The organism is Enterovirga sp. CN4-39 (assembly GCF_049446235.1).
In the GTDB taxonomy this organism is placed as follows: Bacteria; Pseudomonadota; Alphaproteobacteria; order Rhizobiales; family Beijerinckiaceae; genus Enterovirga.
Genome location: NZ_JBMSEF010000021.1, coordinates 1 through 84,204, shown reverse-complemented (window position 1 = coordinate 84,204; position 84,204 = coordinate 1). Strand labels below are relative to the sequence as shown.

At 67.8% G+C, this 84,204-nt stretch carries 88 protein-coding genes; 45 read left to right on the top strand and 43 right to left on the bottom strand.

What is annotated here, in order from left to right; all coding sequences use genetic code 11:
• Positions 1–170: 170 nt before the first annotated feature.
• Genes ACO2SS_RS24670 through hydA form a run of 7 tightly spaced genes read left to right on the top strand, consistent with a single transcriptional unit; the run spans position 171 to position 6,429 of the window.
• Positions 171–503, top strand: coding sequence for a (2Fe-2S)-binding protein (locus ACO2SS_RS24670; protein ID WP_423280504.1), 333 nt, complete (start codon positions 171–173; stop codon positions 501–503).
• On the top strand, positions 500–1,627 hold the full coding sequence (locus ACO2SS_RS24665; RefSeq protein ID WP_423280503.1) for an NAD(P)/FAD-dependent oxidoreductase: 1,128 nt from the start codon (positions 500–502) through the stop codon (positions 1,625–1,627). The genes ACO2SS_RS24670 and ACO2SS_RS24665 overlap by 4 nt, the downstream gene beginning before the upstream one ends.
• Positions 1,624–2,604 carry a dihydrodipicolinate synthase family protein gene (locus tag ACO2SS_RS24660; RefSeq protein WP_423280502.1) on the top strand — a complete coding sequence of 327 codons (981 nt, stop codon included), beginning with the start codon at positions 1,624–1,626 and terminating at the stop codon, positions 2,602–2,604. Before ACO2SS_RS24665 ends, ACO2SS_RS24660 begins: the two co-directional genes overlap by 4 nt.
• Complete coding sequence (locus ACO2SS_RS24655; protein ID WP_423280501.1) at positions 2,601–3,275, top strand: amino acid ABC transporter permease; 675 nt, start codon at positions 2,601–2,603, stop codon at positions 3,273–3,275. Before ACO2SS_RS24660 ends, ACO2SS_RS24655 begins: the two co-directional genes overlap by 4 nt.
• Positions 3,275–4,009 carry an amino acid ABC transporter permease gene (locus ACO2SS_RS24650; RefSeq protein ID WP_423280500.1) on the top strand — a complete coding sequence of 245 codons (735 nt, stop codon included), beginning with the start codon at positions 3,275–3,277 and terminating at the stop codon, positions 4,007–4,009. The genes ACO2SS_RS24655 and ACO2SS_RS24650 overlap by 1 nt, the downstream gene beginning before the upstream one ends.
• Positions 4,010–4,013: 4 nt before the next feature.
• Positions 4,014–4,934: a DUF6282 family protein gene (locus ACO2SS_RS24645; protein ID WP_423280499.1), complete on the top strand. Its 921-nt coding sequence runs from the start codon at positions 4,014–4,016 to the stop codon at positions 4,932–4,934.
• A gap of 10 nt (positions 4,935–4,944) precedes the next feature.
• Positions 4,945–6,429, top strand: coding sequence for a dihydropyrimidinase (gene hydA / locus ACO2SS_RS24640; protein WP_423280498.1), 1,485 nt, complete (start codon positions 4,945–4,947; stop codon positions 6,427–6,429).
• A gap of 49 nt (positions 6,430–6,478) precedes the next feature.
• Here hydA and ACO2SS_RS24635 read toward each other — a convergent pair whose 3' ends face one another.
• The 4 genes from ACO2SS_RS24635 to ACO2SS_RS24620 form a co-directional block, all read right to left on the bottom strand.
• On the bottom strand, positions 6,479–7,705 hold the full coding sequence (locus ACO2SS_RS24635) for a pyridoxal-phosphate-dependent aminotransferase family protein (protein WP_423280497.1): 1,227 nt from the start codon (positions 7,703–7,705) through the stop codon (positions 6,479–6,481).
• 170 nt (positions 7,706–7,875) lie between these two features.
• Positions 7,876–10,965: an efflux RND transporter permease subunit gene (locus ACO2SS_RS24630; protein ID WP_423280496.1), complete on the bottom strand. Its 3,090-nt coding sequence runs from the start codon at positions 10,963–10,965 to the stop codon at positions 7,876–7,878.
• On the bottom strand, positions 10,962–12,053 hold the full coding sequence (locus tag ACO2SS_RS24625) for an efflux RND transporter periplasmic adaptor subunit (RefSeq protein WP_423280495.1): 1,092 nt from the start codon (positions 12,051–12,053) through the stop codon (positions 10,962–10,964). The genes ACO2SS_RS24630 and ACO2SS_RS24625 overlap by 4 nt, the downstream gene beginning before the upstream one ends.
• Positions 12,050–13,150, bottom strand: a complete 1,101-nt coding sequence (locus ACO2SS_RS24620) for an efflux RND transporter periplasmic adaptor subunit (RefSeq protein ID WP_423280494.1) — start codon at positions 13,148–13,150, stop codon at positions 12,050–12,052. The genes ACO2SS_RS24625 and ACO2SS_RS24620 overlap by 4 nt, the downstream gene beginning before the upstream one ends.
• A gap of 100 nt (positions 13,151–13,250) precedes the next feature.
• Between ACO2SS_RS24620 and ACO2SS_RS24615 the strand changes: the two genes are divergently transcribed.
• Complete coding sequence (locus ACO2SS_RS24615) at positions 13,251–14,213, top strand: TetR/AcrR family transcriptional regulator (protein WP_423280493.1); 963 nt, start codon at positions 13,251–13,253, stop codon at positions 14,211–14,213.
• 131 nt (positions 14,214–14,344) lie between these two features.
• Here ACO2SS_RS24615 and ACO2SS_RS24610 read toward each other — a convergent pair whose 3' ends face one another.
• The 6 genes from ACO2SS_RS24610 to ACO2SS_RS24585 all read right to left on the bottom strand — a co-directional run bounded on the left by ACO2SS_RS24610 (position 14,345) and on the right by ACO2SS_RS24585 (position 17,989).
• The gene (locus tag ACO2SS_RS24610) at positions 14,345–14,833 is read right to left on the bottom strand and encodes a hypothetical protein (protein WP_423280492.1); all 489 of its coding nucleotides are present in this window, start codon (positions 14,831–14,833) and stop codon (positions 14,345–14,347) included.
• A gap of 215 nt (positions 14,834–15,048) precedes the next feature.
• Positions 15,049–15,957: an MBL fold metallo-hydrolase gene (locus ACO2SS_RS24605; protein ID WP_423280491.1), complete on the bottom strand. Its 909-nt coding sequence runs from the start codon at positions 15,955–15,957 to the stop codon at positions 15,049–15,051.
• Between the two features lie 12 nt (positions 15,958–15,969).
• Positions 15,970–16,773, bottom strand: coding sequence for a sulfite exporter TauE/SafE family protein (locus ACO2SS_RS24600; RefSeq protein ID WP_423280490.1), 804 nt, complete (start codon positions 16,771–16,773; stop codon positions 15,970–15,972).
• On the bottom strand, positions 16,773–17,228 hold the full coding sequence (locus ACO2SS_RS24595; protein WP_423280489.1) for a DUF6691 family protein: 456 nt from the start codon (positions 17,226–17,228) through the stop codon (positions 16,773–16,775). The genes ACO2SS_RS24600 and ACO2SS_RS24595 overlap by 1 nt, the downstream gene beginning before the upstream one ends.
• Position 17,229: 1 nt before the next feature.
• Entirely contained in the window at positions 17,230–17,655 is a 426-nt protein-coding gene (locus ACO2SS_RS24590) for a YeeE/YedE family protein (protein ID WP_423280488.1), read from the bottom strand.
• A gap of 4 nt (positions 17,656–17,659) precedes the next feature.
• Positions 17,660–17,989, bottom strand: a complete 330-nt coding sequence (locus ACO2SS_RS24585; protein ID WP_423280487.1) for an ArsR/SmtB family transcription factor — start codon at positions 17,987–17,989, stop codon at positions 17,660–17,662.
• 228 nt (positions 17,990–18,217) lie between these two features.
• Here ACO2SS_RS24585 and ACO2SS_RS24580 point away from each other — a divergent pair, with 228 nt between their 5' ends.
• The 3 genes from ACO2SS_RS24580 (at position 18,218) to ACO2SS_RS24570 (ending at position 22,111) form a co-directional block, all read left to right on the top strand.
• The gene (locus ACO2SS_RS24580) at positions 18,218–19,453 is read left to right on the top strand and encodes a patatin-like phospholipase family protein (RefSeq protein WP_423280486.1); all 1,236 of its coding nucleotides are present in this window, start codon (positions 18,218–18,220) and stop codon (positions 19,451–19,453) included.
• A 197-nt stretch (positions 19,454–19,650) separates the two neighbouring features.
• Complete coding sequence (locus tag ACO2SS_RS24575; RefSeq protein WP_423280508.1) at positions 19,651–20,925, top strand: Hsp70 family protein; 1,275 nt, start codon at positions 19,651–19,653, stop codon at positions 20,923–20,925.
• 268 nt (positions 20,926–21,193) lie between these two features.
• A complete protein-coding gene (locus ACO2SS_RS24570) occupies positions 21,194–22,111 on the top strand; it encodes an alginate O-acetyltransferase AlgX-related protein (RefSeq protein WP_423280485.1) in 918 nt (305 codons plus the stop codon).
• An 8-nt stretch (positions 22,112–22,119) separates the two neighbouring features.
• On the opposite strand, the gene ACO2SS_RS24565 is transcribed toward ACO2SS_RS24570, so the two are convergent.
• The 5 genes from ACO2SS_RS24565 to ACO2SS_RS24545 are packed head-to-tail and all read right to left on the bottom strand — an operon-like array spanning position 22,120 to position 26,552.
• Complete coding sequence (locus tag ACO2SS_RS24565) at positions 22,120–23,049, bottom strand: arginase family protein (RefSeq protein WP_423280484.1); 930 nt, start codon at positions 23,047–23,049, stop codon at positions 22,120–22,122.
• On the bottom strand, positions 23,046–24,308 hold the full coding sequence (locus ACO2SS_RS24560) for a M20/M25/M40 family metallo-hydrolase (protein WP_423280483.1): 1,263 nt from the start codon (positions 24,306–24,308) through the stop codon (positions 23,046–23,048). The genes ACO2SS_RS24565 and ACO2SS_RS24560 overlap by 4 nt, the downstream gene beginning before the upstream one ends.
• Positions 24,295–24,960 carry an amino acid ABC transporter permease gene (locus ACO2SS_RS24555; protein ID WP_423280482.1) on the bottom strand — a complete coding sequence of 222 codons (666 nt, stop codon included), beginning with the start codon at positions 24,958–24,960 and terminating at the stop codon, positions 24,295–24,297. Before ACO2SS_RS24555 ends, ACO2SS_RS24560 begins: the two co-directional genes overlap by 14 nt.
• Before the next feature lie 12 nt (positions 24,961–24,972).
• Positions 24,973–25,782, bottom strand: coding sequence for an ABC transporter substrate-binding protein (locus tag ACO2SS_RS24550; RefSeq protein ID WP_423280481.1), 810 nt, complete (start codon positions 25,780–25,782; stop codon positions 24,973–24,975).
• 26 nt (positions 25,783–25,808) lie between these two features.
• Entirely contained in the window at positions 25,809–26,552 is a 744-nt protein-coding gene (locus ACO2SS_RS24545) for an amino acid ABC transporter ATP-binding protein (RefSeq protein WP_423280507.1), read from the bottom strand.
• Positions 26,553–26,680: 128 nt separating this feature from the next.
• On the opposite strand from ACO2SS_RS24545, the gene ACO2SS_RS24540 reads away from it, so the two are divergent.
• Both ACO2SS_RS24540 and ACO2SS_RS24535 read left to right on the top strand, forming a co-directional pair.
• Positions 26,681–27,577, top strand: a complete 897-nt coding sequence (locus ACO2SS_RS24540; protein ID WP_423280480.1) for a LysR family transcriptional regulator — start codon at positions 26,681–26,683, stop codon at positions 27,575–27,577.
• A complete protein-coding gene (locus ACO2SS_RS24535; RefSeq protein WP_423280479.1) occupies positions 27,574–28,836 on the top strand; it encodes a M28 family peptidase in 1,263 nt (420 codons plus the stop codon). Before ACO2SS_RS24540 ends, ACO2SS_RS24535 begins: the two co-directional genes overlap by 4 nt.
• Positions 28,837–28,861: 25 nt before the next feature.
• Here ACO2SS_RS24535 and ACO2SS_RS24530 read toward each other — a convergent pair whose 3' ends face one another.
• The 7 genes from ACO2SS_RS24530 to ACO2SS_RS24500 all read right to left on the bottom strand — a co-directional run bounded on the left by ACO2SS_RS24530 (position 28,862) and on the right by ACO2SS_RS24500 (position 35,660).
• The gene (locus ACO2SS_RS24530; protein ID WP_423280478.1) at positions 28,862–30,145 is read right to left on the bottom strand and encodes an amidase; all 1,284 of its coding nucleotides are present in this window, start codon (positions 30,143–30,145) and stop codon (positions 28,862–28,864) included.
• A gap of 3 nt (positions 30,146–30,148) precedes the next feature.
• Entirely contained in the window at positions 30,149–30,826 is a 678-nt protein-coding gene (locus ACO2SS_RS24525; protein WP_423280477.1) for a DUF2848 domain-containing protein, read from the bottom strand.
• Positions 30,827–30,829: 3 nt separating this feature from the next.
• Positions 30,830–32,116 carry a TRAP transporter large permease gene (locus tag ACO2SS_RS24520; RefSeq protein WP_423280476.1) on the bottom strand — a complete coding sequence of 429 codons (1,287 nt, stop codon included), beginning with the start codon at positions 32,114–32,116 and terminating at the stop codon, positions 30,830–30,832.
• 3 nt (positions 32,117–32,119) lie between these two features.
• Entirely contained in the window at positions 32,120–32,728 is a 609-nt protein-coding gene (locus ACO2SS_RS24515) for a TRAP transporter small permease subunit (protein WP_423280475.1), read from the bottom strand.
• Positions 32,729–32,795: 67 nt separating this feature from the next.
• Positions 32,796–33,851, bottom strand: coding sequence for a TRAP transporter substrate-binding protein (locus ACO2SS_RS24510; RefSeq protein ID WP_423280474.1), 1,056 nt, complete (start codon positions 33,849–33,851; stop codon positions 32,796–32,798).
• 34 nt (positions 33,852–33,885) lie between these two features.
• Positions 33,886–34,695, bottom strand: coding sequence for a putative hydro-lyase (locus ACO2SS_RS24505; RefSeq protein ID WP_423280473.1), 810 nt, complete (start codon positions 34,693–34,695; stop codon positions 33,886–33,888).
• Between the two features lie 74 nt (positions 34,696–34,769).
• Entirely contained in the window at positions 34,770–35,660 is an 891-nt protein-coding gene (locus ACO2SS_RS24500; RefSeq protein ID WP_423280472.1) for a LysR family transcriptional regulator, read from the bottom strand.
• Between the two features lie 521 nt (positions 35,661–36,181).
• Here ACO2SS_RS24500 and ACO2SS_RS24495 point away from each other — a divergent pair.
• Positions 36,182–38,134 (top strand): DNA translocase FtsK, encoded by a 1,953-nt coding sequence (locus ACO2SS_RS24495; protein WP_423280471.1) that lies wholly within the window; start codon positions 36,182–36,184, stop codon positions 38,132–38,134.
• Positions 38,135–38,192: 58 nt separating this feature from the next.
• Here the strand turns inward: ACO2SS_RS24495 and ACO2SS_RS24490 are convergent, their stop codons facing one another.
• Positions 38,193–39,155, bottom strand: coding sequence for a pirin family protein (locus ACO2SS_RS24490; RefSeq protein WP_423280470.1), 963 nt, complete (start codon positions 39,153–39,155; stop codon positions 38,193–38,195).
• Between the two features lie 33 nt (positions 39,156–39,188).
• Positions 39,189–39,581: a DUF302 domain-containing protein gene (locus tag ACO2SS_RS24485; RefSeq protein WP_423280469.1), complete on the bottom strand. Its 393-nt coding sequence runs from the start codon at positions 39,579–39,581 to the stop codon at positions 39,189–39,191.
• Between the two features lie 414 nt (positions 39,582–39,995).
• On the opposite strand from ACO2SS_RS24485, the gene ACO2SS_RS24480 reads away from it, so the two are divergent.
• A complete protein-coding gene (locus ACO2SS_RS24480) occupies positions 39,996–40,754 on the top strand; it encodes an SDR family NAD(P)-dependent oxidoreductase (protein WP_423280468.1) in 759 nt (252 codons plus the stop codon).
• Between the two features lie 12 nt (positions 40,755–40,766).
• Here the strand turns inward: ACO2SS_RS24480 and ACO2SS_RS24475 are convergent, their stop codons facing one another.
• The gene (locus ACO2SS_RS24475) at positions 40,767–41,549 is read right to left on the bottom strand and encodes an SDR family NAD(P)-dependent oxidoreductase (protein ID WP_423280467.1); all 783 of its coding nucleotides are present in this window, start codon (positions 41,547–41,549) and stop codon (positions 40,767–40,769) included.
• 94 nt (positions 41,550–41,643) lie between these two features.
• Positions 41,644–42,561, bottom strand: a complete 918-nt coding sequence (locus ACO2SS_RS24470; RefSeq protein ID WP_423280466.1) for a LysR family transcriptional regulator — start codon at positions 42,559–42,561, stop codon at positions 41,644–41,646.
• A 172-nt stretch (positions 42,562–42,733) separates the two neighbouring features.
• Here ACO2SS_RS24470 and ACO2SS_RS24465 point away from each other — a divergent pair, with 172 nt between their 5' ends.
• The 8 genes from ACO2SS_RS24465 to ACO2SS_RS24430 all read left to right on the top strand — a co-directional run bounded on the left by ACO2SS_RS24465 (position 42,734) and on the right by ACO2SS_RS24430 (position 50,728).
• A complete protein-coding gene (locus ACO2SS_RS24465; protein WP_423280465.1) occupies positions 42,734–44,359 on the top strand; it encodes a flavin-containing monooxygenase in 1,626 nt (541 codons plus the stop codon).
• A gap of 25 nt (positions 44,360–44,384) precedes the next feature.
• The gene (locus tag ACO2SS_RS24460) at positions 44,385–45,374 is read left to right on the top strand and encodes an alpha/beta hydrolase (protein WP_423280464.1); all 990 of its coding nucleotides are present in this window, start codon (positions 44,385–44,387) and stop codon (positions 45,372–45,374) included.
• A gap of 98 nt (positions 45,375–45,472) precedes the next feature.
• Positions 45,473–46,735: an ABC transporter substrate-binding protein gene (locus tag ACO2SS_RS24455; RefSeq protein WP_423280463.1), complete on the top strand. Its 1,263-nt coding sequence runs from the start codon at positions 45,473–45,475 to the stop codon at positions 46,733–46,735.
• Positions 46,736–46,805: 70 nt separating this feature from the next.
• On the top strand, positions 46,806–47,711 hold the full coding sequence (locus ACO2SS_RS24450) for a branched-chain amino acid ABC transporter permease (protein ID WP_423280462.1): 906 nt from the start codon (positions 46,806–46,808) through the stop codon (positions 47,709–47,711).
• The gene (locus ACO2SS_RS24445; protein WP_423280461.1) at positions 47,708–48,727 is read left to right on the top strand and encodes a branched-chain amino acid ABC transporter permease; all 1,020 of its coding nucleotides are present in this window, start codon (positions 47,708–47,710) and stop codon (positions 48,725–48,727) included. Before ACO2SS_RS24450 ends, ACO2SS_RS24445 begins: the two co-directional genes overlap by 4 nt.
• Positions 48,727–49,491 (top strand): ABC transporter ATP-binding protein, encoded by a 765-nt coding sequence (locus ACO2SS_RS24440; protein WP_423280460.1) that lies wholly within the window; start codon positions 48,727–48,729, stop codon positions 49,489–49,491. Before ACO2SS_RS24445 ends, ACO2SS_RS24440 begins: the two co-directional genes overlap by 1 nt.
• Positions 49,491–50,204: an ABC transporter ATP-binding protein gene (locus tag ACO2SS_RS24435; RefSeq protein ID WP_423280459.1), complete on the top strand. Its 714-nt coding sequence runs from the start codon at positions 49,491–49,493 to the stop codon at positions 50,202–50,204. The genes ACO2SS_RS24440 and ACO2SS_RS24435 overlap by 1 nt, the downstream gene beginning before the upstream one ends.
• 173 nt (positions 50,205–50,377) lie before the next feature.
• Complete coding sequence (locus ACO2SS_RS24430; RefSeq protein WP_423280458.1) at positions 50,378–50,728, top strand: cupin domain-containing protein; 351 nt, start codon at positions 50,378–50,380, stop codon at positions 50,726–50,728.
• 47 nt (positions 50,729–50,775) lie between these two features.
• Here the strand turns inward: ACO2SS_RS24430 and ACO2SS_RS24425 are convergent, their stop codons facing one another.
• The 4 genes from ACO2SS_RS24425 to ACO2SS_RS24410 are packed head-to-tail and all read right to left on the bottom strand — an operon-like array spanning position 50,776 to position 54,859.
• Positions 50,776–52,014, bottom strand: a complete 1,239-nt coding sequence (locus ACO2SS_RS24425; RefSeq protein WP_423280457.1) for a M20 family metallo-hydrolase — start codon at positions 52,012–52,014, stop codon at positions 50,776–50,778.
• A gap of 1 nt (position 52,015) precedes the next feature.
• Positions 52,016–52,897, bottom strand: coding sequence for an alpha/beta fold hydrolase (locus ACO2SS_RS24420; protein WP_423280456.1), 882 nt, complete (start codon positions 52,895–52,897; stop codon positions 52,016–52,018).
• 11 nt (positions 52,898–52,908) lie between these two features.
• Positions 52,909–53,691, bottom strand: coding sequence for an SDR family oxidoreductase (locus ACO2SS_RS24415; RefSeq protein WP_423280455.1), 783 nt, complete (start codon positions 53,689–53,691; stop codon positions 52,909–52,911).
• Between the two features lie 34 nt (positions 53,692–53,725).
• Complete coding sequence (locus tag ACO2SS_RS24410) at positions 53,726–54,859, bottom strand: pyridoxal phosphate-dependent aminotransferase (RefSeq protein WP_423280454.1); 1,134 nt, start codon at positions 54,857–54,859, stop codon at positions 53,726–53,728.
• A 157-nt stretch (positions 54,860–55,016) separates the two neighbouring features.
• Between ACO2SS_RS24410 and ACO2SS_RS24405 the strand changes: the two genes are divergently transcribed.
• The 4 genes from ACO2SS_RS24405 to ACO2SS_RS24390 are packed head-to-tail and all read left to right on the top strand — an operon-like array spanning position 55,017 to position 58,549.
• Positions 55,017–56,102 (top strand): ABC transporter substrate-binding protein, encoded by a 1,086-nt coding sequence (locus tag ACO2SS_RS24405; protein ID WP_423280453.1) that lies wholly within the window; start codon positions 55,017–55,019, stop codon positions 56,100–56,102.
• Positions 56,103–56,107: 5 nt separating this feature from the next.
• Entirely contained in the window at positions 56,108–56,953 is an 846-nt protein-coding gene (locus tag ACO2SS_RS24400; RefSeq protein ID WP_423280452.1) for an ABC transporter ATP-binding protein, read from the top strand.
• A 3-nt stretch (positions 56,954–56,956) separates the two neighbouring features.
• Entirely contained in the window at positions 56,957–57,784 is an 828-nt protein-coding gene (locus ACO2SS_RS24395; RefSeq protein WP_423280451.1) for an ABC transporter permease, read from the top strand.
• Positions 57,785–58,549, top strand: coding sequence for a GntR family transcriptional regulator (locus ACO2SS_RS24390; RefSeq protein WP_423280450.1), 765 nt, complete (start codon positions 57,785–57,787; stop codon positions 58,547–58,549).
• Between the two features lie 15 nt (positions 58,550–58,564).
• On the opposite strand, the gene nikR is transcribed toward ACO2SS_RS24390, so the two are convergent.
• Positions 58,565–59,038, bottom strand: coding sequence for a nickel-responsive transcriptional regulator NikR (gene nikR / locus ACO2SS_RS24385; protein ID WP_423280449.1), 474 nt, complete (start codon positions 59,036–59,038; stop codon positions 58,565–58,567).
• A 141-nt stretch (positions 59,039–59,179) separates the two neighbouring features.
• On the opposite strand from nikR, the gene ACO2SS_RS24380 reads away from it, so the two are divergent.
• The 17 genes from ACO2SS_RS24380 (at position 59,180) to ACO2SS_RS24300 (ending at position 73,103) form a co-directional block, all read left to right on the top strand.
• Complete coding sequence (locus ACO2SS_RS24380; protein WP_423280448.1) at positions 59,180–59,956, top strand: DUF4198 domain-containing protein; 777 nt, start codon at positions 59,180–59,182, stop codon at positions 59,954–59,956.
• A 6-nt stretch (positions 59,957–59,962) separates the two neighbouring features.
• The gene (gene cbiM / locus ACO2SS_RS24375) at positions 59,963–60,577 is read left to right on the top strand and encodes a cobalt transporter CbiM (RefSeq protein ID WP_423280447.1); all 615 of its coding nucleotides are present in this window, start codon (positions 59,963–59,965) and stop codon (positions 60,575–60,577) included.
• Positions 60,574–61,137, top strand: coding sequence for a cobalamin biosynthesis protein CbiL (locus tag ACO2SS_RS24370; protein WP_423280446.1), 564 nt, complete (start codon positions 60,574–60,576; stop codon positions 61,135–61,137). The genes cbiM and ACO2SS_RS24370 overlap by 4 nt, the downstream gene beginning before the upstream one ends.
• Complete coding sequence (gene cbiQ / locus ACO2SS_RS24365) at positions 61,137–61,847, top strand: cobalt ECF transporter T component CbiQ (protein ID WP_423280445.1); 711 nt, start codon at positions 61,137–61,139, stop codon at positions 61,845–61,847. Before ACO2SS_RS24370 ends, cbiQ begins: the two co-directional genes overlap by 1 nt.
• A complete protein-coding gene (locus ACO2SS_RS24360) occupies positions 61,844–62,551 on the top strand; it encodes an energy-coupling factor ABC transporter ATP-binding protein (RefSeq protein ID WP_423280444.1) in 708 nt (235 codons plus the stop codon). Before cbiQ ends, ACO2SS_RS24360 begins: the two co-directional genes overlap by 4 nt.
• Before the next feature lie 357 nt (positions 62,552–62,908).
• Complete coding sequence (locus ACO2SS_RS24355; RefSeq protein WP_423280443.1) at positions 62,909–63,211, top strand: urease subunit gamma; 303 nt, start codon at positions 62,909–62,911, stop codon at positions 63,209–63,211.
• 23 nt (positions 63,212–63,234) lie between these two features.
• Positions 63,235–63,645: an urease subunit beta gene (locus ACO2SS_RS24350; RefSeq protein WP_423280442.1), complete on the top strand. Its 411-nt coding sequence runs from the start codon at positions 63,235–63,237 to the stop codon at positions 63,643–63,645.
• Positions 63,646–63,697: 52 nt separating this feature from the next.
• A complete protein-coding gene (locus tag ACO2SS_RS24345; RefSeq protein WP_423280441.1) occupies positions 63,698–65,416 on the top strand; it encodes an urease subunit alpha in 1,719 nt (572 codons plus the stop codon).
• Between the two features lie 65 nt (positions 65,417–65,481).
• Complete coding sequence (locus tag ACO2SS_RS24340) at positions 65,482–65,865, top strand: fluoride efflux transporter FluC (protein WP_423280506.1); 384 nt, start codon at positions 65,482–65,484, stop codon at positions 65,863–65,865.
• A 9-nt stretch (positions 65,866–65,874) separates the two neighbouring features.
• Positions 65,875–66,258: a fluoride efflux transporter CrcB gene (crcB, locus tag ACO2SS_RS24335; RefSeq protein WP_423280440.1), complete on the top strand. Its 384-nt coding sequence runs from the start codon at positions 65,875–65,877 to the stop codon at positions 66,256–66,258.
• Positions 66,259–66,285: 27 nt separating this feature from the next.
• A complete protein-coding gene (gene ureE / locus ACO2SS_RS24330) occupies positions 66,286–66,999 on the top strand; it encodes an urease accessory protein UreE (protein ID WP_423280439.1) in 714 nt (237 codons plus the stop codon).
• 56 nt (positions 67,000–67,055) lie between these two features.
• Entirely contained in the window at positions 67,056–67,736 is a 681-nt protein-coding gene (locus ACO2SS_RS24325) for an urease accessory protein UreF (protein ID WP_423280505.1), read from the top strand.
• A gap of 26 nt (positions 67,737–67,762) precedes the next feature.
• On the top strand, positions 67,763–68,410 hold the full coding sequence (gene ureG / locus ACO2SS_RS24320; RefSeq protein WP_423280438.1) for an urease accessory protein UreG: 648 nt from the start codon (positions 67,763–67,765) through the stop codon (positions 68,408–68,410).
• Positions 68,411–68,414: 4 nt separating this feature from the next.
• A complete protein-coding gene (locus ACO2SS_RS24315) occupies positions 68,415–69,350 on the top strand; it encodes an urease accessory protein UreD (protein ID WP_423280437.1) in 936 nt (311 codons plus the stop codon).
• Positions 69,351–69,366: 16 nt separating this feature from the next.
• Positions 69,367–70,383, top strand: coding sequence for an urea transporter (gene yut / locus ACO2SS_RS24310; protein ID WP_423280436.1), 1,017 nt, complete (start codon positions 69,367–69,369; stop codon positions 70,381–70,383).
• Between the two features lie 150 nt (positions 70,384–70,533).
• Positions 70,534–71,772, top strand: a complete 1,239-nt coding sequence (locus tag ACO2SS_RS24305; protein ID WP_423280435.1) for an ammonium transporter — start codon at positions 70,534–70,536, stop codon at positions 71,770–71,772.
• Between the two features lie 80 nt (positions 71,773–71,852).
• Positions 71,853–73,103, top strand: a complete 1,251-nt coding sequence (locus tag ACO2SS_RS24300) for an SLC13 family permease (protein ID WP_423280434.1) — start codon at positions 71,853–71,855, stop codon at positions 73,101–73,103.
• Positions 73,104–73,120: 17 nt separating this feature from the next.
• Here the strand turns inward: ACO2SS_RS24300 and ACO2SS_RS24295 are convergent, their stop codons facing one another.
• Positions 73,121–73,453, bottom strand: coding sequence for a DHCW motif cupin fold protein (locus ACO2SS_RS24295; RefSeq protein WP_423280433.1), 333 nt, complete (start codon positions 73,451–73,453; stop codon positions 73,121–73,123).
• Positions 73,454–73,566: 113 nt separating this feature from the next.
• Here ACO2SS_RS24295 and ACO2SS_RS24290 point away from each other — a divergent pair, with 113 nt between their 5' ends.
• The gene (locus tag ACO2SS_RS24290) at positions 73,567–74,343 is read left to right on the top strand and encodes an SDR family oxidoreductase (protein WP_423280432.1); all 777 of its coding nucleotides are present in this window, start codon (positions 73,567–73,569) and stop codon (positions 74,341–74,343) included.
• A 54-nt stretch (positions 74,344–74,397) separates the two neighbouring features.
• On the opposite strand, the gene ACO2SS_RS24285 is transcribed toward ACO2SS_RS24290, so the two are convergent.
• The 11 genes from ACO2SS_RS24285 to ACO2SS_RS24235 all read right to left on the bottom strand — a co-directional run.
• Positions 74,398–75,204 (bottom strand): ABC transporter permease, encoded by an 807-nt coding sequence (locus tag ACO2SS_RS24285; protein WP_423280431.1) that lies wholly within the window; start codon positions 75,202–75,204, stop codon positions 74,398–74,400.
• Entirely contained in the window at positions 75,182–75,934 is a 753-nt protein-coding gene (locus tag ACO2SS_RS24280; RefSeq protein WP_423280430.1) for an ABC transporter permease, read from the bottom strand. Before ACO2SS_RS24280 ends, ACO2SS_RS24285 begins: the two co-directional genes overlap by 23 nt.
• Positions 75,931–76,737: an ABC transporter ATP-binding protein gene (locus ACO2SS_RS24275; protein ID WP_423280429.1), complete on the bottom strand. Its 807-nt coding sequence runs from the start codon at positions 76,735–76,737 to the stop codon at positions 75,931–75,933. The genes ACO2SS_RS24280 and ACO2SS_RS24275 overlap by 4 nt, the downstream gene beginning before the upstream one ends.
• A gap of 5 nt (positions 76,738–76,742) precedes the next feature.
• On the bottom strand, positions 76,743–77,717 hold the full coding sequence (locus ACO2SS_RS24270; RefSeq protein ID WP_423280428.1) for an ABC transporter substrate-binding protein: 975 nt from the start codon (positions 77,715–77,717) through the stop codon (positions 76,743–76,745).
• 93 nt (positions 77,718–77,810) lie between these two features.
• Positions 77,811–78,413 carry a 3-isopropylmalate dehydratase small subunit gene (gene leuD / locus ACO2SS_RS24265; protein WP_423280427.1) on the bottom strand — a complete coding sequence of 201 codons (603 nt, stop codon included), beginning with the start codon at positions 78,411–78,413 and terminating at the stop codon, positions 77,811–77,813.
• Positions 78,413–79,828, bottom strand: a complete 1,416-nt coding sequence (leuC, locus tag ACO2SS_RS24260) for a 3-isopropylmalate dehydratase large subunit (RefSeq protein ID WP_423280426.1) — start codon at positions 79,826–79,828, stop codon at positions 78,413–78,415. Before leuC ends, leuD begins: the two co-directional genes overlap by 1 nt.
• An 11-nt stretch (positions 79,829–79,839) precedes the next feature.
• Positions 79,840–80,724, bottom strand: coding sequence for an isocitrate lyase/PEP mutase family protein (locus ACO2SS_RS24255; protein ID WP_423280425.1), 885 nt, complete (start codon positions 80,722–80,724; stop codon positions 79,840–79,842).
• Positions 80,725–80,748: 24 nt separating this feature from the next.
• A complete protein-coding gene (locus ACO2SS_RS24250) occupies positions 80,749–81,219 on the bottom strand; it encodes a RidA family protein (protein ID WP_423280424.1) in 471 nt (156 codons plus the stop codon).
• A 2-nt stretch (positions 81,220–81,221) separates the two neighbouring features.
• Positions 81,222–81,974: a maleate cis-trans isomerase family protein gene (locus ACO2SS_RS24245; RefSeq protein WP_423280423.1), complete on the bottom strand. Its 753-nt coding sequence runs from the start codon at positions 81,972–81,974 to the stop codon at positions 81,222–81,224.
• 11 nt (positions 81,975–81,985) lie between these two features.
• A complete protein-coding gene (locus tag ACO2SS_RS24240; RefSeq protein ID WP_423280422.1) occupies positions 81,986–83,005 on the bottom strand; it encodes a tripartite tricarboxylate transporter substrate binding protein in 1,020 nt (339 codons plus the stop codon).
• A partial coding sequence (locus ACO2SS_RS24235; protein WP_423280421.1) for a tripartite tricarboxylate transporter permease occupies positions 83,002–84,204 on the bottom strand: 1,203 nt, incomplete at its 5' end. The genes ACO2SS_RS24235 and ACO2SS_RS24240, both read right to left, overlap by 4 nt.

Sequence of the window (84,204 nt, the reverse complement as noted above, 5' to 3'; positions counted from 1 at the left end):
GGGGGAGGTTCGGATGGGGGACGGGGCACAGGGTGTCCGGACGGAAGCCGTCGGCATCCCGTGGTTCCTGGAGCCTGATTACGAGCAGGCCCGGGACATGATGCTGGACAGCGACAGCCTGCCAAGAGGCCGAACGCGACCGCCGGTTCTCCGACGCGGTCTCCCACCTGATGATGCCCCGCCCGGGCCAGGTCGCAGCCATTCCGGCCGACACGGTCGTGTGCCGGTGCGAGGACGTGACTCGGGCCGAGATCGAGGGAGCCGTGCAGGCGGGCGCCCGCACGCTCGACCAGGTGAAGGCGTTCACGCGCTGCGGGATGGGCCCCTGCCAGGGCCGAATGTGCGGCGAGACCGCCGGCGACATCGTCGCCCTTCAGGTCGGCTCCCGTGCCGCTGCCGGCTGGTGGACGGGCCGCCCCCCGCTTCGCCCCATCCCGCTCGCCGATCTCGTCGGAACCTTCGACTACGGCGACATCCCCGTGCCGAAGCCCGCTCCGCTATGACACCCTCATACGATCTCGCCGTCGTCGGCGCGGGCGTGCATGGCGGCACCGTCGCGCTCCTGTGCGCTCGGGCCGGGCTAAAGACGGTCCTTGTCGAGCGCGGCGACCTGTTCCGCGAGGCGTCCGGCGTGAATGCCGGCACCCTCACGATGCAGATGACGCGCGTTGCGCTCATCCCTTACGCTTTGCGGGCTCACGCGATGTGGGCCTCCGCCCGCGATTGGCTCGGCCACGATGTCGGGGTGGTCGTCTGCGACGGCCTTTCGCTCGCCTTCACGGAGGGCGAGGAAGAACTGCTCGCCTACCGGGCCGGCAAGCGCCGGGAGGCGGGAGCGCCGATCGAGCTCATCGGGCCGGCCCGCGCGGCCGAGGTCGAGCCGGGCCTCGGACCGGGCGTCCGGCTTGCGGGTTACTGCCGGGTGGACGGCTTCGCCAATGCGTATCTCACCGGGCTCGCCTATGGCGCAGCCCTGCGGGAGGCAGGGGTCGCGATCCGGGAGAACACCCCCGTCACGGGCGTCGAGCCGTCCGGCGGCGGCTACTGCCTGAGGACGAAAGGCGGTGAAACAATCCGGGCGCGGCGCGTCGTCCTTGCAGGTGGCGTCTGGCTCGAGCCGATGCTGTCCTGGTTCGGTCTGAACGTCCCCATCGAGGTCCTGGTGAACCAGCTCGGCGTCACCGAGCGCCTCGCGCCCGTAATGCGGACGGTCGTCGGAATCGCGAGCGGCCTTCTGTCGCTAAAGCAGTATCCACACGGCACGGTCGTGATCGGCGGCGGATGGCAGGGCCGGGGCGACCGCGAGCGCGGCGGCGTCGAGCTCGTCCCCGAGAGCCTGATCGGCAACATCCGGCTCGCGTGCCACGCCATTCCCGACCTTGCCGCAAGTCGCCTCGCGCGCGCCTGGGCGGGACTGGAGGCCGAGACGGCCGACGCCTTGCCGATCGCCGGGCCGATCCCGGGCCACGAGGACGCCTACGCCATCGGCAGCGTCCATTCTGGCTACACGAGCGGCCCCTACATCGCCGCGCTTCTCGCCGACCGCATTCTCGGCCGCGAACCCGCACTGCCTCTGTTCCCTCTCGACCGCCTGCTTCCACAGCCGGCCGCAACGGTCCCCGCATGACAGAATTCTCGAAAACCTCCCCGGCGGCGCGTCTCTCGGGAATCCACGCGGCGACGATCTGCCCGTTCGATGGCCGGTTCGAGATCGAGGAGACGGCACTCGCGCGGCACGTCGCGGAGGTCTGCGCGGTTCCGGGCATCGACGGCCTCCTGATCAACGGCCATGCCGGCGAGAACTTCGTGCTGGATCCCGCCGAGAAGGCCCGTGTGGTGTCCGTGATCCGCGCCGCCCTCGGGCCGGACGTGTTCCTCACCTGCGGCATCAATGCGGAATCCAGCCTCCAGGCGGCGCGCGATGCCGAAGCGGCGGAAGCGGCGGGCGCGGACGCAGTTCTCCTGTTCCCGCCGAATGCATGGGGGCTCGGGCAGACCCCTGAAGCCGTGCGCCTGCATCACGAGGCGGTCATCTCCGCCTGCGGCCTGCCCATCGTTCTCTACCAGGCTCCGGTCGGGGCGGGTGGAATGCCCTACCCGGTGCCGACCCTGCTGGACCTCGTGCGGTCGGACCGCGTGATCGGCATCAAGGAAGGGAGCTGGGAAGCCGCGGCCTACGAGCAGAATCGGCGCGCCGTGAAGGCCGTACGCCCGGACATCGCGGTGCTCGGGTCGGGCGACGAGCATCTCCTCGCCTGCTATCTCCTGGGAACGGAAGGCAGCCAGGTCAGCCTCGCCGCAATCGTCCCGGAAGCGGTCGTCGCGCTCTGGCAGGCGGCGCAGGCAGAAGACTGGACGGCTGCGCGCGCCTGGCACGACGCGATCTACCCCCTCGCCGTCGCGATCTACCGGGAGCGTCCCGGCTCCTACGCGACCGCCCGCCTCAAGGCATGCCTGAAGATCCTCGGGCGGCTCGGCGATGACCGCGCGCGGCCCCCGGTCCCGCCGCTTTCGCCGGAGGAGTACCGGCGCCTCGAGGCGGCGCTCGCCCATGCGGACCGGGCTTCGCAAAGCCTGCCCCTCGCCAGGGAGCAGGCTGCGTGAGCTACACCTTCCAGTTCGGACAGGTCACGCCCTATCTCGGCACCCTGGCTGCCGGGGCGTGGCTCTCGCTCCAGATCGCCGCGATCGCGTTCGTGGCCGGCTTCATCATCGGCCTCGTTTGCGCGTCGCTCCTGCAATATGGCGGCCCGGTCGTGCGCCGTATCGTGCGGGCCTATGTCGTGTTCTTCCTGAACACGCCGCTGCTGGTGCAGGTCTTCTTCATCTACTTCGCGATGCCGGATTTCGGGATCGTGCTCGATTCCTTCACCGCCGTGACGATCGGCATGGCGCTGAACGCCGGCGCCTACATGACAGAGATCCAGCGTGCCGGATTCGCCTCGATCCGGCGGGCGGAGGTGGATGCCGCGGAGGCCATGGGCTTCTCCCGGATCCAGATCATCCGGTACGTCGTGCTGCCGCACATCGTGAAGGTTCTCTACCCGGCGCTGTCGAACCAATACATCATCCTGACGATGACGACCTCGATCGCAGCGATTTTCGGCGTCGAGGAACTCACCGGGCGCGCCTACAACATCAACGCGCAGACCTTCCGGTCTCTCGAGATCTTCTCGATTGTCGCGCTCTACTACGTGGTCCTGACGATCGTCGCGAGCGCGGCGCTGTATGCGCTCGGGCGCTACGCCTTCCGCATCAAGGGGAGGATCGCCTGATGCTGCAGACCCTCATGGACGAGGCGCCGCGGTTCTTCGGCTATTACAACCTAGTCTTCCTGGCCCGCGCCTTTCTCTACACGGCGGTGCTGTCGCTCGTCGGGTGCGGGGTCGGATTCGCGGCCGGGTTCGTTCTGGCGATCCTGCGCCACCCGCGCCTTATGCCCCTGGCGCCTGTGCGCTGGGTCGCGACGCTCTATGTCGAGATCTTCCGCCGGATCCCGTTCCTCGTGCTGCTGATGTGCGTCTTCTTCGCGCTGCAGATTCTCGTCCCCAGCATCTCGATGTTCACCATCGCGGCCACCACGGTGGCGCTATCGGCCGCCGCGTACTCGGCCGAGAACGTCCGGGCGGGCCTCGAGGGCATCCACCGCAACCAGTGGGATGCCGCCGAGACGATGAACATGGGCGGCCTCAAGGCGCTGCGTCTCGTCATTCTGCCCCAGGCCTGGTCGATCATCATCCCACCCTCGATGACCTACTCGGTCGGCCTCGTGAAAAGCACTTCGATCGCCTCGCAGATCGGGGTGGTCGAGCTGACCTACGCGGCCAAGGTGCTGAACACGAAAGGCTTCTCGGCCGCGATCAGCTTCGGCACGATCCTGATCCTCTATTTCGTGCTCTGCTACGGCCTGAACGCCTTCGCGTCCTACCTCGAGCGCCATCTCGGCAAGCGCCGGCGCCCTGGCGAGGCGAGCCGGCCCGCGCTTCTTCCCGCATCTCAGACGGTCTGACCTCATGCCCGCCTACGGCACCCATTACCTGCAAGGCGCGGTGGACGTGCACGTGCACGCCTGCCCGCACCTGAACGGCCGCAGCGCCAACGTCTTCGAGGCGGTCCGGGCGGCGGCGGCCGCCGGGATGCGCGGCATCGGCCTGATGGACAATTTCCAGAACAGCGCAGGTTATGCGGCTCTCGCCATGCAGGAGCTCGGCCATCTCGGCGTGGACGTGTTCGGCGGGCTCATCATGCAGCCCGCCGCAGGCGGGGTGACGCTGGAGGCGGCCCGCACCGCCATCGGATACGGCTACGGGCCGGGCACGGGCGCCCGCTTCCTATCGCTTCCGACGCATCACACGAAGGCGGTCGCGCTGCAGGAGGGGCGGACCGGCCTCTACCTCGAGACTGCGTTCGGGGTCCCTGAAACCGGCCCGGTCCCCGACCCCGTCCCGGCGATCCTCGACCTCTGCGCCGAGCACGACATCGTCTTCGATTGCGGTCACGTCTCCGGCCCCGAGGCAGTCCGGCTCGCCGAGGAGGCGAAGGCGCGTGGCGTCAAACGGCTCCGCACCCATGGGAACGGATACGACGAAGACGTGGTGCGGGCCGTGACCGCACTCGGCGGTTATGCGGAGTTCGGCATGTTCGAGCTGACGCACGCCTCGCAGGTCGGCCTCACCCATGTCGATCACGAGAAGCACCGGGCGCAGGCCCGAAGCATGGACGAGATCGCGCCCCGCATCCGGGCGGCCGCAAGCCGAGCCATCGTGTCGAGCGACGCCGGCATCGCCCTGCTCGCGCCCCCGGTCGAGAGCTTCCGACAGTTCCTAGTTCTGCTCGAAGCAGCGGGGTTCGGGCCGGACGAGATTCGGCGCGTGTCCGCCGACAATCCCGCAACGCTGTTCCGCGTCGGCTCGGGGCCGGCGCCTGCTCACTGAGAGCGAGTTCATGGACCACGAGTACGACCTGGTTGTCCGCGGGGGGCTGCTCGCGGGCCCGATGGAGGTGTTCGAAGCCGAAATCGGCGTGAAGGACGGTGTCATCGCGGCGATCGGACGAGGGCTGCGCCGTGGGCGGGAGGAGGTCGACGCCAAGGGCCTCATCGTGATGCCGGGCGGGATCGACCCGCATTGCCACATCGAGGAGCTGGCGCAGGACGGCTCCGTGCACGAGGAAAGCTTCGCCTCGGGCACCGCCGCGGCGCTTGCCGGGGGCACGACCTCGATCATCTGCTTCCTGCCGCAATGGAAGGGGCACTCCATCGCTGCCTCCGCCCCGGGCTACGAGGCGCGGGCGAGCGCGGCCCTGGCGGATTACAGCTTTCACCAGATCATCACCGACCCGACGCCAACGGTGTTGCGGGAGGAGATCCCGGCCCTCGTCGCGCGCGGCATCCGCTCGCTGAAGGTATTCCTGACATACGATCCGCTGAAGCTGACGGACGGCGAGTTCCTGGACGTGCTCACGGCCGCGCGCCGGAACGGGGCGCTCGTGACCGTTCATTGCGAAAACTACGACGCCATCGGCTGGCGCATGCGCGCGCTTCTCGCGGCCGGGCTGACCGACCCGCTCCAGCACGCATGGGCGCGCCCGCCCGTCGTGGAGCGGGAGGCGACGCACCGCGCCATCGCGCTCGCGGAGCTCGTCGACCAGCCCCTCCAGATCTTCCACGTCTCGTGCGAGGAGGCCGCCGCCGAAATCGCCCGCGCGAGAGCGCGCGGCGTGAAGGTCTGGGGCGAGACCTGCCCGCAATATCTCACGCTCTCGACGGAGGATCTGTCACGTCCCGGTTTTGAGGGCGCGAAGTTCGTCTGCTCGCCTGCCCTTCGGGCGAAGGACGAGAACGAGCGCGTCTGGCGGCAGATCCAGGCCGGCACCCTGGACATCGTGTCGTCCGACCATTGTGGCTATTCCTATGCAAGCGCGAAACGCGCGCCCGGCGGCGGCTATGGCCAGGGCGAGGCCTCGCAGCGCCCGGACGGGACGCCAGCCTTCAACGCCATTCCGAACGGGGTGCCGGGGATCGAGACCCGCATGGCGGTCCTGTTCTCGGAGGGTGTCTCGAAAGGGCGGATCGACCTGCCGACCTTCGTCAGGCTGTCGTCCTTCAACGCGGCCCAGCTCTTCGGCCTCGGAGGCCGGAAAGGCACGCTGTCCCCCGGCGCGGATGCGGATCTCGTTCTCTGGAACCCGGATGCGGAGGGGGTGATCGCGAACGACGCCCTCCATCACGCGATCGACTACACGCCTTGGGAAGGATTGCCCGTCAAAGGCTCGCCCGTCGTGACCATTCGACGTGGCGAGATCGCCGTGCGGGAAGGCGAAGTGCTGGCCAGGCCCGGCTCAGGGCGCTTTCTCGCCCGAGGACCCTACGCGCTCGCGATGCCCCGCGGGCTCCCGCCGGACGGGTTCGACGCCGCGGCCTACGCCTGATCGGACCGGATATCTCCGGGCCCGCCTGGGCCCGGAGCGGCGCCGTTCCCTACTCTTCCCAGGCTTTGAGCGCGGCATCCACCCCAGCGCCCGCCGGGGTCGGGTGGCCGGAGGCCCGCAGCACCGCCTCGAGGGCGCCGAGCGTGATCAGCACCTTGTGCTTCATGGCGTTGTAGCCCATCGCGCCGATGCGCCACATCTTGCCGGCCAGCGGCCCGAAGGCGGTCCCGATCTCGATCTGGAAATCCTCGCGCATGCGCCGCCTGACGAGCTCCCCGTCGACACCGTCCGGGATGCGGATGCCGGTGACGTTCGTCATCCGGTAGCGGTCGTCGCCGAACACGGTGAGGCCCATGGCCCGCGCGCCGGCCGTGACGGCGCGGCCCGCGGCCGCATGTCGGGCGAAGCGCGCTTCGAGCCCCTCGCCAAGCACGACGCGCGCGCATTCGCGCGCTCCGTAGAGCATGGTCGTCGCCTCGGTATGGTGGTTGAGCCGCTTCTCGGACCAGTAATCCATGATCATCGCCAGATCGAAATAGTTCGATCCGATGCGGGGCCCATCGCTGTCGTCGAGATCCTCGATGCGGATGCCGCGCTCGACATGCCGCCGCGAGAAGATTCGTTCGGCTGCAGCGTCGGAAACCGTGATGGGGGACGAGCCGGAAGGCCCGCCGAGGCACTTCTGCAGGCCGCCCGTTACGACGTCGACGCCCCAGCGATCGGCCGCGATCTCCATCCCGCCGATGGTCGCGGTCGCGTCCACATAGGAGAGCGCGCCGTATTCGCGGCACAGGGCGCCGAGGCCGTCGAGCGGCTGCGCCATCGTGGTAGAGGTGTCGCCATGCACGGTCGCGACGAGCTTCGGCTCGAAACGCCCCATGGCCGCGCGGATCGCATCGAGCGGAACGACCTCGCCCCAGGGAACGTCCACCGTCTCGATGACGGCACCGACCCGCTCCAGGATCTCCCGCAGCAGCAGCCCGAAGCGCCCGAAATTGACCACCAGAACGCGATCGCCCGGCGCCACGAGACTGACGAGAGCGGCCTCGATCCCCGCTCGCGCGGTGCCGTCGATCAGGAAGGTCCAGGGGTTCTGCGTCCCGAAGATCGGCCGGTAGAGCTGCATCACCTCGTTCATGTAGGCCGTCATCTCGGGGTCGAACTGCCCGAGAAGGTCGGCCGACATGGCTCGCAGCACCCGCGGATGGGCATTGACCGGGCCCGGCCCCATCAGAAGCCGCTGCGGAGGGTCGATCTCGCCGAACCAGTTGCTCACAAACCCTCCTCCGGAACCTTCGCCTGCACTACGGTGCCATAGTCGCGCGCCCGCGAGTTCGGGACGCTGGGGATTTCCCCAGGCGCTTGGCGGCTCTGCCGGGCAGCAATCGGAAGCTGATAGCCGCCGCGGTCAGCAAGGGCTAGCGGCAGCCCATGCTCGAACCTCCGTCAGCCGACAGGCTGCGGCTCGTGCTGCTCCACGTTCGATGCCGCTTCTGCAGGCCCGGGAGCCTTGATCCTGAACCAGGCGAGATACAGGGCCGGCAGGAAGAGCAGGGTGAGCACCGTTCCGGCGATGATGCCGCCCATCATGGCGAAGGCCATCGGGCCCCAGAACACCTCGCCCGCGATGGGGATCAAGGCGAGGCTCGCGGCAGCCGCCGTCAGCATGATGGGCCGCATGCGATGCTCCGTCGCCTCGATCACGGCGTGCCAGGGATGGCGTCCCTCTTTTCGGAGGTGATCGATATGCACCACGAGGATGACGGAGTTCCGGATCAGGATGCCGATCAGCGCGAGCACGCCCAGGATCGCCACGAAGCCAAGCGGCGCTCCAGACGGAAGCAGTGCCGCCACGACCCCGATCAGGCCGAGTGGCGCGACCGCGGCCACCAGAACCAGCCGGCTGAAGCTCTGCAGCTGGATCATCAGGATCGTCGCCATCACGAACAGCATGACGGGAACGATTGCCGCGATCGGGCCCTGCCCCTTCGCGCTTTCTTCCACGGCGCCGGCAATCTCGACGCGATACCCCGCCGGCAACTGGCCGATGAACCGGTCCACCTCGGGCTGGAGGTCGCTGACGATGGTGGCGGGCTGGACCGGCCCGAGAACCGCTGCCCTGATGTTGATCGTCGGAACCCGGTTGCGGCGCCACACGACCGGCTGTTCGAGGTCGTAGCGGAAGGTTGCGACCGCCGCGAGCGGCACCGACTGGCCGTCGCGGCCCGGGATCTGCAGGTTCTGGAACGTGGCGATCGAGCCGCGCTCGGCGGCCTGGGCGCGGCCGACGACGTCGACGAGATAGATCGAGTCCCTCACCTGCGTGACGGCGGCGCCACCGACGATCGAGTTGAGCGTGCTCGCGATGTCCTGGGAGGTCACGCCGAGTTGGCGCGCCTTATCCTGGAGCACATCCACCTTCACGACGCGCGCCGGCTCGTTCCAGTCGTACACGACCGTCCCAATGCGCGGGTCTTTCCCCACGATGGCGGCGAGTTCCTGCGACAGCCTCCGGACGCCCGCGATGTCGGGGCCGCTCAGGCGATAGGCGACAGGGCGCCCCACCGGCGGGCCGAGATCCATGTTGTGGACATAGACGTCCGTCCCCACGAAGTCGCGCCGGCCGAGCGTCTCGAGCCTCCCCCGGACGCGCTCGCGCGCCTCCAGGCTCTTCGTCACGATGACCATCTGGCCGAAAAACGGGTTTGCAGGCTGGACATCGAACGCGAGAACGAAGCGGACCGCGCCCTGCCCGACATAGGACGACCAGTGCGCGATGTCCTCGTCGCCCACCAGCGCCTCCTCGAAGCGGTCCATCTGCGCCTTCGTTTCGGCAATCGAGGCGTTCTGCGGCAGCGTCCAGTCGACGATGAGCTCGGGACGGTCGGACGAGGGGAAGAATTGCTGCTGCACGTAACCCATCCCGACCACGGACAGGCCGAACGCGAGCGCGGTCAGGCCGATCGTGGCCCAGCGCCAGCGGACAGCGAGCAGCAGCAACCAGCGGAACAGGCGCCCGAAGCGGCCCGGCCCGTGCCCGGCATGCTTGAGCTTGCTGGGCAGGATCGTCACCCCGAGAAGCGGCGTAAACAGCACCGCCACGATCCATGAGGTCAGCAGCGACACCGCGATCACGACAAACAGCGTGAAGGTGAATTCGCCGGCCGCGGAACCGTTGAGCCCGACCGGAATGAAGGACGCGACAGTGACCAGCGTGCCGGTCAGCATCGGAAAGGCCGTGGAGGTGTAGACGGCGGTCGCGGCCTTCGCGAGCGTGTCGCCGGCCTCGAGCCGCGCCACCATGATCTCCACGGCGATCATCGCGTCGTCGACCAGGAGGCCGAGCGCGATGATCAGCGCCCCGAGCGAGATGCGCTGGAGCGAGATCCCCCAGAGCTGCATGACGAGGAACGTGATCGCCAGGACGAGAGGGATCGAGAGCGCCACGACGAGCCCCGCCCGCAGCCCGAGCGAGATGAAGCTCACCGCCAGCACGATCACCACGGCCTCGAAAAGCGCGCGCGTGAAGCCACCGACCGCTTCCTCGACGATCTGCGGCTGGTCAGACACGAGATGCACGCCGACCCCGATGGGGAGCTCGGCCTCGATGCGGCGCATCTCGTGCTTCAGCGCCTCGCCGAATTCCAGCAGGTTCGCGGCCGGCTTCATCCCGATCGCGAGGCCGATCGCGGGCTTGCCGTTGTAGCGGAACAGCGATGAGGGCGGATCCGCGTAGCCGCGCGTGATCGTCGCCACGTCGGAGAGGCGGAAGAACCGGTCGTTCACGCGCAGGTTGATCGCCCTGAGGCTCTCCTCGGACTGGAACGAGCCCGAGACGCGCAGGCTGATCCGCTCCGGCCCGGCCTGGACGACGCCGGAGGGCGCAATGGCGTTCTGGGCCTGCAGCGTCGCCACGATGGCCTGTTGGTCGAGCCCAAGGGCAGCGACCTGACGGGTCGAGAATTCGAGGTAGATCACCTCGTTCTGCGCACCGACGAGGTTCACCTTCCCGACATTCGGGACCGTCAGGATCTTGGAGCGGACGCTCTCGACATAGTCCCGGAGCTCGCGCTGGGTCAGCCCGTCGGCCGTAAAGGCGTAGACGTTCCCGAACACGTCGCCGAAATCATCGTTGAAGGAAGGGCCGAGCACGCCGGAGGGCATCTCCCCACGGATGTCGGAGATGATGTTGCGCACGCGGACCCATGTGGGGGCCACGTCGCGCGCCCTCGTGGTCTCCTTCAGGTTCAGGAAGACCGTCGTATGTCCCGGGGAGGTGATCGACCGCGTGAAGTCGAGAGCGTCCAGCTCCTCGAGCTTCCGCTCGATCCGCTCCGTGACCTGGCTGATCGTGTCCTCGACGGAGGCGCCCGGCCATTGCGCCGAGATCAGCATGGTCTTGATGGTGAAGTTCGGATCTTCCTCGCGGCCGAGCCCGCGATAGGCCATCGCCCCCGCGATCATGAAGACGATCATGAAGTACCAGACGAGCGATCGATGCTGGAGCGCCCAGTCCGACAGGTTGAAGGGCTTCATCGGGTGCTCTCGTCCGGGATCTTCACGGATTGGCCAGGCTGGAGGCTGCGCACGCCGGCCGTCACGACACGGGCGCCAGGCGAGAGGCCCGCGGCGACGCTTACGGTGCTCGCACCGGCATCGACGATCGTGATCTCCTGCATTGAGACGGTGCCGGTCGCCGGGTCCACCACCCAGACGAAGCTGCGGCCGTCCTTGTCGAGCACGGCACCGCGGGGCAGCCGGATGCCGCTCTCGGCAGACGTCGCCAGCGTCGCGGTGACGGTTGTGCCCAGTCGGAAGATCTCCGGCGGATTCGACAGCGTCACGCGCAAGCGGCGCGTACGGGTGGCCGGATCGGCCTGCGGCGCGATCTCCCGCAGGACACCCGGGACCTGGATGGTCGGGTCGAGCTGGAGGGCGATCCTGAAATTCGCGCCCGGCTCGAGGTCGCGAGCGACATCCTCGGGCACGTCGAAGGCCGCCTCCCGGATCTCCGGTCGAGCTACCGTCACCACGGCCTGTCCCGGCGAGACGACCTGGCCGACATGGGCCCCGATGGCGGTGACGACGCCTTCGGTGTCGGAGCGCAGCTCCGCATAGCCGAGCTGCTCGCGCGCCTTGACGAGGTTCGCCTCGGCCCGCCTCAGGGCCGCCCCTGCCGACGCCCTCGCCTGCTCGGCGGCCTCGAACTGGGCCTGGGTCGCCGTATTCTGGCCCAAGAGGGTGCGCTGGCGCTCTTCGACACCCGTCGCGTTCTCCAGCTGCGCGCGGGCGCTGAACAGCTCGGCCTCGGCCGATTTCACCGCGAGGTTCAGCGCGACCGGATCGATCGCGGCGAGGCGGCGGCCGGCCGCGACCCCATCTCCGACCTCCACGTCTCGCGAAATCAGGCGCCCGAGGACCCGGAAGCCGAGGCTCACCTGATAGCGTGGCTCGACGGTGCCGGTGAAACCCACCGCCCTAGAAGGCGCGGGCGCGACGACGACGGACAGGACCGGCCTCACCGGAACTTCGGGAGCCGCCTCTTCGCGACAGGATGCCAACGCCACCGCGAACGACGCGACAAGGAGGGCTCGCAGGCAGCTTGAACCGGACATCGCGCTCATCGTGCCGTCTCCCCGACGGGCTCGACGACCTGTCCCGGCCGCAGAAGCTGCTGGCCGCGCGTGACGACCGTCTGGCCCGGATCGATGCCGTCCTTCACCAGGAAGGAGCCGGGCCCGTAGGCGGTGACCGTGACGGGCTTGAGCGATACCTCCCGCGTAGACGCGTCGAGCAGCCAGACCGCAGCGCCGCCCTGCCCGCTCGTCAGGGCGCTCCAGGGCAGGATGATGCCCGGCTTCGGCTTGAGGCGCCCCTTCCCGACGATGGGGGCGCCGAGCGTCATGGCGGCAGGGGGATCGATGATCTCGAACTTCACCCGCACCGTGCCGGTCGCCGGATCGACGGTGGGCGAGATCTCGCGGAGTTTCGCCTGCGCGGTCACCCGCGGGTCGGAGACAAGCGCGACCTCGATCGTGTCGCCGGCCGGCTCGGCCGCGAGCAGCGATTCATAGACGTTGAACACGGCCTCACGCGGCCCGTCCTGTGCCAGCGTGAAGACGGGCTGTGCTGCCTGGACCACCTGCCCGGCTTCCGCATGGCGGGCGGTTATGAGGCCGGCCACCCCCGGCCGCAGGACGGTCTGGGCGAGTTGGTCTTCCGCGGTTCCGAGCTGCGCGCGAGCGACGTCCAGGGCACCTTGCGCCGAGCGAAAAGCCTCCTCGGCCGCGTCGTACTCCCGTCGCGTAGTGTAGCCCTGCCGAATGAGCGATTTTTGACGGTCGAAGGTCGATTCTGCCTGGCGCAGCTGGGCCTCGGCGGCCTGGACGCCCGCGCGTGCAGCGTCCAGCTCGGCCCTCTGCTCCTGCGGGTCCAGGGCGGCGAGCGCCTGATCGGCCCTCACCCGTTCCCCGACCTCCACTCTCCGCTCGACGATGCGCCCGCTCACCCTGAACGAAAGCTCGCTAGCCACCCGCGCCGCGACCTCTCCGGTGAGGACGATTTCGGGAGCGTATTCGGCAACACGAGCCACCTCGACGCCGACGCGCAGAGGCTGCTTGGCAACGCTGCTCTCCTCCTGGCAGCCCGACACGAGGGCGGCGGAGCCGAGCAGGGCGGCCGCTACGGCCGGGCGCCGAACACAGCCGGTCGGCCATGCCATATTCATACCTTTCCGCAGCTTGCGGGAGGCGGCTACATAAATTGACTGACGAGAAAGTCAATGAAATGATCGTGGCGGCTCACGAGAGGCGAGACGGACAATGGGCATCCGCGCGCAGCGAAAAGCGGAGCGGCCGGGCGAGATCCTCGAAGCGGCCTACGAGGAGTTCGTCCTGAAAGGCTACGCAGCCACTCGGCTGGAGGACGTTGCCGCACGCGCAGGCGTGACCAAGGGCACGATCTACTTCTACTTCGAGAGCAAGGAGCGGGTCTTCGAGGCGACCATCGACGAGCTTTCGAAGGGCCCGATCGCGGCATTCTGCGAAGTCGAGCTGGCCTGGACCGACGACCTGCGCGCCGACGTGCGCACCTATCTCGACCGGCTCTACGACTTCATGGCGCAGAATCCGCGTGCCCGGGAGATCCTGCGCCTGCTCATCGCGGAGGCGAGTCGCTTCCCCGAACTCGTGGATCGGCATTTCGACCAGTTCAGCAGCCACCTCATCGAGCCGCTTCGAACCCGCTTCGCCCATGCGATCGCGAGGGGCGAAATGCCGGAGGCGTCCATCCCCGAGCTACCCGAGGTCGTGCTCGGGCCAGTCCTGTCGCTGAATGTCCTGATGCTGCTCTTCGCGAACCGCAGGTCGCTGGATCCGGCCCGCTACATGGCGACCCATCGCTCGCTGCTGCTGGATGGGCTGCTTAGCCGAAACGGACACGGGCCGGCTCAGTCAGGCTTGGGGGCCTGGACCGAGTGGCGGCGACTTCCGGATTCGCACCGCGGCGAGATGCTGACCGCGCCCATGGGAGCCGGCCTCTACGAGCTTCGCCTGACAACAGGGGAGCTTGTCCTCATCACGGCGAGCCGCAACGTCGCCTCGGAGATGATCCACCTGCTCCCAGACGGGACCGGTCCGGGCCTGGGCGCGAAGACTTCGGAGCGCAGCTTCCTTCGCAAGCATCTCGGGGAACTGGAGTATCGCGTGATGGGCTGCGCGACCTTCGAGGATGCATGTGCGAGGGCGGCGGATGCGGACGCCAGCCGGTACAGGTTTCCAGCCTGACGGCAGCCTTGCCGTGACAAGTCGGCTGCCGCCTCCACGCCCTGAAAGCTCCACGACGTCCGCAACGTGGCTGTCGGCGGAACCTCAGGCGCCTGCCGGCCAGGGCTGCCGGGCCGGCAGTTCAGCCTTGATCAATCGCAGACCTGAACCCGGCGGATGACGACCCCGCCGCGAGGACCTACCACGCGCTGCCGGATCCATCGGCAATCGCCGCCATAGGCCCCGCCGTAATAGGGATCGTCGTACCCATAGCCGCCGTACCCGTAATACGGATAGGCTGCGGCGGCCCCGAGCACCGCGCCGGCTGCTACTGCGCCCGCGCCGTAATAGGGATAGCGGCCACCGTACCAGCGGCCGCCATAAGCCCCCCATCGCCCGCCATAACCCCAGCGGCCTCCGTAGCCGTAACCAGGCCGGCCGGCGATCGCGCCGCCCCGAAACCCGCGGCCAGCGAAGCCGGCTCCCCGGTATCCACCTCCGGCAAAACCGCCCCCGCGGAAGCCACCGCCGCCCCGGAAGCCGCCGCCACCGAAGCCGCCCCCGCGCCGCGCCTCAGCGTAGTCGGCCGCAAAAACCGCGAGCGAAAGAAAGGCGCCCAGCGCCAGAATGAGCTTGGGCATGGCGGTCCTCCCTCGAATATGGGGAAAGCCAAGCTCGAAGTCGGAACGGGTGCCGCCGATCCGGCGTCGGACGGAGGCCGTGGCGAATGGCTCGCCTGACGGAAACCGCCGCGATTGGCTACCCAGCCTGAGGCAACCATCGATCCGGCCCGGGCGGATCGCTTGATCGCCGGGGACATACGAGCCCCGGCGGCGATGCAGACCCGCGTGCCCTCTCAATCGTCCCAGGGCGCTTCGAGCGCGTCGAGCGGGATCTTGAGGTAGCGCCTGCCATTCGCTTCCGGCTCCGGGAGACGGCCACCCCGGATGTTAACCTGGAGCGAGTGCAGGATGAGCTTCGGCATCGGCAATGTCCGGTCCCGCGCCTGCCGGAGCGCGACGAATTCCTCCTCGGAACGGGCCTTAACGAGGTGCTCGTTCTCCGCTCGCTGCTGCGCGACCGTGCTCTCCCACAGCGCATCCCGCCCACCGGGCCGGTAATCGTGCCCGGTGAAGAGCCGCGTCTCATCCGGCAGGGACATGATGCGCTGGATGCTGCGCCAGAGCGCCTTCGCACTGCCGCCCGGGAAGTCGGCACGCGCCGTGCCGCTGTCCGGCATGAAGATCGTGTCGTGGATGAAGGCGGCATCGCCGATCCGGTATGCGACCGAGGCGAGCGTGTGGCCGGGCGTGAACATCACCTCCGCGTCCAGCTTGCCGAGCTTGAACCGATCGCCGTCGGCGAAAAGCCGGCTCCATTGCGAGCCGTCGGCGGGGAATGAATCCGGAAGGTTGTAGATGCCCTTCCAGAGTGTCTGCACCTCCGTGACCTTCTCGCCGATGCCGGTGGGCACACCCGTCTTGTCGTGCAGGTAGCCGGCCGCCGAGAAATGGTCGGCATGCGGATGGGTGTCGAGGATCCATTCGAGCGTGTAGCCCTGCTCCTCGATGAAACTCAGCAGCGTGTCGGCGGACCGGGTGGCCGTCCCACCCGACTTCGGGTCGAAATCGAGCACGGGGTCGATGATGGCGCACCGCCCCGTCTCGGGGTCGGCGACGACATACTGGATGCTGCCGGTAGGCTCGTCGTAGAACCCCTTCACGAGAGGACGCCCCTTCAGGGAAGCGGTTTCTTGCCCGGTCATACTCTTCTCCGTTCAAGCGCCGGCGACGAGCGGCACGAGGCCGCGCGCGACGACATACAGGCCGACCACGAGGACAAGGCCGGCAAAGGCGAGGTTCAGGGTGCGCTTATGCTCCGCCAGCCTCCGGCCGAGCCCGGCGCCGATTGCGCCACCAAGGATGCCACCGAGAACGAACAGCCCAGCGAGCGGCCAGTCGATAAGGCCCGAAGCGGCGTAGCTCGCGGCCGTGGCCGCCCCGAAGGCGCTGACGGCCACGAGGGACGTGCCGATGGCGTATTGCAGCGGCATCCCGGTCGCCAGGATCAGGCCGGGCACGATCAGAAACCCGCCGCCGATCCCGAAGAAGCCCGAGAAGGCACCCACGGCGAAGCCGATGCCGAGGAGCAGCGGCAGCAGCTCCTTGGCCGTGTGCCTGGTGAGGCGGACACGGGGATCACCGCCGCCCGCCCGAGGCCGAAGCATCAGGCCGCCGACGACCAGCATCAGCAGACCGAAAAGGGCCAGCAGCTTCTGGCCGTCGACCGCCTTGGCCAAGGTCGATCCGGCGAGCGCGCCGAGGACGCCCGCGGCCGAGAACACGAGGGCGCAACGCCATTTCACCCGGCCGGCAAGGCCGTGCGGGACGAGATTGCCGGCGGCGCTCAGCGCGACCGCGATGGCGCTCGTGCCGATGGCGACATGGGGCGAACTGACGCCCACGACATAGGTCAGGAGCGGAACTGCCAGGATCGACCCGCCGCCGCCGACCATCCCAAGCGAGAGGCCGACGGCCGCGCCCGAGCCGGTCGCGAGCCCCATGGTTGCGAGGGGCAGCATCACGCATCCGCCCCCCGAAGCGTGGAGGACACCCGGCTCTGCCCAGGCTGCGGCACGAGCCGGAACAGCACCATCCCGACCAGCATGGCGGCCACGAAGATGGCGGCCTCCCCGGGAAGGATCGACAGCAGGGTCAGGGCTGGGCCAGGGCAGATCCCGACGAGGCCCCAGCCGAGGCCGAAGATGGCCGCGCCGGCGAGGAGGCGCGGGTCGAGCTCCCGACGGCTGGGGATCTCAAGCTTGGGGGCCAGGATGGCGTGCCCCATGCGGCGCGCCACGACATAGCCCAGCGACGAGACGATCACGGCGCCGCCCATTACGAAGGCGAGGCTCGGGTCCCAGGCGCCGAAGATGTCCAGAAATCCGAGCACCTTCGCGGGGTTCGCCATCTGCGAGACGAGGAGGCCGAGCCCGAAGAGCAGGCCAATGGCGAAGGCGGAGAGGATGCGTGCCATCTCAGGCTCCCAGGACGTGGCGGGTGACGAAGACCGTCGCGACGGCGACAGCCATGAAGATTCCGGTCGCGACGAGAGACCGGGGCGAGCCTCGCCCGATGCCGCAGACGCCGTGCCCGCTGGTGCAGCCCGATCCGAGCCGGGCGCCGAAGCCGACGAGGAGCCCGGAGACGACGAGCAGCGGCGTGGAGGCCGTGAGCGAAACCGATGGCAGCGCGCCACCGAGCGCGACGTAGGCGAGCGGCGCGAGGAGGAGGCCGGCGATGAAGGCGATGCGCCATGCGACGTCGCCGGCCTGCGGCGGCAGGAGGCTGCCGAGGATGCCGCTGATCCCGGCGGTCCGGCCGTTCAGGAGCAGCAGGAGCGCGGCCGCGGTGCCAATCATCAGGCCGCCGGCAAGCGCCGAAAGGGGTGTGAACTCGGTCATGTGGCTACTCCGACGCGCCCGTTGTTTTCGGGCTGCAGAAGAGCCCGTGCAGGGTCGCGAAAAGCTGCTCGATGCGGGGATCGGCGATGCGGTACCAGAGCGTCTGGCTCTCCCGGCGGAAGGTCACGATGCCCTCCTCGCGCATCTTCGCCAGGTGCTGCGACAGGGCGGATTGCGAGAGCCCGACGGCCCCCGCGAGCGTCGTGACATTCGCCTCGCCCCATTCCACGAGCTTGCAGGCGATCATCAGCCGACGCTCGTTCGCGAGAGCACGAAGGATATTCGCGACCTCCGTCGCGGTTTCGGGGTCGAGCGTGGATAGGGAAGAGGCCACTGGCATCTCTGTTATTTCAGGAGATGCTTATTTAGTTACAGCTAACGTAACCGCCAGGGTAGCGCGGCAAAGGTCGCAGGTGGCAGCCGGATTGGACTGCGGTGGCCGCGGTCCGATCGCGGACGCTTCCGGAGGTGAGGCTGCCCTGCACTAGGCCCCTCGAACGGCTCCCATAGCTTCGACCGTGGCTGCCTCCGCCGGGAGGCGGAGGGTGAGCCGGGAGCGACCATGTGGCGGATAGTGGTCTACGCCCTGTGCAGCGTGGCGCTGGTCGGGTGCGCCTCTCCGCGTGATCAGTTCACGGCAGCCGAGGAGGCGACGGCGACGATCCCCGGCATACCCGACGCCCGCTACTGGGGCGACTCGCCGCAATTGCCGCCCGAGGCGAAAGCATTCGCAGGGCGGCCGCGGGCGCGGTTCAGCTACCTCGCCCTGTCCGGAGGCGGCGGGGCCGGCGCGTTCGGGGCAGGCTTCCTGGGCGGCTGGAGCGAAACGGGGACGAGGCCGGAATTCACCGTCGTGTCGGGGGTGAGCACCGGGGCCCTCATCGCGCCCTTCGCGTTCCTGGGCCCGGCCTACGACGACACGCTGCAGGCGATGTATACCGGGGGCTACGGCCTCACCCTGATCAACGATCCCGATCCTCTCGGGGCTCTCTTCGGGCCGGGCGTGTTCGACAGCAATCGCCTGCTCGAGCTCTCCCGCCGGTTCGTCACGCCCGACGTCATCGCCGCCATCGCGGCGGAGCACCGCAAGGGGCGGCGCCTTCTCGTCCAGACCACCAACCTGGATGCCCAGCGTCCGCTCATCTGGAACATGGGAGCCATCGCGGCCAGCGGCGTGCCGGGCTCGGAGGAGCTGTTTCGGCAGGTGCTGACGGCCTCGGCAAGCATCCCGGGCGTCTTCTCGCCGACCATGATCGCAGTCCAGAGCGGAATGAAGCGCTTCAGGGAAATGCACGTCGACGGGTCCGTCTATTCGAACGTCTTCATCGTGCCCGATCGTTTCGTCGGCGAACTCCGCGTCGCGGGCGAGACCGGGGACATCTACGTGATCATGAACGGGAAGCTGGAACCCTCGTTCGAGGTGGTGGAGAACCTCACGATCCCGATCGTCGCGCGGTCTCTCTCGACGATGATCGAGGCAAGGTCGGGCGCGCTGCTGCAAGGCACCTATGACTTCGCCAGGCGCAACCAGCTTCGCTTCAATCTCGCCTTTATCCCCGCCGAGGTCGATGACTCGGGCACGACGCTGTTCAATACCGAGCAGATGCGGAAGCTCTACGGGTTCGGCCGCGAGCGCGGCTTCGAGCGACGCTTCTCGCGGTCGGTGCCCGCCGCGGGCGAGATGTTGCGACGGCGCGGCAGGCTCCCGGCGCAGGCCGGACCGATCGGCGCCGACCCGCCGCGAGCGTCCCGCGACCCGCTCGGCCGGGCGCTCGCCGCGATGTCGCGGCCGCAATGAGGTCCCGCAACGCGCCTGAGTTGCAGACCTGAGCGGGTCGAGCTTTCGGGGAGACCGGGCGCACCCGGCGGCGGCGAGAACGGCCTCGGTCAGCCGGATTTCTCGGAGAAGCGACCCTGCTCCCGCCTCGGGCGCGCTTGAGGCCTGCCCGGGAGCCTGCTAGAGGCCGCGCCCCTCCCAAGAACTTGTTGTCCCATATGTCGGCCTGCGGCCTCGATTTCGGCACGTCGAACACGACGCTCGGCGTTCTGCGCGGTGATGCCCCCCACCTCCTTCCGCTGGAAGACGAGCACGTCACGATTCCAAGCGCGATCTTCTTCGAGCCCACCGGGGATGCGAGAATCGGCCGCGCCGGCATGGAGGCCTATGTCGAGGGCCAGCCCGGCCGCCTGATGCGCAGCCTCAAATCGGTCCTCGGAAGGCCGCTTCTCGACGAGACGACACCCGTCGGTCGCACGCGGGTCACCTTCCGGGAGGTGATCCGGCGCTATCTCTGGGCCGTGAAGGCCCGCTCGGAGGCGGCGCTCGGGCAGGACCTCACCAGCGTGGTGCACGGAAGGCCCGTGCACTTCGTGGACGGCGATCCGGAGGGCGACCGGAAGGCCGAGGAGGCGCTTCGCGAGATCGCCATGAGCATCGGCTTCCGGCACATCTCGTTCGAATACGAGCCGATCGCCGCCGCGCTCGACTACGAGCGATCCATCTCGGACGAGCAGATCGCGCTGATCGCCGATATCGGCGGCGGAACCTCCGACTTCTCGATCGTGCGCATAGGCACCACGCGCAGCCGCTCGGAGGACCGCAAGCGCGACATCCTGGCGAATGACGGCGTGCGGTTGGGCGGGACGGATTTCGACCGTCTGCTGAGCCTGAACACGGTCATGCCGGAACTGGGCTTCAGGAGCCCGGCGAAACGGGCTGGACTGGACGTGCCCTCGTCCTACTTCCACGAGCTCGCGACGTGGTCGAGCATCAACCGCCTCTACGCTCCGAAGGTCAGGCGCGAGATCGAGGAGGTCAAGCGCGACGCCGCGCAGCCCGAGTTGATCGAGCGCCTCGCCTCCGTCGTGGCGCAGGAGCGGGGCCATACGCTGGCGATGGACGTGGAGCGCGCGAAGATCGAGCTCTCGGAGCTTGTCGAAACGGACATCAGCCTGGATTGGGTGGAGCCGGGCCTGTCGGTTCAGATCGCCCGCCCGGACTTGGTTGCGGCAACTAATGTTCTGTCCGACCGCCTCCGCGCGACCGTGCTCAAATGCATCGAGGATGCGGGCATCGGGCCTGGTGATATCGACGTGCTGTTCCTCACCGGCGGCTCCACGCGCCTCCTCCATGCCCGGGCGGCCATCATGAGCGCGGTTCCCGCGGCCAGGATGGTCGAGGGGGACACATTCGGCTCGGTGGGATTGGGGCTGACGATCGAGGCGGCGCGCCGCTACGGAGCGACGACCCCGGAGGCGCTCGCCGTCTGATCCGGCGGTGCAGTGCAACCCGGCGACCGCAATGCATGAACGCCGCCGAGGGAGGCTGCGCCAGTACCTCTATTCCTGGCGTTCAGGAGTGCGTTTTCGGCCCGCCTGAGCGCGATCCTGTTCTGGAAGAGGGCGGCCATTGAATGTAGGCCCGTCGTATGACTTACGGCGCTCACGGCTGAAGCCGCGCGGTGGGAAGGAGCCCGAGTGAGAAATCGTCAGGCCTCGGGCGGAGCACCAAACAGTGGCCTCAGGCACGAGAGCGGGCGTGACTGATTTCGTTCATGTCGGCCGCGACGGCTGGCTTTTCCTGATCGGAGGAAGCAACGAAGTCCTGGGACTTTACCAGCGCAGTCCAGCCTGGTGGTGGCGCCTCAGGGCCTGGCAGCGTCTGATCGAGAGGCGGGCGGCACGGTGCGAGGCACTCGGCGCCCGCTTTCTCCAGGTGATCGTGCCTGAAAAACTGACGGTCATGCCTGATCGCTGCACCAGGCCCCTGGTGGATCCGAGCCGCTCCCCGGGCCGGAGGCTCGCCAGGCGGATGTCGTCGTCTCCGCATATGGCCGCCCTCCTCGACCTCACCGGGCCGCTCGCCGCCGCAGCGCAGGAGGACATTTATCATCGAACCGATTCGCACTGGAATTACCGGGGCGCCTTGATCGGCTACGACGCCATCTGCGCGGCTCTGGGCGCGAGACCGGAGGGCGACCTTCTCGACCGGCCCTTTCAAGATCTTGAGCTGACGCTCGATCTCGGCTCGAAGCTGACCTCCCCCGCGGCCGAGGCCGTCCGGGTGTATACGACGACGGGGCGCTCTCGGCAGAGCTGGGTGAACGAAATCATTGCTGCCCATCGGGAGGGCCGGAGCCGGCGCCCGCCCACCGGCGGCAGCCACGCGGTCTACAGGAACGAGGCCGCGGACGCCGATCCGCGCCGGGTCCTGCTGTTCGGCGATTCCTGCGCCCATTACGACCCGTTCGCACTCACCGGCATGCTGGCCGAGACCTTCCGAGAGATCCAGTTCGTCTGGTCCGCCCGGATCGATTGGCGGCTCCTCGAGCAGGTGAGGCCGGACATCGTGATCGGAGAGATTGCCGAGCGCTTTCTCCGCCGCGTGCCGGTCGACGACTACGACCACGGTGCCGCCTCGCGGCAGCGCCTCGCCGAGATGACCGCCCCTGGCTGAAGGTCCGGCTAGGCCAAGAGGCCGAACTGCCGCGTCAACAGCATCATGCCCTCCATGATCATGTGCGCGCACAGATGGGCCGCCATGTCGTTGATGTCCTGCGGCGGGCTGACCGTGTTGAAGTCCATCGCCACGATGTTCAGATCGGTCAGCGTGCGAATGAGCTCGATCCCCTCCCTCGCCGTCAGCCCGCCCCAGGTAGGCGTGCACACGCCGGGCGCGACCGAGGGATCGAAGACGTCCATGTCCCAGCAGAGGTAGAGCGGCCGGTCACGCACGGCGTCCCGGAATTCGGCCATAGTCTGCGCGAAACCGCGCCGAACGAGCGTTTCGGCCGTGACCACGCGAAAGCCGAGATGGGATGCGTGGTCGAGGACACCGCCGCAATAGGTGAAGCCGCGCACGCCGACATGCCATGACCGGGAGGCGTCGACGCAGCCCTCCTCGGCGGCGTTCGTGAACTGCGTCGCCGCGTTGTACTGGTCGTCGGGCTCGTAAGGATATGCGTCCGTGTGGCTGTCGACGTGGAGCGCCACGAGCCCGGGATAGCGCTTGCCCGCAGCCCGCATCAGGCCGAGCGAGACGGAGCCGTCGCCGCCGATCCCGATCGGGACCGCACCCGCATCGAGCACCGCACCAGCCGCCGCCTCGATGCGAGGCAGCGCGTCGTCGATGCGGCCGGGCGTGAGGATGACGTCGCCACAATCCACCGCCCCGAGCACGGCCGGCACGTCGATGTCGGCGAGCGAGGGATGGTAGCGCCGGATCAGGCCGGATTGGCGCCGCACATGGGCCGGCCCCTGCCGCGAGCCGACCCGGAAGGGGTGCGTGCCGCAATCGAAGGGGACGCCGAGAATGGCCACACGGTTGCCTGGCCCGGGCATCCCGGCCGGGACGCCCATGAAGGTCTCGGGTGGGTGGAAGTGGGATGCCGTCATGCTTCCTGGGCTGTCAGAATGTCGAGGGCGGTCAGCGCGTGGACGCGCGCGACCTGGTCGAGTTCGTCGATCTCGACATACTCGTCCGGTCCGCCCATGCCGTGCGGGGTCGGCCCGTAAACGATCGTCGGCAGGTCCGCCATGCGGAACCAGCGCGAGTCGGAGCCGCCGACCCGCATGTTCACCGCCACCGGGGTGCCGAGGACCCGCTCCGCCGCGGCCGCGCAGGAGCGGACGAGCCGATGGTCGGGCGGCGTGAAGCTCGGCGCGAACCGGCGTTGGACGCTGTAGGCGATGCCGGGACCGTCGAGAGCGGAGGCAAGCGCCTCCTCGACGGCCTCCAGCGACAGCCCGACCGGAATGCGGATATCGGCCGCCGCCTTCGCGTCGGCCGGCACGAGGTTCGGCGAGATCCCGCCCGAGATCGTCCCGATATTCACCGTGAGCCGCCCGAGCGTCTCGGCTTCGCCACTACCCGCGAGGGGCTCGGAAATGGCCTTCGACCGCGCGATCGCCTCCGTGACTGCCGCCGGAGCCTTCACCGAGAGCGCGCCGAAAGCTCCCTCGAGCCGGTCGAGCGCCTTGCGAAGCCGGTCGATCGCATTGTCCCCGAGATGGACGTGCGCGCCATGTGCCGGACGGCCGCTCGCCGTGATCTCGATCCAGATGAAGCCCTTCTCGCCGAAGCGCAGGACGCTGGGCGAACCCGCATCCCCGATGATGACGGCGTCGCCGACGGCATAGGGCACGTTGTCCATCAGCCACTTGGTGCCGAGCGGCCCCATGCTCTCCTCGTCGCCGCCCAAGGTCAGGACGGCTTCGCCGGACCAGCTGTCGGCATGATCGGCAAGGGCCGCGAGCGCCACCATGCTGGCCGCGATCCCGCCCTTCATGTCCGCGCTCCCGCGGCCGTAGAGGCGCGAGCCACGGACTTCGCCGGCCGGGTCCGTCGTCCAGGCGGAGAGATCACCCAGCGGGTAGGTGTCGAGATGGCCGTTGAACACGACGCGCTTGCCGGGACCGCGCCCGCGAACACGCACGACCACGTTGGTCACGATGTCGGAGGTGCGATGCAGCGTCACCTCGGCGGTCGGGATGCTCTCCCGAATGCAGTCGGCCGCAACCTCGGCGACCTCATGCGTGTCGCCCGGAGGGTTGGGCGACGCCGCCGCGATCAGCCGGCGCGCGATGGCCAGAACCGCGTCGCGGCGGCTCTCGCCTATCGCTCCGCGGTTTGCGTGATCCTCAACGTGCAGCAAGGCGGCGCTCCCAGATCCGGATCGACTGCGTGAGCGGCCAGCAGATGATGAAGTAGATCACGGCGATGAAGGTGAAGATCTCGAGCGGACGGAAGGTGGAGGACGACAGCTCCATCCCGCGGCGCGTCACCTCTCCCACCGAGATGACAGCGGCAAGGGACGAATACTTGATCAGCTGCACGAAATTCGCTGCGAGGGGCGGCAGGATGAGGCGGACCGCCTGGGGCATGACGATGCGCACGAAGCTCTGGCCCGGGGTCAGGCCGAGCACCTGCGCGGCTTCACGATGACCGACCGGCACGGCCTGGATACCCGCACGGAAAGCTTCGGCGATGAAGGCGGAGGAATAGATCGAGAGCCCGAGAACGGATGCCGTGAAGGCGTCCATCCGGATGCCGAGCAGGATCGGCAGCACGTAATAAACCCAGAGGAGCTGGACCAGGATAGGCGTGTTGCGGATGACCTCGCCGAACGCATTGGCAACGGCCCGGAGCGGCCAGAGCCTCGAGCCGGCCAGGACGGCCAGCACAAGTCCCCCGAGCGTCGCGAAGACGAGCGTCAGCCCCGAGATGATGAGGGTCGTCTGGACCCCCGACAGCAGGAACGGGAGGTTCGCTGGGATGATATCCCAGCGAAACTGATAGGTGTTCATGGATGGAGATGCTTAGGGGGCGACGATCGGCCCGAGGCCGTTCTTCTCGGCGAACTTCGCGAGGCGCCCGTCGAGCTTGATGGTGTCGACGAACAGGTTGACGTAGTTCAGCCACATCTGGTCGCCCGGCGCCACGACATAGGCGTAGGGGGTCACGGCGAGCTTCTCCGGCGGGAGCAGATAGGTGACCCCGGGAAACTCCTTCTGCATGCGCAGGGCGGTCGGGAAGTCGCTCATGATCACGTCGGCGCGGTTCGACATCAGCTCGGCCTGGCTGGTGGCAGGCGGCGAGACGGCGGTCAGCGTCGCGTTCTTCAGGTAGCCGCGCATGAAGGGCTCGATGTAGGAGCCGAGCGTCACGACGGCCGTGATGCCCTTCTTGTCGACATCGCTCCACTGCTTGATCGGGCCGCCTTCCTTGATGACGGCGTAGACGTTGGTGACGAGATAGGGCTTCGAGAACTCGACGGCCTGGGCCCGCTTCATCGTCGCGCCGACGCCGAACATGCCGATATCGCACTTGTTGGCCTGGAGGTCGGCGATGAACGTGCCGAAGCCGGTCTCGACGACTTCGAGCTTCACGCCCATGTCGTTGGCGAGTTCCTTCATCAGGTCGGCATCGATGCCTTCGAGCTGGCCCGTCGAGGGATTGCGGAAGGAGATGGAGTAGTAAGTCGGCCAGGTGCAGACCCGGATCTTCCCCGCCTTGGTGATTTCGTGCAGCCGTGACTGCGTCTGCTGCGCCGCGGCCGGCTCGGCGGCACCGAGCAGGCCGGCAATGGACAGGGCTCCGGCAACAAGACCCGCGATATGCTTCTTCATCGTCCTCTCCGTGTGATTCCGGTGAATTAGTCTTCGAACTGAGCCAGGAAGCGCTGCGCGCGTTCGGTGCCTGGTGCCTGGAAGAAGGCACGCGGCTCGCCTTCCTCGACGATGCGGCCGCCATCCATGAAGACGACCCGGTTCCCGACCTTCTCGGCGAAGCCCATCTCGTGGGTCACGATCATCATGGTCATGCCCTCCGCCGCGAGGTCGCGCATCACGAGGAGCACCTCGCGCCGCAATTCGGGATCGAGCGCACTGGTCGGCTCGTCGAAGAGAAGCACGGCGGGCCGCATCGCCAGCGCGCGGGCGATCGCAACCCGCTGCTGCTGCCCGCCGGAAAGACGGGCGGGGTAGACGTCGCGCTTATCGGCGAGGCCGACCTTTCCAAGGAGCACCTCGGCCAGCGTGATGGCCTCGTCCCGAGCTACTCTCCGAACCCTCACCGGCGCTTCGATGACGTTCTGCAGTACCGTCATGTGCGGCCACAGATTGAAGTGCTGAAACACCATCCCGATCTCGGCCCGCACGGAGCGGGCGGCACGGGCGACGGCCCGATCGGGGCGCGGCCGCGAGACGACCTGGTCGCGCATCGCGATGGAGCCCTCGCTCGGCTCCGTCAGCAGCGCCATGCAGCGAAGAAGCGTCGTCTTGCCGGACCCGCTCGGCCCGATCACGCACAGCACGTCCCGCTCGCGCAACTCGAGATCGACCGCGTCCAGAACGCGGGTCTGGCCGAAGCTCTTGCCGATCGCCTTCGCTTCGAGGATCGGCCTGGAAGGGTTTCCCATAGATCCATCACTGTTTCTGATGACTGCCATTCTAAACGGTGGCTTACGAGTGTCATGCCCAAATTTCGCCCTCTACGTGGCGCCGGGCGTGTGCATAATCGGCGTTTATGGATTTGCGCCAAGTCGAGATCTTCGTCGCCGTGATCGAGCACGGTTCGCTGACCGGCGCAGCGAGGGCGCTCGGCATCACTCAACCTGCCGTCAGCGCCGCCCTGTCCCGGCTCGAGCGCACGGTCGGCTTCACCCTTTTCCGCCGAGAGGGACGGAACGTGGTTCCCACCTCGGAAGCGACCCTCCTGAAGGCGGAAGCCGTGCGGGCGCTTGCGGGAATCGGCCAGCTCGATGACGCGGCGGCTGCCATCGGGGCGGCGGCGCGTGGTTCGCTGACCGTCGCGACGAACCCGAGCCCCGGCATCACCTGGCTCCCCCGGATCGTGGCGGCCTTTTGCCAGGGCCGACCCGATGTGACGCTGACGCTCCGAAACCGGTCGTCTCAGGAAGTGCGTGATCTTCTTGCAGCCCGTGCCTTCGAATTAGGCATCGCGGAACCACCCTTTCATGCCGGCGACCAGGTGATGCGACGGTACCGGTTCGCCACCGTCATGGTCCTGCGTTCGGACCATCCGCTCGCCCGCCACGAGGTGCTGACCCCGGCGCTGCTCGACGGCGTGGGCATGATCAGCATGCTGCCGGGACACGCCACGACGCCCCGCCTCGCCGAGCTCTTCGAAGCGGCCGGCTCGCGCCTCCGCATCGTCGCGCATTGCGAGTTCTTCGTGATCTCGATCAATCTCGCCCGCGAGGGCGTAGGCATCGCGCTCGCCGATCCGATCAGCGCGGCGAATGCGGCCTCCGACACACTCTGCATCCGCCCCTTCGCGCCGACGCTTCCCTACGAGGTCGCGATGCTGCAGCCGGCCCGCGGCCTGTCGCTGCTCGCCGCCGCCTTCGCGGAGGAGGTCGACCGGCAGCTGCGCCCATTTCTCCTGGAGACGAGTCCATGAGCCTTCCCGACGCGCTTGCGGCGTCCATTCTGTCGGATCGTCAGCTCCGGCCCGAATTCGAGGCCATTTGCGATTGCGGCGGCCGCCTCGCCGGGACGCCCTCGGAGCGTCGGGCGCTCGGGCTCGTCGCCCGGCTCGGCGAGGCTGCGACCGGGCAGCCCGCAATGCGGATCCCGACCCCCTACGAGGGCTGGAGCGCGCAGGAAGCCGCGCTGCATCTGCTCGGGGACGACGAGGAGGTCGAGCTCGCCTGCTATCCGCTCCTGCGCAGCGTTCCGACGCCGCCCAGGGGCATCGAGGCGGAGGTCGTGGCCGTGGGACGCGGCACGGAGGCGGAATTCGCCGCGCTCGCACCCGAGCTCGCAGGCCGCATCGCGCTCGTCCGGCATGAATACATGTTCGCCGCCGGGCACCTGCACCGGCGTCTGAAATACGAGTGGGCCAAGCGGGCCGGCGCCGTCGGCTTCCTGATTGCCGGCCCGCTCCCGACCCGGGCAGTCGCGGGCTCGTCCGGCCGCGGGCACGAGGACGGCATCCCGGCCCTCGGCATCTCGCCGGAAGCGGCAGCCCGCCTCGCCCGGACGGCCACCGGCCATGCGCGCGCCCGGATCCGCATCGCCACGGAAGAGCGGCCCGAGACCACAGAGACCATCCTGTTCGACGTGCCGGGCGGAGGGCCGGAGATCGTCGTGCTCAGCGCGCATATCGACGGTCATGATCCTGCGGAGAGCGCCATCGACAATGCGAGCGGGGTCGCCGTGATGCTCGCGGTCGCCCGGGCGCTTGCACCCCATGCGGGCCAGTTCAGGCGATCGCTCCGCGTGGCGATCTTCAGCGCCGAGGAATGGGCGCTGACTGGATCCCGCATCTACCTCGACACGCTCCCGGCGGACGAGCGGGGCCGGATGGCCCTGAACGTGAACCTCGATTCCGTGGCCGGCTCGCCGAACCTGACTGCGCTCTGCAGCGGCTTTCCGCGGGTGGCAGAGCTGGTCGAGGCGGCCACCCGGGAAGCCGGCATTCCGGTGGGAACGTTCCTGCCGCTCATGGCCAATTCGGACCACGCCAATTTCGCCGCACACGGCATTCCGGCGCTCCGCCTCGTTGCCGGATTCGACGACCCTGCTTCCCACTGCCGGCATGTGCTGACCGCAGCCGACACCCGCGACAAGGTCGCCGAGACCGAACTCCGCGCGGCCGCCATCGCGGCCGCGGCCGTCACCTGGCGGGCCCTCACGAGCACCGACAGCCTTCGTTAGGCTGCGGAGGTCGTCGCTCCGGACATCAGCCGAGGAGGCGCTCGCAGGCCGCCGCGATCGAGAGCAGCCGCGCGTCCTCGCCGCCGCGGGCGGTCAGCATGAACCCTGCCGGCCTCGGTGTGCCCGGCATCGGCAAGGAGATCGAGCAGAGGTCGAAGAGGTTGCCGACGGTCGTGTTGCGGAGCACGAGAAGGTTTGCGGCATGGTATGCGTCGTCATCCGCCAGGAGCGGCGCGATGGCTGGCGCGGTCGTGGCCGTGGCAGGCAGCGCGAAGGCATCGACGCCCGTCAGCCGGCGGTCCATGGCGGCGATCAGCTCGGCCCGGCGCCGCATCGTCCTGATGTAGGAGGCAGCGGAAATCTCCGCTCCGCGAAGGATGCGGCTGATGACCCGCGGATCGTAATCCTCGCGACCCGGTCCGAGGAGGTCGGCATGGATGGCCGCCGCCTCGATGGCGGCGATCGAAGCCCCGGGCAGCGCCGCCGACATATCCTGGACGAGGTCATCGAGCGGCAGCTCCGTGACCCGCGCCCCCGCGCGGGCGAGCCGTTCGAGCGTGCCCTCGAAGGCCTCGGCGACCACGTCCTCCGTCTCCCCGAAGAGCAATCCGCGCGGCACACCGATGCGCAGACCGGCGATCTCCGCGGGTTCCGGCGGGAGCGGATCGATGCCGGCCATCACGGCGTCGGTCGCGGCGCATTCGGCCACGCTCCTGGCGAGCGGCCCGATCGAATCCAGGCTGTACGAGAGCGGGAAGGCGCCGTCGAGCGGCACGCGCCGGGCTGTCGGCTTGAACCCGACGATGCCGTTCAGCGAGGCCGGGATGCGGACGGATCCGCCCGTATCGCTGCCGATCCCGATTTCGCTCGATCCGAGCGCCACGGAGACGCCCGCGCCGGACGAGGAGCCACCCGGGATCCGGCTCGGATCGGCGGCATTGCCCGGGGTCCCGGTATGCGGGTTGAGGCCTAGGCCCGAAAAGGCGAACTCGACCATGTTGGTGCGGCCCATGATGACCGCGCCGGCCTGCCTGAGCCTGCGCACGATCACGGCGTCGGCCGCGGCGGGTGCCGCATTGCGCAGCGCCCGCGAGCCGGCGAGCGTCACTTCGCCCGCGACGTCGAAGAGGTCCTTGATCGAGACGATCGCGCCGTCGAGCGGGCCAAGGCTGATCCCGGCCCGCCGGCGCGCATCGGAGGCATCGGCCGCCGCCCGGGCCGCCTCGGGATACAGGCGGGTGAAGACATGCTCGCGCTGGTCGGCTCGGCTGAGCGCTTGCTCCAGACGGTCTCGGCTCGTTTTCGTCATCAATCAGGACACCACCGGCAGAACGTCGATGTCGTAGCCGTGCCGCATCGTCCGGCCAAGCACCGGATCCTCCAGCTCCATCTCGAAGCGGGAAGCGGGGCGGATGCCGCCGATCGCGCCGAGCGTGCCGCCGAACATGGCCGTGCCGGTCGCCAGCGCGCCGCCCGGAAGCCGCGCGATCAGGTCCGTGGGCGTGCGCAGGGCAGCGAGCGTGCCCTCCTGGTAGAGCACGCGCTCCCCGCCGATCGTCGCATAGGCACGGAGTTGGAGAGCGTCCCAGTGGTCCTCGACCTCCGAGAAGCGCCACAACGTCGGGCCGAGCGGTTTGCCGCAGAGCTGCTTCGACAGGGCGATCCCCATCGTCTCGGCCTTGCGGTCGGTATGGTCGGAACCCAGCCCGACCCACAGGCCATCGGCGAGCGATATGACGACCGGCTCGACTTCGCCGGAGGTGTCCGGCCCCAGGACCTCGAGCCGCCCGCCCTGGACCAGCGTCGAGGCCGCGGCGCGATAAAAGACCGGGACCGATGACGGCCGCGGCACGCCGATCGCCGCGAGCTCCTCGATGTGGTGGTGGATCGCCGCCTCGTCCCGGCCGGCCCAGCCGCCGATGATGAGCGCTGTCGGCGTAAAGCCGATCCTGTCCGTGCCCGTCTTGGTCACGCGATCGAAGAAGAGCATGTTTCAGCCTCTCACGAGGGATGGCAGCCAGAGCGCCAGGCCGGGGAAGATCGCGAGCAGCCCGATCAGCGCAATCATCGCGATCACGAAGGGAAGCGATCCCGCGATGACGTCGTTCAGGCTGCCGCCCGAGCGAAGAGACTGCACGACATAGAGGTTCAGGCCGACCGGCGGGGTGATGAGGGCCGCCTCGATGAGGATCACGATGATGATCCCGAGCCAGATCGGATCGAAGCCGAGCGCCACCATCACGGGTGCGATGATCGGGATCGTCGTGATCATCATGGAGAGCGTCTCCATGAAGCAGCCGAGCACGAGGTAGAACACGACCATCGCGACCAGCATGCCCCACTTGGACAGGCCCAGAGACGCGACGGCGCCGGTGATCAGGTTCGTCAGCCCGATTCCCGTGATGACGAAATTGAGGAAATAGGCCGCCACGATGATCAGCATGATCATCGCGGTCGTGCGCATCGTGTTCTCGAAGACTTCGATCAGCATCGCCACGCTGAGGCGGCGGTAGAAGGCGGCGAGCACCAGCGCGGCGACCACGCCGAGCGAGGCGGCTTCGGTGGGGGTTGCGAGGCCGGCATAGATCGAGCCGACGACGACCAGGAAGATGATGAGCGGCGGCACGAGGTGCGGCAGGCTCGCGAGGCGCTCGCCCCAGCTCGCACGAAGCCGCTTCCCGCCCCATTCGGGACGGAGGGTGCAGGCAATCGCCACGATGAGCATGAAGAGGGCCGCGAGCCCGAGCCCCGGGATGATGCCGGCAAGGTAGAGCTTCGGGATCGAGGTATCCGTCAGCACCGCGTAGATGATCATGTTGATCGAGGGCGGGATCAGGATGCCGAGCGTCCCGCCCGCCGCCAGGGTGCCGAGAAAGAGACGCTCGTTGTAGCCGTGGGTGCGGACGAGCGGCAGGGCGACTGTTCCGACCGTTGCGGCCGTCGCGACCGAGGAGCCGGAGGTCGCGGCGAAGACCGCGCAGGCCCCGATATTCGAGTGCATCAGGCCGCCCGGGAGCCAGGACAGCCACTTGGACAGCGCCGCGTACATCCGTTCGGCAACGCCGGAGCGGAGGAGGATCTCGCCAAGCAGGATGAACATCGGGATCGAGACGAGCAGGAAGTCCCGGCTCGCCGACCAGGCCACCTCCCCCATCGCGAGGCTGAGGGGCATCGTCGAATAGAGCTGCTCGAGGATGAGCCCGAGGACGCCGAGCGCGGCCGCGACCGGGATGGCCAGCGCAAGAAGGACGACGAGAACGAGAAGCGTGGTGCCAAGCATCGCTCAGCGCTCCCCCGCCAGCGGTTGCAGGGCCGCCGTGTGGCTCTTCTCTTCCGCGGCCTCCTCCTCAAGGGTCCGGGCGCCCGCAAGACGGCGCACCGTCGCCCGGTCGCCTTTCGCGAGCGCGATGCCGACGGCCAGGATCAGCGGCAGGATGGTGAAGAGGAACAACCCGAAGCCGACCAGCCAGAGCGATTGCGGGATCCAAAGCGGAGTCGCGAGCGGTGTCGTCGCGCGGGCGGAGAAGAGCAGCGAATCCTGCAGGACGAGCGTGACCCGCCAGGTGAGATAGCCGACGAAGACCAGCAGGGCGACGAGAGCCAGGAGGTCGAGCGCCGCTGCGACCCGTTCGGGAAGCCGGGAATAGAGCGCGTCCACCCGCACATTCGCGCGCCGGAGCAACGTGAAGGCGAGCGCCCAGCTCGTCCCGACCGCGAAGGCGTAGCCGGACAGTTCGTCCGCGCCGCCGATCGTGACGCCGGCGAATTTCCGCACCAGCACGTCGAACGAGACCAGCAGCGCCGCGGCGAGCATGAAGGCGCCGGCGATGCGCACGGCCCAGGTGGCGAGCCGATCGGCAAGGCCGATCCAGCGATGGAGAAGCGTGGTCACAGGTCGGCCCTTCCGGCGAAGCCAGCCGGCCCACCCGCTCCGGATGGGCCGGCGAGGAGAATGCGGCTCAGTTCGCCTTGGCCTGGATGTTCAGGATCTTGCCGACGCTCTCGTTCCAGGCCGGCACGCAATCGCCCGGGCAGCGCGCCGCCCATTTCGGCACGACGGTTTCGTTCAGCACCTTCGTCAGCAGCGTCTTGTCGGCCTCGCTCACGGGCACCAGCGTCATCTTGGTCTTGGTGCCCATCGTGCAGCTGTCCTTGCCGGTGTTGCAGTCGAAGCCCTGCTGCGTCTCGACATCGGTGGCCTTCCAGATACGGTCCTCCAGGCCGGTGATCTCCGTCTGCAGGAGTTCGCGCACCTTGGGATCGAGGCTGTCCCAGCGCTTGGCATTCACGGCGAACATCACCTGGCTCCAGCCGACCGGGAGCGCGTGGATGTGGGTCGAGACCTCCGTCCACTTCGCCGAATTGCCGGAGAGGGTGCCCGTGATCGCGCAATCGACGACCTTGTTCTGCAGCGCAGGGACGACCTCGTTGAAGGCGAGCGTCACGCCCGTGCCGCCGAGCGCCTCCACGAATTCCGCCAGCGTCCGGTTGCCGGTCCTGACCTTCTTGCCCTTGATGTCGGCGAGGCTCTTGATCTCGCCGTTGCAATAGAGGACCTGCGCCGGATACGGCCAGATGCCCAGGACCTTGATGCCGAACTTCTCGCGGTAGAACTTGTCGTAGACGGGCTTGTAGGCATCCGAGATCTTGCGCGCGGTCGTGATGTCCGGCGACAGGCCGGCCAGGTCGATCGCCTCGTTGCGGGCATCGTCGCCGGCCACGTAGCCGAGCACCGTCGAGCCGAAATCGATGACGCCGAGCCGCATCAGGCGGAAGATCTCGGCCCCTTTCAGCCCCATCTCGTTGAACGGCGTGATCTCCGCCGTGATCGCGCCCTTCGACTTCTCGGCGATCTCCTTCGACCAGAAGGGCTGCTCAAAGTTCTTGTATTGCGACAGGTTCCCCCAGGCGCCCACGACCTTGAGGTTGGTCTTCGGCAGATCCTGCGCGGATGCCGCACCGGCGCCCAGCAAAACGGCGAAGCCCGCCGCCAGGATCGATGTCGCTCGCTTCATCTCGGGGGACTCCTTCGCGTGTGTTGGTTGCTGGCTAGAGGACGGAAAGGCGCGTGTTCTTCAGGTCCGTGACGAGCATGCAGCCCGGCGCATGCGTGATGGCGAAAGGCGGCTTCGCGGCCGCGATGACGGCCTGGGGCGTGACCCCGCAGGCCCAGAAGACCGGCAGTTCATCCGGCTCGATCCTGACCGCATCGCCGTAATCCGGACGTCCGACGTCACGGATGCCGATCAGGGACGGATCGCCGAGATGCACGGGCGCTCCGTGCACGGCCGGCAGGCGAGAGGTGATCTGGATCGCCCGGATCGCATCCGGCGCCTCCAGCGGCCGCATCGAGACGACGAGAGGACCGTGGAACGGCCCTGCCGGCGCGGTCGGAATGCTCGTCCGGTACATCGGCACGTTGCGCCCTTCCGCGACGTGCCGGACCGGAACGCCGTCGGCGAGCAGCGCCTCCTCGAAGGAAAAGGAGCAGCCGATCAGGAACGCCGTGAGGTCCTCGCGCCAGAGGTCGCGGATGTCTTCCACCTCGTCCGCGAGCTCGCCGTCGCGCCAGACGCGATAGCGCGGCAGGTCGGTGCGGATATCGAGATCGGCGCCGAGTTCCGGCAGCATCGGCTCGCCCGGCTCCGACATGCCGATGAGCGGACACGGCTTCGGATTGCGCTGGCAGAAGCGGAGGAAATCGGCCGCGAGATCGCCCGGCAGGATGGCGAGGTTCGCCTGGACGAAGCCCGGCGCGAGCCCCGAGGTCTGCCCGGTGAGGCGCCCCGTGCGCGCGGCCTGCCGGACCTTGGCAGGTGCGTCGAGTTCTCCCGTCAGGGCGAAGGCATCGGCGTTCATCGTCACGTCCCCGTCACGCCGATTAACAGCTACGCTTCGAGGGGGATCAATAGGCCGGAGGCGCAGACAGACGATCAGGATTCCTGATAGTTCGCGGCCACCTGCCGGGCCAGTTCGGCGGCCGCGGCGATGAGCGGATCGCTCGGCGCGCGCGGGTGGGTGACCGTGAAGCGAAGCGGCGCGAGCTCGAAATCCACCGTGAGGGCATGCAGGCGCCCTTCCGCGATCTCGCCCGCGACGAGGATCTCGGGCAGCGTCGCGGGGCCGACGCCATCCACCGCGAGCCGGATATTTGCCGCCAGCGAGGCCGATGCGATCAGCCTCGGCTGCGGCAGGCCCGCGTTGCGGAACAGCTCGCGCAGCGCGATCGTCGGGCGGGTCCGGTGCGAATAGGTGATGAGCGGATAGCGCGCGAGGTCGGCGAGCGTCAGTTCCCGCCCTGCGAGGCCGAGCGACGGCGCCGCCACCAGCGACAGCGGGTAGGTCGAGATCAACCGGCTCTGCATGGTCGGCTCGGAGATCGGCCCGAGCAGGATGGCGAGGTCGAGCTCGCCGCGCACGAGTTCCTCGCGCAGGTTGGGCGTGGTGTCGACCGTCAGCTCGAGGCTGAGGCGCGGGTGGCGCGTCTCGAGTTCCCGGATGAAATGCGGCAGCCAGGTGTGGACCACCGTCTCGGCCGTGCCGAGCCGGACATGGCCGCGAAGCCCTGCCGCCCCGCTCACCGCCGCCTCGGCCTGCGACCGGAGCCCGAGCATGCGCTCGGCATAGCCGAGCATCTCCGCTCCGAGCGGCGTCAGCCGAACCCGCCGGCCGCCCCGTTCCAGCAGCTTCACGGTGAGGTGCGCTTCCAGCGCTGCGACGCGCGCGGAGATCGTTGGCTGGGAGGTTCGAAGACGGTCCGCAGCCCGCGAAAAGCTGCGCAGCGTTCCCACCCAGAAGAACGCCTCGAGTTCTCTCAGCTCCAACGACGATGCCCCGCCTGCCCGGCGGGCCATCATCAGCCGGCCAGGCCGGACTTCGCAAGCCTGGGGACCGAGGTCCTGTCCGGGTCGCGGCGGCCGAGCGCCGCGGCCCCGACGAACGACGCATTAACCTTCCGTTCCCTATGCCGGGTGCCAGCAGGGCAGCCTGGCTGCCCCATTTCTTTGATCACATGGACGTCATGCGCGTATCCGGAAGGTCCCGTCATCCCGGCGAAACCCAACAGGGAAATGGAGCGTCAGCGAACCCGAGAGCAGCGGGTGTTCCAACGCGAATCGGGAGCTCGCGACCGGAGCCGTCGACGGTCCTGGCGATAGGGCCCCTGCTCGAGGATGTATCCGCAATCGAGCCGCGGCCGGCCGACCTCCCGCCCTGGTTCGAGGCGTTCACGCTCGAGTCGAACACGCGCTTCACCCGCACGCCCGATCACGTCCTGCGCAAGCGGCGCACCGGCGCTGCCGATTCAGATCCCTCGGCCGAGGAAAGCCCAAGCGTCGCCGAGCCGGTGCGCCGCACCCGGCGCGTCATCGCGATGCCCGAAGCGCAGCCCGAAACCGACGTCGAGGAGAGCCCCGCTCCTTCAGCCGCGATCGAGTGCCTGCCCGCGACGATCGTCCCTGAACCAGCCGACGCCGAGCCGGAGGCGCGGGACGAGGCGCTGCCGGTCCTCGCGGATGGGTTCGACGACGAGGACGAGGAGGATATGGCCGAGTTCCTGGCCCGGCTCCCGGACGCACCCGAAATGCCGTTCCTCCGCTATGCCGGCGTGACGCTCCAGGCGAGCTTCACCTTCCGGCCGATGCGGCGGCGCAGCGGCATGGCGGGACCTTGCGCGCTCCCCGTGGAGCGCCCCGCCCCTCGCATCGCCGCCCCCGTTCCGAAGCCGCCCATGGCCGCCGCGCCGGCGAGCCTGCCGGCGCCCGCACCCGAGCGGATCCGGGCCGAGCCGACGGGCGCCTACGAGTTTCCGCCCCTCGAGCTCCTGACCGAGCCGACGGTCAACGAGCCGGCCTACGAGGCCTCGGCCGAGTATCTCGACCGCAGCTCGGTCACCCTGCAGCAGACGCTGCACGATTTCGGGGTGCGCGGCGAGATCATCGACGCCAATCCGGGGCCGGTCGTCACGCTCTACGAACTGGAGCCGGCGCCCGGCACCAAGTCGAGCCGCGTCATCGGGCTGTCGAACGACATCGCCCGCTCCATGTCGGCCGTCTCGGCCCGCGTTGCCGTCGTGCCGGGGCGGAACGTCATCGGCATCGAGTTGCCGAACCAGACGCGCGAGACCGTCTATCTGCGGGAACTGCTCGAGACGCCCGATTTCTCCCGCTCCAAGCATCGCCTCGCGGTCGCCCTCGGCAAGACGATCGGGGGCGAGCCGATCATCGCCGACCTCGCCCGCATGCCGCACCTGCTCGTCGCCGGCACCACCGGGTCGGGCAAGTCGGTCGCGATCAACACGATGATCCTGTCGCTCCTCTACACGCACACGCCGGAGGAATGCCGCCTGATCATGGTGGACCCGAAGATGCTGGAGCTCTCCGTCTACGAGGGCATCCCGCACCTCCTCACGCCCGTGGTGACCGACCCCAAGAAGGCGGTCGTCGCCCTCAAATGGGCCGTGCGCGAGATGGAGGAGCGCTACCGAAAGATGTCGCGCCTCGGCGTGCGGAACATCGACGGCTTCAACGGGCGCGTCGCCGAGATGATCGAACGCGGCGAGAATGCCGACCTCGACGAGGCGGCGGACGGGGACGCGCTGAAGCCGCTCCCCTACATCGTCGTGATCGTGGACGAGATGGCCGACCTGATGATGGTGGCCGGCAAGGACATCGAGGGCGCGATCCAGCGTCTCGCCCAGATGGCGCGCGCGGCCGGCATCCATCTCATCATGGCGACGCAGCGCCCGTCCGTGGACGTCATCACGGGCACCATCAAGGCGAACTTCCCAACCCGCATCTCCTTCCAGGTCACGTCCAAGATCGATTCGCGGACCATCCTCGGCGAGATGGGCGCCGAGCAGCTGCTCGGGCAGGGCGACATGCTCTACATGGCCGGCGGCGGCCGCATCACCCGCGTGCACGGGCCCTTCGTGTCCGACAGCGAGGTCGAGAAGGTCGTGGCGCACCTCAAGGCGCAGGGCCGGCCTGAATATCTCGAAGCCGTCACGGACGAGGAGGAGGCGGGCGGCCCAGCTCCCCTGCCGGAGGATATGCCCGTCGAGGGCGAGAGCGTCGAGTTCGGCGACGACGAGAACGGTCCCTACGAGCAGGCCGTCCAGGTGGTGCTGCGCGACAAGAAGGCCTCGACCTCCTACATCCAGCGCCGGCTCGGCATCGGCTACAACCGGGCCGCCTCCATCATGGAGCGGATGGAAAAAGAGGGCATCGTCGGCCCCGCCAACCATGCCGGCAAGCGGGCGATCCTTCGGGGCGAAGGGCGGCACGGTCTCCCCGATTGAGGCCCGCGAAGGCGGGCAGCATCGCTTCCCAGGGAGGCGAGCCGCCCGTCAGCGAGCGTCAGGGATAGAAGACGCCCCCCGTGGCCCGCCGCGGCTTGTCCTTCGTCTGCGGGAGCGGGATGAACTCCTCGGCGTCGCCCGGCACCGTGTCGAAGCGGCCCTGCGCCCACTCCTCCTTGGCCTGCTCGATCCGCTCGAGGCGGGACGAGACGAAGTTCCACCAGATGAAGCGGGGCCCGCCCATCGGTGCGCCGCCGAACAGCATGAACTCTGCATCGCCTGCCGCCGTGGCGATGATCTGGTCGCCCGGCCTCAGGACGAGAAGCTGGCCCGGCCCGAACGTGTCCCCCGCTATCTCGATCTCGCCCTTGAGCGTGTAGACGGCGCGCTCCTCGAAGCTGGGCTCGATCGGCAGGCGCGCCCCGGCGCGCAGATTGAAGTGCGCGTACACGGTCTCCGAAGGGGTGACGAGCGGCGAGCGCGCGCCCAAGACCTCGCCCGCGATCACCCGGGCCCGAATGCCGTCGAGATCCACGACGGGCAGATCCAGCGCGCCATGATGGACGAAGGCCGGATCGCTCTCCTCCTGGGCCTCGGGCAGGGCCATCCAGCTTTGAATCCCGAAGAGACGTTGGCCGGTATGCTTCCGCTCGGCGCTCGTGCGCTCCGAATGGACGATGCCGCGGCCGGCCCGCATCCAGTTCACGGCACCGGGTTCGATGGCCTTCTCCGTCCCGAGGCTGTCGCGGTGGAGGATCTGGCCCTCGAACAGGAAGGTAACCGTCGCGAGGTTGATGTGCGGGTGCGGGCGCACGTCGATTCCCTGGTCGGTCAGGAACTCGGCCGGCCCCATCTGGTCGAAGAAGATGAAAGGCCCGACCATCTGGCGCTTGAGCGAAGGCAGCGCGCGGCGCACCTCCATCTCTCCGAGATCGACGGCCCGCGGCACGATCAGCAGCTCGATCGCATCCGCGCTGGCGCGGTCGCCCGGGGTCGGGTCGGGGCAAGGGGTCCAGCTCATGGTTCCTCCTCGCGCGGATGAAGTCCGGCCGCGCTAGCCGGGCGGCTGGCCGACGGCGGCCGCGATCAGGGGCTCGGCGGCCCCGAGCCTCTCGGCCAGACCTTTCGGCAGCCCATGCCGCCCGTCAAGGGAAGCGGCGGGCGTGTAGATTACGGTGGCCTTTCCGTCGGGGTCCTCGCGCACCAGCAGCTTGAGCGGCAGTTCGATGGCAAAGTCCGGCGCGGCCACCATCAGGGGGGTTCCGCCCTTCGGATTGCCATAGATGATCAGCGTGGTCGGCGGCATGTCGAGCCCCACCGACCTGGCGGCCTCGCGCTGATCGATGACCGTGAAGATCCTGAAGCCCTTCGCTTCGAGCGCGGATTTGAGCCTCTGGACGGTCTCGGGAAAGGAATAGCCACTCACGAGCTTCACGATCTCGGCCATGTGTGCCTCCCCTTCTGCGCGCGTGGGATTCAACTCGGCGGGTCCAGGATGCAGAGGCGGCCGCTCGGCGAGGAGCCGCCTCCATCCCTCAATGGATCGCCTGCTGCTCCGGTTGCGGCACCGATAGCACCGAGCCCAGGCCGGTCCGAAAGGAGGCAGTCAGGAAACGCAGCCGCGGAGGCATTCCGTCTGGCCTCGACACGGGACGGAATGAGGCCGATAGCGTCCTCTCGTGCTCGACGACGAGCGAGCGCCGCGTCATCGAAAGCGGCGCTCGGGCGGCGCTCCGGGCCCGTCGCTCTGCCCCGGATGCGGATTGAAGGCGTCACGCGCGGCTTCGATGTGCCGTGGTGGGCGACGACGTCTCGTTCGAAATCCGGCCGGCGAGTCTCGGCCTCGGGAGGGAAAGCAAGCATGGACCTTCAGCTGAAGGGGCGGGTGGCCATCGTCACGGGCGCGAGCGTCGGGCTCGGCCGCGGCATCGCGGAGGAGCTCGGGCGTGAGGGGTGCCGCCTCGCGCTGGTCGCGCGCGGCGCGGAGAGGCTGAACGGGGTCGCCGACGCGCTCGCGGCGGAACTCGGCGAGCGCCCTCTCGTCATCGTCCAGGACATCACCACCGACGATGCCGCCGCGCGGATCCGGCAGGAGACGCTGGCCGCCTTCGGGCAGATCGACATCCTGGTGAACAATGCCGGCGGCTCGCGCCCGCTGACCGGCCTCGGCACGCGCGAGGAATGGGACGAGGCCATGCGCCTCAACTTCATAGCCGGACGGGAGCTGGCACACGCGGTCGTGCCCGACATGCAGGCCCGCAAGTTCGGGCGGATCATCAACCTCACGGGCGGTGACGAGCCGGTCATCATGAATGCCGGCGTGGCGCCGAACGGCGCCGTCCACATCTGGGCGAAGGCCTTGTCCCGTGTCCTCGGGAAGGACGGGATCACCGTGAACAGCATCCCGCCAGGCCGGATCCATTCGGAGCAGATCGACGACCGCCTTCTTCCCACTCCCGAAGCCCAGGCGGCCTGGGTGGAGGCGAACTGCCCGGCCGGCTACATCGGCGAGCCCGACGACCTCTCGGGTCTCGTCGCCTTCCTGGCATCGCCTCGGGCCCGCTACATCACCGGCCAGGTGATCCACGTGGACGGCGGAGCACGGCGCTACTCGCACTAGCGCCGCGCCCGTTCAGGCGGCGTTCGAGCGGGGCTCGCGCAGGCCGCCATATTGGGTCCACGTCACCCCGCAGAGGAGGCCCGCATCGACCGGGAGGTTGATGCCCGTGATGGCCGAAGCCGCCGGCGACAGGAGGAACGCCGCCGCGGTCGCGATCTCCGCGGGGTCGATCAAGCGCTGCAGGGCGGACGAGCGTGCCAGCACGCTCGGATCGCGCTGGCCGCGGTCGATCGCGGCCTGGACGGCGGGCGTGAGGGTATAGCCGGGCGACACCGCATTGATGCGGATCCCGGCGGGCCCCCACTCGGCCGCGAGGCATTCGGTGATGGAGATCGCGGCCGCCTTGGTCGGCGAATAGGCGTGGAGCGGCATCGAGGTCATGCCGGAGATCGAGGCGATGTTGACGATCGCGCCCTCGCGCCGGCCGACCATCCGGTGCCCGAAGGCGACGCAGCAGACATACAGGCCGCGCTGGTTGACCCGGACGATCTCGTCGAAGGTGGACATCGGCAGCTCGGCCGGACGAACCGGCACCTGGAGCAGCCCGGCGCTGTTGACGAGCGCTGCGACCGGCCCGAGCTCGCTCTCGATCGCGGCCACCACGCGCTCGACATCCGCCTCGTCGCCCACATCGACCGCATAAGCCCGGCCGCCGATCTCATCCGCCACGCGCTCCGCGCCCGCGAGGTTGCGGTCGAGCACGGCCACGAGATGCCCCTGCCGGGCGAGTTCCCGCGCGCAGGCTTCGCCGATACCGCTTGCCCCGCCCGTGACGGCGGCCACCTTCCTCGTCATGCGTTTCCTCCCGTGAATCTTGTTGCCGCGATGCCGCGGGTTTCGGCGCGCGGTGTCAAGCCTGTCGGGGGCCGGGGAACGCTCCCGGGCTGGTTCAGCGCGGGTTCCGGGCCGCCCCGCGCCAGTGACGCCAGGGCGGCTCGGAGAAGGTCTCGTCCAGGAAGTCGAGGAAGGTCCTGACACGCGCGCTGAGATGCCGGCGGCTCTCGTAGACGGCGAAGATCGGGTCCTCCTCCAGGCACTGGTGCTCGGGGAAGAGCTCGACCAGCCGCCCGGCCGCGAGGTCATCGGCCACCTGCAATTCCGTCAGCCGCACGATCCCGAGCCCGGTCCGGGCGAGCTCCATCAGCATGGAGGCCTGGTTCGCTGTCACGCGCGAGGCGACCTTGACGGGCGCGGCCTCGCCGACGAGCCAGGTGCTGGCCGCGATGCTCGGGATGAAGTTCAGGCAGGAATGCGCCGCAAGATCGTCCGGGCTCGCGGGCGCTCCCTGGGCGGCGAGGTAGGCGGGCGAGGCGCAGATGATCCAGCGCGTGCTCGCGAACCGGCGGGCGACGAGGGAGGAATCCTTCAGTTGCCCGACCTGGATGGCGACATCCATGCCGTCGTCGAGCAGATGACCCGGATCGATCCGCAGATGGATCTCGAGCTTCAGGCGCGGGTGACGCCTGCAGAATTCCGGTACGTGCGGCGCGAGCGCCGTCTGGGCGAAGATCGGCATGGCGCGGACGCGAAGGATGTCCTCCGGGATGAGCCCGCCCGTCACGGCCGCATCGGCAGACTCGACGGCCGCGATCGCCTCCAGGGCAGCCGCGTAGAACGCCTCCCCTTCCCGAGTCAGCGAGATGGCGCGATGCGTGCGGCTGAAGAGAAGCACGCCGAGCCGGTCCTCGATCCGGGCGACCGCCTTGCTGACGGCGGACGGCGTGCAGCCGAGATTGCGTGCGGCAGCCGAGAAGCTCCCGTCCTTCACGGCCCTGACCAGAACGAGCATCTCGGCGTAGCGGTTCATGACCCTTGCCACGACGTCACAGGAGGTTTGACTAGCACGACATAGAAGCGCGCGACAGAAGACCCTAGCCTCACGGTCAACAGCTGAGGCGCGCCGTCATCAGGCGCGGCCTCGATCAAGGAGCGACGGCGCGCGAGCACCGCTACGAGCTCCAGCAAAGGAGGAGGCCCACGTGGCAGCAGCGGCAAGGCAGCCTGCCGAGGTGCAGGTTTACGACGCGATCATCGTCGGCGCCGGCTTTTCGGGTTTGTACCAGCTTCACAAGCTGCGCGACGAGCTCGGCCTGCGGGTCCGGGTGCTGGAAAAGGGCGACGGAATCGGCGGCACCTGGCACTGGAACCGCTATCCGGGCGCGCGCTGCGATTCCGAGAGCTATTACTACTGCTACTCCTTCAACAAGGAGATCGAGCAGGAGTGGGAGTGGACGGAGCGCTATCCGGAGCACCCCGAGATCCGGCGCTATCTCGACTTCGTCGCCACGCGGCTCGACCTGAAGCGCGACATCCAGCTCTCCACGGAGGTGACGGGCGCACGCTTCGACAAGGCGCGAAACCTCTGGGTCGTCGCCACCAGGTCGGGCGAGCGCTTCGAGGCCCGCTTCCTGGTCACGGCCGTCGGCTGTCTGTCGACCGCCAACGTCCCGAAGATCCCGGGGCTCGAGACCTTCGCGGGCCAATGGTACCACACCGGCGCCTGGCCGCATGAGGGGGTCGACTTCACAGGCAAGCGCGTCGGGCAGATCGGGACGGGCTCGACCGGCATCCAGGCCGCTCCCGTGATCGCCGAGCAGGCCGGCCACCTGACGGTCTTCCAGCGCACCGCGAATTACAGCATCCCGGCCCGCAACCGGCCGATGAGCCCCGAGGAAAGCCGCGAGATCAAGGCGAGCTATCCCGAGATCTGGGAAAAGGCCCGATCCGCCACGAACGGCCACCCCTTCGACGTCGCCACCCGCGGTGCCCTGTCGGTTCCGGAGGAGGAACGGCAAGCGATCTACGAGCAGGCCTGGGACCGTGGCGGCCTTCGCTTCCGGGCGTCGTTCAGCGACATCCTACTCAGCCAGGCGGCCAACGACACCGCTTCCGACTTCCTGCGCCGCAAGATCCGCGAGGTCGTGAAGGACCCGGAGGTGGCCGAGCGCCTGACGCCCCGCGACCACGGCTTCGCGACGAAGCGGCCGCCCATCGACACGAACTACTTCGAGACCTTCAACCGCGACAACGTCCTCCTCGTCGACCTCAAGGAGGAGCCGATCGTCGAGATCACGCCCCGGGGCATCCGCACGACGAAGGGCGAATACGAGCTCGACATCATCGTCTTCGCCACGGGCTTCGACGCGCTCACGGGTCCGCTCCTGTCCCTGAACATCGAGGGCGAGGAAGGCCAGCCCCTCCGCAAGGCCTGGGCAGAGGGACCGCGAACCTATCTCGGCCTGCAGACGCCGGGATTCCCGAACCTCTTCATGATCACCGGCCCCGGAAGCCCCTCCGTCCTGACCAACATGCCGATCGCGATCGAGCAGCATGTCGACTGGATCACCGCGTGCATCCGGCACATGCGCGAGGAGGGCCTGGAGCGCATCGAGGCCAAGCCGGACGCAGCGGAGAACTGGGTCGCGCACGTCAACGAAGCCGCGAACGCGACGCTGCTGCCGATGGCGTCGAGCTCCTGGTACCTGGGCGCCAACGTGCCCGGGAAGCCCCGGGTGTTCATGCCCTATGCGGGCGGCATGGCCCGCTATGCGGGCATCTGCAGCGAGGTCGCGCGGGACGGATACAGAGGATTTGCGCTAAGGTGAGGGCGACAGGGTCGGAGTGCGAAGGATGACGGCGGTCCATCCGGACGTCGAAGCGATGCTCGCGGCCGCGCGCGCGGCCGGCACGCCCCCCTTCGAGGCCATGGAGCCGGCCGTCTGCCGCGCCGCCTATGCGGCCCGCCCGCCGATCGTGCAGGAGCCGCGGGACGAGGTCGCCGCCATGCGCGATCTGTCAGCCGAGGGACCGGCCGGAGCCGTGCCGCTCCGGCTGTACCGGGCGCTCGGGACGGACGAGGCCGAGGCGCTGCCCGGGCTGCTGTACCTTCACGGCGGCGGCTGGGTTCTCGGCAATCTCGAGACCCATGACGCGATCTGCTGCCGGCTGGCCAACGAGGCGCGCTGCGCCGTCGTCGCGGTCGATTATCGGCTCGCCCCGGAGCATCCCTTCCCGGCCGGCCTGGACGATTGCATCGCCGCCTATTCCCATGTGGCACGGGAGGCGCGCGCGCTCGGGATCGACCCGAACCGCATCGCCGTCGGGGGCGACAGCGCTGGAGGCAACCTTGCGGCCGTGCTCGCCCTGATGGGCCGGGACGGCACCCTCCCGCCTGCGCTCTACCAGGCCCTCCTCTACCCGGCCGTCGATCTCGGCATGTCGACCGACAGCTACGGGGCGGCGACCGCCGGGATGACGGTGACGCCGGCGACGATGCGCTACTTCGTCGATCATTACGTGCCCGATCCCGACCAGCGCACCGACTGGCGCGTCTCCCCCATCCGCGCCGCGTCGCTCGCGGGCGCGCCGCCGGCGCTCGTCGTCACCTGCGGCCACGATCCGCTCCGTGACGAGGGACGCCTCTACGCGGCGAGGCTCGAGCGGGAGGGCGTCCCGGTCACGCTTCTGCACATGAGCGACCAGACGCATGGCATGCTGACGCTCACCAAACCCATCCGGACGAGCGCGGGCGTGCTCGCCTTCGTCGGGGCGATGCTCCGCGATGCCTTCCGGGTCGCGGCGGCGCGAAGCCCTGCCCGCCAGCGGGAGGCCGCCGAGTAGATTAGGGACACGGCCCGCAGAGGCTCGTGACAGGGACCCGGATTCCCGGGCCCGCAAACAAGACCAGAGCCGGGACATCCGGCCGACAGGAGGAACGCATGACGAAGACCAAGGGCGGCGTCGACCGACGCTCGTTCATCGGCGGCGCGGTCGCGGGCGCCGCCGCCATCACGGGCTTCCCGCATATTGCGGGCGCGCAGGCCAAAACGATCCGCATCGCGCTTCCCACCATTCTGTCGGGTCGGGTCGCCATCCTCGGCACATCGTCCCGCTTTGCCGTGCAGGTAGCGGTCCAGCAGGTGAACGAGGCGGGCGGAATCGCCGGGCGGAAGATCGAGGTCATCGACCGCGACAGCAAGGGACGGCCGGACGAGGCGGCGCGCGTCACCCGCGACCTCATCAACAACGATGGCTGCGAGATCGTGATCGACGGCGAGGCGTCCTCGGGCTCCTTCGCGGTACACGAGGTGATCCGCGACCTCGGCGTCCTCTGCGTTCATACCTGCTCTGAGACATCTTCGCTGACCGCCGACCCAAAGCTTCACGTGAAGACCGCCTTCCGGTGCGCCCGGCAGGGCATCCACGACGCGGTCGCGGGCGGGACCTATGCGTCCGAGATATCGAAGGCGAAGGGTCTGAAGCGCTGGGCGACCTGCTCGCCCGATTACGCCTACGGGCGCGACAACACGGCCGAGTTCCTGGAATACGTGAAGCTGTTCGATCCGCAGATCGAGGTCGTGGATCAGCTCTGGCCGAAACTGTTCGCGCCTGACTACACCGAGAGCATCACCAAGATGCTCCAGGTGAAGCCGCAGGCCGTCTACTCGGCCCTTTGGGGCGGCGACCTCGTCGCCTTCATCGAGCAGTCGAACCTGTACCGGCTTTTCGCGAACACCGCCTTCTTCAGCGGCGGCCTCGGCGACCCGCCCGTCCTGTCCGCGATCAAGCAGCTCCCGCAGGGGCTCAACACGGCCTACCGCTACAACCGCAACTACCCGTCGAATCCGGAGAACACGGCCTATGCGGACGCCTTCGCGAAGGCGGCAGGGCATGAATCCACGAACTGGGGCTGGCAGAACTACCTCGCGACGCAGTTCATCTTCGAGGCACTGCGCCGCACCAACGGCAAGACGGACGGCGCGGCTCTCGCGGGCGAGATCAAGGGCATGACGGTGAAATCCGGCTTCGGCGTGGACGGCACCGTCACCATGCGGGACAGCGACCACACGATCATCAACTATCCTGTCGCCTGGGGCCGGACGGTGCCGAAGGCTCCGTGGGTTGAGGATTTCAAGGACGTGCCCTGGTCCAAGATCCTCGAACTCGAGCAGCAGTGGAAGAAGAGCAAGGGCTACGCCTGAGCTTCGCAGCGCCGCCGGCATGTGGGCGGCCGCCCACATGCCTCGACGTCCTCCACCCTGGGAGAGCTAGTTGAATCTCGAGGCTCTGGCCGCATGCGTGTCGACGAGTGCGTGCCTGATCACGCAGCTCTCCACGGCAATGATCGTCGGCATGCTGCTCTTCATGGTGACGTCCGGCCTGTCGCTGATCTTCGGCGTGCTGGGCGTCATCAACTTCGCGCACGGCGCCTTCTACATGATGGGCGCGTATTTCGCGTTCGCCGCCTACCAGCTGACCTCGAGCTTCGCGGCCGCCTTCCTGGCCGGCGCGATCGGGGTCGGGATCGTCGGAATCCTGTTCGAGCGCTTCCTGATGAGCCGTGTCTACGGCACGAACATCCTGATGCAGTTGCTCGTCTGCTATGCCGTGATCCTGATCGCGGATGATCTGGTGAAGATCATCTTCGGAGCCGAGTACAAGATGATGGGCATGCCGGACGCGTTCGCCCTGCCGCCGATCGAGCTCTTCGGCGGGTTCATCCCGGCCTATTACGCCTTCATGATCGCGGCGAGCCTGCTCATCGGCCTGCTGCTCTGGCTCGGCATCAACAAGACGCGCACCGGCAAGACGATCCGGGCGCTCGCCATCAACCCGCAGATGGTCGGCGCGCTCGGCATCAACACGACCGCCCTCTATGCGGGCGTGTTCGGGGTCGGAAGCCTCCTCGCCGGCGTGGCGGGCGCCCTCGCGGCACCGACCCGGACGCTTACGCCCGGCATGGGCCTGTCCATCCTCATCGAGAGCTTCATCGTCACGGTGATTGGCGGGATGGGGTCCATCGCGGGTGCCCTGATCGCGGCGCTGCTGATCGGCTTCACGCGGGCCTTCGGGGCGATCGGCTTCCCCCTCTTCGTCGACGGCCTGATGTTCGCCCTGATGGCGGCGGTGCTCGTCCTGAAGCCCAGCGGCCTGCTCGGACGGGAGGCGGCCCGATGATGCGGTCCGGTCTCCTGCGAGATGCCGGCCTCGCCGCGGCGGGGCTGGCCTTGCTCCTGGCATTGCCGCTCGTCTTTCCCCAGGCGGCGCTGCGCGACTTCCTGATCTACGTCATGGCCTACGGGCTGCTGGCGATGTCGCTCAACATGCTGGTCGGGCTGACCGGCCTCGTCTCCTTCGGCCATGCAGCCTATTTCGCGTCCGGCGCCTACATCTTCGGGCTGCTGATGCAATCGGGCCGCGTGTCGATCCCGGTCGCGGTCGCGGCCACGATCGCCGGAACGGCGCTGGTCGCGCTCGTGATCGGCGCCATCTGCGTTCGCCTGAAGGAGATCTACTTCTCCTTCATCACCCTCGCCTTCCAGATGTTCATCCACTCCATCATCCTGACCTGGGTCAGCCTCACGGGCGGCGACCAGGGGCTGATGGGCGGCATCCCACGCCCACCCTTCCTCGGCTTCAACCTCAACGAGGGGACGACCCTGTACGGCTTCTGCGCCGTTGTCTTCGTCGCCTGCGTGCTGCTGATGCGGCAGGTCTGGATGTCCCCGTTCGGCTATACGCTCCGGCTGGTGCGGGACAATCCGAGCCGGGCGAACTTCCTCGGCGTCAACGTCGTGATGGCCAAGCTCGGCATCTTCGTCTTCGCCGGGTCGATGGCGAGCGTCGCCGGCATCCTGCTCGCCCTCTTCGTGTCGGGGGCCTACCCGGAATTCGGCTTCTGGACGACCTCCGGCGAGGCGATCTTCATGATCATGCTGGGTGGCTCCCAGCTCTTCATGGGGCCGCTGATCGGCGCGTTCCTGCTGCAACTCCTGAACCGCACCGTGACCATCTACACGGAGCATCACGGACTGGTGCTCGGGCTCCTGATCCTGGCGATCGTGCTCGGCCTGCGCCAGGGCGTCGGCGACTACCTGATGGAGTGGTTCGGCCGACGGCGCGGGACGCGGGAGACCGCGGCGGCTCCCGTCCCGGCGCCGGCCGAGAGCATCTCCGAGCGCGGGGTCGCCTGATGCTGAGCGTCCAGAACCTCTCGAAGTCCTTCGGCGGCGTGCAGGCGACCCGCGACGTCTCCATCGATTTTCCCAAGGGCTCGCTCAGCGCCATCATCGGACCCAACGGGGCCGGCAAGACGACCTTCTTCAACCTCATCTCGGGCGCGTTCCGGCCCGATGCGGGGCGCGTCGTCCTGAACGGGGAAGACATCGTCGGCCTCTCCAGCCTGGAGGTCGTGCGCCGGGGCATGGCCCGCGCCTTCCAGGTAGCCGCGCTCTTCCCGAGCCTGACAGTTCGCGAGGCGCTGACGGCCGCCGTGACCTCGCACCGGCGTCTCTCCTGGACGGTGCTCCGCCGTTTCCCGCTCGACGACACGGCCGCCCGGGTCGAGGAGATCCTCACGCTCCTGACGCTCGGGCAGAAGGCCGACACGCTCTCCCGCAACCTCTCGCATGGCGACCAGAAGCTCCTCGACATCGCGCTCGCCCTCGCGATGGAGCCGACCGTGCTGCTCCTGGACGAACCCACCGCCGGAATGGGGCCGGAGGAGCGCTGGCGCATGATCGGCACGGTCCAGCGCCTCTGGGAGGTCACCGGCATGACGGTGCTCTTCATCGAGCATGACATGGACATCGTCTTCCGCATCGCCCAGGCGATCTACGTGCTGAAATACGGCCAGGTGCTGGCGCGAGGCACCGCGGACGAGATCAGGACGAACCAGGACGTGATCGACGCCTATCTCGGGACAGATCACCACTCAGCCGAGGCGAGCGCGGCCTGATGGGCGAACCTCTTCTCCGCATCGAGCAGGCCGACGTCTTCTACGGCGCGAGCCAGATCCTCTTCGGCATCGACCTCTCGGTCGAGAAGGGCCAGACGATGGCCCTTCTCGGCCGGAACGGCGCCGGAAAGTCCACGACCTTCAAGACGATCATCGGCATCGCGCCGCCGCGCCGCGGCCGCGTCCTCCTGGGCGGCGAGACCGTCTCGGGCCGTCCGCCCTATCGCGTCGCGCGGGCAGGGATCGGCTACGTGCCCGAGGACCGGCAGGTCTTTCCCGAGCACAGCGTCGAGGACAACCTCGTCATCGCCGCCAAGACCGGACCGGGCGGCGCGACGCACTGGGACCTCGAGACGGTCTACGAGGTGTTTCCGATCCTGGCCGGCATGAAGGAGCGGCTGGCCGGGCGCCTCTCGGGCGGCGAGCAGCAGATGCTCACCATCGCCAGGACCCTGATGGGCAACCCCGAGATCCTCCTGCTCGACGAGCCGAGCGAAGGGCTCGCGCCCATCATCGTGCAGGCGATCGGCGACCTGATCAGGCGGCTGCGCGACATGGGCGTGACGATCCTCCTGGCCGAGCAGAACATGCACTTCTGCCTCGGCGTCGCCACCCACGCGACGGTGATCGACAAGGGACAGGTGGTCCACCGGTCCACGATCGCCGAGCTGCGCGACAACGAGGAAATCAAGCAGCGATACCTCGCCGTGTAGGGCGCGCGAGCGACGTCCGGCTCCAACGGCCAAAACACGTGTGGGCATCGGACGACGAGCCAGCGGCCACGATTGACCCGATACAGGCCGCTCCATACGGGGCGAAGCTACGAGACGGCGCTCGGCGGCATCCCGCGGAGGCCTGGTGCTCAGGGAAGTGCAGAACAGATTACATGGCTATCCAGATCATCAAGAAGAGCGCCTCGGCGAACGGGCTCGAAAGCTGGGGCCCGGTGAAGACGCCGATCAGCGAACCCGCCTGCGAACTTCAGGGCCTGCGCGTCGCCATACCGGGGCTCGAGAGCACCCGCACGGGAATCTGGGAGTGCAGCCCGGGCACCTATCGGCGCGACGTGAAAGAAGGCGAAGTCATGCACTTCCTTGCGGGAGAGGCCACCTTCACGCCGGATGACGGCGAGCCGATCCAGATCGCGGCCGGCGACACCGTCTTCTGCTCCCCGCTCACGGGAGGCGTCTGGGAGGTCAAGACGACCTTGCGCAAGGTGTTCGTCATCGTCAGCTGACCGGCGGCACGACCGCACGGACTCCGGCAGCCAGCTCCCGGCGCCGCTCACGCCGCGTCGGCAAGCTCGAACAGGGCGTCGGCCAGCACCTTCGCGCCGGCGGTCAGGTCGGCCGGTTCGGCCCATTCGGCCGGGTTGTGGCTGATGCCGTCGCGGCAGGGCACGAAGATCATGCCGGTCGGGCAAACATAGTGCAGCTGCCGCGCATCGTGGCCGGCGGCCGAGTAGATGTCGCGATGCGCGATGCCGAGCTCGGACGCCGCGCGGGAGAGCGTCGCGCGGATCTCGGGCGAGAACGACAGCGAGGGCGCATGCGCGATCTGGTTCAGCGCGGCGTCGCACGGCCCCCGTTCCGCCTCGACGATGCGGCGGATCTCGCGGTCGAGCCGGTCCACCACCTCGTTTTCCGGATGGCGAAGGTCGATCGAGAAGAATACCTCCGAGGGCACGACGGAGGGCGCGTTCGGCTTCACCTGGAATAGACCGACGGTCAGCTTCGTGTCGGCCGGATCCATGGCGGCCCTGTCGATCGCGGCCACCATGCGGATGGCCGCCATGAGGGCGTCGCGGCGCTCGTGCCGCTCGGCGGTGCCGGCATGCGCGGCCTCGCCCGTGACGCGAACGCGGTAGCGGCGGGTGCCCTGAATGCCGCTCACGATGCCGACCGGGATGCCCTCGCGCTCGAGAACAGGACCCTGCTCGATATGCGGCTCCAGGAACGCTGCGACGGGGAGCCCGAGGGGGCGCTGCGGGACGCCCCGATCCGCGGCGAGCACGGCGGCGAGCGCGTCGCCCATCCGGATGCCGTCGCCGTCCTTCAGGCCGGAGACCTGCTCCAGCGTCTTCACACCGGTGAACAATTCGGAGCCCGTCATGCCGGGCGCGAAGCGCGAGGCTTCCTCGTTGGTCCAGGCCACGACCTCGATCGAGCGGCGCGGCCTGACTCCCGCCTCCTGGATCGCCTGCACGGCCTCCAGCGCCGCGAGCACGCCGTAGGCGCCGTCGAACTTGCCCCCCGTCGGCTGCGAGTCGATATGCGACCCGGCCAGGACCGGCGGCAGGTCCGGCTCGCGCCCCTCCAGGCGCAGGAACAGGTTCGCGGCCGCATCCGTGAACGGCGTCAGGCCGAGCGCCCTGCCCCACCTGACGAGTTCCGCCCGGGCCTCGATCTCGGCCTCGGTGAGCGTCTGCCGGTCGACGCCGCCATCCGGGCGCGCGCCGTATTCGGCGAGCGCCATGAGGCGACCCCAGAGCCGGTCGCCGTCCACATGGTCGGACGGCCGCACCCTATTCGGTCCGCATGATCTGGGCCGGGTTGGCGCGCGGATCGCGCGGCCCCCAGCGCCCCGCCTCCACCTGGGCGATGAACTCGGCCAGGAGCTGGTTGAAGAGCGCGGGCTCTTCGAGGTTCAGCGTGTGGCCCGATTTCGGGAACACGGCGAGGCCCGAGGCCGGAACCGTCTTCTTCAGGAAGATCCCGGGCTGCAGGCAATGGTCGTCCTCGTCGCCCACCATGACGAGGAGCGGCGTCTTCATGGCCTTGAACTCGGCCTCCAGGTCGTAGAGCGAGGGCCGCTGCATCTGCACGCCGCGCATCGTGTTGGCGGCGCCGCGGTCGGAGTGCTGGCCGAGGCGCTCGGCGAAGAGCTGCCAGCCGCGCGGGTCCTTGTCCTGGAACTGCACGCGCGAGGCGCCCTCGGCATAGGTGGGCGCGAAGTTCTTCGCGCCCTTCGTCTCGAAATTGGTCGCGACCTGGTCCGAGATGCCCTTGAAATAGTCCTCGTGCGCCTTCTCGGCGCCGTAGCCGGCCCCCGCCGCCGTGATCGAGAGGATCCGGTCCGGGTGGCGCAGCCCCGCGTGCAGCACGGCGAAACCACCCATCGACAGGCCGACGAGATGCGCCTTGTCGATGCCGTTCGCGCTCATCACGTCGACGATGTCGTCGGCCGCCCGCGCCTGGGAATAGGCGGAGACGTCCTCCGGAATGTCGGACGGCGCATAGCCGCGCGCCGCATAGGTCACGCAGAGATGGCGCCGCGTGAAGAAGTTCATCTGCGGCTCCCAGCTCCAGTGGGACCCGCCGAACTCGTGCACGAAGACAATCGGCGTGCCGCGCCCGGCAGCCTCGTAATGCAGCTTGACGCCGTCGCTGGCGGTCGCAAAGGGCATGCGCTTTCTCCTCAGACGACCGAGCGGCGGGACGCGATGCCGCCATCGACCGTGATGACGGTTCCGGACGTGTAGCCGGACCGGAACGAGGCCAGGAACAGGAACAGATCCGTGATCTCGTGGATGCGGGCCGGGCGCTTCAGCGGATAGCGCTCGAGCAGCTCCTCGTAGCGGCTCTCGTCGCCGAACTCGGTATCCGCCCATTTGCGCAGCATGTTGTAGATGCGGCTGGTATCGACCGGCCCGGGGTTCACGCCGACCACGCGGATGTTGTCGTCGAGGCTCCGTCCCCCGAGAGCCCGCGTCATCGCCATGATGGAAGCATTGCCGGCCGCGCCCTCGATATATTGGGGGTCGCAGACCTCACCGCCATTGCCGATGTTGTTGAGGATGACGCCGCCGCCGCGGGCCTTCATCTTCGGATAGACGGCGCGGATCATGTCGGCATAGCCGAAGCCCTTGAGCGCCCAGCCGTCGCGCCACTTCTTCGGACCGATCTCGAACAGGTTGCCGCTCGGGATCACGCCCGCATTGTTGATGAGGATGTCGACGTCGCCAGCCTCCTCGACGATGCGCTCGACCGCGCCCTCCTGCGTCATGTCGGCCGCCGTATAGGTGACGCTCACCTTGTGCTCGGCGACGATCTCGCGCGCCATCGCGTCGAGCTTGTCTGCCGCACGGGCCGTGAGATGGAGATGGCAGCCTTCGCCCGCGAAGGCATGCGCCAGCCCTTCACCGATGCCCTGCGAGGCGCCGGTGATGAGGACCTTCTGTCCGCCGAGTTTCAGATCCATTGCTGCTGTCCTGCCATCCAGGGTTTCGTTCGGCTCAGAAGAGCTGTGCGGATTCGTTGCGGCCGCGGGCGCGCTCGACCATCTCGGGAAGCAGCTCGGCGAGCTCCTCCGCCCAGGCGGACGGCACCGTGGTCGAGATCTTGATGAAGCGGTCGCCGAAGGTCGGCGTATGGTACGAGCCCTGGCGGATCATGATCTTCCGCTCGGCATATTCCGCGACGAGCGCGTCCGGCCGGATGCCCGCCGGGCCGCACTCGACCACGAGGAAGTTGCCGTTCGACGGATAGACCGCGACCGCAAGACCGGGCACGCCACCGACCGCATCCTTGATGAGCGCCTGGTTCGCCCGCTGCTCGGCGAGCACGCCCGGGAACCACTCGGACTTGATCTTCAGGCCGGCGATCGCGGCGCGCTGCGACAGGATCGAGGAGCCGAGATTGTTCGGCGGAGCCGCCGCGAGCCGTTCGACGATGTCGGGATGGGCCACGATCGCGCCGACCCGCAGGCCGGCCAGACCGAGCCATTTGGAGAAGCTGTATACCGTCAGCGTCTTCTCTGGATACAAATTCGCCGCGAGATGATGCTCGTACGCGAAGTGGCGGTAGGTGCAATCGTGGATCAGGTAGGCACCAGCGTCGCGCACCGCTGACACGATGCCTTCGATCTCCTCCGCCGTGCACGCGGAGCCCAGCGGGTTGTTGGGATCGACGATGTAGACGACCTTCGTCTTCTCCGTGATCGCCTCGCGCAGCCGCTCCGGCGCGAGCCGGTAGCCGTATTCCTCGCCGTAGATCGGGATCTGCTTCACGGTGGCGCCGACCGAGCGCGCGAAGGCCATCGGCCAGTTCCAGGTCGGATCCGTGGTAATGAACTCGTCGCCCGGCCCGAGGAGCGCGTGGCAGGCATGGTAGAGCGACGCCACTGCGCCGTCAGACACGAGCGCGACCTGCCCCTTCAGCCCGAGATCCTCCACGATCCCGGCCCGCAGCTCTTCGAAGCCCGCGGGCGGCGCGTAGATGTGGAACTCCTCGTCCCGGATGCTCCGCTCCATCGCCTCGATGACGGCCGGATGCGGCTTGGCATGATTCGTGTTTTGCCCGAGCCAACGCAGTCCCGGCGTGTTCACCAGCCGGTCGAAATGTGCGTTGCGCGCCTCGAACCCTCGCATGGGGGCATTCCTCCTAGACCAGCCCCGCTCCGAGGCACTTGCCGCGATCTAAACAGAATTTGGCATGCAAGCAACATAGTTTGGCATGCACTCTTGCAATGAGGACGCGGCCAGAGGATGATGGATCCGCTCAGATCAAAATCGACGGAGGGGTCCGATGACGTTCACGAGGCGAGACGCAATTCGCGGCATCGGAGCGGCCGCCCTCGCAACGACAGGCCTCGCCCGCCCGGCGATCGCCCAAGGCGCGGCCAAGATTTCCTTCACCACGTCGTGGATCCCGGAGGGCCCCAACCTCTTCGCCTACGTGGCGCGGGACAAAGGCTTCTGGAAGAAGCACGGGCTTGAGGTCTCGGTCGCCCGCGGCTCCGGATCGGGCGCAGCCGCCCAGGCCGTCTCGGCCGGCACGTTCGATTTCGGCATGGCGGCGACGCCGACGGCCATCGTGCAGGCCGCGCGAGGCCTGCCGATCACCTGCATCGGCCAGATCAACTACGACGCCCTGATGGGCATCGGCGTTCTGGCGGATTCGCCGATCAAGACGCCGAAGGACCTCGAGGGAAAGAGGCTCGGCGCGAGCGTCACGTCCGGCGAATATCCGTTCCTGGCGCTCTATGCGCAGAAAGCCGGCTTCGATCTCGCCAAGGTCAACATGCTGCAGATCGACGGCAAGGTCCGCGAGCGCTCGCTGATCGAGAAGCAGGTGGATGCCGTCGCGGCCTTCGCGACGAGCACGATTCCGTCCCTCGCGCCGCTCGGGACAGACCTTCGCTTCATGCTGTTCCGGGATGCCGGAATCGAGTTCTACGGCCAGTCCCTGACGACGCAGCCCGCCCGCGTCGAGAAGGATCCGAACCTCTGCGCCGCCTTCGTCGCAGGCGCCATGGAGGCCATCAAGTTCACGATGACGAACTTCGCCGAGGCGGTCGACATCTTCCTCAAGGCGAACAGCGAGGTCGCGCTCAGCTCGACCGGGAAGGCCTATGCCCAGGTCGGGCTCGGTCTCACCAACCTCACCAATCTCGTGCCCGAGGTGAAGGAGAACGGCTTCGGCTATGCCGACCCGAAGAAGGTCGCCACCATGGCGGACCTCGTCGTGCAGTATGCGGCCGGCGACAAGGCGCAGAAGCCGGATACGGCGGCGCTCTTCACCAACAAGTTCGCCGGAACGGTCAAGCTCAACGCAGACGAGGCGAAGGCTGCCGAGACCAGCGCCGCTCCCTACAAGAAATACGTGGTCTGAGGCTGATGTCGGCGCAGATCGTGCAGATGCCGCAAACGCCGCGGCCCGAGACCCTCGTCCGGGTCGACGCGGTCGAGAAGACCTATGCCGGCCGGCAAGGCCCGATCAGGGCGGTGGCTTCGGCCAGCCTCCAGGTGGGACGCGGCGAGTTCGTGTCCCTGCTCGGCCCGAGCGGCTGCGGCAAGAGCACGTTGCTGATGATGATCGCGGGGCTGGAGAAGCCGACCGGCGGCTCCATCCAGCTGGGCGGAAGCCCCGTAACCGGGCCGCGGCGCGACATCGGCATCATCTTCCAGGACGCGACGCTGCTCCCCTGGAAGAGCGCGCTCGAGAACGTCCTTTTCCCGGTCCGCATCCTCAAGCTGCCGCTCGCCAAGTACAGGGAGCGCGCGCACGAACTCCTGGCCATGGTCGGCCTGAAGGGCTTCGAGAACAAGAAGCCGTCCGAGCTGTCCGGCGGCATGCGCCAGCGCGTCGCGATCTGCCGCGCGCTGATCCACGATCCGGCGATCCTCCTGATGGACGAGCCGTTCTCGGCCCTCGACGCGATCACCCGCGACCAGATGAACGCCGCGCTCGCCGAGATCATGGAGAAGACCGGCAAGACCGTCGTCTTCGTCACCCACTCCATTCGCGAGGCCGCGTTCCTGTCCGACCGCGTCGTGGTGATGGGCGGGCGGCCTTCCAAGATCATCCTGGACCTCGCCATGCCGTTCCCGCGCCCACGGCGCTTCGAGATCGAGGATAGCGCGGAGTTCAACGCGATCTGCCGCCGGCTGCGGCTCACGATCGAGGAAGCGCATGGCGGCCCGGGAACGGGCTCGTCCAACCGGGCAGGAGCGGTGGAGTAGATCATGGCGGCCGCAATCGGAACCGAGACGGGCGCGACCATCGCCGTGCCCGATGCCGGCACGGGAGCCGGGCTTCTGGGCCTGCGCTCGATCATACTGCCGATCGCGCTGGCGGCGCTCGCGCTCGGCGCCTGGCAGGCCGTGGTCGTGATCGGCAAGATCCCGCCCGTCATCCTGCCCTCGCCGGTCTCGACACTCTCCTACATCGCCGAGCGCTGGGACATTCTCCTCACCCACGCCATCCCGACGACCTTCGAGTCGGCGCTCGGCTTCATCCTGGCGACGGTGCTCGGCGTCGCGCTCGCGATCCTCATCACCTATTCGGCGGTGGCGCGGGAGGCGCTCTATCCGAACCTCGTCTTCTTCCAGCTGATCCCGAAGATCGCGCTCGCGCCGCTCTTCATCATCTGGCTGGGCGTCGGCACGCAGTCGCGCGTCGCATTCTCGATCTTCATCGCCTTCTTCCCCGTCGTGATCGCCACGACGGCCGGCTTCCTCAGCGTCGACCGGAGCATGCTGCGGCTCTGCCGCTCGCTCACCGCGAGCGAGTGGCAGGTCTTCACGCATGTCCGCTTCCCGGCAGCGCTGCCCTACATCTTCTCGGGCATGAAGGTCGCGATCACGCTCGCCATCATCGGGGTGATCATCGGCGAGTTCATCACCGCTCAGGCGGGCCTCGGCTATCTCATCATCTTTGCGACGGCCCGGGCCGACACCGAGGTGTCGATAGCAGCCATCGTGGTGCTTTGCGTCTGCGGCCTCCTGCTCTATGGGCTCGTGGCTCTCGGCGAGCTGATCGCAAACCGGGTCTACTCGTCGGAAACCACCTGAATGGCTCAGGCCGTGCCTGCCGGCCGCAAAGCGGAAAGACGCCGCGGCGGGCTGCCCCCCTCCCCGACCGTTGCGGCTCCGGCGGAGGAAACATCGCTCTCGGGCGACATTGCCAAGAAGCTCGAGGAGGAGATCCTCCGCGGCCGCGTCAGGCCGGGCCACAGGCTCGACGAGCGCGAGCTGTCCGAGCGCTACGGCGTGTCCCGTACGCCCGTCCGGGAGGCGCTGCAGCGGCTGTCGGCGAGCGGGCTCGCGGAGAGCCGGGGCAGGCAGGGCCTGCAGGTGGCCCAGCTCTCGGTGGCGGACCTCCTCGACGCCCTGAGCGTGGTGGCCCAGCTCGAGGCGCTTGCAGCCGCTCAGGCCGCCCGGCGAATCCTGCCCGAGCAGCGCAAGGTGCTCGCGGATGCGCACGAGGCCTGCGAGCGTGCGCTGGAGCAGGGCGACGCCGATTCCTTCTGTGACGCCAATCTCGCCTTTCACGACGTGATCGTGGCCGCGAGCCACAACCGCGTCCTGCAGGACGAGATCCGCCGCCTGTCCTTGAAGACGGCCCCCTACCGGCGAGCCATCACGTTCCAGCCCGGGCGGATGACGAATTCCATTCCAGAGCATGCCGAGATCATGGAGGCCATCCTGGCCAACGACAGCAAGCGAGCCTCCGAGCTGATGACCCGGCACATCTCGCTACTGACCGAAGGCATTGCGGACTTCCTTCAGTTCGTCCGCGCCTCCGGCGATCGCGCCCTTTTCGCCGACCCCACCTGACCAGCCGTCGATCGCTCAAAAGCCGCTGCGCACGCGGAGGTGAGTGTGGCTAGGCGCGGCGCCGTCATCGTGGATGTGCTCGGAATTGTCCTCGGCGACGGGAATGAGATTCAGCGTGCCGTGCATCACCCCGCGTTCGAGAAACAGCGCCTCCGCGTAGGCTGACACCTTCCCCACCTGGCCGCGCATCACCGTCACATCGATCGATGTCGTGTGGTCGAGCGGGATGGACACGCACGCCACGGCCTGATCGTGGCGATCGAGCCGTCCCTGGGGCACGCGAGCCGCAAGGTTCCGCACGGACTGGTCGATCGTATAGCTGATGACCCCGAAGCAGGGGGCGCTTGACGGCGCCTCCGGCCGGGCGGACAGGCCCCGCCGCACGAGGTCGCGGATCGCCTCCGACCGGCTCACCGCTCCCACGCCGTTCATGTAGCGATCGAGCGCGACAGCGAGTTCGTCATCGATCGCGATCGTGGTCCTCTGCATGAACACCCCCCGGCCTCGACGCAGGCTGCACTATAGATTTGTTGCTTTCGCACAGTTGCTGCCGATCTCGGCGTCCTGCCTTGCGCTCAAGATTCGGGCTCGTATGATTTTCGCTGCCGGATTTCACACCGGGAGAGAGCGATGTCCTATCCCATCGCATCCCTTTGTCTTGGCTTCGTATATCTCACGGCGGCCAGCTCGTCTTGCATAGCTCATTTTCAGGAGATCATACCATCCGCCGACGTCCTGCCGGAGGGGGGAAAGGTTACGCTCGACCTCGTCTTTACTCACCCGGTCGAGGGCGGCCCCGTGATGGCGATGCAAAAGCCCGCGAAGGTGGGTGTCCTGGCGGGCGGAAAGCAGACCGACCTGCTGAAGAACCTCGCTGAGAAGCCTGTCGGCGGCAAGCCGGCCTGGACGCTCACCCATGACCTGCCTTCTCCGGGCGCGGCCGTGTTCTTCGTCGAGCCGCAACCCTACTGGGAGGCCGCGGAGAACAAGCACATCGTCCACTACGCGAAGGTGGTCGTCGACAGCTTTGCCTCCGGCGAGGGATGGGACGAGCTTGTCGGACTCCCGGTCGAGATCCAGCCGCTCACGCGGCCCACCGGCCTCTGGACGGGGAACCTGTTCTCAGGCGTCGTGCTCAAGGACGGCAAGCCCGTTCCCTTCGCCCCCGTGGAGGTGGAGTTCATCAACGACGGCAGCGTGAAGCCGCGGAACGATGCCTTCGTCACCCAGATGGTCAAGGCCGATGCCAACGGCACCTTCACCTACGCGATGCCGCGCGCAGGTTGGTGGGGTTTCGCCGCGCTGATCGAGGGCGACGCGCGGAGAGCCGGGCCGGACGGCAAGTCCGCACCCGTCGAGGAGGGCGCGCTCATCTGGGTGAAGGCCACCGATATGGGCGGGAAATGACCTCCGATGGCCCATATCCCCGACGGCATACTCTCGCTGCCCGTGCTCGTCGGCGGAGGCGTGGTCGCGGCCGGCAGCGTCGCGGTGGCGCTGTCGCGGCTCGATGACAGGATGATACCGAGAGCGGCGGTCCTCAGCGCCGCCGTCTTCGCCGCCTCGCTGATCGCCGTGCCGGTCGGGCCGTCGAGCGTGCACGTGCTGCTCTCGGGCCTGTTGGGCCTGATGCTCGGGACCGCGACTTTCGCGGCGGTGCTCGTCATCCTCCTGCTGCAGGCCCTGCTCTTCGGCTTCGGCGGCCTCACCACGCTCGGCGTGAACACCGTCAACATCGCCCTGCCGGGCGTCGTCTTCGCCTTGCTGCTCGGCCCCTCCATCCGGGCGACCGCCAGCGGGCCTGTCCGTGCCGTGCTCTCCGCTGTGGTCGGCGCCCTGTCGGTCCTGGGAACCGGCGGCCTTGTCGCGCTTTCGCTCGCCCTGTCGTCCAGCGACTACACGCCCGTCGCAACCGTCCTGATGGCCACCTATCTCCCGCTCGCCCTCGCCGAGGGGTTCGTCACGGCGGCGATCGTAGCGTTCCTCGCGCGCGTCGAGCCGAAGGCGATGAGACCTCTCGCGCCGTGACGCGCATCCTCCTCGTCCTGCTTGCGCTCATGGGCACGTGCCTGCCCGCCATGGCCCACAAGCTCAAGGTGTTCGCGGCCGCCGAGGGCAGGACCGTGAGGGGCTACGCGTTCTTCGTCGGCGGCACCCGGCCGCGAGGGGTCGCCTGGACCGCAACGGATGCCACCGGCGGCCGCCTCGCGGATGGACGGACGGACGACGAGGGGCGCTTCAGCTTCGACATCCCGGCGGACGACCTCTCCGACGTCACGATCGCGGTCGACACGGGCGATGCGCATGTCGCCTCGGTCGTGCTGCCGGCCGGGCGGCTGGGCCCGGCTCCGGCCCACCCGGCATCGAGCGCCGCGGCCGCGGCAGCGGGTGCGGTCGCTGCTCCGCAAGCGTCGCCCGAGGAGATCGCCAGCATGGTCGAGACGGCTATCCAGCGTCAGATCGAACCGCTCCTCGAGCGGATCGAACAGATGGATTCCCGTCTGCGCTTCACCGATGTTCTCTCCGGCATCCTCTTCATCGTCGGACTTGCCGGCATCGGGCTCTGGGCCCGGGCGAGGCGAAGCTGATGCGGCCCGGCGATCCGCGGCTGCGGCTCGTCGCGGCTGTCCTGGCGATCGCCTGCGTGGCGCAGTTGCACTCCCTGGCCGTCTCGGCCGGCGTCCTTCTCGTCGCCCTGCTGGCCGCGTGGCGCATTCCGTCGGGGACGCGGCTGTCCCGTCGGCTGCTGCATGTGGAGGGCTTCGTCCTGCTGCTCTTCGCGACTCTCCCCTTCACGGTAGCGGGCGAAGCATTTTTCACGCTCGGTCCGCTGACGGCCAGCCGCGAGGGCTTCTGGCGCGCAGCATTGCTTGCCGCGAAGGTCTCGTCATCCGTGCTCATCCTGACGGTGCTGGTCGGCAACCTCGAGCCCGCCCGCCTTGGGGGAGCCTTGCGTGGCCTCGGAATGCCGGAGCCTCTCGGCCGCCTGTTCGTGATGACGGTGCGCTACACCTCGCTCATTCGCGAAGAGGCAGAACGCCTGCGCGACGCCATGCGGGCGCGCGGTTTCCGGCCCCGCTCCAACCGCCACACCTGGCGCAGCTACGGCTATCTGATCGGCATGCTGCTGGTGCGCGCCCTCGATCGTGCGCGCCGCATCGAGGAGGCCATGCGCTGCCGCGGCTATGCCGGGCACTACCCGTACCGGGCTCAGCCGGCTCCACCATGGCGCGATTGGGCCGGCTTCGGACTGATCTCCTGCCTGGGTGTCGTGGCGCTGGCACTGGATCGGCTGTGAGCCATCTTCTCTCCCTGGAAGGCGTCTGCGTCTCACGCGGGCAGAAATCCGTCCTGCGCGATGTCGATCTCACGCTCGCGCCCGGCGAGAGGCTCGCCATCGTCGGGCCGAATGGCAGCGGCAAGACGACCTTGCTGCGAACCATCGTCGGGCTGGAGCGCCCCCAGGAGGGCTCTATCCGCCTCTTCGGCACCGAGTGCATCGATGAGCGCCACTTCAGGCAGTTCAGGCCCAGGATCGCCTACTTGTTCCAGGACAGCGACGACCACCTCTTCTGTCCCAGCGTCGTCGAGGACGTCTCCTTCGGGCCATTGAACGCCGGCTGCACCGAGCGCGAGGCTGAGGAGCGCGCGCGGAATGCGCTCGATGAACTCGGCGTCGGACACCTTGCCGAGCGGATCAGCCATCGCCTCTCGGGCGGCGAGAAGCGGCTGGTCTGCCTCGCCGGCCTTCTGGCGATGCGTCCCGACGTCCTGATGCTGGACGAACCGACAAACGGCATTGACGAGCAGAACGGCGAACTGCTCCGGCGCGCGCTGCATCCCCTCCCCTGCGCCATGCTGCTCGTCTCGCACGATGCAGTTTTCGTGGGCGAGTTCGCGACGCGCGCGGTGGCCCTACGAAATGGAAAGCTGCTGCCGGCGGAGATCCACGAACACGTCCACGTGCACCATCATCGGCACATTCACGTTCGCTCCGACTAGTCGTTGCCAGCAGGCTTGCTGCAGAAGCCCATCCCTGTTCCCGCCCCGGGCAGCCTCTGGCCACCGGCTCCCACCCGGCACTGAAACCAATGTCACTTGAAGGTCGGAATCCGTACGGGAAATGATCAAGACCTGCCCCACCCTCATGAGACAAGCTATCCAAAGTTAAGTTCTGTATCACTCTGGGTATGGTATCAAACACAAAGAACGATGTTCTGTTACGCGGGTTGAGTCCTTGCGTTTCATCAATGAGGGTATAGCTTCAAGGGCGTAATTACTTCTAAGGCATAGCCATAAAAATCTGCGGACGCACGCCGCCAGCCGCGGAATCCGGCTGCATTCAGTGAGGAGCCGCCCATGCACTTCACCCTCCGAGAGACAGACAAGCTGCTTGTCTACACGCTGGCCCTCGTCGCTCAGCGCCGTAAGGACCAGGGCCTCAAGCTCAACCACCCGGAAACCGTCTCCCTCATTTCCGTTGCCGCCCTGGAAGGTGCGCGAGCCGGCAGGACCGTCGAGGAGGTCATGGAACTCGCCGGCAAGGCCATCACGCGCGCCGACGTCATGGAGGGCGTCGCGGAGATGATCCCCTTCGTCCAGGTGGAAGCATTGTTCACGGACGGCAGTCGCCTCGTGACGGTTCACAATCCCGTCAAGTAATCCCGCACCGGAGGGCCTTCATCATGGCTTCTGCTCAGAACAAGGCGCCTGTGGGCGGGCTGATACTTGGCGAAGGCGAGATCGAGCTCAATGCTGGCATGCCGACGACCGCTCTGAAGGTCCGGAACACCGGTGACCGCCCCATTCAGGTCGGGTCGCATTTCCACTTCTTCGAAGTGAACGCCTTCCTGGAATTCGACCGCGAGCAGGCGTTCGGCAAGCGCCTCAACATCCCGGCGACCACCGCGCTGCGGTTCGAGCCCGGCGACGAGAAGGACGTCGAGTTGGTCCCGTTCGGTGGAAAGCAGCGCGTTCTTGGCTTCAACGGCCTCGTCAACGGCTGGGTCGGCGACGAGAGCTACGAGGATTATCGCCCCCGGCTGACGGACGCGATGGAGAAGGTCGCCCGCTACCACTTCAAGAACAAACCCTAGTCTATCCATAAAGTTCAACCATCCGTGGCGACCAACATCGCGGAGATCTGAAATGGTCATGATCTCGAGGCAGCAATATTCGGACCTGTATGGTCCTACGACCGGCGACAAGATCAGGCTGGCCGACACGGATCTCTATATCGAGATCGAGAAGGATCTTCGGGTCTATGGCGAGGAAGCCGTCTATGGTGGCGGCAAGACGCTCCGCGACGGCATGGGCTACGACAACGAGCTGACGAATGCTGCGGGTTCGCCGGACCTGCTCATCACCAACGTCACCATCGTCGACCCGATTCTCGGGGTCATCAAGGCCGATGTCGGCATCAAGGACGGACTGATCTGCGGGATCGGAAAGGCCGGCAATCCCGGGACGATGTCGGGGGTGACTCAGGGGCTGGCCGTCGGGCCCGGCGCCGATGCGATATCGGGCGAGCACCTCATCCTGACCGCCGGCGGCATCGACGCCCACGTCCATTTCATCTCGCCGCAGCAGGGGATCACGGCGCTCAGCAACGGCGTGACCACGTTGCTCGGCGGCGGTGTCGGCCCGACCGACGGCACGAACGGCACCACGATCACGCCCGGCACCTGGAACATCGAAATGATGCTCCGCGCCTTCGATGCCTGGCCCGTCAACGCGGGCGTGCTCGGCAAGGGTAATTGCTCCGGGCGCGCCCCGCTCGAGGAGCAACTCCACGCGGGCGCCATGGGCTTCAAGATCCATGAGGACTGGGGGAGCACCCCGGCCGCCATCCGCGCCTGCTTGACGGTGGCGGACGCCTACGACGTCCAGGTCTGCATCCACACCGATACGCTGAACGAGGCGGGGTTCGTCGAGAACACGATCGCGGCGTTCGAGGGGCGTACGATCCACACCTACCACACGGAAGGCGCTGGCGGCGGCCACGCGCCCGACATCATCCGGGTCGCGGGACAGCCGAACGTGATCCCCAGCTCGACCAACCCGACCATGCCCTACGGCATCAACTCGCAGGCCGAGTTGTTCGACATGGTCATGGTCTGTCACAACCTCAGCCCGAAGATTCCGACGGACGTATCCTTCGCGGAAAGCCGGGTCCGCCCCGAGACCATCGCGGCTGAAAACGTCCTGCACGATCTTGGCGCGATCTCGATCTTGTCGAGCGACAGCCAGGCCATGGGCCGCGTCGGCGAGAACTGGGCGCGCACCATGCAGACGGCCCACCTGATGAAGGCCCGGATGGGCGCCTATGACGGCGACAAATCCGGAAACGACAATCAGCGGGTGCTGCGCTTCGTCGCGAAGGTGACCATCAACCCCGCGATCGTGGCGGGTATTTCAAAGGTCCTCGGCTCGGTTGAAGTCGGCAAGATGGCGGACCTCGTCCTCTGGGAGCCGGCCTTCTTCGGGGCCAAGCCCAAGATGGTGATCAAGGGCGGCATGATCTCCTGGGCGATCATGGGCGACCCGAACGCCTCCCTGCCGACGCCGCAGCCGGTGGTCTATCGGCCGATGTTCGGCGCGCAGGGCTCGGCCTTGCCCAAGACCCGGCTCACCTTCACCTCGCACGCCGCATACGACGACGGGATCGTGGATGCGTATGGGCTGAAATCGATCGTGATGCCTGTCTACGGCACGCGCACCATCACCAAGAAATCGATGGTTCGCAACAACAGGCTGCCTGAGATCGAGGTCAATCCGGAGACTTTTGCGGTCACGGTTGATGGCAAGCACGCAACGATCGAGCCGGCGAAAAGTCTTCCACTCACCCAGCTCCATTATTTCAGCTGATCGAAGTCGCGGTGCAGCCGGATCGGGTTCTTCAGTCGCCATGACCCACGAGCGACGCACGGATGATGAGAGCAATCGACGTCATGTGGGTCTGCATCGGTGGCGGGATCGGCTCTCTGCTGCGATGGCAGATCGGCAAGCTCATCGACGCAAGGATCCAGTCGCACTTCAAGTTCGGGACGTTCATCATCAACATCACGGGCGCATTCGTGATCGCGTATCTGTCCGTCGCCTTCGCTATTCATTGGCAGCAACGCTACGGCGACATGATGTCGTCGCTGGTGCTGACGGGACTTCTGGGCGGCTACACGACGTTCAGCTCCATGCAGCTCGATGCGGCGCAGATGACGATGCAGAACCGGCACGCGCTCGCCCTGGTGTATCTCGTGTCGTCTGTCGTCGTGGGCCTCCTGGCCGCCGCCGCGGGCGCGGCGGTTGCGCGGGTTTAGGGGGGCACGATGTGGGCGCAAGCCGTCTTTGTCTTCATCGGCGGCGGGTTCGGCGCTGCCATCCGCGAATTCCTCATGCTGCTCATCCCGCAGCAGAGCGCATCCTTTCCGCTGGACATCTTCACGGCGAACATCGTCGCCTCGTTCTTCCTCGGGTTGGCGAGCGGGCTCCATTCCTGGGGCGATGTCTCGGACGAGTTCATGCTCCTCGTCGGCACAGGGCTGGCGGGAGGAATGTCGACGTTCTCCAGCTTCGTCTTCGGCGTCTATTCGGAAGCTGTCTCACCCAACGAGATCGGCCTCGCCGTCCTCTACTGCGTATCGAGCCTTATCGTCGGCTTCACGGCGGTTTGGCTCGGCCTCCAACTCGGGAAGCGCGCGCAGCGCACCTGAGCACCTGGTCTGTCCGGAGACGTGAGAATGATCCTGGTCGAAGGCAAACTCGGTCATCTCAGCGACCCGGTCTGGCAGGAGCGCGCACGGCAGGCGCCGGTGGACCCCCTCGTGCTCGAGCAATGGGAGGCGCCGAAGAGCCGCCTGCGCAAGGCGAGCGAAGGCGGCACCGAACTGGCGATCTCGCTGCCCCGCTCCGAGCACCTGCATGATGGCGACGTGCTCCACTACGACCCCGCACAGAACCTCATCGTGGTTGCCCGGATCGCCCTCAAGGAGGTGCTGGTCATCGAGCTAGAGGGTCTGGAAAGCCTCTCGCCGAACGAGATCCTGCGCGCGGCCTTCGAGCTCGGCCATGGGCTCGGCAACCAGCACTGGCCGGCGGTGATCAAGGGCTCGACCGTCTATGTGCCGCTATCGGTCGACCAGAAGGTGATGGCCTCCGTCATGCGCACCCACGCCTTTGCGCATGTGACGACCCGTTTCGTCCCGGGCGAGGACGTGGCCGCGAAGCTCGACGCCAGGGAGGCCAGGCTGCTCTTCGCCGGCGCCGACGCCACCCCGCATCACCACCATGGCGACCATGCCGTTCCGCACGGGCATGACCACGACCACCACCACGATCATCCGCACGACCACGACCATGCGCATGACGACGAGCATGGCCACGACCACAGCCATCGTCATGGTCCCGCGCACCATCACGACCACGGGCACACGCATGGGCATCACCATGGATGACCACGGGTGCAACGATGCAGTTGACTAAGCCGACGCCACAATCGGCCGCGCACGGCATGGCTCATCTGGCCCGCCTGCTGCAATTCTCGGATTCGACCCTGCCGATCGGCTCCTTCGCATTTTCGAACGGGCTGGAATCGGCGTTGCAGACCCAGGTCGTCAAGGACTCTGCCGGCCTGCTGCAATATGTCGAACTCGTGCTCGGCCAGAGTGCCCGGATGGACGGCATCGCGCTCCTGCATGCCCACCGTGCCGTCCTCGCCGACGACTACGAGGCCGTGGTGACGGCCGACCGGGAGCTGTTCTGCCGACGCGTCGGGGAAGAGCAGCAGCTCATGCTAACGCGTGTCGGCAAGAAGCTCGGCGAATTGGCTTCGAAGATCAGCCCGTCCGCGATGCTCGAGCGATGGCTTGGCGACATCGCGTCGGGATCGACGCCCGGCTGCCTACCCGTCGCCCAGGCGATCGTGCTCGCCCATATGGGCGTGGACAAGGTCGAGGCCTTCGTCATGCACCAATACGGCGTCGCCTCCATGATCCTGAGCGCCGCCCTCAGGCTGATGCGGATCGATCATATCGATACGCAGCGCATCCTCTTCACCGCCCAGGACCGCGTTCAGGACGACTACCTTTCGGTGTGCGACCGCTCTCTCGACGAGATGACGTCGTTCGCGCCCGTCTTCGACCTTCTCGTCGCTCATCACACCACGACCCATGTCCGGCTGTTCATGAATTGAGCGCCGCCAGGGCAAAGGAGCCCAGGATGAAGAAGATCACGCGCATCGGCATCGGCGGCCCGGTCGGCTCAGGCAAGACCGCCGTGATCGAGACCATCACGCCGCGGCTGATCGAGCTGGGCATCAAGCCGCTGATCATCACCAACGACGTTGTGACGACGGAGGATGCCAAGCAGGTGCGCCGTACGCTGAATGGCGTTCTGATCGAGGAGAAGATCGTCGGCGTCGAAACCGGCGCCTGCCCGCACACGGCGGTGCGCGAGGATCCGTCGATGAACATTGCCGCCGTCGAAGAACTCGAGGCGAAGTATCCCGACAGCGACGTGATCCTGATCGAATCCGGCGGCGATAATCTCACGCTGACCTTCAGCCCGGCGCTCGCGGACTTCTACATCTACGTGATCGACGTCGCGGCCGGCGACAAGATCCCGCGCAAGAACGGCGCCGGGGTCTGCCAGTCGGATATTCTCGTCATCAACAAGAAGGACCTCGCCCCCTATGTCGGCGCGAGCCTGGAGGTGATGGACCGCGACTCCCGCCTCATGCGGGGCAAGAAGCCGTTCCTCTTCACCAACTGCAAGACCGGCGAAGGCGTCGACCAACTGGTCGATCTCGTTCTGGACATGGCGCTCTTCGACGCGAAGGTCGCCCGCCCTCTTGCCGCGAGTGCCTGACGCCATGGCCCTGCACGAGCGCCTTGGCCGCATGGATCAAGCGCGCGAACTGCGCAGCTTTCAGACCCAGCCGCTGCAGATGCGAGCGGCCGCTCCCGGCAAGGTCGGCGTGCTGCGCCTCGGTTTCTCGATGCGCGACGGCAGGTCCGTTCTTCACGACCTCTACCGGGTCGCCCCCCTTCTCGTGCAGCAGGCGCTCTATTGGGACGAGGCGATGCCCGAACTGCCCGTCTGCCCGATCATCTCGATCGGCGGAGGCATCCTGCAGGGCGATCGCTACAAGATCGACATTTCGATCGGCGAAGGCGCCTGCGCGCACGTCACGACGCAGAGCGCCAACCGTATCCATCGCATGGATGCGAACTACGCCTCACAGCACCAGACGGTGATACTGCAGGCAGGAGCCTATCTCGAATATCTGCCGGACTTCACGATCCCGTATCGCGACTCACGGTTCATCTCCGAGACGGACATCGTGGTCGCAGAGGACGCGACCCTCCTCTACGGGGAGATGGTCCTCGCGGGCCGCAAGCACCATCACGCCGAGGAACGGTTCGGGCTCGACATGTTTTCGACGACCGTGACCGTGCGCCGTCCGGACGGCCGCAAGCTGTTCTCCGAGAAGATCCTCATCGAAAAGGGCGATCCAACTATTGATTTCGCGGCCGTGATGCGCGGCTTCGATGCGTTCGCAAATATAATCTGCGTAACGCCTCCAGAAATCGCGGCGCGCATCAAGGAACGGTTTGAGACGAACTTTTCCCCCGAGGCCGCTCGCGCGTTGTCTGGCGTGAGCCGCCTGCCGAATGGCGCCGGGCTGATGCTGCGTGCAGTCGGGATCGAAAGCTACGACGTGCGGGGTGAGGTTCGGCGCTTCTGGCGCGTCGTGCGCGAGGAGGCCCGCAGCAGGACTCTGCCTCCTGGCTATTACTGGCGTTGAGCGGAGGATCAGTCCCATGGCGAACCCGGTCGGGAACTTCGTCGTCCACTCGCTCCGCGGAACGAGCCAGGTCTTCTTCATGGAGAACGCGCTCACGGGCGTGATCTTCTTCGCCGCGATGGCGTATGCATCCTATGTCAGCGGCGTCTGGGCGACCACGATCGGCGCGGCGGTCGGCGTGCTGGTGGCGACGCTCACGGCGAAGCTTCTGAACTGCGACGAGCCCTCCGTTGCGTCCGGTCTCTATGGCTTCAACGGCGTCCTGGTCGGCGCGGCGCTTCCCACCTTGATCGCTGTCTCGCCCCAGCTCTGGGTCTCCGTGGTCGTCGGCGCTGCCGTGAGCACGGTCGTCACGGCCGCCTTTGGGGCGACCCTCACCAGCAAGTGGGGTGTTCCCGGCTCGACCGGCCCGTTCGTGCTGACCGGATGGCTGATGGTCGCTGCGGCCTATTCGTTCGGGACCCTCCAGGTGACCGGCGACACGCCGAAACTCGCCAGCGACTATGTTCAGGGTTTGGCGAGCATCCCCCAGCCGCAGGAGCTCGTGGAGATCTTCTTCCGCAATATCGGGCAGGTCTATCTTCTTGGCCCGGCCATCAGCGGCGTGATCATCCTGGTCGGCATCTTCATCGCCTCGGTCCCGGCTGGAATCGCCGCGGTAGCCGGATCGCTGATCGCCATGGTGGTCGCCATCGGCATGGGGGTCGCTCCTTCGCCCGTGAGCCAGGGGCTCTACGGCTTCAGCCCGGTACTCACCGCAATGGCGGTGGGCGTCATCTTCCTGAAGCCCTCCTTTCGCGTGGCCGTCTATGCGGTGCTCGCCACGATCATGACCGTCTTCGTCCAGGGAGCGCTCGACGTGCTGGTGGCACCGGGCGGCATACCGTCCTTCACGGCCCCCTACGTCCTGACCATGTACCTGTTCATCGCGCCCAAGAAGCTGATGGCGCCCCATCCGCACACGCCGGTATCCGGCCACTTGATCGAGCACGGCCGAGAGGCGCCCGCTCACCCGGCCGGAGCCGCGCATTGAAAACGCCTGGGCGGCTCCCTCAAGGCCTCTCCGCACCAAGCTGCGGGGTCGCCGGATCGACCGCCTCCATACTGAAGGTGAAACGACGAAGATCCTGGTGAAACGCCCTGTGCCTTCGGACTTCCGGAGGCACGTACAAAGGAGCATCCGATGCCCGTCATCAACTCAGGCGATACTGCCTTCATCCTCATGTGCACGGCACTGGTGTTGATGATGACGCCCGCGCTCGCTCTCTTCTACGGCGGACTCGTCCAGGAACGCGACGTATTATCGATCATGATGCAGAATTTCGTCTGCATCGGGGTCGTCGGCCTGATCTGGGTGTTCGGAGGTTTCAGCCTCGCTTTCGGGCCGGATATCGGGGGAGTGATCGGCGACATCGTTCCCTATTTCGGCATGTACCATGTCGGGGTCAGTCCAAATCCCACCTATGCGGCGAACATCCCCTTCATCATGGTCTTCGCCTACCAGATGATGTTCGCCATCATCACGCCGGCCCTGATGACCGGCGCCTTCGTGGGGCGCTTCCGCTTCGGCGCCTACCTGCTCTTCGTCGCCTTCTGGACCGGCATCGTCTATCTGCCGGCCGCGCATTGGATCTGGGGCGGAGGCTTCCTCGCCAAGATGGGCGTGGTGGACTTCGCCGGCGGCATCGTCATCCACACCTCCGCGGGCTTCTCGGCGCTCGCGACGGCGGCATATCTCGGCAAGCGCAAGCTGCCGGCGGGCATGTCCGAACCCGCGCCGGTGGACCTGCCGCTGGTCGCTCTCGGCGCAGGCCTGCTGTGGTTCGGCTGGTTCGGCTTCAATGCCGGCGGCGCCTATGCGGCCGATGCGCTGGCCGCCTATGCGTTTGCGAACACGATGCTGGCCGGCGCCATCGCCATGCTCGTGTGGATGTTCTGGGAATGGCTCGAGACGAGGCGCCCGTCCTTCTCCGGCGTCCTCGTCGGCGCGGTTGCGGGTCTGGCGACCATCACGCCGGCTTCCGGCTACGTGGAACCCAGCGCCGCTCTCGCCATCGGCGCGATCGGTGCGACCTGCTGCTACTACGCCAAGTATGTCCAGAGGTGGCTCAACGTCGACGACACGCTCGAGGTCTGGCGCGCCCACGGCGTGGGCGGGATGACGGGCGCAATCCTCATCGGCTTCATGGCGAGCTCGCACATCAACAAGGTCGAGGCGAGTGTTGGGCAGTTGGGGGTCCAGCTTCTGGCCGTCGTCATCGTCGGAGCCTACGCGGCGATCATCACCTTCATCATCCTGAAGGTGCTGGACAGCCTGGGCATCCTGAGGGTGCCGGAAGAGGTGCAGGAGCGTGGCCTCGACACGATGTACGGCGAGCGCGCCTTCAACCTGTGGGACATGGACCGCACCATTCCCAAGTAGACCCACCAGGGAGCCGGCCCGCACCCGGCTTCCGCTTCCCGTCTGCGGCGCCGTGCGTCGTCCGCCCGAGCGCGACGGTCATGGATTTCAGCCTAGCGATCTTCGTCCTCGTCTATGTCGCAATGGCGGCCGGGCATGTGCCGGGACTGCGCCTGGACAGGACGGGGTCGGCCCTGGTTGGAGCCATGATCCTCATCGCGGCGGGGCGTATCTCGCCGGAAGCAGCCTGGAACGCCGTCGATTACCGCACGATAGGATTGCTGTTCGGCCTGATGGTCGTGTCGGCCGGCTTCATGATCGCCGGCTTCTACCATTGGGTCGCACAGAAGGTCGGCAGCCTCGATGTCGGGCCCAAGGGTTTGCTCGCCATCCTGATCGTCGTGTCCGGCGGCATGGCCGCCCTGATGAACAAGGACGTCGTCGCCGTGGCCATGACGCCGATCTTCTGCACGATCTGCCTCGAGCGCCGCCTCAATCCCCTCCCCTTCCTTCTCGGGTTCTGCTTCTCGGCCAACTTTGCGTCCGCGGCCACGCTGATCGGCAGCCCGCAGAACATGATCATCGGGGAGACGCTCAACCTGTCCTTCCTCGGTTTCATGCGGGCTGCCGCCCTGCCGGCCCTCCTCGGCCTGCCCGTGATCTGGATCGTGCTGACCCTCACCTATAGGGGCCGCTGGAAGCTGTCCTCGCCCCCGACTGCACCCGGCGACGCCGAAGCCCCGCCCGCCGCGCCGCCGGCCACTTTCAACGTCGGCGAGACGATCAAGACTTCCCTCGTCGCGATGGGGGTGGTGGGCGCCTTCGTGCTCACCGATTGGTCCCACGTGCTGATCGCGCTGGCGGGCGCGAGCGTCCTGCTGGTGAGCCGCCGCTACTCCTCCAGCAATCTTCTCCACCACGTCGACGGGGATCTGCTGCTGCTGCTGTTCGGCCTGTTCGTGGTCAACGCGACCGTCACGGCGACCGGACTGCCGCAGCACCTGCTGACCAGCCTTCGCGGGATCGGCTTGAACCTCGAGGATCCGCTCTCGATGTTGGCCATCATGGCGGTCCTGAGCAACATCGTCGGCAACAACCCGGCCGTCATGCTGGTCGTGCCCTTCATCGGGGGTACGGGCCAGCCCGAGGCGATCGCGGCGGCGATCGCGCTCGGCACGGCCCTGTCCTCGAGCGCCGTGATCTTTGGAAGCCTCGTCGGCATCATCGCGGCCGAAGAGTGCCGCAAGCGCGGGATCACGCTCGGCTTTGCCGAATTCGCCCGCGCCGGTGTGCCGACCTCGATCGTGAGCCTGCTCATGGCCGCAGCCTGGATCGTCTACCTCACCCGGTAGCGCAGGCCTGAGCGGACTCAGTCCACCACGAACAGCTTCGCGCCGGTCCGCGTCGACGAACGATGCGCGGCATCGCCGAAATCCGAGACACGATAGCTCATGCCCGGACCAAGCGTGAAACGTCGCCCGTCCCGCAACTCGGTCTCGAGCTCGCCTTCGAGGACGAAGAGAACATGGCCCCGGTCGCACCAGTGATCCGCCAGATAGCCTGGCGAATATTCAACCATGCGGATCCGGAGGTCCCCCTCCTCGATGGTGCGCCATAGCGCCTGGCCGGTCTCTCCGGCATGGACCGTCACCGGAACGGAACTCCAGTCGGTAACGGAGAATGGGACCGGAGGTATCTTCATCGCGGCGATCCGTCGGAGATTCTTCAGGGGACGTTCCCCGCTATCGTCGATAAACAGCAGGTTCAATGGCGCCCGCTTCGATGGGCGGCCGCGGATCGAACAGGAGGAAGCAGGTGCAACTGGGACTGGAAGGAAGGACGGCCCTCGTCACGGGAGGGTCGAAAGGCATCGGGTTCGCCTGCGCAAAGGCGCTGCTGGCGGAGGGTTGCCGGGTCGCAATCGTGTCGCGGTCGAAGGAGAACGTGGACCGGGCTTGCTCGACCCTCGGAGACGCGAGGGGCTTCTGCGCCGACCTGACGAGTGCGGCCGAGGCGGCCTCCCTGGTCGATCGTGTCCAGGCAGAGCTGGGCGACATCGACATCCTGGTCAACAGCGCGGGCGCGGCGCGGAGAACGCCGCCGGACCAGCTCACGCCGGAGAGCTGGCGCGCCGCCATGGATGCGAAGTTCTTCTCCTACATCAACGTGATCGACCCGCTGATCAAGCGCATGGCGGCACGGCGCCGGGGCGTCGTGGTGAACATCATCGGCAATGGCGGAAAGGTGGCCTCGCCGATCCACCTTCCCGGCGGCTCGGCCAATGCCGCTCTGATGCTGGCCACTGCGGGCCTTGCGACGGCCTACGCGGAGGCGGGCATCCGGGCGGTCGGGATCAATCCCGGCCTGACCGATACCGAGCGCGTTGCCGGCGGCATGGAGGCGGATGCGGCCACGAAGGGGATCAGCGTCGAGGAAGCCCTAAAGCAGGGTGTCGCCCGCATCCCGATGGGCCGCATGGCCAAGCCCGAGGAGATCGCGGACTTCGTCGCGTTCCTCGCGTCGGACCGGGCCGGCTATCTGACGGGCGTGAACGTCACGATGGACGGCGCGCAGAGCCCGACGATCGTGTGAGCCCGAGCGGAGGCGCGCCGCGTGCGCGTCTCCGCCCCAGTAGCGGGAAGCCCTTCAGTGGCCGGGCGAGGCGGCCCGATCGAGCCTCTGGTTGAGGGACAGCAGCGCGCCCGACACCAGCGTTGCGATGACGATCAGGAGAAGCGCCAGAGCGAGCACGGTGGAGACGTCGTTCGTCTCCATGGCCTTCACCAGCATGTAGCCGATGCCCCGCTGGGAGGCGAACATCTCGCCGATGAGCGTCCCGAGCAGGGTGAGGGCGAACCCGATCCTGAGGCCCGACACGATGCCGGGCAGCGCGGCCGGCAGCATGATTTGCCTCGCCGTCTGCAGGGGCGTGAGGTGCATGGCCCGGGCAGCGCGGAAATACACGGGCCGGATGTTGCGCACGGCCGCCATGGTGAACACCGCGATTGGCACGACGCCATGGATCACGCCGAATGCGATCTTCGCCGAGAGGCCGAGGCCGAACAGCAGAAGGATGATCGGGTACAGCGTGATCTTCGGGATCGCGTAGACGGCGACGAGGATCGGCTCCGCGACCTCCGCCGAGAGGCGGTGGGCGCCGAGGATCAGGCCGATCGCAAGGCCCGCCACGGACGCGATGGCCAGCGCCGACAGGAAGGCTCGCCCCGTCTCCCAGGCGTGGCCGCCGAAGTCGGACGAGGACATGATCGCCCAGAGCTTCGTGACCGTGGCGCCGGGGGCCGGGAGGATAGCCGGGCCCACGCCCCAGCTTCCGAGCTGCCACAGGGCCAGGACGCCCAGCAGCACGAGGGCAGTGTCTCCCAGGCGGCTCGCCCTGCGTTTCGCGGGCGAGGCGGCCGGGAGTGGAACGTCAACGTCCGCCGCGGCGCGCATAGAGCTTCTGCTCCCAGGTCCAGAGGCCCATGTTCAGCGTGCAGACGAACGCGAACAGGAGCAGCATCAGGCCGTACATCGTGAGATTGTCGAAGGAATTGTACGCGAAGGCGATCGCGAACCCGATCCCCGAGCCAGCCTGGACGAATTCGCCGGCGATCACGCCGATGAACGAATAGGCGACCGCGAACTTGATGGCCGTGAACAGCCATGGCGCGATGGCCGGGATGGTAATCCTGAACAGCGTCTGCGTCGGGCTCATGCGCAAGACCCGGGCCGTGCGCATGAAGACGCGCGGCAGCCGGTCGAGCCCGTCCAGGGTGTTGATCGCCACCGCCACTACCGCGAACAGGAAGCCGATCGCCACGAGCGGCCAGCGATTGAGGCCGAACAGCACGATGAAGACCGGATAGAACACGAAGGTCGGAACCGCGTAGTAGCTCGCCAGCAGCGGATCGACCGCCCGCCGGAACCGGGGCAGGCGATGAAGCAGGCCCCCAATCGCGAACCCTCCGATGACGGACAGGGCAAAGGCCAGCGAGACCGTCGTGAGCGTCTCCACGATGTGGCCGCGCGCCTCCTGTGTTCCCAGCACGCGCCAAGCGCCGCGCACCATCTCGCTTGGCGCGATGACGGCCTGCCGCCTGACATATCCGGCCCGGCAGGCAGCCTCGAGCACGGCGACGGCGCCGACAAGGACGCCGAGCCGAATGATTCCGGCGCGGGTCATCGAGCACTCGCCAGCGCGCGCATCGACTGCTCGCGCAGGCCGGCCCAGATGCGGCCGGTGAGCTGGCCGAATTCCGGGTGGGACACGATGCGGCTGTCGCGATCGCGCGGCCATCCGGTCTCGACGAGATCGATGAAGATGCCGGGCCGCGCGGACATCACGCCGATCCGGTCCGAGAGGAGCGCGGCCTCGTCGAGCGAGTGGGTGATCAGAAGGATGGTCGCGTTGGTGTCGCGCCAGAGGGCGAGCAGTTCGTCCCCCATCAGGAGCCGGGTCTGCTGGTCGAGCGCGCCGAATGGCTCGTCCAGCAGGATCAGCCGTGGCCGGGTCACGAGCGTGCGGGCGATGCAGACGCGCTGGCGCATGCCGCCGGAGAGCTGGGCCGGATAGGCCTGCGCGAATGGCATCAGGCCCATGAAGGACAGCGTATGCTCCACGCGGGCCCGAACCTCGTTCTCAGGCAGGCCCGCCTGACGCGCCGCGAAGGCCGCGTTGTCGTAGGCCGTCAGCCAGGGGAAGCTCGCATCCTCCTGGAACACGACGCCGATCCCGTCCGGCACCTGGCCGCGCACGGGCTTGCCCTCGAAGGTGACGCTGCCGGCGGATGGCGGGGCGAGCCCCGCCAGCACGTCGAGCAGCGTCGACTTCCCGCAGCCGGACGGTCCGACCACGGAGAAGAACTCGCCGGCCCTGAGATCGAGATCGATCGGCCCGAGCGCGTGAACCGGTTTACCGGTCCCTCCGGCCGGGTAGACCCGTGTGACGCCGGAGAGACTTGCCTGGATGGAAAAGTTTGAGGTCACGATCGTCAGGACTTCGGCTTCCGCTTCAGGTCGTCGGGAAGATAGCTTTCGTCGACATACTTGCTCCAATCGAACGGACCGGGCTCGACGGCCTTCACGAGCTGCAGGCCGCGGAGCATGACGTCCATGCCTTCGTAATCGAAGCCGCCGAGGCTCCAGTAATCGCCCTTCGTGGCCAGGATGTCCTGGATCGCGGCCTTCGCGTGCTCGAGGGGGATCTTGTACTCCTTAGCCATGATGGTGGCGGCTTCCGCCGGGTTCTGCTTGACGAACTCGACGCCCTTGCGACGGGCGACGATGAGCTTGCGGATGAGGTCGGGGTTCTTCTTGAGGAAGTCGGTCCTGACGACGCCCACGGTCTGCGTCACGCGCGGCGCCCAATCGGTCGAGTTGAAGACCTGGCGGAAGTTCTCCTTCTCCTTCGCCCAGACCGGCTGGGTGATGTAGATCATGTCGACCCCGCCCTCGCGGAGCGCCGCAACGCCGGCGCCGACGCCGCCGACCGGCCGACGCTCCACCTGGCCCGTGAGCTTGTTGTCCTCGAGCATCATCGAGGTGATCATGTCGGTCACGGATTTCGGGCTGGAATAGCCGAGCTTCTTGCCCTTCAGGTCCTGCACCGTCTTGATCCGCTCGTCGTCCTTGCGCGTCACCCAGACCTGGTCGGACACGCTCAGGACGCCGCCATGCACGATCGTCATCTCGATGCCCTGCTGCGCGGCCGCGATCACGGCCGGAAGGGCGACCTCGCCATAGGGAAGTTCGGAGGCGAGCGTGTTGCGCACGGTCGTGCCGCCGCCCGCCGAGGTCAGGAAGCCCGTCACATCGAGCCCGGCCTCCTTGAAGTAGCCCTTCTCCTTGGCCACCGCGTAGGGAACGCCATACATGCCGGTCCCGAAATGGGCGACGTTCAGGTCCACCGCCTGCGAGCCCGTGGCGGTTGCGACAGCGAATGCTGCCGCCATAGCCCATTTGCGCATTCTACTCTCCCTCTGTGGAGCGCTTCCGGCGCCCCTTGGTCCTAGTTCCATGCCGGGGCCGCGAACGGCAACCCCGGCAGCCTCAAATCCCGGTCACAGCCAGGGAAGCCGGCGCTCGTGCTCCTTCTCGAACGTGTCCATCCTGTCGCGATAGCGGAGGGTCAGTTCGATGTCGTCCAGCCCTTCCAGCAGGCATTCCTTCGGGAGCGGCGCGATGTCGAAACTGTCGACGCGCCCGTCCGGCCCCGTGACGGTCTGCGCCGCGAGGTCGACCACGATCCGGCTCCCGGGATGCTCGCGCAGGTGATCGAGGAGTTCGCCGATGCGCGCCTCGGAGAGCACCACCGGCAGGAGGCCGTTCTTCAGCGAGTTGTTGAAGAAGATGTCGCCGAAGCTCGGCGCCAGAACCGTCCTGATCCCGGCGTCCCAGAGGGCCCAGACCGCGTGCTCGCGGGAGGAGCCGCAGCCGAAGTTCCGGTCCGCGACCAGGATCCTGGCCTCCTGGTATTCCGGCCGGTCGAGGAGGAACGCATCGCCTCCGGCCCGCGCTGCCTCGCGCAAGTCGCCGAAGAGCTCCTCGGCGAAGCCCTCCTTGCGCGCCTTGAAGAGGAAGCGAGCCGGCAGGATCTGATCGGTGTCCACGTTGGCCGCGGGTAGCGGCGCCGCAACGGCGTCGAGCGTACGGAAGGGCTCCATCAGGCGTGGCCCTCCATGAGCCGGCGAACATCGGTCAGTCGTCCCGTCACGGCCGCGGCAGCCGCCATTGGCGGGCTCACGAGGTGCGTCCGCGCCCCCTTCCCCTGCCGGCCGACGAAGTTTCGGTTTGAGGTAGACGCGCAGCGTTCTCCCGGGGCCGCCACGTCGCCGTTGATGGCCACGCACATCGAGCAACCTGCGTCCCGCCATTCGAAGCCCGCCTTCTTGAAGATGACGTCGAGGCCCTCGGCCTCTGCCTGTGCCTTCACCAGGCCCGATCCGGGCACGACCATCGCGGGAACGACGGATTTGCGGCCGTCGACGACCCGCGCCGCCTCCCGAAGATCCTCGATGCGGCTGTTGGTGCAAGAGCCGATGAAGACGCGGTCGATCGTGATCCCGTCCAGCGGCGTGCCCGGCGTCAGCCCCATGTAATCCAGCGCGTGGACCATGTTGGCGCGGCGTTCGCGGTCGGGAACCTCGCTCGGGTCCGGCACGCGGTCGGTGATCGGCAACGCGGCCTCCGGGCTCGTCCCCCACGTCACCATGGGGGCGATGGCGGAGGCGTCGAGCGTCACCTCGCGGTCGAAGCGGGCGCCTTCCTCGGTCGGCAGCGTACGCCAATGCGCCAGGGCCGCGTCCCACTCATGTTCCTTGGGCGCGAAGGGCCGCCCCTGGAGATACGAGAGGGTCGTCTCGTCCGGGCTGATCATGCCGGCGCGCGCGCCGGCCTCGATCGACATGTTGCAGATCGTGAGACGCGCCTCGACCGACAGGCTGCGAATGAGGGAGCCCGCATATTCGATCACATAGCCGGTGCCGCCCGCGGCCCCGATCTTGCCGATGAGCGCGAGGATGACGTCCTTCGACTGGACGCCCGGCGCGAGCGTGCCGTCGATGGTGACCCGCATGGTCTTCGGCTTCTTCTGCCAGAGCGCCTGGGTCGCGAGCACGTGCGCGATCTCGGAGGCGCCGATGCCGAAGGCCAGCGCTCCGAGCGCGCCATGTGTCGCCGTGTGGCTGTCGCCGCAGACCAGGATGGTGCCGGGCTGGGTGATGCCCTGCTCCGGCCCGATCACGTGCACGATCCCCTGACGGACATCGTCCAGCGCGAAGAGCGTCATGCCGGTGCGCCGCGCCTCGCTCTCGAGCGTGCGGATATGCCCGGCATGCGGCGATCCGGCGAGCGGGTCGGGCCCGGAGCGCCCGCGCGTCGGCGTGTAGTGATCGGGAACCGCGAAGGTGCGGTCGGGGTGCCGAACCGGCAGGCCGCGCTCCGCGAGCTCCGAGATGATGATCCCGGCGATGTCGTGGATCAGGTGCCGGTCGACATGCAGGAGCGTCGAGCCATCCTCGCGCTCGAGGATGACGTGCGAGGACCAGATCTTGTCGAAGAGTGTCCTGGGCGTGCCCATGCGGCCGTTCCTCACTCGGCCGCGGCGCGAGGCGTGGGCGTGCGGAACTGATCGCGCAGCGGATCCCAATCCGCGGAGCCCATCCGGCGGAACATCTCGCCCGGCGACATCTTGGCGTCGAGCTGCGGGTGCCGGCCGCTCTCCCGCAGGTCGGCCAGGACCTCGTCGCAGCGGCTGATCACGGCGGCCATCAGGATGCCGGGCAGGATGGCCAGGCGGTAGCCCATGCGATCGGCCTCGGCGAGATCGACCTGGGGCGTCTTCCCGGCCCAGGCGAGGTTCAGGAGGCAGGGCCCCTTCACGAGCTTGGGGATGGCCGCGATCTCCTCCACCGATTGCGGCGCCTCCAGGAACGCCATGCCGGCGCCGGCCTCGAGCGCCGCGTTGCAGCGGCGAACGGCCTCGTCGAGGCCCATGCCGGCGCGGGAATCGGTCCGGGCGATGATGGTGAAGTTCGGGTTCTGCCTGGCGGCGACGGCCGCCCGGATCTTCGCGACGTAGTCCTCGAGCGGGATGATCACCTTGTTGTCGAGGTGGCCGCAGCGCTTGGGGAACTCCTGGTCCTCGATATGGATCGCGGCGACGCCGTTCTTCTCGTACTCGCGCACCGTCCGGGTGGCGTTGAGCTCGTTGCCGAACGCCGTGTCGGCATCCGCGATGACCGGAATCCCGCCAACCGCGTCGGCGATCCGGCCGGCATTGTCCGTCATCTCGTTCATGCTGACGAGGCCGTAATCGGGGAAGCCCAGCGTCGCGGCCGTCCCGGCACCCGTCATGTACACGGCCCCGAACCCGGCCTGCGCGACGAGGCGCGCCGTGATGCAGTCATAGGCGCCCGGAGCGACGACCATCGGTCCGCTTTTCAGCCGCCCGGCAAGAGTGTCGGCAGCGTTCATTCTTGTCATCCTTCCTGATTACTTTCAGCGTTCGTCCGCGACCTCGAACAAGGCTTCCACCTCGATCGGAATGTCGGCGTAGAGCTCAGCCACGCCGATGGCGGAGCGGACATGGCGGCCGCTCTCGCCGAAGATCTCGACCATCAGGTCCGAGAACCCATGCAGCACGTCGGACGGCGTGTTGAAGCCCGGCGCGCAATTGATGAACCCGACCACGCGGACGACCCGCGTCACGGTGTCGAGCGTCCCGAGATAGGTGCGAAGCGTGGAGAGGCAGCACAGCCCCGTGAGCCGCGCCGCCTCCCGGCCCTGCGGGATCGTCAGCTCCCGCCCGAGCTTGCCGGCCACGTAGGGCACGTTCCCCGGGCCGAGGGGGCCGTGGCCGCTCATGTAGACATGCGAGCCGGACCGGAGCGCGCGCACCCGGTTCGCCTCGTCCTTGAACGGAGGCGGAAGCTCGATCCCGAGTTCGCGAAGACGTTGTTCGGCGCTCACGCTCAGTGCTCCAGGAGAAGGCGGCCGTAGCCCTGCACCCGGTCGTGGATGCCGCGGCTCCGCAGGGCGTGCCAATAGGTGGCGGTGTTCACCGCAATCACGGGCTTGCCGAGCCAGAGCTCGGCGGCCGCCGCAAGGCGGCCCATGGGGAGGTTCGCGCCGAACTGGATGATGGCTTCCACCTCGGGCGTATTCACCTCGACGAGGGCGTCCCGCAGCATCTCCAGAGGCGTGCGGGCGATCTCGACCGGGCTCGGCCGCGCGAGATGCTTCGTGGCGGCCACCGCGAAACCGGTCTCCTCCGCGAAGCGCACGAGATGCTTCTCGGCGACCGGGTAGTAGGGCGTCACGATCCCGATCGGCCCGCGGACGCCGAAGGCCCGCAGGGCCGCCGGGAGCGCATCCGCGGCTTGCGTGAAGGGAAGTCCTCCAGTCAGCCGGTCGACGCGCGCCTTGATGGCTTCGGCGGCGGCGAGACCGCCGCCCCAGATGCTCTCTGCAGAGATCCCGAGCACGATGTGGTCGGGCTTCGCCGTCATCACGCGCTCGAGCGCCGCCTCGAGCGCAACGTCGATCCGCCGGATCAGCTCGTCGAAATCCCCGTCGCTCCCGATCGGATCGTCCGGGATGTGCATGCGGGCGACGTGGTTCGTCACGCCAGCCGGCCGCATGTCCTCGTATTCCGGCTGCACCACCGTGTTGGTCGACGGCGTGACCACGCCGAAGGTGCAGCGCCAGCCGAGGACGTCCGTCATCGGGCCTGGCCTTACTTCAGCCGGCCGGTCTTGACGTAAAACTCGCGCTCGAGCTCGGCGAGCCGGTTCACCCGCTCGGCCAGCTTCTCAGGCGTGTCGATCGAGGGGTCCGGAATGGCGCCGAGCTTCTTGAACTCCTCCTGGAGCTCCGGATCCGCCGCTGCCGCGTTCAGGACGGCAACCAGGTAGGCTTTCCTGTCGGCCGGGACACCCGCCGGCACGGCCGCCCATCGGGTCGCCATCCAGACGACGTCCTTGTTGCCCAGCACCTCGCCCAGCGTCGGCGCGTCGGGAAGGAACGGGGAACGGTCCATGCTGGAGACGGCGACGGGCTTCAGCTTCTTCGCCTCGAGGTAGCTCGAGACCTCACCCCAGAAGCCGATCCCCACATCGATGTTGTTGCCGAGGAGCGCCGCGATTCCCGGCGCACCGCCCTGGAACGGGACGCGCAGGAACTTGGCGCCCGTCTCGCTCTCGAGCTGGTCGATCATGTAGTCGTACATGGACCCCGGCACCGTGCCGAAGCGGACCGTGCCGGGCTTCTCCTTGGCGGCCGCCAGGATGTCCTTGAAGCTCTTGTCCTTGTAGGGGCCGTCCGCGTTCACGACGAGGTTCAGGCCCTCGTTGTTGAGGAACGTGAGCGGCTCCATGTCCGTGTGGCTCCAGCGCTTGTTCGCGCGGAGCATCGAGTCGGAGAAGATCAGGCTGGCGATGATCCCGACGCTATAGCCGTCCTTCGGGGCCTGCATGGCGAGCCAGGAATGGCCGATCAGGCCGGCGCCTCCCGTCCGGTTGTTCACGATGACGCGGTCGCCGCTCCACTTCTCCATGAAGCGGGCGACCAGGCGCGCATTGATGTCCATGCCGCCGCCGGCCGGGTAGACGACCGTGAGCTCGATCGGCTGCGTCGGGAAGTCCTTGGGCTTGGCCTTGGCGATCTCGGCCTTCGGATCGGCGGATTGAGCCCAGCTCGGTGCGACTGCGGCAGCGAGCAGGCCAAGCGCAACGGCGGTGCGACGGGTGAAACTCATATTTCCCCTCCCTGAAACTGGATTCTTCTTCGGCTGAACAGGACGTAACCGACCAGGGCCGCCACAAGGCCGAGCAGCCCGAGCGACAATGGGCGGGTGACGAAGATGGCTGCGCCCTCCGGCGACATGACCATCGACTGGCGGATCGCCTGTTCGAGCATCGGCGCGAGCACGAAGGCGAGGACGAGCGGCGCGAGTTCGTAGCGCAGCTTGCGCAGCACGTAGCCGAGAACGCCGAGGCCCAGCATGACCCAGAGGTCGAAGACGTTCTTGTTCGCCGAATAGGCGCCGACGATCGAGAACAGCAGGATGAGCGGGAACAGCACGTGGTAGGGCACGCGCAGGAGCTGCACCCACAACCCGATCAGCGGCAGGTTGAGGATCAGCAGGAAGACGTTGCCCATGTACATGCTGGCAACGACGCCCCAGAACACTTCCGGCTTCTGCACGATGAACATCGGGCCCGGCTGGACGCCCTGGATCACGAGGGCGCCCATCAGCAGCGCGGTGACGGCGTTGCCGGGCAGCCCGAGGGACATCAGGGGGATCATGCCGGCCGCGACGGCGGAGTTGTTCGCCGATTCCGGCCCCGCCACACCGGCGATCTCACCCTTGCCGAAGCGCTCCGGATGCCGCGAGAGCCGCTTCTCGACCGCGTAGGACATGAAGGCCGCCGTGACCGGCCCCCCACCCGGGATAAGGCCCAGGATGAAGCCGAGCCCGCTCCCGCGCAGGATCGGCACCGCCGAACGGCGCCATTCGTCGAGCGACGGCAGGAGAGTGCCGATCTTCGCCTTGACGACCTGCGCACGGATCTGGGTCTCGACGTTGGCCAGGATCTCCGAAATGCCGAAGAGGCCGATCACGAGCGCCAGGAGATCGATGCCGCCCGTGAGGTTCACGGTGCCGAGCGTGAAGCGCTCGGTGCCGGTCACGTTGTCCATGCCGATCGAGGCCAGGAAGGCCCCGAAGCCGATCATGATGAGGCCCTTCAGGGCCGAGCCCTCGATCAGGAGAATCGTGCAGACGAGGCCGAGCAGCATGAGCGCGGCGTTCTCAGGCGGCCCGAAGCTCAGGGCAACCTCGCTCAGCATGGGCGAGAAGAACGTCAGGAGGACGAGGCTCAGCGTTCCGGCAATGAAGGAACCCAGGGCGGCCATGCCGAGCGCCGCGCCCGCCCGGCCCCGCTGGGCCATCTC

Coding starts and splice junctions, on each gene's coding strand:
- ACO2SS_RS24345 (WP_423280441.1), top strand. CDS start 63,698: ATGGTCATGATCTCGAGGCAGCAATATTCGGACCTGTATGGTCCTACG.
- ACO2SS_RS24270 (WP_423280428.1), bottom strand. CDS start 77,717: ATGCGCAAATGGGCTATGGCGGCAGCATTCGCTGTCGCAACCGCCACG.
- ureG (WP_423280438.1), top strand. CDS start 67,763: ATGAAGAAGATCACGCGCATCGGCATCGGCGGCCCGGTCGGCTCAGGC.
- ACO2SS_RS24390 (WP_423280450.1), top strand. CDS start 57,785: ATGGCTCAGGCCGTGCCTGCCGGCCGCAAAGCGGAAAGACGCCGCGGC.
- ACO2SS_RS24630 (WP_423280496.1), bottom strand. CDS start 10,965: ATGAAGCCCTTCAACCTGTCGGACTGGGCGCTCCAGCATCGATCGCTC.
- ACO2SS_RS24650 (WP_423280500.1), top strand. CDS start 3,275: ATGCTGCAGACCCTCATGGACGAGGCGCCGCGGTTCTTCGGCTATTAC.
- ACO2SS_RS24645 (WP_423280499.1), top strand. CDS start 4,014: ATGCCCGCCTACGGCACCCATTACCTGCAAGGCGCGGTGGACGTGCAC.
- cbiM (WP_423280447.1), top strand. CDS start 59,963: ATGGCCCATATCCCCGACGGCATACTCTCGCTGCCCGTGCTCGTCGGC.
- ACO2SS_RS24615 (WP_423280493.1), top strand. CDS start 13,251: ATGGGCATCCGCGCGCAGCGAAAAGCGGAGCGGCCGGGCGAGATCCTC.
- ACO2SS_RS24610 (WP_423280492.1), bottom strand. CDS start 14,833: ATGCCCAAGCTCATTCTGGCGCTGGGCGCCTTTCTTTCGCTCGCGGTT.
- ACO2SS_RS24490 (WP_423280470.1), bottom strand. CDS start 39,155: ATGAGCTGGACCCCTTGCCCCGACCCGACCCCGGGCGACCGCGCCAGC.
- ACO2SS_RS24660 (WP_423280502.1), top strand. CDS start 1,624: ATGACAGAATTCTCGAAAACCTCCCCGGCGGCGCGTCTCTCGGGAATC.
- yut (WP_423280436.1), top strand. CDS start 69,367: ATGGCGAACCCGGTCGGGAACTTCGTCGTCCACTCGCTCCGCGGAACG.
- ACO2SS_RS24600 (WP_423280490.1), bottom strand. CDS start 16,773: ATGCTGCCCCTCGCAACCATGGGGCTCGCGACCGGCTCGGGCGCGGCC.
- ACO2SS_RS24460 (WP_423280464.1), top strand. CDS start 44,385: ATGACGGCGGTCCATCCGGACGTCGAAGCGATGCTCGCGGCCGCGCGC.
- ACO2SS_RS24540 (WP_423280480.1), top strand. CDS start 26,681: ATGGATTTGCGCCAAGTCGAGATCTTCGTCGCCGTGATCGAGCACGGT.
- ACO2SS_RS24380 (WP_423280448.1), top strand. CDS start 59,180: ATGTCCTATCCCATCGCATCCCTTTGTCTTGGCTTCGTATATCTCACG.
- ACO2SS_RS24315 (WP_423280437.1), top strand. CDS start 68,415: ATGGCCCTGCACGAGCGCCTTGGCCGCATGGATCAAGCGCGCGAACTG.
- ACO2SS_RS24410 (WP_423280454.1), bottom strand. CDS start 54,859: ATGCGAGGGTTCGAGGCGCGCAACGCACATTTCGACCGGCTGGTGAAC.
- ACO2SS_RS24520 (WP_423280476.1), bottom strand. CDS start 32,116: ATGCTTGGCACCACGCTTCTCGTTCTCGTCGTCCTTCTTGCGCTGGCC.
- ACO2SS_RS24565 (WP_423280484.1), bottom strand. CDS start 23,049: ATGACGGCATCCCACTTCCACCCACCCGAGACCTTCATGGGCGTCCCG.
- ACO2SS_RS24525 (WP_423280477.1), bottom strand. CDS start 30,826: ATGCTCTTCTTCGATCGCGTGACCAAGACGGGCACGGACAGGATCGGC.
- ACO2SS_RS24485 (WP_423280469.1), bottom strand. CDS start 39,581: ATGGCCGAGATCGTGAAGCTCGTGAGTGGCTATTCCTTTCCCGAGACC.
- ACO2SS_RS24665 (WP_423280503.1), top strand. CDS start 500: ATGACACCCTCATACGATCTCGCCGTCGTCGGCGCGGGCGTGCATGGC.
- ACO2SS_RS24605 (WP_423280491.1), bottom strand. CDS start 15,957: ATGACCGGGCAAGAAACCGCTTCCCTGAAGGGGCGTCCTCTCGTGAAG.
- ACO2SS_RS24480 (WP_423280468.1), top strand. CDS start 39,996: ATGGACCTTCAGCTGAAGGGGCGGGTGGCCATCGTCACGGGCGCGAGC.
- ACO2SS_RS24350 (WP_423280442.1), top strand. CDS start 63,235: ATGGCTTCTGCTCAGAACAAGGCGCCTGTGGGCGGGCTGATACTTGGC.
- ACO2SS_RS24355 (WP_423280443.1), top strand. CDS start 62,909: ATGCACTTCACCCTCCGAGAGACAGACAAGCTGCTTGTCTACACGCTG.
- leuD (WP_423280427.1), bottom strand. CDS start 78,413: ATGGAGCCCTTCCGTACGCTCGACGCCGTTGCGGCGCCGCTACCCGCG.
- ACO2SS_RS24595 (WP_423280489.1), bottom strand. CDS start 17,228: ATGGCACGCATCCTCTCCGCCTTCGCCATTGGCCTGCTCTTCGGGCTC.
- ACO2SS_RS24580 (WP_423280486.1), top strand. CDS start 18,218: ATGTGGCGGATAGTGGTCTACGCCCTGTGCAGCGTGGCGCTGGTCGGG.
- ACO2SS_RS24405 (WP_423280453.1), top strand. CDS start 55,017: ATGACGTTCACGAGGCGAGACGCAATTCGCGGCATCGGAGCGGCCGCC.
- ACO2SS_RS24505 (WP_423280473.1), bottom strand. CDS start 34,695: ATGAACGCCGATGCCTTCGCCCTGACGGGAGAACTCGACGCACCTGCC.
- cbiQ (WP_423280445.1), top strand. CDS start 61,137: ATGCGGCCCGGCGATCCGCGGCTGCGGCTCGTCGCGGCTGTCCTGGCG.
- ACO2SS_RS24625 (WP_423280495.1), bottom strand. CDS start 12,053: ATGAGCGCGATGTCCGGTTCAAGCTGCCTGCGAGCCCTCCTTGTCGCG.
- hydA (WP_423280498.1), top strand. CDS start 4,945: ATGGACCACGAGTACGACCTGGTTGTCCGCGGGGGGCTGCTCGCGGGC.
- ACO2SS_RS24470 (WP_423280466.1), bottom strand. CDS start 42,561: ATGAACCGCTACGCCGAGATGCTCGTTCTGGTCAGGGCCGTGAAGGAC.
- ACO2SS_RS24340 (WP_423280506.1), top strand. CDS start 65,482: ATGAGAGCAATCGACGTCATGTGGGTCTGCATCGGTGGCGGGATCGGC.
- ACO2SS_RS24435 (WP_423280459.1), top strand. CDS start 49,491: ATGGGCGAACCTCTTCTCCGCATCGAGCAGGCCGACGTCTTCTACGGC.
- ACO2SS_RS24575 (WP_423280508.1), top strand. CDS start 19,651: ATGTCGGCCTGCGGCCTCGATTTCGGCACGTCGAACACGACGCTCGGC.
- ACO2SS_RS24300 (WP_423280434.1), top strand. CDS start 71,853: ATGGATTTCAGCCTAGCGATCTTCGTCCTCGTCTATGTCGCAATGGCG.
- ACO2SS_RS24255 (WP_423280425.1), bottom strand. CDS start 80,724: ATGAACGCTGCCGACACTCTTGCCGGGCGGCTGAAAAGCGGACCGATG.
- ACO2SS_RS24400 (WP_423280452.1), top strand. CDS start 56,108: ATGTCGGCGCAGATCGTGCAGATGCCGCAAACGCCGCGGCCCGAGACC.
- ACO2SS_RS24445 (WP_423280461.1), top strand. CDS start 47,708: ATGATGCGGTCCGGTCTCCTGCGAGATGCCGGCCTCGCCGCGGCGGGG.
- crcB (WP_423280440.1), top strand. CDS start 65,875: ATGTGGGCGCAAGCCGTCTTTGTCTTCATCGGCGGCGGGTTCGGCGCT.
- ACO2SS_RS24455 (WP_423280463.1), top strand. CDS start 45,473: ATGACGAAGACCAAGGGCGGCGTCGACCGACGCTCGTTCATCGGCGGC.
- ACO2SS_RS24440 (WP_423280460.1), top strand. CDS start 48,727: ATGCTGAGCGTCCAGAACCTCTCGAAGTCCTTCGGCGGCGTGCAGGCG.
- ACO2SS_RS24245 (WP_423280423.1), bottom strand. CDS start 81,974: ATGACGGACGTCCTCGGCTGGCGCTGCACCTTCGGCGTGGTCACGCCG.
- ACO2SS_RS24530 (WP_423280478.1), bottom strand. CDS start 30,145: ATGACGAAAACGAGCCGAGACCGTCTGGAGCAAGCGCTCAGCCGAGCC.
- ACO2SS_RS24420 (WP_423280456.1), bottom strand. CDS start 52,897: ATGCCCTTTGCGACCGCCAGCGACGGCGTCAAGCTGCATTACGAGGCT.
- ACO2SS_RS24510 (WP_423280474.1), bottom strand. CDS start 33,851: ATGAAGCGAGCGACATCGATCCTGGCGGCGGGCTTCGCCGTTTTGCTG.
- ACO2SS_RS24620 (WP_423280494.1), bottom strand. CDS start 13,150: ATGGCATGGCCGACCGGCTGTGTTCGGCGCCCGGCCGTAGCGGCCGCC.
- ACO2SS_RS24295 (WP_423280433.1), bottom strand. CDS start 73,453: ATGAAGATACCTCCGGTCCCATTCTCCGTTACCGACTGGAGTTCCGTT.
- nikR (WP_423280449.1), bottom strand. CDS start 59,038: ATGCAGAGGACCACGATCGCGATCGATGACGAACTCGCTGTCGCGCTC.
- ACO2SS_RS24430 (WP_423280458.1), top strand. CDS start 50,378: ATGGCTATCCAGATCATCAAGAAGAGCGCCTCGGCGAACGGGCTCGAA.
- leuC (WP_423280426.1), bottom strand. CDS start 79,828: ATGGGCACGCCCAGGACACTCTTCGACAAGATCTGGTCCTCGCACGTC.
- ACO2SS_RS24240 (WP_423280422.1), bottom strand. CDS start 83,005: ATGAGTTTCACCCGTCGCACCGCCGTTGCGCTTGGCCTGCTCGCTGCC.
- ureE (WP_423280439.1), top strand. CDS start 66,286: ATGATCCTGGTCGAAGGCAAACTCGGTCATCTCAGCGACCCGGTCTGG.
- ACO2SS_RS24550 (WP_423280481.1), bottom strand. CDS start 25,782: ATGAAGAAGCATATCGCGGGTCTTGTTGCCGGAGCCCTGTCCATTGCC.
- ACO2SS_RS24475 (WP_423280467.1), bottom strand. CDS start 41,549: ATGACGAGGAAGGTGGCCGCCGTCACGGGCGGGGCAAGCGGTATCGGC.
- ACO2SS_RS24325 (WP_423280505.1), top strand. CDS start 67,056: ATGGCTCATCTGGCCCGCCTGCTGCAATTCTCGGATTCGACCCTGCCG.
- ACO2SS_RS24395 (WP_423280451.1), top strand. CDS start 56,957: ATGGCGGCCGCAATCGGAACCGAGACGGGCGCGACCATCGCCGTGCCC.
- ACO2SS_RS24415 (WP_423280455.1), bottom strand. CDS start 53,691: ATGGATCTGAAACTCGGCGGACAGAAGGTCCTCATCACCGGCGCCTCG.
- ACO2SS_RS24670 (WP_423280504.1), top strand. CDS start 171: ATGATGCCCCGCCCGGGCCAGGTCGCAGCCATTCCGGCCGACACGGTC.
- ACO2SS_RS24535 (WP_423280479.1), top strand. CDS start 27,574: ATGAGCCTTCCCGACGCGCTTGCGGCGTCCATTCTGTCGGATCGTCAG.
- ACO2SS_RS24305 (WP_423280435.1), top strand. CDS start 70,534: ATGCCCGTCATCAACTCAGGCGATACTGCCTTCATCCTCATGTGCACG.
- ACO2SS_RS24590 (WP_423280488.1), bottom strand. CDS start 17,655: ATGACCGAGTTCACACCCCTTTCGGCGCTTGCCGGCGGCCTGATGATT.
- ACO2SS_RS24280 (WP_423280430.1), bottom strand. CDS start 75,934: ATGACCCGCGCCGGAATCATTCGGCTCGGCGTCCTTGTCGGCGCCGTC.
- ACO2SS_RS24285 (WP_423280431.1), bottom strand. CDS start 75,204: ATGCGCGCCGCGGCGGACGTTGACGTTCCACTCCCGGCCGCCTCGCCC.
- ACO2SS_RS24555 (WP_423280482.1), bottom strand. CDS start 24,960: ATGAACACCTATCAGTTTCGCTGGGATATCATCCCAGCGAACCTCCCG.